Source organism: Ruegeria sp. AK11 (assembly GCF_056541095.1).
On sequence record NZ_JBQFXU010000001.1, the window covers coordinates 56,432 to 166,203 of the forward strand.

Annotated in this window: 116 protein-coding genes, 3 tRNA genes and 1 other RNA gene (2 of these 120 running past the window's edge); 58 read left to right on the forward strand and 62 right to left on the reverse strand. The window is 58.4% G+C overall.

Features of this window, described 5'->3' with window-relative positions:
* The 13 genes from ACR0D9_RS00295 to ACR0D9_RS00355 all read right to left on the reverse strand — a co-directional run.
* Window positions 1–63 carry the 5' portion of an ABC transporter ATP-binding protein gene (locus ACR0D9_RS00295; RefSeq protein ID WP_480486416.1) on the reverse strand. The gene continues 1,575 nt to the left of window position 1, outside the view, so only the first 63 of its 1,638 coding nucleotides appear in the window; the start codon lies at window positions 61–63; its stop codon lies beyond the left edge, outside the window.
* Window positions 60–875 carry an ABC transporter permease gene (locus ACR0D9_RS00300; protein ID WP_209504928.1) on the reverse strand — a complete coding sequence of 272 codons (816 nt, stop codon included), beginning with the start codon at window positions 873–875 and terminating at the stop codon, window positions 60–62. Before ACR0D9_RS00300 ends, ACR0D9_RS00295 begins: the two co-directional genes overlap by 4 nt.
* Window positions 875–1,831, reverse strand: a complete 957-nt coding sequence (locus ACR0D9_RS00305) for an ABC transporter permease (protein WP_209504642.1) — start codon at window positions 1,829–1,831, stop codon at window positions 875–877. Before ACR0D9_RS00305 ends, ACR0D9_RS00300 begins: the two co-directional genes overlap by 1 nt.
* 15 nt (window positions 1,832–1,846) lie before the next feature.
* Complete coding sequence (locus ACR0D9_RS00310; protein ID WP_480482037.1) at window positions 1,847–3,433, reverse strand: ABC transporter substrate-binding protein; 1,587 nt, start codon at window positions 3,431–3,433, stop codon at window positions 1,847–1,849.
* 234 nt (window positions 3,434–3,667) lie between these two features.
* Window positions 3,668–4,771 carry a glycerate kinase type-2 family protein gene (locus ACR0D9_RS00315; RefSeq protein ID WP_480537380.1) on the reverse strand — a complete coding sequence of 368 codons (1,104 nt, stop codon included), beginning with the start codon at window positions 4,769–4,771 and terminating at the stop codon, window positions 3,668–3,670.
* A complete protein-coding gene (gene dtd / locus ACR0D9_RS00320) occupies window positions 4,771–5,208 on the reverse strand; it encodes a D-aminoacyl-tRNA deacylase (RefSeq protein ID WP_480537381.1) in 438 nt (145 codons plus the stop codon). Before dtd ends, ACR0D9_RS00315 begins: the two co-directional genes overlap by 1 nt.
* A gap of 41 nt (window positions 5,209–5,249) precedes the next feature.
* Window positions 5,250–5,918 (reverse strand): nitroreductase, encoded by a 669-nt coding sequence (locus ACR0D9_RS00325; protein ID WP_480537382.1) that lies wholly within the window; start codon window positions 5,916–5,918, stop codon window positions 5,250–5,252.
* A gap of 65 nt (window positions 5,919–5,983) precedes the next feature.
* A complete protein-coding gene (locus tag ACR0D9_RS00330; RefSeq protein WP_480537383.1) occupies window positions 5,984–7,087 on the reverse strand; it encodes a TFIIB-type zinc finger domain-containing protein in 1,104 nt (367 codons plus the stop codon).
* Window positions 7,088–7,134: 47 nt separating this feature from the next.
* Entirely contained in the window at window positions 7,135–8,280 is a 1,146-nt protein-coding gene (locus tag ACR0D9_RS00335; RefSeq protein ID WP_480537384.1) for an SPFH domain-containing protein, read from the reverse strand.
* Window positions 8,281–8,302: 22 nt separating this feature from the next.
* The gene (locus ACR0D9_RS00340) at window positions 8,303–9,223 is read right to left on the reverse strand and encodes a DUF2927 domain-containing protein (RefSeq protein ID WP_480538226.1); all 921 of its coding nucleotides are present in this window, start codon (window positions 9,221–9,223) and stop codon (window positions 8,303–8,305) included.
* Window positions 9,224–9,272: 49 nt separating this feature from the next.
* Complete coding sequence (locus tag ACR0D9_RS00345; RefSeq protein WP_209504635.1) at window positions 9,273–10,463, reverse strand: toxic anion resistance protein; 1,191 nt, start codon at window positions 10,461–10,463, stop codon at window positions 9,273–9,275.
* Window positions 10,464–10,493: 30 nt separating this feature from the next.
* Entirely contained in the window at window positions 10,494–11,408 is a 915-nt protein-coding gene (locus ACR0D9_RS00350) for a 5-bromo-4-chloroindolyl phosphate hydrolysis family protein (protein WP_267365963.1), read from the reverse strand.
* A 175-nt stretch (window positions 11,409–11,583) separates the two neighbouring features.
* Entirely contained in the window at window positions 11,584–12,399 is an 816-nt protein-coding gene (locus tag ACR0D9_RS00355; protein WP_267365962.1) for a pseudouridine synthase, read from the reverse strand.
* Window positions 12,400–12,460: 61 nt separating this feature from the next.
* Here ACR0D9_RS00355 and ACR0D9_RS00360 point away from each other — a divergent pair, with 61 nt between their 5' ends.
* Window positions 12,461–12,919, forward strand: a complete 459-nt coding sequence (locus ACR0D9_RS00360) for a nucleoside deaminase (RefSeq protein WP_480486487.1) — start codon at window positions 12,461–12,463, stop codon at window positions 12,917–12,919.
* Between the two features lie 25 nt (window positions 12,920–12,944).
* Here ACR0D9_RS00360 and ACR0D9_RS00365 read toward each other — a convergent pair whose 3' ends face one another.
* Together ACR0D9_RS00365 and ACR0D9_RS00370 are read right to left on the reverse strand one after the other, a co-directional pair.
* On the reverse strand, window positions 12,945–13,916 hold the full coding sequence (locus ACR0D9_RS00365; protein ID WP_480486406.1) for an adenylate/guanylate cyclase domain-containing protein: 972 nt from the start codon (window positions 13,914–13,916) through the stop codon (window positions 12,945–12,947).
* A 7-nt stretch (window positions 13,917–13,923) separates the two neighbouring features.
* Window positions 13,924–14,616, reverse strand: a complete 693-nt coding sequence (locus ACR0D9_RS00370) for a metal-dependent hydrolase (RefSeq protein WP_480486404.1) — start codon at window positions 14,614–14,616, stop codon at window positions 13,924–13,926.
* Window positions 14,617–14,675: 59 nt separating this feature from the next.
* Between ACR0D9_RS00370 and ACR0D9_RS00375 the strand changes: the two genes are divergently transcribed.
* Window positions 14,676–15,347: a ceramidase domain-containing protein gene (locus tag ACR0D9_RS00375; protein WP_480486402.1), complete on the forward strand. Its 672-nt coding sequence runs from the start codon at window positions 14,676–14,678 to the stop codon at window positions 15,345–15,347.
* Window positions 15,348–15,422: 75 nt separating this feature from the next.
* On the opposite strand, the gene ACR0D9_RS00380 is transcribed toward ACR0D9_RS00375, so the two are convergent.
* Window positions 15,423–15,986, reverse strand: coding sequence for a DUF4202 domain-containing protein (locus ACR0D9_RS00380; RefSeq protein ID WP_480486400.1), 564 nt, complete (start codon window positions 15,984–15,986; stop codon window positions 15,423–15,425).
* Between the two features lie 157 nt (window positions 15,987–16,143).
* On the reverse strand, window positions 16,144–16,302 hold the full coding sequence (locus ACR0D9_RS00385) for a hypothetical protein (RefSeq protein ID WP_209504628.1): 159 nt from the start codon (window positions 16,300–16,302) through the stop codon (window positions 16,144–16,146).
* Between the two features lie 228 nt (window positions 16,303–16,530).
* On the opposite strand from ACR0D9_RS00385, the gene gatC reads away from it, so the two are divergent.
* The 5 genes from gatC (at window position 16,531) to rnpB (ending at window position 20,245) form a co-directional block, all read left to right on the forward strand.
* Entirely contained in the window at window positions 16,531–16,818 is a 288-nt protein-coding gene (gene gatC, locus ACR0D9_RS00390) for an Asp-tRNA(Asn)/Glu-tRNA(Gln) amidotransferase subunit GatC (RefSeq protein WP_267365979.1), read from the forward strand.
* 3 nt (window positions 16,819–16,821) lie between these two features.
* Window positions 16,822–18,309, forward strand: coding sequence for an Asp-tRNA(Asn)/Glu-tRNA(Gln) amidotransferase subunit GatA (gene gatA, locus ACR0D9_RS00395; RefSeq protein WP_480537385.1), 1,488 nt, complete (start codon window positions 16,822–16,824; stop codon window positions 18,307–18,309).
* A 39-nt stretch (window positions 18,310–18,348) separates the two neighbouring features.
* On the forward strand, window positions 18,349–19,053 hold the full coding sequence (locus ACR0D9_RS00400; protein WP_480537386.1) for a hypothetical protein: 705 nt from the start codon (window positions 18,349–18,351) through the stop codon (window positions 19,051–19,053).
* A 55-nt stretch (window positions 19,054–19,108) separates the two neighbouring features.
* Window positions 19,109–19,723, forward strand: coding sequence for an N-acetylmuramoyl-L-alanine amidase (locus ACR0D9_RS00405; protein WP_480482346.1), 615 nt, complete (start codon window positions 19,109–19,111; stop codon window positions 19,721–19,723).
* A gap of 124 nt (window positions 19,724–19,847) precedes the next feature.
* An RNA gene (rnpB, locus tag ACR0D9_RS00410) (RNase P RNA component class A) lies at window positions 19,848–20,245 on the forward strand.
* Between the two features lie 6 nt (window positions 20,246–20,251).
* Here rnpB and ACR0D9_RS00415 read toward each other — a convergent pair.
* The 3 genes from ACR0D9_RS00415 to ACR0D9_RS00425 all read right to left on the reverse strand — a co-directional run bounded on the left by ACR0D9_RS00415 (window position 20,252) and on the right by ACR0D9_RS00425 (window position 22,143).
* Window positions 20,252–20,584: a GYD domain-containing protein gene (locus ACR0D9_RS00415; protein ID WP_209504623.1), complete on the reverse strand. Its 333-nt coding sequence runs from the start codon at window positions 20,582–20,584 to the stop codon at window positions 20,252–20,254.
* Between the two features lie 66 nt (window positions 20,585–20,650).
* Window positions 20,651–21,493 carry a DUF2182 domain-containing protein gene (locus ACR0D9_RS00420; protein ID WP_480486394.1) on the reverse strand — a complete coding sequence of 281 codons (843 nt, stop codon included), beginning with the start codon at window positions 21,491–21,493 and terminating at the stop codon, window positions 20,651–20,653.
* A gap of 14 nt (window positions 21,494–21,507) precedes the next feature.
* Complete coding sequence (locus ACR0D9_RS00425; RefSeq protein WP_480482006.1) at window positions 21,508–22,143, reverse strand: DUF1326 domain-containing protein; 636 nt, start codon at window positions 22,141–22,143, stop codon at window positions 21,508–21,510.
* Window positions 22,144–22,420: 277 nt separating this feature from the next.
* Here ACR0D9_RS00425 and ACR0D9_RS00430 point away from each other — a divergent pair, with 277 nt between their 5' ends.
* From ACR0D9_RS00430 to ACR0D9_RS00440, 3 genes are all read left to right on the forward strand, one after another.
* Window positions 22,421–23,137 (forward strand): DUF533 domain-containing protein, encoded by a 717-nt coding sequence (locus ACR0D9_RS00430; RefSeq protein ID WP_480486393.1) that lies wholly within the window; start codon window positions 22,421–22,423, stop codon window positions 23,135–23,137.
* Window positions 23,138–23,264: 127 nt separating this feature from the next.
* Window positions 23,265–23,432, forward strand: a complete 168-nt coding sequence (gene rpmG, locus ACR0D9_RS00435; RefSeq protein WP_037309480.1) for a 50S ribosomal protein L33 — start codon at window positions 23,265–23,267, stop codon at window positions 23,430–23,432.
* 216 nt (window positions 23,433–23,648) lie between these two features.
* Window positions 23,649–24,155, forward strand: a complete 507-nt coding sequence (locus ACR0D9_RS00440; protein ID WP_480486391.1) for a hypothetical protein — start codon at window positions 23,649–23,651, stop codon at window positions 24,153–24,155.
* 183 nt (window positions 24,156–24,338) lie between these two features.
* Here the strand turns inward: ACR0D9_RS00440 and ACR0D9_RS00445 are convergent, their stop codons facing one another.
* Window positions 24,339–25,115, reverse strand: coding sequence for a Bax inhibitor-1/YccA family protein (locus ACR0D9_RS00445; protein ID WP_209504618.1), 777 nt, complete (start codon window positions 25,113–25,115; stop codon window positions 24,339–24,341).
* A gap of 183 nt (window positions 25,116–25,298) precedes the next feature.
* The gene (locus tag ACR0D9_RS00450; RefSeq protein ID WP_267367668.1) at window positions 25,299–25,508 is read right to left on the reverse strand and encodes a DUF1127 domain-containing protein; all 210 of its coding nucleotides are present in this window, start codon (window positions 25,506–25,508) and stop codon (window positions 25,299–25,301) included.
* A 127-nt stretch (window positions 25,509–25,635) separates the two neighbouring features.
* On the opposite strand from ACR0D9_RS00450, the gene ACR0D9_RS00455 reads away from it, so the two are divergent.
* Window positions 25,636–26,517, forward strand: a complete 882-nt coding sequence (locus ACR0D9_RS00455; protein WP_480516174.1) for a LysR family transcriptional regulator — start codon at window positions 25,636–25,638, stop codon at window positions 26,515–26,517.
* Between the two features lie 6 nt (window positions 26,518–26,523).
* Here ACR0D9_RS00455 and ACR0D9_RS00460 read toward each other — a convergent pair whose 3' ends face one another.
* Window positions 26,524–27,480 (reverse strand): NADPH:quinone oxidoreductase family protein, encoded by a 957-nt coding sequence (locus ACR0D9_RS00460; RefSeq protein ID WP_480537387.1) that lies wholly within the window; start codon window positions 27,478–27,480, stop codon window positions 26,524–26,526.
* 340 nt (window positions 27,481–27,820) lie between these two features.
* Here ACR0D9_RS00460 and ACR0D9_RS00465 point away from each other — a divergent pair, with 340 nt between their 5' ends.
* The 3 genes from ACR0D9_RS00465 to ACR0D9_RS00475 all read left to right on the forward strand — a co-directional run bounded on the left by ACR0D9_RS00465 (window position 27,821) and on the right by ACR0D9_RS00475 (window position 30,478).
* The gene (locus ACR0D9_RS00465; protein WP_267365354.1) at window positions 27,821–28,192 is read left to right on the forward strand and encodes a helix-turn-helix domain-containing protein; all 372 of its coding nucleotides are present in this window, start codon (window positions 27,821–27,823) and stop codon (window positions 28,190–28,192) included.
* 45 nt (window positions 28,193–28,237) lie between these two features.
* A complete protein-coding gene (gene hisN / locus ACR0D9_RS00470) occupies window positions 28,238–29,029 on the forward strand; it encodes a histidinol-phosphatase (protein ID WP_480481996.1) in 792 nt (263 codons plus the stop codon).
* A 114-nt stretch (window positions 29,030–29,143) separates the two neighbouring features.
* Entirely contained in the window at window positions 29,144–30,478 is a 1,335-nt protein-coding gene (locus ACR0D9_RS00475) for an 8-oxoguanine deaminase (RefSeq protein ID WP_480481994.1), read from the forward strand.
* Here the strand turns inward: ACR0D9_RS00475 and guaD are convergent.
* Window positions 30,475–31,761 (reverse strand): guanine deaminase, encoded by a 1,287-nt coding sequence (guaD, locus tag ACR0D9_RS00480; RefSeq protein WP_480481992.1) that lies wholly within the window; start codon window positions 31,759–31,761, stop codon window positions 30,475–30,477. The two genes, ACR0D9_RS00475 and guaD, sit on opposite strands and share 4 nt — an antisense overlap.
* Window positions 31,762–31,900: 139 nt before the next feature.
* Here guaD and mgtE point away from each other — a divergent pair, with 139 nt between their 5' ends.
* Both mgtE and ACR0D9_RS00490 read left to right on the forward strand, forming a co-directional pair.
* Window positions 31,901–33,295, forward strand: a complete 1,395-nt coding sequence (mgtE, locus tag ACR0D9_RS00485) for a magnesium transporter (protein WP_267365362.1) — start codon at window positions 31,901–31,903, stop codon at window positions 33,293–33,295.
* Window positions 33,292–33,849 (forward strand): 5-formyltetrahydrofolate cyclo-ligase, encoded by a 558-nt coding sequence (locus ACR0D9_RS00490; protein WP_480481990.1) that lies wholly within the window; start codon window positions 33,292–33,294, stop codon window positions 33,847–33,849. The genes mgtE and ACR0D9_RS00490 overlap by 4 nt, the downstream gene beginning before the upstream one ends.
* A gap of 3 nt (window positions 33,850–33,852) precedes the next feature.
* On the opposite strand, the gene ACR0D9_RS00495 is transcribed toward ACR0D9_RS00490, so the two are convergent.
* Window positions 33,853–34,080 (reverse strand): putative hemolysin, encoded by a 228-nt coding sequence (locus tag ACR0D9_RS00495; RefSeq protein WP_267365364.1) that lies wholly within the window; start codon window positions 34,078–34,080, stop codon window positions 33,853–33,855.
* Between the two features lie 130 nt (window positions 34,081–34,210).
* Here ACR0D9_RS00495 and ACR0D9_RS00500 point away from each other — a divergent pair, with 130 nt between their 5' ends.
* From ACR0D9_RS00500 to ACR0D9_RS00510, 3 genes are all read left to right on the forward strand, one after another.
* Window positions 34,211–35,026: a TIGR00282 family metallophosphoesterase gene (locus tag ACR0D9_RS00500; protein WP_209504607.1), complete on the forward strand. Its 816-nt coding sequence runs from the start codon at window positions 34,211–34,213 to the stop codon at window positions 35,024–35,026.
* A gap of 87 nt (window positions 35,027–35,113) precedes the next feature.
* On the forward strand, window positions 35,114–36,892 hold the full coding sequence (locus tag ACR0D9_RS00505) for an SLC13 family permease (RefSeq protein ID WP_480475795.1): 1,779 nt from the start codon (window positions 35,114–35,116) through the stop codon (window positions 36,890–36,892).
* A gap of 96 nt (window positions 36,893–36,988) precedes the next feature.
* Window positions 36,989–37,726, forward strand: coding sequence for a YbaY family lipoprotein (locus tag ACR0D9_RS00510; RefSeq protein WP_480486381.1), 738 nt, complete (start codon window positions 36,989–36,991; stop codon window positions 37,724–37,726).
* A gap of 13 nt (window positions 37,727–37,739) precedes the next feature.
* Here ACR0D9_RS00510 and ACR0D9_RS00515 read toward each other — a convergent pair whose 3' ends face one another.
* The 4 genes from ACR0D9_RS00515 to ACR0D9_RS00530 form a co-directional block, all read right to left on the reverse strand.
* Complete coding sequence (locus ACR0D9_RS00515) at window positions 37,740–39,401, reverse strand: FAD-binding dehydrogenase (protein WP_480537388.1); 1,662 nt, start codon at window positions 39,399–39,401, stop codon at window positions 37,740–37,742.
* Between the two features lie 10 nt (window positions 39,402–39,411).
* Complete coding sequence (locus ACR0D9_RS00520; RefSeq protein ID WP_480537389.1) at window positions 39,412–40,269, reverse strand: bile acid:sodium symporter family protein; 858 nt, start codon at window positions 40,267–40,269, stop codon at window positions 39,412–39,414.
* Window positions 40,270–40,342: 73 nt separating this feature from the next.
* Window positions 40,343–41,077 (reverse strand): glutamine amidotransferase, encoded by a 735-nt coding sequence (locus tag ACR0D9_RS00525; RefSeq protein ID WP_480537390.1) that lies wholly within the window; start codon window positions 41,075–41,077, stop codon window positions 40,343–40,345.
* 16 nt (window positions 41,078–41,093) lie between these two features.
* Window positions 41,094–42,866, reverse strand: coding sequence for an SLC13 family permease (locus tag ACR0D9_RS00530; protein WP_480481978.1), 1,773 nt, complete (start codon window positions 42,864–42,866; stop codon window positions 41,094–41,096).
* Window positions 42,867–42,976: 110 nt separating this feature from the next.
* On the opposite strand from ACR0D9_RS00530, the gene ACR0D9_RS00535 reads away from it, so the two are divergent.
* Window positions 42,977–43,717, forward strand: a complete 741-nt coding sequence (locus tag ACR0D9_RS00535) for a YebC/PmpR family DNA-binding transcriptional regulator (RefSeq protein WP_480481976.1) — start codon at window positions 42,977–42,979, stop codon at window positions 43,715–43,717.
* A 145-nt stretch (window positions 43,718–43,862) separates the two neighbouring features.
* Window positions 43,863–45,143, forward strand: a complete 1,281-nt coding sequence (locus ACR0D9_RS00540; protein ID WP_480537391.1) for an MFS transporter — start codon at window positions 43,863–43,865, stop codon at window positions 45,141–45,143.
* Between the two features lie 25 nt (window positions 45,144–45,168).
* Here the strand turns inward: ACR0D9_RS00540 and ACR0D9_RS00545 are convergent, their stop codons facing one another.
* Both ACR0D9_RS00545 and ACR0D9_RS00550 read right to left on the reverse strand, forming a co-directional pair.
* Window positions 45,169–45,858 carry a nitroreductase family protein gene (locus ACR0D9_RS00545; RefSeq protein WP_480486373.1) on the reverse strand — a complete coding sequence of 230 codons (690 nt, stop codon included), beginning with the start codon at window positions 45,856–45,858 and terminating at the stop codon, window positions 45,169–45,171.
* 27 nt (window positions 45,859–45,885) lie between these two features.
* Entirely contained in the window at window positions 45,886–46,779 is an 894-nt protein-coding gene (locus tag ACR0D9_RS00550) for a LysR family transcriptional regulator ArgP (RefSeq protein ID WP_480537392.1), read from the reverse strand.
* Between the two features lie 87 nt (window positions 46,780–46,866).
* On the opposite strand from ACR0D9_RS00550, the gene ACR0D9_RS00555 reads away from it, so the two are divergent.
* The 6 genes from ACR0D9_RS00555 to ACR0D9_RS00580 all read left to right on the forward strand — a co-directional run bounded on the left by ACR0D9_RS00555 (window position 46,867) and on the right by ACR0D9_RS00580 (window position 52,792).
* On the forward strand, window positions 46,867–47,466 hold the full coding sequence (locus ACR0D9_RS00555) for a LysE/ArgO family amino acid transporter (protein WP_480475813.1): 600 nt from the start codon (window positions 46,867–46,869) through the stop codon (window positions 47,464–47,466).
* Between the two features lie 40 nt (window positions 47,467–47,506).
* Window positions 47,507–48,415, forward strand: coding sequence for a DMT family transporter (locus ACR0D9_RS00560; RefSeq protein WP_480475815.1), 909 nt, complete (start codon window positions 47,507–47,509; stop codon window positions 48,413–48,415).
* Between the two features lie 83 nt (window positions 48,416–48,498).
* A complete protein-coding gene (gene betI, locus ACR0D9_RS00565; protein WP_480475817.1) occupies window positions 48,499–49,071 on the forward strand; it encodes a choline-binding transcriptional repressor BetI in 573 nt (190 codons plus the stop codon).
* On the forward strand, window positions 49,068–50,576 hold the full coding sequence (betC, locus tag ACR0D9_RS00570; protein WP_480486369.1) for a choline-sulfatase: 1,509 nt from the start codon (window positions 49,068–49,070) through the stop codon (window positions 50,574–50,576). The genes betI and betC overlap by 4 nt, the downstream gene beginning before the upstream one ends.
* Before the next feature lie 66 nt (window positions 50,577–50,642).
* The gene (betA, locus tag ACR0D9_RS00575; RefSeq protein ID WP_480481964.1) at window positions 50,643–52,301 is read left to right on the forward strand and encodes a choline dehydrogenase; all 1,659 of its coding nucleotides are present in this window, start codon (window positions 50,643–50,645) and stop codon (window positions 52,299–52,301) included.
* A 251-nt stretch (window positions 52,302–52,552) separates the two neighbouring features.
* Entirely contained in the window at window positions 52,553–52,792 is a 240-nt protein-coding gene (locus tag ACR0D9_RS00580; protein ID WP_480481962.1) for an HP1242/YdcH family protein, read from the forward strand.
* 74 nt (window positions 52,793–52,866) lie between these two features.
* On the opposite strand, the gene ACR0D9_RS00585 is transcribed toward ACR0D9_RS00580, so the two are convergent.
* On the reverse strand, window positions 52,867–54,267 hold the full coding sequence (locus ACR0D9_RS00585; RefSeq protein ID WP_209504590.1) for a helix-turn-helix domain-containing protein: 1,401 nt from the start codon (window positions 54,265–54,267) through the stop codon (window positions 52,867–52,869).
* A 63-nt stretch (window positions 54,268–54,330) separates the two neighbouring features.
* Window positions 54,331–55,536 carry a multidrug effflux MFS transporter gene (locus ACR0D9_RS00590; protein WP_480486367.1) on the reverse strand — a complete coding sequence of 402 codons (1,206 nt, stop codon included), beginning with the start codon at window positions 55,534–55,536 and terminating at the stop codon, window positions 54,331–54,333.
* Between the two features lie 183 nt (window positions 55,537–55,719).
* Between ACR0D9_RS00590 and ACR0D9_RS00595 the strand changes: the two genes are divergently transcribed.
* The 3 genes from ACR0D9_RS00595 to ACR0D9_RS00605 all read left to right on the forward strand — a co-directional run bounded on the left by ACR0D9_RS00595 (window position 55,720) and on the right by ACR0D9_RS00605 (window position 58,338).
* Window positions 55,720–57,252: an acyl-CoA carboxylase subunit beta gene (locus ACR0D9_RS00595; protein WP_209597857.1), complete on the forward strand. Its 1,533-nt coding sequence runs from the start codon at window positions 55,720–55,722 to the stop codon at window positions 57,250–57,252.
* Window positions 57,253–57,518: 266 nt separating this feature from the next.
* A complete protein-coding gene (locus tag ACR0D9_RS00600; RefSeq protein WP_480506382.1) occupies window positions 57,519–57,851 on the forward strand; it encodes a DUF6497 family protein in 333 nt (110 codons plus the stop codon).
* 133 nt (window positions 57,852–57,984) lie between these two features.
* Window positions 57,985–58,338 carry a hypothetical protein gene (locus ACR0D9_RS00605; protein ID WP_209504586.1) on the forward strand — a complete coding sequence of 118 codons (354 nt, stop codon included), beginning with the start codon at window positions 57,985–57,987 and terminating at the stop codon, window positions 58,336–58,338.
* A gap of 86 nt (window positions 58,339–58,424) precedes the next feature.
* Here ACR0D9_RS00605 and ACR0D9_RS00610 read toward each other — a convergent pair whose 3' ends face one another.
* Window positions 58,425–59,576 (reverse strand): DcaP family trimeric outer membrane transporter, encoded by a 1,152-nt coding sequence (locus ACR0D9_RS00610; RefSeq protein ID WP_480486364.1) that lies wholly within the window; start codon window positions 59,574–59,576, stop codon window positions 58,425–58,427.
* A gap of 650 nt (window positions 59,577–60,226) precedes the next feature.
* Here ACR0D9_RS00610 and ACR0D9_RS00615 point away from each other — a divergent pair.
* The gene (locus ACR0D9_RS00615; protein ID WP_267365672.1) at window positions 60,227–60,430 is read left to right on the forward strand and encodes a hypothetical protein; all 204 of its coding nucleotides are present in this window, start codon (window positions 60,227–60,229) and stop codon (window positions 60,428–60,430) included.
* A gap of 116 nt (window positions 60,431–60,546) precedes the next feature.
* The gene (locus ACR0D9_RS00620) at window positions 60,547–62,592 is read left to right on the forward strand and encodes an ATP-binding protein (RefSeq protein WP_480537393.1); all 2,046 of its coding nucleotides are present in this window, start codon (window positions 60,547–60,549) and stop codon (window positions 62,590–62,592) included.
* Between the two features lie 76 nt (window positions 62,593–62,668).
* Here ACR0D9_RS00620 and ACR0D9_RS00625 read toward each other — a convergent pair whose 3' ends face one another.
* Window positions 62,669–63,115: a DUF4174 domain-containing protein gene (locus ACR0D9_RS00625; protein ID WP_267365674.1), complete on the reverse strand. Its 447-nt coding sequence runs from the start codon at window positions 63,113–63,115 to the stop codon at window positions 62,669–62,671.
* Between the two features lie 168 nt (window positions 63,116–63,283).
* Between ACR0D9_RS00625 and scpA the strand changes: the two genes are divergently transcribed.
* The 6 genes from scpA to ACR0D9_RS00655 all read left to right on the forward strand — a co-directional run bounded on the left by scpA (window position 63,284) and on the right by ACR0D9_RS00655 (window position 68,745).
* Window positions 63,284–65,410, forward strand: coding sequence for a methylmalonyl-CoA mutase (scpA, locus tag ACR0D9_RS00630; RefSeq protein WP_480486361.1), 2,127 nt, complete (start codon window positions 63,284–63,286; stop codon window positions 65,408–65,410).
* A 103-nt stretch (window positions 65,411–65,513) separates the two neighbouring features.
* On the forward strand, window positions 65,514–66,116 hold the full coding sequence (locus tag ACR0D9_RS00635; RefSeq protein WP_480486359.1) for a VOC family protein: 603 nt from the start codon (window positions 65,514–65,516) through the stop codon (window positions 66,114–66,116).
* The gene (locus tag ACR0D9_RS00640; RefSeq protein ID WP_480537394.1) at window positions 66,113–66,601 is read left to right on the forward strand and encodes an N-acetyltransferase family protein; all 489 of its coding nucleotides are present in this window, start codon (window positions 66,113–66,115) and stop codon (window positions 66,599–66,601) included. The genes ACR0D9_RS00635 and ACR0D9_RS00640 overlap by 4 nt, the downstream gene beginning before the upstream one ends.
* 45 nt (window positions 66,602–66,646) lie before the next feature.
* Entirely contained in the window at window positions 66,647–67,327 is a 681-nt protein-coding gene (locus ACR0D9_RS00645) for a molecular chaperone DjiA (RefSeq protein WP_267365678.1), read from the forward strand.
* A 4-nt stretch (window positions 67,328–67,331) separates the two neighbouring features.
* On the forward strand, window positions 67,332–68,333 hold the full coding sequence (locus ACR0D9_RS00650; RefSeq protein WP_480482343.1) for an endonuclease/exonuclease/phosphatase family protein: 1,002 nt from the start codon (window positions 67,332–67,334) through the stop codon (window positions 68,331–68,333).
* A gap of 37 nt (window positions 68,334–68,370) precedes the next feature.
* Complete coding sequence (locus ACR0D9_RS00655) at window positions 68,371–68,745, forward strand: hypothetical protein (protein ID WP_480481945.1); 375 nt, start codon at window positions 68,371–68,373, stop codon at window positions 68,743–68,745.
* A 12-nt stretch (window positions 68,746–68,757) separates the two neighbouring features.
* Here the strand turns inward: ACR0D9_RS00655 and ACR0D9_RS00660 are convergent, their stop codons facing one another.
* From ACR0D9_RS00660 to ACR0D9_RS00680, 5 genes are all read right to left on the reverse strand, one after another.
* A complete protein-coding gene (locus ACR0D9_RS00660; RefSeq protein WP_480537395.1) occupies window positions 68,758–70,302 on the reverse strand; it encodes a Ppx/GppA family phosphatase in 1,545 nt (514 codons plus the stop codon).
* A 49-nt stretch (window positions 70,303–70,351) separates the two neighbouring features.
* Entirely contained in the window at window positions 70,352–71,041 is a 690-nt protein-coding gene (locus ACR0D9_RS00665; RefSeq protein ID WP_480481942.1) for an HdaA/DnaA family protein, read from the reverse strand.
* Window positions 71,042–72,115, reverse strand: coding sequence for an AI-2E family transporter (locus ACR0D9_RS00670; protein WP_480481940.1), 1,074 nt, complete (start codon window positions 72,113–72,115; stop codon window positions 71,042–71,044).
* An 89-nt stretch (window positions 72,116–72,204) separates the two neighbouring features.
* The gene (locus tag ACR0D9_RS00675) at window positions 72,205–73,179 is read right to left on the reverse strand and encodes an isopenicillin N synthase family dioxygenase (protein WP_480537396.1); all 975 of its coding nucleotides are present in this window, start codon (window positions 73,177–73,179) and stop codon (window positions 72,205–72,207) included.
* Window positions 73,179–74,543: an FAD-dependent oxidoreductase gene (locus ACR0D9_RS00680; protein WP_480486350.1), complete on the reverse strand. Its 1,365-nt coding sequence runs from the start codon at window positions 74,541–74,543 to the stop codon at window positions 73,179–73,181. The genes ACR0D9_RS00675 and ACR0D9_RS00680 overlap by 1 nt, the downstream gene beginning before the upstream one ends.
* 169 nt (window positions 74,544–74,712) lie before the next feature.
* Between ACR0D9_RS00680 and proS the strand changes: the two genes are divergently transcribed.
* Window positions 74,713–76,053, forward strand: a complete 1,341-nt coding sequence (gene proS / locus ACR0D9_RS00685; RefSeq protein WP_480537397.1) for a proline--tRNA ligase — start codon at window positions 74,713–74,715, stop codon at window positions 76,051–76,053.
* A 128-nt stretch (window positions 76,054–76,181) separates the two neighbouring features.
* Here the strand turns inward: proS and ACR0D9_RS00690 are convergent, their stop codons facing one another.
* Window positions 76,182–76,541, reverse strand: a complete 360-nt coding sequence (locus ACR0D9_RS00690) for a hypothetical protein (protein ID WP_480475861.1) — start codon at window positions 76,539–76,541, stop codon at window positions 76,182–76,184.
* A gap of 355 nt (window positions 76,542–76,896) precedes the next feature.
* Here ACR0D9_RS00690 and ACR0D9_RS00695 point away from each other — a divergent pair, with 355 nt between their 5' ends.
* Both ACR0D9_RS00695 and ACR0D9_RS00700 read left to right on the forward strand, forming a co-directional pair.
* On the forward strand, window positions 76,897–78,192 hold the full coding sequence (locus tag ACR0D9_RS00695) for a lipoprotein-releasing ABC transporter permease subunit (protein ID WP_480481931.1): 1,296 nt from the start codon (window positions 76,897–76,899) through the stop codon (window positions 78,190–78,192).
* Complete coding sequence (locus tag ACR0D9_RS00700) at window positions 78,185–78,871, forward strand: ABC transporter ATP-binding protein (RefSeq protein ID WP_480481929.1); 687 nt, start codon at window positions 78,185–78,187, stop codon at window positions 78,869–78,871. The genes ACR0D9_RS00695 and ACR0D9_RS00700 overlap by 8 nt, the downstream gene beginning before the upstream one ends.
* On the opposite strand, the gene ACR0D9_RS00705 is transcribed toward ACR0D9_RS00700, so the two are convergent.
* Window positions 78,855–79,292 carry a DMT family transporter gene (locus ACR0D9_RS00705; protein ID WP_480537398.1) on the reverse strand — a complete coding sequence of 146 codons (438 nt, stop codon included), beginning with the start codon at window positions 79,290–79,292 and terminating at the stop codon, window positions 78,855–78,857. The two genes, ACR0D9_RS00700 and ACR0D9_RS00705, sit on opposite strands and share 17 nt — an antisense overlap.
* Window positions 79,293–79,389: 97 nt before the next feature.
* On the opposite strand from ACR0D9_RS00705, the gene ACR0D9_RS00710 reads away from it, so the two are divergent.
* Window positions 79,390–79,803, forward strand: coding sequence for a c-type cytochrome (locus ACR0D9_RS00710; RefSeq protein WP_267366018.1), 414 nt, complete (start codon window positions 79,390–79,392; stop codon window positions 79,801–79,803).
* Here ACR0D9_RS00710 and ACR0D9_RS00715 read toward each other — a convergent pair.
* Window positions 79,800–80,486 (reverse strand): hypothetical protein, encoded by a 687-nt coding sequence (locus ACR0D9_RS00715; protein WP_480537399.1) that lies wholly within the window; start codon window positions 80,484–80,486, stop codon window positions 79,800–79,802. The genes ACR0D9_RS00710 and ACR0D9_RS00715 overlap by 4 nt on opposite strands.
* A 42-nt stretch (window positions 80,487–80,528) precedes the next feature.
* Window positions 80,529–81,191, reverse strand: coding sequence for a DNA-3-methyladenine glycosylase I (locus tag ACR0D9_RS00720; protein ID WP_209597830.1), 663 nt, complete (start codon window positions 81,189–81,191; stop codon window positions 80,529–80,531).
* A 418-nt stretch (window positions 81,192–81,609) separates the two neighbouring features.
* Between ACR0D9_RS00720 and ACR0D9_RS00725 the strand changes: the two genes are divergently transcribed.
* The 5 genes from ACR0D9_RS00725 to ACR0D9_RS00745 all read left to right on the forward strand — a co-directional run bounded on the left by ACR0D9_RS00725 (window position 81,610) and on the right by ACR0D9_RS00745 (window position 87,046).
* Window positions 81,610–82,560, forward strand: a complete 951-nt coding sequence (locus tag ACR0D9_RS00725) for an ABC transporter substrate-binding protein (RefSeq protein WP_209504562.1) — start codon at window positions 81,610–81,612, stop codon at window positions 82,558–82,560.
* Window positions 82,561–82,570: 10 nt separating this feature from the next.
* Window positions 82,571–83,620, forward strand: a complete 1,050-nt coding sequence (locus ACR0D9_RS00730; protein ID WP_480537400.1) for a quaternary amine ABC transporter ATP-binding protein — start codon at window positions 82,571–82,573, stop codon at window positions 83,618–83,620.
* Entirely contained in the window at window positions 83,617–85,683 is a 2,067-nt protein-coding gene (locus tag ACR0D9_RS00735; RefSeq protein WP_480537401.1) for an ABC transporter permease, read from the forward strand. Before ACR0D9_RS00730 ends, ACR0D9_RS00735 begins: the two co-directional genes overlap by 4 nt.
* Window positions 85,684–85,788: 105 nt before the next feature.
* Complete coding sequence (locus ACR0D9_RS00740) at window positions 85,789–86,454, forward strand: NnrU family protein (protein ID WP_480537402.1); 666 nt, start codon at window positions 85,789–85,791, stop codon at window positions 86,452–86,454.
* 70 nt (window positions 86,455–86,524) lie between these two features.
* Window positions 86,525–87,046 carry a DUF2478 domain-containing protein gene (locus ACR0D9_RS00745; RefSeq protein ID WP_480537403.1) on the forward strand — a complete coding sequence of 174 codons (522 nt, stop codon included), beginning with the start codon at window positions 86,525–86,527 and terminating at the stop codon, window positions 87,044–87,046.
* 80 nt (window positions 87,047–87,126) lie between these two features.
* Here ACR0D9_RS00745 and ACR0D9_RS00750 read toward each other — a convergent pair whose 3' ends face one another.
* A complete protein-coding gene (locus ACR0D9_RS00750; RefSeq protein WP_480486331.1) occupies window positions 87,127–87,801 on the reverse strand; it encodes a hypothetical protein in 675 nt (224 codons plus the stop codon).
* A 151-nt stretch (window positions 87,802–87,952) separates the two neighbouring features.
* A tRNA-Tyr gene (locus tag ACR0D9_RS00755) sits at window positions 87,953–88,036 on the reverse strand.
* Window positions 88,037–88,152: 116 nt separating this feature from the next.
* On the opposite strand from ACR0D9_RS00755, the gene rlmB reads away from it, so the two are divergent.
* The 4 genes from rlmB to ACR0D9_RS00775 all read left to right on the forward strand — a co-directional run bounded on the left by rlmB (window position 88,153) and on the right by ACR0D9_RS00775 (window position 90,444).
* Window positions 88,153–88,923 carry a 23S rRNA (guanosine(2251)-2'-O)-methyltransferase RlmB gene (gene rlmB, locus ACR0D9_RS00760; protein ID WP_480486329.1) on the forward strand — a complete coding sequence of 257 codons (771 nt, stop codon included), beginning with the start codon at window positions 88,153–88,155 and terminating at the stop codon, window positions 88,921–88,923.
* A 15-nt stretch (window positions 88,924–88,938) separates the two neighbouring features.
* The gene (locus ACR0D9_RS00765; protein WP_267363344.1) at window positions 88,939–89,220 is read left to right on the forward strand and encodes a hypothetical protein; all 282 of its coding nucleotides are present in this window, start codon (window positions 88,939–88,941) and stop codon (window positions 89,218–89,220) included.
* A gap of 98 nt (window positions 89,221–89,318) precedes the next feature.
* Window positions 89,319–89,777: a YHS domain-containing (seleno)protein gene (locus ACR0D9_RS00770; protein ID WP_480492722.1), complete on the forward strand. Its 459-nt coding sequence runs from the start codon at window positions 89,319–89,321 to the stop codon at window positions 89,775–89,777.
* A gap of 196 nt (window positions 89,778–89,973) precedes the next feature.
* Complete coding sequence (locus ACR0D9_RS00775; protein ID WP_480481910.1) at window positions 89,974–90,444, forward strand: CoA-binding protein; 471 nt, start codon at window positions 89,974–89,976, stop codon at window positions 90,442–90,444.
* On the opposite strand, the gene ACR0D9_RS00780 is transcribed toward ACR0D9_RS00775, so the two are convergent.
* The 3 genes from ACR0D9_RS00780 to hisF form a co-directional block, all read right to left on the reverse strand.
* A complete protein-coding gene (locus tag ACR0D9_RS00780) occupies window positions 90,441–91,013 on the reverse strand; it encodes a hypothetical protein (RefSeq protein WP_480481908.1) in 573 nt (190 codons plus the stop codon). The genes ACR0D9_RS00775 and ACR0D9_RS00780 overlap by 4 nt on opposite strands.
* Before the next feature lie 69 nt (window positions 91,014–91,082).
* Window positions 91,083–91,400 carry a phosphoribosyl-ATP diphosphatase gene (locus ACR0D9_RS00785; RefSeq protein WP_480481906.1) on the reverse strand — a complete coding sequence of 106 codons (318 nt, stop codon included), beginning with the start codon at window positions 91,398–91,400 and terminating at the stop codon, window positions 91,083–91,085.
* On the reverse strand, window positions 91,397–92,158 hold the full coding sequence (gene hisF, locus ACR0D9_RS00790; RefSeq protein WP_209504552.1) for an imidazole glycerol phosphate synthase subunit HisF: 762 nt from the start codon (window positions 92,156–92,158) through the stop codon (window positions 91,397–91,399). The genes ACR0D9_RS00785 and hisF overlap by 4 nt, the downstream gene beginning before the upstream one ends.
* 117 nt (window positions 92,159–92,275) lie before the next feature.
* Between hisF and ACR0D9_RS00795 the strand changes: the two genes are divergently transcribed.
* A complete protein-coding gene (locus ACR0D9_RS00795) occupies window positions 92,276–92,722 on the forward strand; it encodes a DUF302 domain-containing protein (protein ID WP_480537404.1) in 447 nt (148 codons plus the stop codon).
* Between the two features lie 4 nt (window positions 92,723–92,726).
* On the opposite strand, the gene hisA is transcribed toward ACR0D9_RS00795, so the two are convergent.
* Window positions 92,727–93,446, reverse strand: coding sequence for a 1-(5-phosphoribosyl)-5-[(5-phosphoribosylamino)methylideneamino]imidazole-4-carboxamide isomerase (gene hisA / locus ACR0D9_RS00800; protein ID WP_480537405.1), 720 nt, complete (start codon window positions 93,444–93,446; stop codon window positions 92,727–92,729).
* A gap of 134 nt (window positions 93,447–93,580) precedes the next feature.
* Here hisA and ACR0D9_RS00805 point away from each other — a divergent pair, with 134 nt between their 5' ends.
* The gene (locus ACR0D9_RS00805) at window positions 93,581–93,982 is read left to right on the forward strand and encodes a DUF2147 domain-containing protein (protein ID WP_480481901.1); all 402 of its coding nucleotides are present in this window, start codon (window positions 93,581–93,583) and stop codon (window positions 93,980–93,982) included.
* A 3-nt stretch (window positions 93,983–93,985) separates the two neighbouring features.
* Here ACR0D9_RS00805 and hisH read toward each other — a convergent pair whose 3' ends face one another.
* Entirely contained in the window at window positions 93,986–94,624 is a 639-nt protein-coding gene (gene hisH, locus ACR0D9_RS00810; protein WP_480537406.1) for an imidazole glycerol phosphate synthase subunit HisH, read from the reverse strand.
* Window positions 94,625–95,212, reverse strand: coding sequence for an imidazoleglycerol-phosphate dehydratase HisB (hisB, locus tag ACR0D9_RS00815; protein ID WP_480537407.1), 588 nt, complete (start codon window positions 95,210–95,212; stop codon window positions 94,625–94,627).
* 154 nt (window positions 95,213–95,366) lie between these two features.
* On the opposite strand from hisB, the gene ACR0D9_RS00820 reads away from it, so the two are divergent.
* On the forward strand, window positions 95,367–95,606 hold the full coding sequence (locus tag ACR0D9_RS00820; RefSeq protein WP_480482339.1) for an Lrp/AsnC family transcriptional regulator: 240 nt from the start codon (window positions 95,367–95,369) through the stop codon (window positions 95,604–95,606).
* Here ACR0D9_RS00820 and ACR0D9_RS00825 read toward each other — a convergent pair.
* The 3 genes from ACR0D9_RS00825 to ACR0D9_RS00835 form a co-directional block, all read right to left on the reverse strand.
* The gene (locus ACR0D9_RS00825; RefSeq protein ID WP_480486312.1) at window positions 95,603–96,469 is read right to left on the reverse strand and encodes a GNAT family N-acetyltransferase; all 867 of its coding nucleotides are present in this window, start codon (window positions 96,467–96,469) and stop codon (window positions 95,603–95,605) included. The two genes, ACR0D9_RS00820 and ACR0D9_RS00825, sit on opposite strands and share 4 nt — an antisense overlap.
* An 85-nt stretch (window positions 96,470–96,554) precedes the next feature.
* A tRNA-Gly gene (locus tag ACR0D9_RS00830) sits at window positions 96,555–96,629 on the reverse strand.
* A gap of 33 nt (window positions 96,630–96,662) precedes the next feature.
* Window positions 96,663–96,737: transfer RNA gene (locus ACR0D9_RS00835), tRNA-Gly, on the reverse strand.
* 150 nt (window positions 96,738–96,887) lie between these two features.
* Here ACR0D9_RS00835 and ACR0D9_RS00840 point away from each other — a divergent pair.
* Complete coding sequence (locus ACR0D9_RS00840) at window positions 96,888–97,040, forward strand: hypothetical protein (RefSeq protein ID WP_267363306.1); 153 nt, start codon at window positions 96,888–96,890, stop codon at window positions 97,038–97,040.
* Between the two features lie 15 nt (window positions 97,041–97,055).
* Here the strand turns inward: ACR0D9_RS00840 and ACR0D9_RS00845 are convergent, their stop codons facing one another.
* From ACR0D9_RS00845 to ACR0D9_RS00860, 4 genes are all read right to left on the reverse strand, one after another.
* Window positions 97,056–97,439 carry an MAPEG family protein gene (locus ACR0D9_RS00845; RefSeq protein WP_209597811.1) on the reverse strand — a complete coding sequence of 128 codons (384 nt, stop codon included), beginning with the start codon at window positions 97,437–97,439 and terminating at the stop codon, window positions 97,056–97,058.
* Between the two features lie 78 nt (window positions 97,440–97,517).
* Window positions 97,518–100,955 (reverse strand): pyruvate carboxylase, encoded by a 3,438-nt coding sequence (locus ACR0D9_RS00850; RefSeq protein ID WP_480486311.1) that lies wholly within the window; start codon window positions 100,953–100,955, stop codon window positions 97,518–97,520.
* A 154-nt stretch (window positions 100,956–101,109) separates the two neighbouring features.
* A complete protein-coding gene (locus tag ACR0D9_RS00855; RefSeq protein WP_480537408.1) occupies window positions 101,110–102,237 on the reverse strand; it encodes an alpha-hydroxy acid oxidase in 1,128 nt (375 codons plus the stop codon).
* A gap of 39 nt (window positions 102,238–102,276) precedes the next feature.
* Window positions 102,277–104,052 (reverse strand): sensor domain-containing diguanylate cyclase, encoded by a 1,776-nt coding sequence (locus tag ACR0D9_RS00860; RefSeq protein WP_480537409.1) that lies wholly within the window; start codon window positions 104,050–104,052, stop codon window positions 102,277–102,279.
* 180 nt (window positions 104,053–104,232) lie between these two features.
* On the opposite strand from ACR0D9_RS00860, the gene ACR0D9_RS00865 reads away from it, so the two are divergent.
* Window positions 104,233–106,878 (forward strand): ATP-dependent helicase, encoded by a 2,646-nt coding sequence (locus tag ACR0D9_RS00865; protein WP_480537410.1) that lies wholly within the window; start codon window positions 104,233–104,235, stop codon window positions 106,876–106,878.
* A 4-nt stretch (window positions 106,879–106,882) separates the two neighbouring features.
* Here the strand turns inward: ACR0D9_RS00865 and ACR0D9_RS00870 are convergent, their stop codons facing one another.
* The 3 genes from ACR0D9_RS00870 to ACR0D9_RS00880 all read right to left on the reverse strand — a co-directional run bounded on the left by ACR0D9_RS00870 (window position 106,883) and on the right by ACR0D9_RS00880 (window position 108,292).
* On the reverse strand, window positions 106,883–107,101 hold the full coding sequence (locus ACR0D9_RS00870; RefSeq protein ID WP_480537411.1) for a DUF1330 domain-containing protein: 219 nt from the start codon (window positions 107,099–107,101) through the stop codon (window positions 106,883–106,885).
* A gap of 441 nt (window positions 107,102–107,542) precedes the next feature.
* Window positions 107,543–107,767, reverse strand: a complete 225-nt coding sequence (locus tag ACR0D9_RS00875) for a DUF1127 domain-containing protein (RefSeq protein ID WP_480481881.1) — start codon at window positions 107,765–107,767, stop codon at window positions 107,543–107,545.
* A gap of 180 nt (window positions 107,768–107,947) precedes the next feature.
* A complete protein-coding gene (locus ACR0D9_RS00880; RefSeq protein WP_480537412.1) occupies window positions 107,948–108,292 on the reverse strand; it encodes a hypothetical protein in 345 nt (114 codons plus the stop codon).
* A 364-nt stretch (window positions 108,293–108,656) separates the two neighbouring features.
* Here ACR0D9_RS00880 and mraZ point away from each other — a divergent pair, with 364 nt between their 5' ends.
* Together mraZ and rsmH are read left to right on the forward strand one after the other, a co-directional pair.
* Window positions 108,657–109,160: a division/cell wall cluster transcriptional repressor MraZ gene (gene mraZ / locus ACR0D9_RS00885; protein ID WP_209504537.1), complete on the forward strand. Its 504-nt coding sequence runs from the start codon at window positions 108,657–108,659 to the stop codon at window positions 109,158–109,160.
* Window positions 109,161–109,164: 4 nt separating this feature from the next.
* Window positions 109,165–109,772, forward strand: partial view of a 16S rRNA (cytosine(1402)-N(4))-methyltransferase RsmH gene (rsmH, locus tag ACR0D9_RS00890; protein ID WP_480537413.1) — the 5' portion only. Its footprint extends 385 nt past the window's final position; 608 of the gene's 993 nt are visible here — the first part of the coding sequence; the start codon lies at window positions 109,165–109,167; the stop codon falls past the right edge of the window.

A 109,772-nucleotide genomic window follows, 5' to 3' on the forward strand; every position in this document is an offset into this window, starting at 1 on the left:
ACCCGGTGGGTAAACGGTCGCACCGATCTTGAGGTCACGGACCTTGAGAAGGGTATCACTCATCCCCGACCTCCTTTCAGCGATGTGGTTCGGTTCAGGATCCAGTCAGCCACAAGGTTGACCGAAATCGCGAGCGTCGCGATGGCCACGGCGGGGTAGAGCGCTGCGCCAATGCCATACACGATGCCGTCCTTGTTTTCCTTCACGATGCCGCCCCAGTCGGCCAGCGGTGGCTGAACGCCCAGCCCCAGAAACGAAAGGGTCGAGATGAAGAGAACCATAAAGATGAACCGCAGCCCAAACTCGGCCACTAGCGGTGACAGGGCGTTTGGCAGGATTTCGCGGAAGATGATCCAGGCACGGCCCTCGCCGCGCAATTTGGCCGCCTCGACATAATCCATCACGTTGATGTCGACAGCAACCGACCGCGACAGGCGATACGGGCGGGTCGCGTCCAGAAGCCCCATCACCAGGATCAGGATCGGAACCGTCACCGGGACGATGGCCAGAATGACCAGCGCCAGGATCAGCGTCGGGATCGACATGACCAGATCAACTGCCCGGCTGAGCACCTGATCGGCCCAACCGCCCAGAACCGCAGCCAGCAAACCCAGCGACGTGCCGGTTACAAAGCTGAGGATCGTAGCCGCAGCAGCAATGAAGATGGTGGTGCGCCCGCCATAGATCATGCGTGTCAGTAGATCCCGACCGATATTGTCGGTGCCCAACAGGTGTTCGGCGCTTGATGGCTCCCACACATCGCCAACCACTTCGGCCATACCGTATGGTGCAATCAAAGGTGCGGCCAAGGCGACAAAGAAATAGAGACCTGTGAAAAACAGACCGATCATCGCCGAAATTGGAATATTCTTCATCATTTCGGATGCCTCAGTCTTGGGTTGGCCAGGATCGATACGATATCGGCCACCATGTTCAGCCCGATATAGACGGCGGCAAAGACCACACCACACGCCAGCACGACCGGCACGTCACGCTTGGTCACCGAGTCCACCAGGTATTGTCCCATGCCGGGATAAACGAACACCACTTCGACTACGACAACACCCACAACCAGATAGGCCAGGTTTAGCATCACCACGTTTACAATGGGTGAGATCGCGTTCGGAAAGGCATGTCGCGCAATGACCTGAAAGTTCGACAACCCCTTTAGTTCCGCCGTTTCGATATAGGCCGACTGCATCAGGTTGAGGATCGCTGCGCGGGTCATGCGCATCATCTGCGCCAGAACCACCAGTGTTAGCACGAATGCGGGCAACGCGATCGCATTGAGTTTTTGCCCAAATGACATCGAGTCATTGATCATCGCAAGCGAGGAAAACCAGCCCAGCTTTACCGAGACATAGTAGATCACCACATAACCGATCAGAAATTCGGGGATCGAAACCGTTGTCAATGTGATGGCAGAGATCAGCTTGTCTGGCCAGCGGTTGCGGTAGCGGACTGCCAGCAGGCCCAGAAAGATGGCAAGGGGAACCGAAACCACGGCCGCGGCGCATGCCAGAAACAATGTGTTGCCCAACCGTTTGCCAATGCTTTCAGCAATGTCGAGCTTGTTGGTCAGGGACTGACCCAGATCACCCTGAACGATACCGCCCAGCCATTCGAAATAGCGGGTCAGGGCAGGCCGGTTCAGGCCCATTTCTTCGCGAAGGTTTGCAAGGGCCTCTGGGGTTGCGGACTGCCCCAGGACGGCTTGCGCTGCGTCTCCGGGAAGGGCTTCGGTCAGGCCAAAAATCAGAGCCGAAGCGCCAAACAGCAATAGGAGTCCCAGCGCAAGGCGCTGGGAAACCAGTTTGATGATAGGATGCATGATCCGTGGCCCGTTTTAGACGAACCACATTTTGCGGGACATGTTGCCGTTCATCATCTCTTGGTTCGGGTCTGATTCCCAACCATCCAGCTGATTACTGACGCCTTCAACAAAGTTGTTGAACATCGGGCAAATCAAGCCGCCTTCGTCGCGGACCATACGGCCCATCTGGCTATAGATGCCTTTGCGCTTTTCTGCATCCAGTTCTGCACGCGCCGAAAACAACAGATCGTCAAAGGCCTGAACTTTGAAACGAGTGTCGTTCCAATCCGCAGTTGACAGGTAAGCGGTAGTATACATCTGGTCTTGTACAGGGCGACCACCCCAGTACGACGCACAGAAGGGCTGGACGTTCCAGACTTCGGACCAGTAGCCATCGTTGGGCTCACGTTTGATTTCCAGCGGGATACCAGCCTGAGCGGCCGTCTGCTGGAACAGAGCTGCGGCGTCGACAGCACCTGGGAAGGCACCATCTGCAACACGCAGGATAATCGGCGAGCCATCATGGCCAGACTTTTTGTAGTGCTCGGCCGCCTTTTCGACACTGAACTCGCGCTGCTCGATTGTTTCGTCAAACAGTGGGTAGGCCGCGTTGATCGGCATATCATTACCGATCGAACCGTAGCCTCGCAGAACCTTGTCTACCAGGTCAGCCCGATTGATGGCGTATTTCAGCGCGGTGCGCAGTTCATTGTTATCAAACGGTGCCGTGTCGCAATGCATGATGAAGACATAGTGACCGCGACCAGCGGTAGAATGTACGGTCAGGTTGGGTGCGCGGCCCAACAGGTCGGCAACTTTGGGTTCCACGCGGTTGACCGCGTGGACCTGTCCGGATTGCAGGGCAGCGGTACGCGCAGTTGCGTCGTTGATGACGATGACTTCGACACTGTCGAAATTGCCGTAATCGCTGTTCCAGTGGTTTTCGTTCTTTGTAAACAAGTGACGCACACCGGGTTCGTCAACTTCCAATTTGTACGGTCCAGTCCCGATACCTGCCCCCGGATTATCCATACCGCCATCAGGCTGAATGATCAGGTGGTAATCGGCCATCAGATAGGGCAGGTCGGCGTTTGGCTCGGTCAGGGTGACCTGGAAGTTGTCGCCGTCAGCTTTCATTGACTCAATGCCCTTCATGATGCCCAGGGCACCGGACTTGGAGTCTTCGTTCGAGTGGCGCTGCATGGTTTTCAGCACGTCTTCGCTGGTCATAGTCTTGCCGTTGTGGAATTCGACACCCTGACGCAGCTTGAAAGTCCAAACCTTAGCGTCGGCGCTGCCTTCAACGCTTTCCGCCAGACGCGGCTCGATCGAGCCGTCTGGTGCAACTTCAACAAGCTGGTCACCAAACTGTTTGCCGTTCTGGAAGGGAACCGAGCTTGCGTAGGTCGCTGGGTCCAGAGAGTTAGTGGATTCACCACCCTGAAGACCAAATTTCAAATCACCGCCCTTTTTCGGCCCAGCAGCCCGAGCGGCGTCCGCGAACATTGTGCTGGCCATCGCAGCCGAAACACCCAGAGCCGCGGCTTTCCCCATGAATTCGCGGCGGGTCATTTTTCCGGCTGTGACCTGACCGGCCATATGCGTGATTTGTTCGTTCATTGATTATTCTCCCTATCGAGTGGTTTTAACCCTTTTCGGGTTTTTGTTGACGCATGAGTCAACGTTGGCTTATTTCGACGGACCGGGCAAGGGTATTTCTCCTAGATGCCGAAGGCCGAAGCGCAAGTAACCTTGTTTGGCGCGATGCCCTTTCCACAAGAATACTATGATACAATTCTGTTTCAGGCCAGTTTCCGAGCCTTTGCGGTACGGCGCGGTGCGATATGCGTCAATTCATCCACGTATTGCGACAACCAGGTCCATGACATTGGTGCCGGTTGGCCCGGTTGTCAGCAAGGCTTGGGCTTTTTCCAGAAACGATCCGCTGTCAGCATTTCGAAGGGCGGTTATCCCGCTTTCGCTCCATGTTGCGCCGGTAATGATTCCCCCTGCCGCATTGGTCGGCCCGTCTGTGCCGTCCGTGCCGCCGACAACAACTGTAAGGTTTGGCTGCCCGGCAATCTCCTGTGCCAGTGCAAGTGCCAGCGCCTGGTTTCGCCCACCGCGCCCAGGGTGATCGGGCAAGACCACTGTCGGCTCTCCGCCGAAGACCATCACGCCCTTTTCCATGCCGCGCAGCAGTTGGCCGAGATGTGCGGCAACCTTCAGATAGTCGTCATGCAGCGCCTCTTCATCGGCCCAAACCTTTAGCCCAGCCGCTTCGGCGGCTTGTACAACCGCACTGCGGGCATGGGCGTTCGAGGCCACGATCCGCGTGACGGCCTCAAATGTGTGGCTGGAAGGCAAAGCGCCGACACCCGATCCAATGACATTGAGGTCGTCGCCCGGTACGTCCGAGATGGCCAGAACGGTCGCGCGCGCGCCCGCAAAGTGCGACAGCAACCCCCCGCCTTTGATGCGGGACAGTTTGCGCCGCTCAGCGTTCATAGCGCCGATGTCCATTCCCTCTGACAGTAACTTGCGGTTCAACGCTTCAAGATCGCTCAGCGATTTTCCGGGCAAAAGGTCCTCGGCCAACGAAGACGCGCCACCCGACACCAGAAGCAGCACATGTGATCCGGGTTCCATCTGCTCCAGCGCAGCACGCAGAGCGCGCCCGCCTGCAAGGCTGCGGTTGTCCGGAACCGGGTGCGAGGCTTCGATCACCTCGACAGTGTCCGGCAAGTCACGGCCGTGATCGTCCTTGGTCACAACAAGCGTGGGAACCGTGCCGAACCGCGCCAAGGCCGCCCGTGCCATGGCGGCGGCGGGCTTGCCTACGGCCAGGATACGATCCGGATTCGGGATGTCGTGCAGGGCGGCCTCGGTGGCGGTGTATCCATCAACGGCCTCAACCCCGGCGCGCCAAAGTTGAACGGCTTGCTTTTCAGTATCCATCAAGTCTCCACCCAGATTGTAACCGGTCCGTCGTTGACAACTTCAACGGCCATGTCGGCCCCGAATTGTCCAGTTTCCACCGCTACACCTTGCGCAGCAAGGTAGTTTGCGAAGGTGTTATACAGATGCTCGCCCAGTTCGGGCGGTGCTGCAGTTGAAAACCCCGGCCTGTTACCGCTTGTTGTATCTGCCGCCAATGTAAACTGGCTGATCACCAAGGCTGACCCTTTTACATCCAGAAGCGATCGGTTCATCTTGCCCGCATCGTCCTTGAAAATCCTGAGTCTGGCGGTTTTCCGGGCCAGTTTTTCAGCCTGGGTTTCATCGTCCCCCTGCATGGCGCAGACAAGAATCAAAAGCCCCGGACCGGATGCGCCAATGACATTGCCATCGACCGATACTTTGGCTTGCGAAACTCTTTGCAGCAATGCGCGCACGCGGTTCCCCCCCTTGGCGATTATCTTGCCTGAGCGATGGTTTAGCCGCGCCAGTCGACAAAGTCACCCAGCGCGGCACGATCTGTGCGAAAGTTATTTGCGGGATGCTTTCTGTCGGAATATCCAAAGGAAATCGCGCACAGGATCAGGCGGTCTTCCGGGATCTGAAAATATCTGTGCAGGAACGGGCCATACGCAGCTAATGCGGCCTGAGGAATGGTTGCCACGCCCAACGCCTGCGCTGCCAACGAGAAAGCCGTAACAAACCCTCCGCAATCCATTGCGCCATATGGTCCAAGTTCCGTCGGGCTTGAGACGATGGCGCAATGCGGTGCGTCGAACAGAGCGAAATTGCGCATCATTTGTTGGGTCGATCCTGCCCGGTCCCCGCGTTCCACACCGACTGCTTCATAAAGCGCCCAACCGCACGCGCGGCGGCGGTCTTGATAGACGCCTGAATATGACGCGGGAAACGGAAGATCGGGGGCCGGTGCGCCTGTTTCAGCTTCGTTTTGCATCGCCGCGCGGAACCTGTCGGTCTCTGCGCCGCTTGTGATCACCAATTGCCACGGCTGCGCGTTACACCAGCTTGGGACCCGGGCCGCGCTGGCCACGATTTGTTCGATCTGCTCCTTTGGTACAGGGTCGGGCATGAAGGCCCGGCAGGAATGGCGTTTCTCCAGAAGGTTATTCAGTTCTGCAAATGACACTAGCGCCTCGTTGTTATGTTCCGACCCTTAGGATGATCATGCCGCGCGAGATGTACAAGCAGTTGCTATTGCTGCCCGTTGGCTGCCAGATACCCGACAACCCCGGCAACAAGCAGGCCCAGAACAACGGCAATCGTGATCTTGATGGCTGACCAGGGACGTTCCCCCTGAACCCGCCCGGTTCGACCGTTCACCACAAATCGATAGGTCTGCCCGCGATATTTGTAAGCCGCCATCCAGATCGGCAGCAGAATATGTTTGAAGGTGACATCGCGCACCTCGGTGTCCACCGCGTGGATACGCTGCTTGTCACCCCCAATATCGAAGCGAACATCCCGTTCGATCACGCGCGCCATATGCGCGCGGGCCTCGGTATAGCCCTCTTTGAGTTCAACCGTATACGCCTCGGCGCGAAACCCGGCGAGGTATTCTGGCTGGTAAGGTTCAAGTGCCGGCAGATCCCAAGGCTGTAACGCGTCAGTGTAAGCCTTGGGCAGCGACTGCGAGGCCAGCACCAGAACGTCATCAAAAAACCGCGCAACACGACCTGATTTGGGCGACCAGCGCACTTTTGGCACCTGTTGCTGAACCCGTTTACCGTCCCGTATCACGGTGTGGGTTTCATAATAAATCACGCCGCGCTCACCACGGTAGGTGGACTTGGTGTCGGCATCAAAGGTCCAGTAAGGCACATAGATGCCCTGCATCTTGCGGCCCTTGCGGGCATAATCCTTCAACCCGTTTGGCGCGAACCATAACCGCCCCAGCCAATCGCTCATCGCCTTATGCGCCTCGCGCTCGTCGAAAGCAAAAGGCAGAACGCCCTTCGGCTTGATATGCCGGTTCACGCCGGTGTCGGTTACCACCGGCGTGGCACAGAACGGGCATTCCGCAGCGTGCGTGTTGGGGTCGAATTCAACCTGGGCTGCGCAGTTCGGACAGGACAGAACGCGGGTCTGTTCCAGCTCGCTGTCAGGCAGACGGTCCGCAATGGCCGCGTCAAAATCCAGTTCGCGCAGGCTGGCACCTTGCCAGGGGCCCGATCCGATTGGTTCCGAATGACCACAATGATCACATGTCAGCGTACCATTGCTAGGGCTGAACCGATAATCCGCACCGCATTGCTGGCAGGGAAAGCGGTGCTCTGCAAAGTCAGGGGCGTGTGTCATACGTTACCCAATAGTGTCAGGTCAGATGGAGGAGTATCGCGTTTCGGTCAGGCCCCCGGCGGCGGTGGCGGCAGAATGGTGAACAGTTGCGCCAGTTCCTGCACGTCACCGGCCTTTTTCCAGCCGTCCTGGCCCGCGGTCCAGACATAAGTGTCGCGCGTCAGATCGCCCTCGCTGGCCATTCGGCCCATCCTGGCTTTGGAGTATGGGCCGCTGGTCTGCCCATCCACGGCGATATGCCAAACATGCTCGACCGGCGGCGGCGGCGGGGCCGTATGAGCTGCCGGACGTGGGGCAGCGGGGGCGGGCGATCCCCACGGGCCGCTCGGCTGGCCCGCTGCCATGTTTGACATCTGCTGTGCCATCGCCATGCCCATTCCCATGCCAAGACCTGCGCCCATGCCACCGCCTTGGCTGGGGTTGCTGGCCGCAGCCGTCATTGCCTCTGCTGCGGAATACAGTGTGAATTTGCCCAGATCTCCGGCCAATCCCATCGAGGTCCGCTTGTCCAATGCGGCCTCGACCGCCGGAGGAAGCGAAATATTCTCGATGTAGAATTCCGGCATCTCCAGCCCATAGCCTTCCAACACCGGGGAAACTTCAGTCGCGATCAATTTGCCCAGATCAGCCGTGTTCGCCGCCATGTCCAATACAGGAATACCTGACCCCGAAATAACGCGGCTGAACTCCTGCACGATGATGTTGCGGACCTGAAAGCTGATCTCGCTCATGGTGAATTCGCCGTCGGTTCCGACGATTTCCACAAGGAACCTGGCCGGGTCTTTGACCCGAACGGTATAGGTACCATAGGCGCGTATGCGGGTCGGCCCGAACTCGGGGTCGCGCAGCATGATCGGGTTCTTGGTCCCCCATTTCAGGTCGTTGAACCGGGTCGTATTGACGAAGTAGATCTCGGACTTGAACGGCGACTGAAAGCCATGATCCCAGTGCTGTAATGTGGTCAGGATCGGCATGTTGTTGGTCTCTAGCATATAGAGACCTGGCGTGAACACATCCGCCAACTGCCCTTCATGCACAAATACGGCCGCCTGACCTTCGCGCACAGTCAGCTTGGCACCGTATTTGATTTCATGGCCTTCACGCTCGAACCGCCAGACCATGGTGTCGCGAGTGTCGTCAACCCAATGGATGACGTCAATGAATTCTCCGGTCAGAAAATCGAATATTCCCATTTGGGTTCTCCTGTCCTTGGTGTCAGAGCGGTTGCCCCATCATTTCCCGGGCAATGACATGCACGATGGGGCGGGCCTGATCGACTGTCACGCCTGGCTCCAGCCGCTTGTCATAAAGCATTGTCAGCAGTTTTTCGTCATGGCTCGTCAGCAGGGCAAACTCGTCATCATCATTGAAGATCGATGGGCGCGCTGCCGGGCTGTCGTTCGACAATCCCAGCCCCTGTGCGATTTCTTCGTGGATACAGCTGCGGCGGACCAGATCGGTCAGCTCGGCCCGGATCAACGCAACGGCGCGCACATATTTGTACGGAGACGCCGTTGTCGCCGAGGCAAAAACAAAACAATCGAAATTCGATCTCGGATTTGCGACCAAATCAAGCGAAGCCTGACTGATATTCGGGATCAGCTGTTTCAGTCGGGACACCACATAGGTGCTGTCGTCCTTGCCCGCGAAAAAGACGTGGAAGTTAGCGTTTCGGGAGACCACGGAAATCGGATGATCCGTCAGCCTCGCCAGGCGCGAAGCAAAGGATTGAACCCGTTCCGCATCCTGTTCCCGTACAGCAGGCAGCACGGAAGGCCCAAACTCAGTCTGGATGCGCACCGGCCCCGACCAACGGCTGAGCTGCCCGTCTGTCTGGCGCGACCCGATGGAAACGTTTTGGGTCGGATATTCGCTGTAGAACGCAATCGCTTCGAAATTTCGCGCCAGATCCTGGGCATCATAAGGCGTATCGGGCCCGCCCCCGTCTGTCCGCAATAACCCCCGCACCAAAAGGTCGCGTTCGACACGCTGGTAAAACCGCGCCAGATCCTGACTTGCGGCAGAGGGCGGTACATAGGCATTCGCCGCAATAGAAACAGGCGCCGGGCGCGCTTGCGGCGCAATCGAGGATGTCAGTGTTTCATCGCAATTGGCCAAAGCCAAAAACGCCGCCATCCCCAACCCCAGTTTCAGATATGTAATATCCCGCACGCCCAGTTCAGCCTCAGCCGGGGACAGCGGTTCCAGCGTTGTCGCCGGTCCCGTCTCGTCGCGCCTTGGCGGATGCCAGAGTGTCGCGCAGTTCCGCTTCCATCTTCTGCAACTCGGCCTCGGCGGCAGCACGTTTGGCTTTTCCTTCATCCGCAATGGCAAGGCTTTCGTTGATGGTGCCGATCAGGTCTGCGTTGGCCTTTTTGACAGCTTCGATATCGAACACGCCGCGTTCCATTTCCTCGCGGATCATCTTGTTCGACTGGCGCAGATTGGCAGCATTCGAAGTCAAAAGCTCGTTGGTCAAATCGTTGGCGTCGCGCACCGCGGCAGCAGCTTCGGCGCTGCGCTGAATGGTGACGGCCTGTGCCAGTTGCGTTTCCCATAGCGGCACGGTGTTCACCAGCGTCGAGTTGATCTTTGTGACCAGCGACTTGTCGTTCTCCTGCACCAGCCGGATCGACGGAAGCGACTGCATCGTGACCTGACGGGTCAGTTTCAGATCGTGCACGCGGCGCTCCAGATCGTCACGCGCGGCGCGCATGTCACGCAGTTCCTGTGCTTTCATCACCTGTTCTTCTTCTGGCGCGGCCTGAACGGCGGCTTCCCTTTCGGGGATGTCATGGCTGTCCAACTCGGTCAGCTTTTCTTCACCCGCCGCGATATACAGCGCCAGTTCATCGTAGAAACCCAGAGTTTTCTCGTACAGCAGGTCCAGCGATTTGATGTCCTTGAGCAGTGTATGTTCATGTCCCAGAAGATCGTCAGTAATGCGGTCGATCTGCCCCTGAACTTCTTCGAACTGAGCGGTGAATTTCGCAAATGGTGCGGCTCTGCCCAGCAGCCTTTCCCACCAGCTGCGCTCGCGGCGCACGTCCAGCTCACTGACCGAAAATCCGCGGATCGTGGTCACGATATTGCGCAGGCTGTCACCTGCCGGGCCAACATCCTTGTTGCGCACATCCGCAAGCATGGCCTGACTGATTTCCTGCAATTCGGCCTGAGCGGAAGACCCGAAAGCAACAATCGAATTGGTGTTGCTCATGTCGATCTCGTCCATGCGCTTGCGGATCTCGGCACTCACGGGTTCATCGGCTTCTTCAAGCGAGATGACCTCGGCCTTTGGTTCGGGCAGGGCAACTGCGGTGACTTCCTGCACCAGTGTTTCGGCCTGAGCCGCCTTGTTCTTGATCTCATCGGACATGGGGATGTTCCTCGCTCAAATAATGGCCGGTCAGTCCAACCGGACGCCTTCGCGCTGCAATCTTTCGCGCAGCACGTCGATTTCGACCGTCAGATCACTGCGGTCATCCAATAGCATTTTCCGCGTACGCGCGGCGAAATTCTGTTCCAGATCATCCAGCAAGGCGACGTAGTCTGTCATCGCCTGCGCATCACGGGTCCGGGCGTAAACATCGGCAAACTTGACCGTCGCATCACGCGCGCCCTGTAGATAAACCGTCATGTATTTTCGCGCGCCCGCCAGATCGCGGGGGTCTTCCTCGACCGTTCGAAAAAGGTCACGTGCGGTGTCCTGAAACCGTTCCAGACGGGCTTCGATCCGGCGATCACCCGCGCGTTTGATGGCGTCCGTCATCTCGGAAAGACGGTTTTCCGCATCCTCAACGACCCGGGCAACGCGATCTTGCTGAAAGGTGTCAATTCCTTCCATGCCCTTGTCCTTCATCGGGTCAAACCCGAAGGAGGCCGAATGCAGCACCGTTGCTGCCACGCCGAACAAGACGGGGGCTAGCAGGCTGACTTGCGATACCGCTTCCGCATTCAGAAACTCGGTCCGGTAGGACGCAAGAGCGGCGCCCAGACCTGTCAGAAGGCTGGCAAAGATTTTACGGGGAAACGCAGGCCGGCGGGCAGCCTTACGGGCGTTAAACGCGGCTTCGGCCCGCAGACCTTCCCGCAGTAAAAACGCAGCTGCCGTCAGCAGGCCAGCTGCGATCAGACCAATGGTCATGCCTATCGCGCCGTCGTTCAGCGACAGAAACACCAATGGGATGGCCGGTATGAACAGGACATTGGCACGCGCGCCCGCAGGTTCGACCCGCGCGCCATCGAATTGCCCACGGGGCTGAAGAGTATCGCCGGACGTATCATCCTGAGGGCTGTATTTGCCGCCAAATCGCTTTGCCATGCGTTACAAGCCCCCAAGCACGCCTGTGCACACGCCAAACAAAAGCACCAGCAATACGGCGTAGGCGAATTTTTGCACTCCGCTTCCGGACATCACGCTCCCCAAATAGCAGCAATCACAGAAAATTTAGGGGATACGCAGGCTTGGCGCTAGGGGGAAGGTTGCCGAACCTGCATCACTTGCGGGGATTCTTGCCGATGGGCGGGCGTTTTCTTTGTGGTCGCGTCGGGCGTTTGGGGGCCGCTTCGGGTTTGGCATCCGAATCCAGGCCAAGTTGATCGCGCATAACGCGGCGGCGGATTTCTTCGACTTCGCCTGGCTTCAGATTGCCCAATTGGAACGGTCCGTATGAAACCCGCAACAAACGGTTCACACTAAAACCGATATCTTCCATGGCCCGACGGATTTCTCGGTTCTTTCCTTCGCGCAGACCGATGGTCAGCCAGGCATTGGCCCCTTGCTGGCGATCCAGCGTGACGGTCATCGGCTGGAACCGCTCTCCCTCAATCACCAGACCTTTGCGCAGAGGTTCGAAATCTTCGTCTTTCGGGCGGCCGTTTACCCGCACACGGTATTTGCGCAACCAGCCGGTCGCGGGCAGTTCGAGCTTGCGCTTGATAGCTCCATCATTAGTCAGCAGCAGCAGACCTTCGGAATTCAGGTCAAGCCGACCAACGCTCATCACCCGAGGCATGTCTTCGGGCAGCTTGTCGAAAATCGTATCGCGCCCTTTTTCGTCGCGGGTTGTCGTAACCAGCCCAGCAGGCTTGTGATACAGCCACAAACGCGAGGGTTCCGGTTCCGAGACCGGTTTGCCGTCGACCACGATCTTGTCTTTCGCCGTCACGTTCAGGGCGGGGCTGTCGATGGTCTTGCCATTCACGGCCACGCGGCCAGCTTCGATCATGCGCTCGGCCTCGCGCCGCGACGCGACGCCAGCACGGGCCAGGACTTTGGCGATCCGGTCGCCAGGAGGAGGGGTCTTGTTCATGTCTGGGCCATACCCTATCCCGCGCGCTTGCGAAAGGCAGGTTTCTGATGCAGTCAGGGGCATGGTGTTCAAATCGCATATGGAACAGGCGCTGTGTGAGGCGCGCGCAGCAGCGGATCGCGGCGAAGTGCCCGTTGGTGCGGTCATAGTCGGGCCGGACGGCTCTGTTGTGGCGGTGGCAGGAAACCGGACTCGTGAGTTGAACGATCCTACGGCGCATGCAGAAATCCTGGCTTTGCGCGCGGCCTGTGCCTATGCCGGATCTGAAAGACTGCCCGGATTTGATATCTATGTGACACTGGAACCCTGCGCCATGTGTGCAGCGGCACTGGCGGCCGCGCGCATCCGGCGCGTTTACTATGGGGCGTCCGATCCCAAATCCGGCGGCGTGGCCCATGGCGCGCGGGTTTTTTCCCACCCGCAAGCACATCACAAGCCCGAGGTCTATGACGGCATAGCCGCCAAAGAATGTGAAAACCTGCTGCTGGATTTTTTCGCGGAAAAACGAATAGAAAAATGACCGTGATCTGACAGGACGGCCACTGTCAGTTCCAGTCCAGGCGATACACTGTCTGCTGCCCGCCGAACCCTTTCAGTGCGACCGATTTTGGCGAGCTGAACCTCAGACCGCCCTCCGGGCTGCCCAGCAATCTGGTCACGTCGGTGACATGAATTTCATTCGGGCCACTTACGTCTGTCACGCGCGCGGCCTTATTGACGACGGACCCGAAGAAATCCTCATCTTTCTGTATGACGTCGCCGGTATGAATTCCAATCCGCAGACCCAGAGGTGTTTCGGAATTTGCCAATGCGTTCTTTCTTTGCAGCTCGATTGCTGCCTGAATCGCATCCTGGACCGTCGGGAAGATCGACATCGTGCCATCCCCAAGGGATTTGACCAGCCGTCCCTGATGGGTTTGGATAAGGTGTTCAGCCAGATCAAAATGGCCGGAAATAAGCTGGGCCCATTTTTTGTCACCCAAGTGCCAGGTGATATCTGACGACCCGACAATGTCAGTGAACATGACCGAAGCGGTTCCCTCGGTCTGATCCTGTGTGAACTCCTGTTTTGCGGCTTCGATCAGTGCATTCAACACCGAATGCTCGATGCCGATCTTTTCCATGTTCGAGGTCGGGTTAGACACATGCAGCTGCACCATTTTCCAGACGCCATCTTCCAGATGCAGAACAAATGTAAAGCGGTGCCAGGCTGAATTGCCGTTCGAATGAAAGGTCAGCGTCGCTTCGCAAAATGCCCAGCCTACATCCCCACATTCAAACGCTTCCAGCGAATGTTCCTGCCAGTCATAGTCCGGGATTTCGTTGGTGTGATCGGCGAAGCCACGCCGAAACACCTGCCCGGACCATGCCTCTTCATCCGCCGAGCCCTGATACCGCAGGTGTTCCGAGGATGACAGCATATTGACCAGCGCAGCCCGATCCTTGTCATGAACGGCCTGATTCCATCGCCGTACAACTGCGATCAGTTCCGGTGAAGGGACAATGTCGCTGGTCATATCATCCCTACAGCTTTATCGCCTGCATAACTTGCGGTTCGATGACGTCTACACCCGGCAAAGCACCTGCCAGCGCCTGAGCGGATTGCTCAAGAATCGGGAAGGTCTTGTAGTGGCAGGGAATTACCGTCTTGAAGTTGAAGTATCTTTTGGCGGCGTAGGCGGCAGCTTTCATATCCATGGTGAAATGCCCGCCCGCTGACAGGATTCCAATATCGGGTTTGTAGTAATCCCCCATCCAGTCCATGTCGGCCATGATGTCGGTATCACCTGAAACATAAAGCATGCGCCCCTCGGCACTGATCATGAAGCCGACCTCGCTGCCGCCTGTGCGCAGGCCGTCCGGTGTCGAAAAGGTCGAGCTGTGAGAGGCCGGGACCATTGTTACCTTGACCCCGTTCAGGTTGACCGTGCCGCCCTTGTTGAAACCAATGGTCTCGATGCTTTCGGCTTCGGCCCAGTACCCCATCAGGTCATATTGTCCCACAACCGGAATCTTCAGGTGTTTGGCCAAAGGCAGAACGTCGACGACATGGTCAAAATGCGTATGGGTCAGAAGGATGTGGGTGGCGCCATCAACGGCGGCGTCATGCTGTTCCTCGGGCAAGACCGGGTTGCCGGTCAGCCAGGGGTCGATTAGCAGCACCTGTCCCTGGGTTTCGATACGGAAACTTCCATGGCCCAACCAGATAATGTTCATAATTATTTCCTCCCAATCATTCTGTTGGCGGTAGCCTAACATCGGATAAGTAAATTTCCATGGATTGGTTTCGTGAAATAGACGGGTACTGCGAGCGGCTGTCTCCAGCCTACTGGGCCGAGCCCGTTAACGCGGTCACAAACGCTGCTTTTCTGATTTGCGCATGGGTCATGTGGCGGCGGGTGCGCAATCAGAACATGCCGCTGGCCAAGGTTTTGGTGGCGCTTCTGGCGATCATCGGGTTTGGCAGTTACCTGTTCCACACGCATGCGCAGGTATGGGCGGCTTTGGCGGATGTCGCGCCCATACTGTTGTTCATATTGGTCTATATTTTCGCGGTGAATAAAGACATCTGGAGGATGCCTTTGGGGGTGGCGCTCGGGGGAATGCTTCTTTTTCTTCCCTATGCGACGGCTGCTGTCCCACTGTTCCAACAGGTTCCGGGGCTTGGAGGGTCGGCGGTTTATGCGCCGGTCCCTTTGCTGATCCTGATCTATGCTGTTCTTTTGCGCGGCCGTGATCCGATTCTGGCCAAAGGACTGATAATCGGGGCGTTGATCCTGATCTTGTCGATTACCTTCCGTGCCCTCGATATGCGTTTCTGCGGCCAATGGCCGGTGGGGACACATTTCATGTGGCATATCCTGAATGCCATTATGCTGGGCTGGATGATCGAAGTGTATCGTGCGGCTCTCATCAGGGGCCGCGTCACCCAAACTCGTGGATCATGAGCATATGGCACGGAGGCCTGTCGTGACCATCCTTCAGGTTTATTATTCGGTCGATGAAACGGCGTTGGCCTTTTCTCAGTCTTGAAAGGCTGCGGCCAGATGATCCGGCAGGTCGAATTCGCTTAAAACCCGTGCGCGGCCCTCGGGCGACATCTTGCGGGCAGTCTTTTCAACAATGCTCTGGATTTTCTCGGCTGAGTGTTTCGCCGCAAAGGGCTGGAAATACCATTTCAGAAACACAAAGCAGATCACATCTTCCAGCGCCTGCACCTCTGCATCGCGTTTGATGCCTTGCTTGCGCAACATGCGACCCGCGGCTTCGGCCTGCTCAGCGTCATAGCCTTCTTGGGTCATCAAACTCATCACCACGTCCGCGTGATGCACACCTTGCGCCTTGCGCCAGGCCAGATAACCCGCCCGACCTTCTGGGAATTCATTGCGGGCAAGTTTCCACCGCTCGACATGTTGACCACGCGCTGCAATCTGCAAGGCGTCGGACGCGCCCGGAAACAGGCGGTCAAGCTCTGCGCTCATGCGCTCGCCGTAAAGCCGCGCTTCGGGGCGGCCATCATCGCGATTGGGGTCATTTGCGTTCGCCGCATCGATGGCATCCAGGACCGCTTGTTTTTGCGTGTTCATCAGCTGCTCCACTTGCTTGTCAGAACCGCAAGTGCCTTATGCAGTTCCCTTTTGGTATTTGCAGCAATGCTAACGACTCGCTTAGGGCTGTGCACCCTCGAATATGCGCTTTGGCCGGGTCGGAGAGGGGAAATCCGACCCAGCCGGAACCTGCGCATCACTTTGCAGGTTTAACCTTGTCCTGAGTGACCGGTTCCGTCACGGGCGAGGGGAAGGTCAAAGTGCGTGTCAGGTTGCTTGTGTCGATACCCAGGGCCATGGCCGGTGCGGCCAAAAAGGTGGCGGACAAGACTGCGGCAATCATCAGGGGTTTCATGTTTTTCTCCGGTTTGCGTTGTGTCGCACAACTAGAAATGAACAGTACAGTTCAGTTTTCAAGGTCAATATTGAACTAATTAGTTTACTTTTTTGCATACCACTCATTCAGTTTTGAATGGCGGGTGTCATGCGGCGGAACTTAAACTCGGGACGGCCCATGGCGCAGCGGTCTTGCGACTGCCGCGACAGACAGGTAAACGCCCCATAACGTAGATGAGGGAAGCCGATGTCGATTGACCAAAGCACCGCCGCCAAAGTGGCCAAACTGGCCCGGATCAAGGTCGAGGATGACGCGCTGCCGGCGCTGGCATCCGAGTTCAACACCATCCTCGGATTCATCGAACAGCTGAACGAAGTGGATGTCGAAGGTGTCGAGCCGATGGTCTCGGTCACGCCGATGCGGCTGAAACGCCGTAAGGACGAGGTGACCGACGGCAACCAGCAGGGCAAGGTGCTGGCCAACGCCCCTGACGCCCGCGAAGGGTTCTTCGCAGTTCCCAAAGTGGTGGAGTAAGACATGAGCGAGCTGAACAAACTGGGTCTGGCCGAGGCGCGCGATGCGCTGCGCTCAGGTGACGTCACTTCTGTCGAGCTGACCGACGCCTGCCTGAAAGCCATTGACGAGGCAGATGCGCTGAACGCCTTTGTCCACAAGACACCCGAACTTGCAATGGAGCGCGCCAAGGCTGCGGATGAGCGGATCCAGCGTGGCGACGCACCGTCGATGTGTGGCCTGCCGATCGGCATCAAGGATCTGTTTTGCACCAAGGGTGTGCCGTCGCAGGCGGCGTCGAAAATCCTGGAAGGGTTCAAGCCGGAATACGAATCCACCGTTTCTCAGCAACTGGCCGATGCAGGCGCGGTGATGCTGGGTAAACTGAACATGGACGAATTCGCCATGGGATCGTCCAACGAAACCTCGACCTATGGCAATGCGGTCAGCCCGTGGCGCCGTGGCAACGATGATGCGCAACTGACACCGGGCGGCTCGTCTGGCGGGTCTGCATCTGCCGTGGCTGCTGATTTGTGCCTGGCTGCGACAGGTACCGACACCGGAGGCTCGATCCGCCAGCCTGCGGCTTTCGTTGGCATCACGGGCATCAAACCCACCTATGGTCGTTGCTCGCGGTGGGGCATCGTCGCCTTTGCGTCCTCGCTGGATCAGGCAGGACCAATGACCAAGAACGTACGTGATGCAGCGATCATGCTGGAAACCATGTGCGGGCATGACCCCAAGGATTCGACCAGTGCCGAACTGTCCGTCCCGAATTTCGAGGCCATGCTGACCGGTGACATCAAGGGCAAGAAGATCGGTATCCCGAAAGAGTACCGTATGGACGGCATGCCCGCCGAGATCGAAAAACTCTGGGCCGATGGCGCAGCGATGCTGAAAGCTGCGGGTGCCGAGATTGTCGACATCTCGCTTCCGCACACCAAATACGCACTGCCCGCCTATTACGTGATTGCCCCGGCCGAGGCGTCTTCGAACCTCGCCCGTTATGACGGTGTTCGCTATGGCCGCCGCGCACAGCTGGCGCAGGGCGATGGCATCACCGAGATGTACGAAAAGACCCGCGCCGAAGGTTTTGGCCCCGAGGTGCAGCGCCGCGTGATGGTCGGCACATATGTGCTGTCCGCAGGTTTCTATGACGCCTATTACAATCGCGCGCGCCGGGTCCGGACATTGATCAAGAAAGACTTCGAAGACGTGTTTGCCGCAGGTATCGATGCCATTCTGACACCGGCAACCCCTTCGGCGGCTTTCGGTCTGGGTGAAATGACCGAGGCGGACCCTGTTCAAATGTATTTGAACGACGTCTTTACAGTTACCGTGAACCTCGCTGGCTTGCCCGGTATCTCGGTCCCCGCAGGGCTGGATGCACAAGGTCTTCCCTTGGGGTTGCAGCTGATCGGGCGCCCGTGGGAAGAAGGTGACTTGCTCAACACCGCTTATGCGCTGGAGAACGCAGCCGGATTTGTGGCCAAGCCCGGCAAATGGTGGTAAGCCTTCGGGCAACTGGATTTCTGAAAACGGAGCCAAACAATGCGTGTTTTGCTTTTGGTCCCGGCCCTGACACTGGCTGCGGCTTGCACCAATGTCGCGCCGTTGACCAGCACGGGTTTTAACACGCCTGAATATCAGGCGCAGCGCGAGGCTCAATTGGCGGGCCAGGGTGGAGCGATCAATCCGCTACTGGCTCCGGTCGATGTTTCCCAGCAACCGCTGGGCGCGTCGGGAGCATCGACCTATGCAACGGGCGAGAATGCGGACATCGCCAACCAGACTGCCGCTGCGTTGGCCAGCACGTCCGGGCAATCCGCGGTCCCCGTGTCGCCGGCTTCCGGCTCCAGCAGCAGTGCGATCTCTGACGAGCAGGACTTCGCAGCCGTGTCCGAGAGGCGCAGCATCCAATCCGATGCCGCCCGGATTGAGCAAAACCGCCAGACCTACGAAGTCGTCGCGCCAACCGCCGTGCCTGAGCGCACGGCGAGCGGCCAACCGAATATCGTACAATATGCGCTGAGCACCTCCAATCCGGTGGGCACACAACTCTACAGCCGTTCCGGTTTCAACCTGCAAGCCAAGTCACAGCGGAACTGCGCGCAATTCCCGTCACCGGATCAGGCTCAGATCGAATTCCTGTCCAACGGCGGTCCGCAACGTGACCGCAAGGGTCTGGACCCGGATGGCGACGGCTACGCCTGTGGCTGGGACCCCAGCCCGTTCCGCAGTGCCGTTAACAACTGACGCCTTAACGCCGATCTGGCATCCGTCTCCGAATTTCGGCAAGCGCCGGGGCGGGATGGTGCCATCCTTGATCGTGATCCACTATACGGCCATGGACGGTGCGCAGGCGGCTCTGGATCGCCTATGCGACCCGGCTTCCGAAGTTTCGGCTCATTACCTGATCGGGGGTGATGGCACCCTGTGGCAAATGGTGCGTGAAGAAGATCGCGCCTGGCATGCCGGCGCAGGGGAATGGGACGGCAAGGACGACATCAACTCGCGCTCGGTTGGGATTGAACTGGATAACACCGGCAAACATCCGTTCTCGCAGCCGCAAATGGCGGTGCTGGAACAGTTGTTGCCCCTGATCATGACCCGCTGGTCCATTGCGTCGTCCGGGGTCATTGGGCATTCCGATATGGCGCCCGGCCGTAAATGCGATCCTGGGCCGCGCTTCGACTGGAACAGGCTCGAAAAGCAAGCGCTGGCCAAACCGCGCGGCACAGGAGTTGATCCGATGTCACCCGATGCAGAAGCATTTCGCGCCTCTGCTCGGATGGCAGGTTTCACCGCCCCCGTGGACGATGCAAAACTGCTGGCCGCTGTCCGATTGCGATTTCGCCCCTGGGCGAAAGGTCCGCTGGACATGGCGGATATGAATGCGGTCACCCCGTCGGACACAACAACCTGATCCGCTCTTCATCTGGCCAAAAATATCCCGGGGTTGAATTGGCCGCAGGCCAAGAAGGGGCTGGCCCCTTCTCGGACCTGTCAGCTCTTGACGCCGCAGACCGCAAAGCCTACCCAGCCCAGGCGCGGAGGGCCGGATGGCCGCTGGGGCGTATGCCCGAGAGGAAAGTCCGGACTCCACAAGACAACGGTGCCGGGTAACGCCCGGGCGGGGCAACCCGACGGAAAGCGCCACAGAAATCAGACCGCCCAGGGCCTCGGCCCCGGGTAAGGGTGAAACGGTGGGGTAAGAGCCCACCGCGCCGCTGGCAACAGTGGCGGCACGGCAAGCCCCACCGGGAGCAATGCCAAATAGGGTCCCCGCGCGGGCCGGTCGGCGCAAGCCGATACCGCCGCTAAGCGCGTCTTGGCCGAGAGGGACCGGGTTGGCAGCTTGAGCCGTGCAGCAATGCACGGCCTAGAGGAATGGTCATCGAAGGGGGCAACCCCGGAACAAGATCCGGCTTACAGGCCCTCCGCGCGTATCTACTTATCCTCCGGGCGGCGTGTAGGTCCCCGCCAATCTTGCGGCTTTCTCAGTGACCGAAACGAACTCGTCCGCAGTCCAGGCTCGAACCGTTTCTATGTTCGTGACCGCACCCGATGCCGCGACCGCCATGCCGACCGCCACAGCATCTGTTCCGTCTGGCGCTTCGCTGATCACGACCACGTCATTGCTGCCGGTTGTCATGTAGAAGGACAGCAGTCGACCGCCGACTTTCTCCAGCAATGCTTTCACTGGGCCGGTTCGGTTCTCGGGCTTTTGCAACATGCCTTTGACACCAGCTTGCGAGTAAGTTGCGTAGGTAATGAAAACAGGCATTGGTACCTCCTTTTTAACGAGAAATCACAGGGCCTTTCAGTCAGCCGCCCCGGGGGCCGTCTTGCGTCAGATGCCGGAGATCAGCGGTGCCGCGATGTGCCAAAGACCTGCGCCGATAAGCGCCACACCTGACACCGGCACCAGCCACCGGGCTGTCGGCAGAAGCTTTTCCAGCGCAACATAGGCGGCAATGCCAACGATCCAGTAGAGGTTCATGATTCCACCGACGAAAAGCAGCAACATCAGAGCCCAGCAACAGCCCAGGCAATACGTGCCGTGCAGGGCTCCGGTTCTGAGAGCGCCGAAGGGTCCGGGCCGGTTGTGACCGGCCAGAAACCTTGCAGGGCTCTGGCAGTGACGAAGGCACGCATTCTTCAAACTTGAAAACTGATAGAATCCGGCAGCCAGCAGAACACATCCCGCGAAGGGGCCAGAGCGGATTGTCATCATCGGCCCGCTCGACAGCCCGATATGTTCCAACCCCCACTGCAATGCCGTTGCAGTCAGGCTGAACGCAGCCCAGGTCACCAGATAGCCCAACAGGAAACACAGGCTGAACGTTGCGGCGCGGTCTTTCTCAGGGCCCATGCGCTTTGTCGCTGCAAACAAAAGCACGGCTGGCGCGGCACTTGGGGTCATCATGGCAATCATCATGATCCACCACATCAGGAAGATGAGCAGAGTGTAACCGAGGCTCCAGGCGGTTGCGGAACCCATCTGCATGGGCTCCCCAACCGGGCCTGCCATGCGGGTCATTTCGACCGCAGACATTTTCATCCCGACGCCGGCAACTGTGTACCAGGTGGCAGCAAGAATGATCAGAAGGACGCTGCCCAACACGATTGCATTGTCCTGCCTCAACAGCCGCTCAATCGCCCCGGCAGGGGCTGTCGCACTCTGTCTGGTCATGAGAGGGTCTCCGGCTACGCGCCCAGAACACCGTGACCCGAGAGGTTCAGATGTGCGAGATGGGCGTGCGTGGCATCAAAGGTAAGGCTGATTTCGCCGCCCGTTGTTTTGGCCGACCCCGAGGCAGCCTCGGCGTGGCGGTACTCAAAGCCGTTCGGCAACTGGATCGATGCCCTGTGCGCGGCGCCCGATACGATATGTGGAATCGGGCTGACCTCGACGTCGAAGACCCCCGGAACATTGGCGTAGCCGCTACGATCATCGCGGTTCCAGTTCAATTCGATTGGGACAAAAAGCGTATCATATTTCGTCGGGGCCATCGCACTGTAAACGTACCACATGGTCGCCATTTCATCGGTGTCTTCGCCGGTCATGATGGCCTGCAATGCTGCGCGCTGTTCGGCTGTAGCACTTTCGTCAATGATCAGTTGCATCTGACCATTGCCTTCGTGGATCGGTCCCGGCCAGTGATAAACACCTGCTGCCCGCAAACCGGCCAGATCAGTATCGCCATAATGCCCGCTTTCGATGTCGAAAACGACAACAGCCTCGCAATTTCCGTGTGATGGAAGAACGCTGAATTGGCAGGGACAGCCGAAATTGCAATTACAATTGGCCAGTTCTTCGCCCTGAATAACCCATTCTGTCATGATAGCCCCCCAAGAAAAGCTGCGTAAAACAACACTGCTCCGCGCGGGCATTACCTGTTCACACTGCCTTGGTCGTCGAGCCTGAAGTTGGCCTCTTGGACGTATCAGTTGCGGCAAACCTATCACGATATCGTGATATGTACAAACTTACTCACTGTCTTTTGGTCCTCATCGGCTTGGAAATTCAGTCCGGAATCCCGTGGGGGTTGAACGTGGTATTCGCCTTTGCAATCCTTTGATAGAACTGGGGCGTATTTTGAAAACCGGGAGGATTGTCATGAGCTTTATGAAGACACTTGCGTCCGTTGCAGTTGGTTTCGCGGCTGCGAAGGGGATGGAGAAATACCAGAAAATGGGCGGAATGGCTGGCTTGCAGGACATGATGCAAGGCGCAGGCGGCGGCCTTGGTATGGATCAGCTTGGCAAAATGGCCGAACAGTTCGGCCTTCCCGGAGGTGCGACAGGCCTTCAGGACATGATGGGTAAGATGGGGCTGGGTGGCAGTGCCGCAGGTGCCGCAGGTGCCGCCGGTCTTGGCGGGCTTTTGAATGCGATGCAGGGGGCGGCCAGAACTGGCAGCCAGCAGACCACCGACATGATGGAGACGGTGTTTGGCGGAACACCAGCCGGGGCTGCCATGGAAGCTCAGGCCAAGCTCATGTTGCGGGCGATGATCCAGGCGGCAAAGGCAGACGGCGAGCTGGACGAGCACGAGAAAGAAACGATCCTCGGAGAGTTGGGCGATGACATCAGTGACGAGGAACGCGCATTCGTGCAGGAACAACTGAACGCACCTGTCGACGTCATGGGTCTGGCAGCTGATTCTGGGGCACCGCTCAGAACGCAGATTTATGCGACATCTCTGGCGGCAATACGGTTGGACAATGATCGTGAGGCCGCATATTTGCGGCAATTGTCCACTGCGCTGGGTCTTTCGGACAGTGAAAGGGACCAGATTCACAGCTATATGGGTGCGCCAACGTTACCGGGTTGAACCTGTGCCCGATTCCTGGGCTGGGATCGTCCGATTGGCCTTGACATGCACGGCGTAGCGCGTAAAAGCGCACGCTCATAGGAATTCAACCGAAAGGCCCCTGCCTTTCCGGACGCAGGAGATAACCATGGCGAAGCCGACGACAATCAAGATCCGTCTGAACTCGACCGCGGGCACGGGCCACTTCTACGTGACCAAAAAGAACGCGCGCACCATGACCGAGAAAATGACCATTCGTAAATACGATCCGGTCGTTCGCAAGCATGTCGAGTACAAGGAAGGCAAGATCAAGTAATCTTGCCGTTCCATTTGGACTTTCCAAAAGGGCTCTGCTTGGCAGAGCCTTTTTTTGTGTTGAGTTCCGGTGGTTTGTTGCCAAGAATGTCAGCATGCCCACCTGGGGCCGTTGCAGGAGCGCATCAGCCACCGATGCAATCGCATGGCCTGTGGCTTGCTTTTTGTGCCGACCTGCAAGTACGCTTGAGCAAACCGCCACAAAATGTTGACCGCCATGAAAAAAATCTTGTTATCCACAATTGCCGTTCTGACTTTGGCGGCCTGTGAAGACCCGTTTAACCGCAAAGGTGTTGGGTTTACCGGAATCGATGGCGAACCCCGCACGATTTCCGACGTTCCCGGAGCCGTCGCATTTCTGCCGCCTGAAACGAATGTCCCGGCCGAGCTGGCAGAACTTCAGACCGTTACTCTCTTGGCTGATGAAGTGGACCCCTCCAAGGTGGCAGCCGTTGCTATCGACAATGGCGGGCGGACGCCGGACAATGCGGTGCAGCTACAGGGCAGCGATACGAATCTGTTCCTGAGCACCGTCAGCGTCAACGGAACCTTGTATGGTGTCCTTCGCACACCGACGAACAGCGTAAAGGTCGACAACTCGGTCGGCGTTGGTTTCGCGCAAGAGGCTGAGCGTTTCACCGGGTGTCTGCCTGCCGGTGATGTGTTCCGCAAAGGCACGTCCGAGCGTAGTTCGGGCTTTGCTGTACCGTTGAATTGCAGCTAAGTCTTACACCTTCTGATGTATCAAGCCCTCGCTGATCTAGCGGGGGCTTTTTCTTTGCGGGGTACGCGGACGTCGTCGCCTTGTCCGCCAGGATTCATGTACCGGGCAAGCGCGATCATCAGTTGGTTCTAAACGAAAAAAGGCCGGTCTGATGACCGGCCTTTCCCTTACGTTGGTTTGCAGTTACTCGCGGTTACCCAAGAATTGCAGCAGGAACATGAACAGGTTGATGAAGTCCAGGTACAGGTTCAACGCGCCCATGATAGCGGCCTTGCCCAGCCATTCCTGATCGCCACTATGGGCCATTTGCAGGTATGTGTTCTTGATATTCTGGGTGTCATAGGCGGTCAGGCCCGCGAAGATCAGAACGCCGATGGCCGAGATTGCAAAGGCAACCGCCGAAGACGCCAGAAAGATGTTCACAACCATCGCGACAATCAGGCCGATCAGGCCCATCATCAGGAAAGTGCCCATGGCGGACAAGTCTTTCTTGGTTGTGTAACCATACAGGGACAGGCCCGCAAACGCGATTGCGGTGATCAGGAAGACCTGAATGACCGACTCACCGGTGAAAACAAGGAAGATCCAGCTGATCGAAACGCCCATCACCGCCGCAAAAACGTAGAACACCAGCTGTGCGGCAGCCGCCGACATACGGTTGATCCCGGCGCTGAAGCCGAAGACAAACAGCAGAGGTGCAAACATGATGACCCAGCGCAGGGGCGACGCGTAAATGCTATAGCCCAGCGATGTCAGATAGGTGTCGGCATTCAACTGTGCTGCTGCGGCTGACGGATCGCTTGTGGTTGCCAGGCCTGCGATGGCCCAGGCTGCTGCGAATGTGATGAGCATGCCTACGGACATAGTGCCATAGACTTTGTTCATATGGGCGCGCAGGCCCTCATCAATCTCGGCAGCGCGCGCGCCGGCCGCCGTCCGGATCGTGTCGAATTGTGCCATCAAAGGGTCTCCCTTTACATAATTATTCAGCCCCCCGGCTGTGCGGGAAGCGTTCTAGGCAAATATCGGCAACTCAGGGCTGTGTTTCAAGTATTTACCGCGGAAAACCAACTAATTTACGCAACAAAAGTGACGGTCCGCATCAGCCGACCGCCACTCATGAAGTTACTATTTGATTTTGCATCACTTCTGCCAGAATTCCGGCGCGTCCCAGACGAAACGGCTGGCTTCGGCATCAGCCTCTGATCTGGAGACTCCGATGTCCTGAAGGGCGCGGTCATCAAGCCGTGCCAGTTGGCGGCGTTGACGCTTCAGGGAAACAGCACGCCTGATGATAGTGCCGAGCGATTGCTTTTGGGGCTTGCAAGGGCGATGAATGGCAATTTGGGTCATATTTATTGTCCTTTCGTCTTTTTTCGATGATTTTTCATGTCTTCATCAATTTCCTTGATTGATATGGGAGAGTATGACATATTTTAAAAACGAATATTTTTGATGGAACCCATAAGGAATTGTGAAGATGCGGAATCTGGACATCACAACCCTGCGTTCATTTGTTGCTGTGGCGGATCAGGGTGGGGTGACGCGCGCTGCAGGTTTCCTGCATCTGACGCAATCTGCGGTCTCGATGCAGTTGAAACGGCTGGAGGAGCTGCTTGGCCTTCAGCTGTTGGACCGCAGTGGCAGAACGATTGCCCTGACCGCGTCCGGTGAACAATTGCTGGCTTATGCGCGCCGTATGATCGCGTTGAATGATGAGGTCATCTCGAAACTGACCGATCAGGCCTTTGAAGGTGAGGTGGTATTGGGGGTTCCTCACGACATAGTTTACCCGGCCATCCCACGGGTCCTGCAACGGTTCAACGCGGATTTCCCGCGAGTCCGAGTTCAGTTGGTGTCGTCTTATTCATTGCAATTGAAAGAGATGTACAAACGCGGCGAATGTGACGTGATCCTGACCACGGAACCGTCGTCGGTGGACGGTGCGGAAACCATTGCAGAGCTGCCCTTGCGCTGGATAGGTGCGCCGGGCGGGTCGGCCTGGCGTAAGCGTCCGCTGCCTTTGGCACTTGGACGTCGCTGCTTGTTTCGACCACAGGTGATATCGGCGCTGGATGCGGCCGGTATCCCCTGGGAGCTGTCGGTGGAAACTGAAAACGACCGCACAATCGAGGCCACGGTCAGCGCTGATCTGGCAGTGTATGCGGCACTGGAAGGTACCGAAGCCGCACATCTTGAACAGATCGAAGGCGGCGGTGCGCTACCGGACCTGCCTGCGCATATGATCAACCTGTATGGTGGAGAGCCGGGTCGAGACGCGGTTGTCGAAGCGCTGGCGCAGTTAGTGCGTCAGAACTTTCGCCTGCTTGGGGGGACACAGCTGCGCGCCGTGGTGGGCTGATTGCGGTCAGGGGGTGATCACAATTTTGCCTGTCGATTTTCGCTCTTTCAGCAACCGCATGGCCTGCGCGACCTCATCAAGAGGCAAGACGTGGCTGATGTGTGGATTGATGCGGCCCTCGGTGTGCCAGCGGAAAAGGGTGTCAAAACTTTCGCGTACGGCTTCTGGCCGGAATTTCAGATACCCGCCAATGTAAAAGCCGATCACGGTCAGGTTCTTGACCAGCAGATGATTGGCGGGGATTTGCGGAACTTCCCCGCCGGCAAACCCGATGGGCAGCAGGCGGCCTTCGGGATTGGTGGCGCGGAAGGCCGCCTTGAACACATCGCCGCCGATTGCGTCATAAACGACATCCGCGCCGCCAAGCGATCTGACCCGAGCCCTTAGATCCTCTGCGGCATCAATCAGGTGATCGGCCCCTGCGGTGCGGGCAACGGCCAGCTTTTCAGGGCCGCGGGCCTGTGCGATGACGGTGGCACCCATGAGCTTGCCGATTTCAACCGCGGTCAGCCCAACACCGCCTGCTGCGCCGGTGACCAGAAGCGTTTCGCCGGGTTGCAGCCGGGCACGGTGGTCAAGGGCCATGTGACTGGTGCCATAGGCTATCTGGATCGCTGCGGCGTCTTCGAAACGGGTCGTGTCCGGCAGCGGGATCGCGCGATCGGCGTCGAAAACGCCATATTCTGCCAGACCGCCCTGACCGGAATAGACGGCGATCCGGTCTCCCGGCTTCAGGGTGGACACACCTGGACCGATGGTATCCACGACACCGGCGATTTCCATACCCAAAGTAAACGGCGCAGGCGGTGTATCCTGATACGTGCCTTTCTGCATCAGCAGATCAGCGAAATTCAACCCGCAGGCTTTGATCGCAACCCGCACCTGACCCTCACCCGGCTCGGGTTTCGGTACATCGCACAGCTGGGCAACTGCCCCGTCAGATCTAATACAATAGGCCTTCATTTGGTTCCTCACGTGCTTGGGGCATAGGCACGTGGGCTGTGCGAGATGTCAATTCCTTATGCGCGGCGTCCTGAAACGTCTGAAAATCTGTCGCATATCCAGCCGGGCCACGCGAACAGCGGGCAGGGCATTTGACGCATACAACCACAGCCCTTGTGAAGGGGAATCGACTCAACCAGCTTGAAAAAAAATTCAAAACCGGCAATATTGGCAAGCAGTGCTGGTAACGGGGGACGGCACAGTCCGGATTTGGGGGCGGTTAAGGAAGCCCCTATTGGTATTGCGATCTCGGACGTCGCACGATCCCGTACAAAAGTGTGTGTAGTAGAGGAGAATACCAATGACTCATCACGTCGATGTCCATGTGGGCAAGCGCGTTCGGCATCGCCGCTGGCTGATTGGGATGACCCAGCAACAATTGGCGCAGCAAGTTGGTATCAAGTTTCAGCAAATCCAGAAATATGAGACCGGAGCCAACCGAATCAGCGCGTCCCGCCTGTGGGACATTGCCGAGGCATTGGACGTACCGGTCAGCTTCTTCTTTGAAGGTCTGGAAGAGGCCCAGAAAAGCAGCGCGGAAAAGAAATCTGTTCCAGCCGATCTGATGGGCGATAAAGAAGCCCTGGATCTAGTTCGCTCTTACTACGCAATTCCGGAAAACCAGCGCCGCCGCCTGTTTGAACTTGCACGTGTCCTCAGCGACGTCGCCTGATCAGACCGGCTTGACTTTGTCAGGTAATGCACGCACCAGAGCGCCATGCATCCGGCGAGTTTAAGCGACATTGAAATTGCAGAAGAAATGGCCGAAGCGGCACGCGCGGCCATTCTTCCTTTTTTTCGTCAGACCAACCTGGAAACTGCGAACAAGCTGACCGTAGGGTTTGACCCCGTCACCGTGGCGGATCGGGCCGCTGAAAAAGCCATGCGAGAGGTGCTGTCCCGATTGCGCCCTGAAGATGGCGTATTGGGTGAAGAATACGGTGCGCACAAGGGCAGCAGTGGCCGAACCTGGGTTCTGGACCCCATCGACGGCACGCGCGGGTTTATCAGTGGCACACCAACCTGGGGCGTTCTGATCGCGCTCAGCACAGCAGACGGGCCGGTCATGGGGGTGATTGATCAGCCCTACATTGGCGAACGCTTTGTCGGATCGACAGCTGGTGCGCACCTTACAGGGCCACTGGGGACCAGTAAGCTGCAAACACGGGGGACGAAGTCTCTGGCGCAAGCGACGCTGTTCACCACTTTTCCTGAAGTCGGCACCCCGGATGACCGGGCCGGGTTTCAGGCCGTATCGGAGCAGGTGCAACTGACCCGATATGGAATGGACTGCTACGCTTATGCCTTGTTGGCCGCTGGGCAGGCAGATCTGGTGATCGAAGCAGGGCTGAACGCGTATGACATTCAGGCGCCTATCGCGGTTATTCAGGCGGCAGGCGGAATTGTGACCGATTGGCAAGGCGGCCCGGCGCATGAGGGCGGTCGGGCATTGGCCGCAGCCAACGCAGAAATACATGCAGAGGCACTTAATATCCTGCGTCGGTTCTGAAACCAGTTGTCGCAGATACCGATGGCGGGTACATAATACCCGGTCGGTTCTTAAGCCCGTTTTCCGCCGACCTTCGCACTCCTTGCAAGAGACGGGCAGATGCAGGAGCGCGACATGACAGAAATCCTACTCAAAAACGCTGATCTGATCCTGACGATGGACGAGTCCCGGCAGGAACTCCCCGCGGCGGACATTCTGATCCGCGACGGCCAGATCGCGGGGATCGGGCACGGATTGCAGACACAAGGCGAGGTTCACGATGTTTCGGGCTGTCTGGTGACACCCGGGTTAGTGAACACCCATCACCATCTTTACCAAACGTTGACCCGCGCGGTGCCGGGCGGGCAGGACGCATTGCTGTTCGGGTGGCTTCAAACACTTTATTCGATTTGGGAGAAGTTCGGACCGGACGAGATGTTCACCTCGGCCCAGATCGGTTTGGCAGAGCTGGCGCTGTCAGGCTGTACGCTCAGTTCCGATCACCTGTACCTCTACCCCAATAGTTCGCGTCTGGAGGACACGATTGCTGCCGCATCCGAGTTGGGGATGCGATTTCACCCGACACGTGGCGCGATGAGCATTGGTGAAAGCGATGGCGGCCTGCCTCCGGACAGTCTGGTGGAAGAAGAAACTGCCATTCTGGACGACATGATCCGCGTCGTGGATGCTTTTCACGATCCGTCAGAAGGGTCGATGTGCCGCGTAGGTCTTGCCCCGTGTTCACCGTTTTCCGTCAGCCGGGACCTGATGCGAGATGCAGCCCTTCTGGCACGGGACAAAGGCGTGATGTTGCATACACATCTGGCTGAAAACGATGAAGATATCGCCTATTCACAGGCTCAGTTCGGTTGTCGGCCCGGTCAATACGCCGAAGATCTGGGTTGGACTGGCCCGGATGTCTGGCACGCTCATTGCGTCAAGTTGGACGGGGCCGAGATTGATCTGTTTTCACGTACGAAAACTGGTGTCGCTCATTGCCCATGTTCGAACTGCCGTCTGGGATCAGGCATCGCGCCGGTGCGGACGATGCGCGATGCGGGGGTAAAGGTAGGCCTCGGCGCTGATGGCTCGGCCAGTAATGACAACGGTAATCTGATGCTTGAGGCCCGGCAGGCGCTGCTGTTGCAACGGGTGGTCAATGGGGCGGATGCGATGTCGGCCCGCGAAGCATTGGAGATTGCAACACGTGGCGGGGCCGATGTGCTGGGGCGTCCCGACTGCGGGCGGCTTATGCCGGGAAAACGCGCGGATGTCGCTGTCTGGGATATGCGCAGTATCGAATGCGCAGGCAGCTGGGACCCGGCAGCTCTGCTTCTGGCCGGTCCGATGCAAGTAAAGCACCTGTTTGTCGAAGGCCGCCAGATCGTGCGGGATGGGCATATCACGACGATTGACCTGCCCCGCGTGATTGAGCGTCAAAACAGTCTTGCCAAGGGGTTGCAGGCCTAGGCGGCCTGCCGCCCACCAATCCAGACCTCGGCCACAGCCCGATCATCACCCATCATGATGGTCGGGAAGATTGCCTCCCAAACATCGTTTGCACAAGCTTCGCGCTGGGCGATGGCCGGGGTCGAGGCGAGATCAATCACGACCAGATCCGCCTCCATTCCCGGAGCAATGTTGCCGATGCAATCATCCATCCGCAGGCTGCGCGCCGACCCGACTGTACCCAGCCACAGCAATTGCGCCGGATGCAGGGGGCGCCCACGCAACTGACCGATTTCATATGCGGCAGCCATGGTGCGAAGCATTGAAAAACTTGATCCGCCACCGGTATCCGTTGCCAAACCGATCCGGTGGCCATCGTGGATCAAGCCGTTCATGTCGAACAGACCCGACCCTATGAAGGTGTTCGAGGTGGGGCAGTGGATCAGCGACGCATCAACCTCGCGCAGACGATCGCGTTCCCGGTCTTCCAGATGGATGACATGCCCATAAAGTCCGTTCTGCCCCAGCAGCCCGAACTTTTCGTAAGTGTCCAGATAGTCCCGCGCATCGGGAAACAGGGAGCGGACCCACTCGATTTCGTCTGTCTGCTCGCTCAGGTGTGTTTGCATCAGGCAATGGGGATGCTCCGCCCAAAGCGCGCCCATGGCCTCAAGCTGTTCAGGGGTGGACGTCGGTGAAAACCGGGGCGTGATGGCATAGGACAGGCGGTCGACACGGTGCCATTTCTCAAGCAGCGCGGCAGATTGGTCATAGGCGGTCTGGGCTGTGTCACGCAGACCTTCAGGCGCATTGCGATCCATGCAGGTCTTGCCCGCGACCACGCGCTGTCCCCGTTGCAGCGCGGCAGTGAAAAAGGCATCCACGCTTTCGGGGTGGATGGTGCAAAAACTGCACATCGTCGTGGTGCCATGGGCGGCAGTCAGATCCAGATAACGGTTGGCGATTTCAGAGGCGTATTCAGGATCACCAAACTTCATCTCTTCCGGGAAGGTGTAGGTGTTCAGCCAGTCGATCAACCGCTTACCCCAACTGGCAATCATGGCCGTCTGTGGGTAGTGCACATGCGGGTCAACGAAACCTGCAATGATCAGGTGATTGCCATGGTCCTTGATGACGGCATCAGGGTGACGCCGCATCAGCGCATCAGACGCGCCGACATCGGCAACGCGCCCTTTGTCAATCACGACAGCTTCGTCCAATCGGGTCGCTTCGGTTGGCTCTCCGTCAAAGGGTGAGCCTGTGAAACTCAGAACGCGCCCTTTCAAAAGCGTCTTTTGCGCCATTTGCCCTGTTCTCCACCTGTTTGGGACCGCGCTGTAGCATAGGCAGACGAAAGAAGTGGGTAAATCGGCGCATTGTCATTGTTTTCTGGTAGCTGCTTCTTCTATTTAGGGGCCAATCGCCGAAAGAAGGGGGCAGCGCATGACGACAGGCAGTGATCAAGCCGAACACGATCTGCCCCACGACGAAGACGCGTATGCACTGGATCGCCGGACAGTGGCGGCGATCCTATACGCCGTCGATGTGGATGATCGCGACAAGCTGATTGAGCTGATGGAGCCACTGCACGCGGCTGATATCGCTGACCTTCTGGAGCAGATCAATCCTTATGACCGGGCGCGGCTGATCCGGCTTTATGACAAGGAATTTGACGGTGACATCCTGTCTGAACTGGACGAAGCGGTCCGCGAGGAAATCATCGCCGTCCTGACCCCCGAGGTTCTGGCGGAAGCCGTGCGCGAGATGGAAAGCGACGACGTCGTTGACCTTCTGGAAGATCTTGAGGAACCGCAGCAGGAAGCCATTCTGGGCGCGCTCGAAGATTCCGAGCGGCTAGCGGCGCAACAGGCGCTTGCTTACCCCGAGAATTCGGCTGGTCGTTTGATGCAGCGCGAGGTCGTCATGGCGCCCGAGCATTGGACCGTCGGTCAGGCCATCGACTTCATGCGTGCCAATGACGATCTGCCCGAGCAGTTCTATCATGTTGTTCTGGTCGATCCGCGCCTGAAACCAACAGCGCAGGTGACATTGGGCAAGCTGATGGCGTCCCGTCGTGAGGTGCCGTTGCGCGATCTGGCGGAAGAGGAGTTTCACATCATCCCCGTTGATCAGGACGAGGAGGACGTGGCTTACGCCTTCAACCAGTATCACCTGATCTCGGCCCCTGTAGTGGATGCCGATGGGCGTCTGGTTGGTGTGATCACCATCGATGACGCGATGGTCGTTCTGGATGAAGAGCACGAAGAAGACATCCTGCGCCTTGCCGGTGTGAGCGACGAAAGCTCTCTGTCCGACAGTGTCGCGGCGACCAGTCGGCGACGGTTGCCGTGGCTGGCGGTAAACCTGTGCACAGCGATATGTGCTTCGTTGGTAATCTCGCAATTTGCGGCGGCAATTGACCAGCTTGTCGCGCTGGCCATCCTGATGCCGATTGTTGCATCCATGGGGGGCAATGCGGGTACTCAGTCGCTGACCGTTGCAGTGCGCGCACTGGCGACGCGCGACCTGACCAATTCAAACGTGATGCGCGTTATCAGGCGGGAACTGCTGGTGGGCATGTTGAACGGGCTCTGTTTTGCCATTGTACTGGGGACCGTGGGGATGCTGTGGTTCGGTTCACCTTGGCTGGGTGTCGTGATTGGGTCAGCCTTGGTCGTGAACATGATCATCGCGGGCTTTGCAGGTACGGTAGTACCGGTGGTGCTGGATCGTCTGGGAATTGACCCGGCTCTGGCGTCAGGAACCTTTGTGACAACCACAACCGATGTCATGGGGTTCTTCATCTTTCTTGGGCTTGCCAGTGTGGTGCTATTGTGACCGATCTGACTGAAATCAAAGCAGCTGCACGCAAAGCGGCATTTGCGCGCCGCAAGGTCGCGTTCGACACGCGTGTTCCCGGTGCAGCCGGACGTTTGTCCGAGGTTCTGGCGGGTTATCGCGGTGTGCCCTTGTCAGGCTACATGCCGATCCGGACCGAGATCGACCCGGTATCCGCCATGGCTGAAGCTTCGGCTTATGGGCCTGTTGGTGTTCCAGTGATCCAAGCCGCTGGAAAACCGCTGAAATTTTCGCGCTGGACGCCGGAAGGACCGCTGAAAGACGGCCCATTCGGTGCCAGAGTGCCCGAGGTCGATGATTATTTCGACCCCGAGATCCTGATCGTGCCGCTGGTGGCTTTTGATGCCAACGGCGGGCGTCTGGGATATGGCGGTGGATTTTATGATCGCACGCTGGAAGGATTGCGAGGCAAGCGCGCGACACTGGCAATCGGTTTCGCTTTTGACGCGCAAGAGGCGCAGGATCTGCCGCTGGAGCCAACCGATCAGCCGTTGGACATAGTTATCACGGAAAGCCGGGTGCTGACGTTCTAAGCCTCATTGCTGAAAGTGGCCGCGTAGATAGTCCCAGGCATCCACTTCCGTGCCGTCCTTCAGGATGCAGACACCAAAGACGCTTCCGTCTTCGTTCTTCCGAAGTTGGTAAACTCCATCATTCTCGACGCAAAAGGTTGCCGCGGGATTGGGCATGGATGTCTTTGTGCCTTGCGCCATAACGCCCGAAGCGACCACAAGGCCGAATGTCAATATTGCCAATAACTTCACAACATATCCTTTTGATATAAGCGCATGGCTAAGACTTTGCCACGCCTGCAAGCAATTTCAAGTTCGGGCTCAACTTAAATTTCACGGTTCCGCCTTGTTATTGCCCAGCACAGCCCCTACGACCCGGATCATGAGGATTTTGTTTCTTGGTGATGTCATGGGGCGCGCGGGGCGCGCGGCCGTTCAGCAACATTTGCCGCGCCTGCGCGACGAATGGCGGCTGGATTTCGTTGTGGTCAATGGCGAAAACGCGTCGAACGGCATGGGGTTGAGCGGCGATCACGCCAAGCTGCTGCTGGATGCCGGTGCAGATTGCCTGACATTGGGCGACCATGCGTTCGACCAGAAAGACATGCTGCAATATATCGAGAAAGAACAGCGCATCGTGCGCCCGGTGAACTATGCCAAGGGCGCGCCGGGGCGGGGGCACCGGCTGTTCAACGCACCCGGAGGGCGCAAGGTTCTGGTGGTGCAGGTGTTGGGGCAGGTCTTTATGAAACGGCCATTCGACGACCCGTTCTCGGCCATAGAGCCCATCCTGAAATCGCACCCCAGGGGCGGGCAGGCACAAGCCATCATTGTCGATATGCATTGTGAGGCGACGTCCGAGAAGATGGCCATGGGTCACTATTGCGACAAGCGCGCCAGCCTTGTGGTGGGCACACATACCCATGTACCGACAGCGGATTCGCAGATTCTGCCGGGCGGCACAGGCTATCTGACGGATGCGGGCATGTGCGGCGACTATGACTCGGTCATTGGTATGGACAAGCAGGAACCGATGCGCCGGTTCATAACCGGGATGCCCAAGACCCGGTTTACCCCTGCCAATGGCGAGGCCACGCTGAGCGGAGTGTTCGTCGAAACGGATGATCGCGACGGTCAGGCCAAATCTGTTCGCATGGTGCGCGTTGGTGGGCGTTTGGAACAAGCCGGGCCTGATTAACGAACGTCGGGCTTGCCCTGCCACGCGCAATGCGTGAAACTGCATGTCATCAGGCGCTTGGGCCAGGGTTCGGACAGAATACCACGAATGAATTTCCTTTCACTGACAGAGACGGGCAGCGCAATTCTGGCGCTGCTGATTGTTGCGAGCATGTTCGTCATGTTCCTGCGCGAGGTTTATCCGACCGAGGTCGTGGCCATCGGCGGTGTCTCACTGATGCTGGTCACAGGGATATTGCCCTATCAAAGCGCGCTGGCGGTCTTGTCCAATCCCGCGCCCTGGACGATTGGGGCGATGTTCATCATCATGGGGGCCTTGGTGCGGACCGGGGCCTTGGACGCCTTCACGTCGACCGCGCAAAGGCAGGCGCAGGTCAACCCGCGCATTGCCATCGGATTGCTGATGGGGTTTGTCGTTCTGGCCTCGGCTTTTGTGTCTAACACGCCCGTTGTTGTGGTCATGATCCCGGTCTTTGTTCAGATCGCCCGCACGCTGAACGTACCCGCGTCAAAGCTGCTAATTCCGCTCAGCTATGCCGCCATTCTTGGCGGGACACTGACACTGATCGGAACGTCCACCAACCTGCTTGTGGATGGTGTGGCCCGCGCGCAGGGGATGAAAGCTTTTTCGATATTCGAGGTCACGCCGCTGGGGATTGCACTGGTGATCTACGGCATGATCTATCTGCGTTTCATCGCCCCCAGATTGTTGCCCGAGCGGGATAGCATGGCCTCGCTGCTCAGCGATCGGTCCAGAATGAAGTTTTTCACCGAAGCGGTCATTCCGCCCGACAGCAACCTGATCGGGCGTGAAGTGACCGGCGTTCAGTTGTTCAAACGCCCCGGCGTGCGTCTGATCGACGTGGTCCGGGGCGATGAATCGCTGCGGCGCAATCTGAAGGGCGTTGAATTGCAGGTCGGTGACCGCGTAGTTCTGCGCACCGAGATGACCGAACTTCTGAGCCTACAGAGCAACAAAGAGCTGAAGCGTGTGGATCAGGTTTCTGCTGTCGAGACCAAGACGGTCGAGGTGCTGATCACACCCGGATGCCGTTTGGTGGGTCGGACCCTTGGAATGATGCGACTTCGGCGTCGGTATGGTGTCTATGTGCTGGCCGTTCACCGTCGCAATCAGAATATCGGTCGCCAGTTGGATGATCTGGTGGTTCGGGTAGGGGATACATTACTGCTGGAGGGCGCCCCGGCAGATATCCAGCGCCTTGCGGCGGACATGGACATGGTGGATGTCAGCCAACCTTCTGCACGCGCCTTCCGTCGCAGCCATGCGCCAATTGCAATTGGCGCGCTGGTCGGGATCGTCGTCCTTGCAGCGCTGGGTGTCGCGCCGATCCTGCTGTTATCGATTGTGGCCGTAGCCGTGGTTCTTCTGACCCGCTGCATCGACGCGGACGAGGCGTTCTCCTTTGTCGAAGGTCGCCTGTTGGCGCTGATCTTCGCGATGCTCGCCATCGGTGCGTCACTGGACAGCTCTGGTGCGGTTTCACTGATTGTCGAGGCCGTGGCACCGGGATTAAGCGCTCTGCCGCCCTTCCTGATCATCTGGGCGATCTATCTGCTGACCTCGGTGCTGACCGAACTGGTTTCCAACAATGCGGTTGCGGTTGTGGTCACGCCTATAGCCATCGGGCTGGCCCAGGCCGTCGGAATGGACCCGCGCCCGTTGGTGGTTGCGGTTATGGTGGCGGCTTCGGCGTCCTTTGCAACACCGATCGGATACCAGACTAACATGATGGTCTACGGCCCTGGCGGTTACAGGTTCACCGATTTCATGAAGGTGGGTGTTCCGCTTAACCTGACGGTCGGATTGTTGGCATCCCTTCTTATTCCATTGATCTGGCCTTTGTGATTTCGGCGCAGAATCGCCACTTTGTCGAAGCGCATCTTGCAAAGATCCAAGGGCACACGATCTTTTGCGAAGAGGGTTTGCAAAAGGATTTGACCGATGCAGCATTTGGGTCGCGCAATATGGGCGGGTGCAGCAACTTGGGCAGCTTTAAGCGGTGTCGCTATTGCCGGTATTGTTGAAGGGACCGCCACATACCGAGAGCGCATTGCACTGCCACCGGACGCAACCCTTTATGTCGAGCTTCAGGATATCTCGCTGGCCGATGCTCCCGCTGTCACGCTTGCCGCGCAACGGTATGCGCTGAGCGGGGTGCCCGCGCAGTTCAAATTGACCTATGACGATGCACTGATCATGGATGCTCATCGCTATAGCGTTCGGGCATCTGTGATGCAGGGGCAAAACCTGCTGTTCACCACAGATACCGTTTACCCCGTTCTGACGAATGGGGCAGAAAATGCCGCTGATCTTCTGTTGGTTCAGGTCCAGGGGCAGGGGGCGGCAACGCTGGACAACACCCAATGGGCCGCCTCGGGCCTGAATGGTGCGCCTGTCGAATCCGAGAAACGCCCCGAGCTTGTCTTTGGTCAGGATGGGGTTTTTTCAGGAAGCAGCGGCTGCAACCGGTTCAGCGGTCAGGCCGAGATTTCCGGCAATCGCATTGCGTTTCCAGACAACATGGCGGCAACACTCATGGCGTGCCCGCCCCCGCTGGACGCGGTTGAGCGGCAATTCCTGCAAGCCTTGCAGAACGTCACGACATTCGCGATGCAGGGCAACGCTCTGGCTCTGCTGGATGCGCAGGGCCAACCGGTGATCAAACTGGTGCGCAAGTAACAGGGAAAGTGCGTCAGGCGACGGCCCTTGAACGCCCGGCATTGCGACCGGAAAAGATGCAGCCGCCCAGGAATGTGCCTTCCAGCGCGTTGTAGCCGTGATAGCCGCCACCGCCGAATCCGGCGACTTCGCCAGCAGCGAACAGGCCCGGTACCACATTTCCGTCTGATCCAATCATCTGACTGTCCAGATTGGTCTGCAACCCACCCAGAGATTTGCGTGTCAGAATATGCAGCTTGACGGCAATCAGCGGGCCGTTGGCCGGATCCAGAAACTTATGCGGTTTGGCTGTGCGGATCAGTTTATCTCCGCGATAATTGCGCGCGGCAAGGATCGCCATCATCTGCGCATCTTTCGAAAAAGGGTTGTCGACCTGCGAATCCCGGGCTTCGATCTGGGCACGCAGTTGAGCCTCATCTATCGGAGTGTCGCCCAGATGGTTCATGCCGTTGACCAGTTCGGTCAGCGTGTTGGCAACAACAAAGTCCTCACCCTTTTCCTTGAACGCCTCGACCGGAGCAGTTGCGCTGGAACCTGACAGAATGCGCTGGCGGATAACCTCTTTCCAGCTGCCCGAAGTGAAGTCGGGGTTTTGTTCCGACCCGGACAGCGCAAATTCCTTTTTGATCACCTTCTGGGTCAGAACGAACCAGCTGTATTCATATCCGGTTTTCAGGATCTCACGCAGTGTCCCCAATGTGTCGAACCCCGGCAGACAGGGCGGAGCAAGGCGGTTACCTCTGGCGTGAAACCACATTGAACTTGGGCCGGGCAGGATGCGAATGCCGTGGGCGGGCCAGATCGGGTCCCAGTTGCGGACGCCTTCGGTGTAATGCCACATCCGATCACCATTGATGACATGGCCCCCCGCTTTTTCGCTGATTGCGATCATGCGGCCATCGACGTGAAAGGGTACCCCTGCAACCATGTCTTTGGGAGGCTCACCCAAACGGTCCCGGGGCCAATTTTGACGCACCATGTCAAAATTGCCGCCAATACCGCCGGAGGTGACGATGATCGACGGGGCATAAACTTCGAACTCGCCAACCTCATCGCGGTTGGTTTTGCCACCGCGCTGGGAGGTGTCATCGGCCAGAATTTCTCCGGAAACACCTTTGGCGGTTCCGTTCTGCATGATGATATGGCTGACCTGGTGGCGGAACTTCATCTGGATCAATCCGGCGCTGACATGGTCGCGGACACGTCGGATAAAATGTTCAAGAACGCCGGGGCCGGTGCCCCATGTGATGTGAAAGCGCGGGACCGAGTTGCCATGCCCCGTCGCATAAGACCCGCCACGTTCGGCCCAGCCAACGACCGGAAACCAGCGCAGGCCCATTTCGTGCAGCCACTGACGCATCTCGCCAGCCGCAAACTCGATATAGGCTTCGGCCCATTTACGGGGCCATGCGTCTTCGTCACGGTCAAACTGTGCGCTGCCCATCCAGTCGCGCAACGCCAGATCGTGGCTGTCGCGTATACCCATGCGGCGCTGTTCGGGGGTGTCGACCATGAAAAGTCCACCAAGGCTCCAGAACGCCTGACCGCCCAGAAAGGTTTCGGGTTCCTGATCGACAATGATCACCTTCTTGCCCCGGTCACCCAGTTCTGCCGCAGCGGCCAATCCGGCCAGACCAGCACCGATTACGATCGCATCAGCAGTGTTGTTTGTCATAACGGTCCTTTCAGCGCCTGCGGAACCAGACAAGAAACGGCAGAACCACGGCGTACATCGTAATGCCATAAACCGCCGAGGGCAGGGCCAGCGGGCTGAACCCGCTTTCGGTATTCGTGATCAGCGCCGCCAGTGTAATGCCCAGCGTGGAGTTTTGAATTCCGGTTTCGATCGAGATCGTCTTGCACTCATTCCAGGACAGGTTTGATATCCGCGCAAGCCCCAGCCCGATGAACAGCAGGGCGATATTCAAAGAAATCAAGCCTGCGCCCATGATGCCAAGATTGTCGACGAACAATTGCCAGTTCCCGGCCAGTGCCGCGGCAACGATCAGCACGAACAAAACGGTCGCGAGCGTTGACAATCCCGGCTCTACGCGGTTTGCAAACTCCGTTGCAAAGTAGCGAATTCCGACCCCGATTGCCACAGGCAGCGTTGTTATCAGAAACAATGCAACAGCCAGCCCGGTGATCGAAACCTCGGGGGCTTCGTCGCCCATGAAGTGCCTGATCGACCACGCGGCCAGTATTGGTATTGTCACCATCGACAAAAGGCTGATCACGGCGGTCAGGCTGACCGAAAGCGCGACATCGGCTTTGGCGAGCTTGGAGAGGATGTTGCTGGTTACGCCGCCCGGGCAAAAACTGAGCAGCATGAAACCAACCGCGATCTCGGGGGGCAATCCAAAGATTGTGACCGTCACAAAGGCTGCGACTGGCAAGAGAACAATCTGGCTTACCGCCCCGATGGCAAAGGCGCGTCGCCGGCTCAGGATACGACGGAAGTCTGCCACCTCCAGCCCGATGCCCAGAGACAACATGATAATGGCAAGCGACACCGGCAAGCCGACATTCAAAAGCAAATCCAAGGACAACCCCTCCCAAAGTTGCGTCAGATCAGCCTATGCGAGGGGGCAAGGCGCAGGCAACCGCGCCGTTGGGTCACTCGTATCGCTGGACGAAACGGCGCAGGATTTCACCGGGTTGCGTAACCTCTGCCGAATGGCAATGGTCGATCAGTTTCTGCGCGTCTTCGGGCGGGAAGTAGCCATGGTTCTTGTAGATGTTGATGCGTTGTTCAAAGTCTTTGGCATCGGCTTCCGGGTGGAACTGAGTGGCATAGACGTTCTGGCCCCAGCGGATCATCTGGAACGGGCAGGGGTCGGACGCAACAAGGTGAACGCAGCCCTCGGGCAGGGTTTGAACCGCTTCTTTGTGGCCAACAAACGCATCAAAGGTGGCGTCCAATTCTGCGGTCAATGGGTCTTGTTGTCCTTCGGGGGTCAGGCGGCACCTGGACGGCCCCACAGGTTCGCTGTACCGGGCTTTACTGACGTTGCCATCCAGATGTACGGCCAGAATACCAAGGCCATAGCAGCAGCCCATGAACGGGTGATCCTGTTCGATGATCTGCGGCATCAACCCCATGATCGCAGCCTCGATCCGGGCATCCAGCGGGGATTTGGTTGCGGGGTCATCACTGACGCATCCCGGTCCGCCGCCTACAATAACCCCCGCATAGTCGGCGACTTTCAGCCCTTCCGGCAGGTCTTCGCAATCCAGACGGATGCGGTGTGTGCGTTCGGGCGATAACCCGCTGCGGTTCAGGATCGAAGCATATTCTGCGTCGGAGGCATCCGTTTCCGGGCGCAGTTGCAGGATCAAAAAGCGTTTCATGATCAGCCTTTACCCGTCACAGCGGCCAAAAGACAAGGATGGCGGGGACGGAAACCGCGATGATCAGAGCCTCCAGCGGCAGGCCCATGCGCCAGTAGTCGCCAAAATGATAGCCGCCGGGGCCCAGAACCAGCGTGTTGTTCTTGTGACCGATAGGCGTCAGGAACGCAGCCGAAGCCGCAACGGCAACGGTCATCAGGAAAGGGTCGGGCGACACCCCGAGCGTTTGGGCCATCTGGATGCCCACCGGTGCCGCGACGATGGCGGTGGCGGTGTTGTTCAGTACATCCGACAAGGTCATCGTCACGACCATCAGTACCGTCAGGATCGCCCATGCAGGCAGACCGTTAGTCAGCTGGATCAGCGCATTGGCAATCAGCTCGGTGCCGCCGGATGTTTCCAAAGCGCTGCCCAGTGGGATCATCGAACCCAGCAGCACGACAACGGGCCATTCGATGTGGTTATAGATCTCCGTGATTGGCATGACTTTGGTAAGCACATAGGCAATGACGACAAGCCCCAATGCGACTGGAAGGTAAATCAACCCAACACTGGCCGCAAACACGGCAGCGGCAAACAGACCGATGGCCAGCCAGGCCTTGTCGTTTGCCGTCACGTTCAATCCGCGTTCGGCCAGTGGCAGACACCCCAGCCAATCGGTCACATCAGCGCTGCGATCACGAGGGCAAAGCAGCAGCAGGATGTCTCCCGGTTGAACCTCGGTCTTGCGAACCTGTTCGGTGATCTGACGACCCTGACGCGAGATGCCCATCAGGACGGTACTTTGGCGCCAGGCCAACCCGATACCCTGCGCAGTACGGCCGCTTATGCGCGCGCTTTCGGGAACGACCACTTCGATTACTTCCAGACCTTCGCCCTCGGCAGTCAGCAGCTCTTGCCGTCGCGTGTCCGAGAAATCCAGTTTCAGCGCAGAACGGAATTCGTCCAGCGCCTCCGGGCGCGCTTCAAGCACCAGCGCGTCGCCATCGTTCAATGTGGCATGGGTTGACCGGCCATATCGCCGTTTCCCATCCCGGATCAGGCCGATGATAGCCACGTCGGATTTTTCGGCCGTTTCATAAAGCTCGCTGACCCGTTTGCCGATATGGGCAGAGCCCGGCGGGATCGTCAGTTCGGCAATGTATTCGGCCAGTACCTCGGATGTTTCTTGTTGCACGCCGCGATTGGGGATCAATCGCCATCCGATCAGCGCGACAAATGCCAGACCGGCAATCGCTGCTATTCCACCAACAGGGGCGAAATCGAACATGTGAAACGGCTCGCCCAGCGTTTCCTGCCGGATCGAAGCGATGATGATATTCGGCGGGGTGCCGATCAGGGTGACCATGCCCCCCAGAATGGTAGCAAAGCTCAGCGGCATCAGGGACAGGCCGGGGGGGCGACCCGCTTTGCGCGCGGTCTGAATATCCACGGGCATCAGCAGGGCAAGCGCCGCGACATTGTTCATGAAGGCCGACAGAATCGCACTGATCCCGCCCATCAGGGCAATATGCGCGCCCAGCCCGCGTGACGCATCAACCAGAGTGCGGGTGATCAGAAAGACCGCACCCGACCTGACCAAACCGGCAGAGACCACAAGCACCAGCGCGACGATAATTGTCGCCGGGTGGCCAAAGCCCGCAAAGGCGCCACCCACCGGCACAACACCCAGAACGACGCCGATCATAAGCGCGGCAAAAGCCACAAGATCGTATCGAAACCGACCCCAAAGCAGCATTCCGAAGACAGTGATGAAAAGGGCAAAAAGTATGATCTGATCTGTCGTCATGCCGTCACCATACAAGGCGGTGAGGTCGTCGCAAGCCGCTCTCTTGATCCTGCCCCCCTCAAACGTCTATATGAGCGCCGAACACGCAAACATGATGACGAGGACGCACTATGGCAGGCCACTCCAAATGGGCCAACATCCAGCACCGCAAGGGGCGTCAGGACGCCGCGCGGTCCAAACTGTTTTCCAAACTGTCAAAAGAGATCACCGTGGCCGCCAAGATGGGCGACCCCGATCCCGACAAGAACCCGCGCCTGCGTCTGGCGGTGAAAGAAGCCAAGTCGAACTCGGTCCCCAAGGACGTGATCGACCGCGCGATCAAGAAATCCCAAGCGGGTGAAGGCGACGATTACGAAGAAATCCGCTATGAGGGCTATGGGCCCAATGGTGTTGCGGTAATTGTCGAAACCATGACCGACAACCGCAACCGGACCGCATCGACCGTTCGTTCCACGTTCTCGAAGAACGGTGGCAATCTGGGCGAGACCGGCTCGGTTGGGTTCATGTTTGACCGCAAGGGTGAGGTCATTTACCCGGCAGATGCTGGCGATGCCGACACGATTTTTGAGGCCGCCATTGAGGCCGGAGCCGAAGACGTCGAAAGCTCGGAAGACGGTCACATCATCTGGTGCGCGGATACCGATCTGAACGATGTCTCCTCTGCATTGGAAACCGCGCTTGGAGAATCAGAATCCACCAAGCTGGTCTGGAAACCGACCACAACGACGGAACTGGGCCTTGAGGACATGCAAAAGCTGATGAAGCTGGTCGATGCGCTGGAAGACGATGACGACGTGCAGCGTGTCACGACCAACTTCGAAGCCACCGATGAGGTCATGGCGCAGCTTTAAGCTGACCCATACCAGCTCATTGAAACCCGGTCGCAACGGCCGGGTTTTTTGGTTTTTGATGGTTTTATTGAATTATTGGCTGAAACAGTCGATGCGCTTAGGCTGAAAGTGCGGGAAATACAGAAAACACGAAGACACAGTACGAATGACATCCGAAACTTCCGATCAGACCAAGCGCAACGTGCCCGTCCTGGCCGGGCAAAGTATCCTGTCTCAGGTCGCGTGGACGCTCGGCAGCCCGTCGGTTGTTTTGCCGTTTTTAGCCGTTTCCTTCGAGTTGCCGATGTTTGTGGCGGGGGCGCTGGTGTCGGTGCGGATGGTCGGTTGTTTAATTGCGGACTTCTTTTTAGCGCAACCCGTTGCGGCAAGAAGCAAGAAGAAACGTGCAATTGCGCTGACCGAAGCGGTCATTGGCGCCTGTCTGGTTCTGGCAATCGCTGCGGCCGCAACCGGGGCTGTCCCATTGATCGCGGCGGTTTTCCTGTCTGTATTTCTGGTGATCGGGCTTGTCAGCGAAGTGCAGACCCTGATGCTTACGGATCTGCTCGGGGACCACGTTCAGGCGCGTTCGCGCATGGTCATGCAATACCTGCAACTTGGTGCCGGGGGGCTATGTGCCATTGGCCTTGCGTTGCTGGTGCATCAGTTCACCAAGGATAATCCACCCTTTTCGCGCCATTCAGTCATGATTGGCGTTTCGGTTTTATTCTTCCTGCTGTCGGGTCTGTTCATGCTGGCGATGACGGAAACCGTGCGTGAGGGTGCACCGACGACGCCGCAGAAGTCCGAAAGGGGCATTTCGATTAAGGCGAATATCAAGGGTATTCTGGACATGTTCGAATACCAATGGTTCCGGCGGTATATGATCATGCGTCTGCCCTTGGTTGCTGTGTCGCTGTCTGTTCCGTTCTTCGCTCTCATCGCAGCCGAAGCGCATCACAGCTCGACACAGGGATTGACCGCGATGATCGTTTCTTCCGCTTCGGGATATCTTGTATCGGGTCCTCTGTGGCAAACCATCAACATGAAATCCCATCGTGCGGTCATGGTGGTCGGGACATTGATGGTCGCCGCAACAGGCAGTGTCCTTTTGGTGTTCCACTATTTGGGCATTGACCATCAGGTTCATTTGCATGCAATTGCGCTGTTCATTGTCACCGTTGCGGTGACCGGGATCAGCAGTGCGCGCAAGCTCTATTTTCTGGATGTGGCACCCAAAGAGCAGCGGGTGCGGGGATCGGCGGCGGTCAAGGCGTTCGCGCGTTTAACCGCGGTGTTGTTGTCTGCGGGCCTTGCCGCTGTCGCCCATATGCACGAGGTCGCGATGGCCGTCGCATTCATCGTCGTCGCCAGTCTGGTGTCCTGTATAAACTGCTACCGCATGATGCAACCAGAACGGAAAAAGGCGGAACAGCCCTCGAATTGAGTTTTTGGCGAGCGTCGCGAAAGCCTCAGAAGAAGGATGAAATCTCTTCCAGGGGTTTCTTGAGTTTTGCCACAGCAGGCACAGTCGCTCCTTCTGACGGGTGTCCCACCGCGATAATCATGGTTGGTTTTTCCGACGCGGGCCGGTCCAGCGCGTCGTTCAGAAACCGCATCGGGTTTGGGGTGTGGGTCAGGGTGCTGAGGCCCGCGTGATGCAGCGCGGCAATCAGAAAGCCGGTGGCAATGTTCACACTTTCCGGGACGTAGTAGTTCTTGTACCGCGTTCCATCCTCGAATTGCCCCCAGCGCTGGGCAAAAACCACGATCAGCCAGGGGGCGATTGTCAGATGTTCTTTGACCGCGTTGGTGCCGATGGGCTCCAGCGCCTTGATCCATTCATCCCCGGCGCCACCTGCGTAGAACCGGCGTTCTTCTTCTTCGGCTTCTTCCCGGATGCGGTGTTTCAGGGCAGGGTCCGAGATGGCTGCAAAATGCCAGGGTTGGTGATTGGCGCCTGACGGGGCGGTACCCGCAGTGCGCAGACTGGTTTCGATTACCTCACGGGCAACGGGGCGGGGGCTGAAATCCCGGATAGTATGACGCTGACGCATCTTTTCATAAAATGCCTGCGCCGCGCCCAGCATGTCTGTATCGCTGATGTCGCATCGGTCTGGCAGGGGAATAGGGTCATAGCCAAGAGCGTCACGTGAGAACATCGGTCCCTCCGAAAATGTCGTGTCTGTTTAGCTGCTTTGAGGCGGAAGCAAAATCCGTTCTGACGCACGTTTTACAGCCTGGGTCAGAGGTTTGAGTGCGGGCGCAAGAACACGCCCAACCTGCCAGCTCAGCGCGACATCCAGCGGCGCATCGGGCACGATGGGGCGCAACAGCCCTTGTTTCAAAACCTCCCGCACCAGAGCCGCGGGGTTCATGCCCCACCCAAGCCCGGCAATCGCCGCGTCCACAAATCCGTGTGAAGAAGGCAGGAAATGAGACGGGGGTGAAAGGCGTTTGCCAGTGTGCTGAACAATCCATGCCCTTTGCAGCCCGTCCTTTTGGTTGAATACCAGGCAGGGTGCCTTGCCCAGTTCTGCCTCGGTCACATTGTCCCGAAACCAGGTGTTGTTGAATTCCGGGCTGGCCGTTGGCAGGTACCGCAACACGCCCAATGGGATCGCGTCGCACCCGGTCACTGTCTGTCCACCAACGGTGACGGCGGCGCTTACCTCGCCCCGCCGCAGCCAGTCTGCGGAGTGATCCTGATCGTCGATCACCAGATCGAACAGCATGTCAGGCACCTGCGCCATCGCATCAACAAACCAGGTGGCCAGACTGTCTGCCGGTACGGCAATGCGGACGCGGGCGGACCTTGATTCCTGCTCCAGCGTAAGCTCTCGAACCAGCTGTGCCTCAAGCAGTCCGACATCTTCCGCGTAACGGGCGATGCGCAGCCCGGCGGGCGTTCCGGTGCAAGGGGTGCTCCGATGTATCAGGGTGGCTCCAATCCGATCCTCAAGCGCCCTGATCCGCTGGGATATCGCCGAGGGCGTCACCGCCAGCTCTGCCGCAGCCGCATCAAAGCTGCCATGACGCAGAATGGCAGACAAAGCGGACAGGTGAAGAGGATCCAGCAACATTAGTCAGGCTTAACTCGGGATAACATCTTTAATTTGATAGATCGCACCGACGATCTTAGTCAACGTCTTGCAATAGCAGGAGGTCCCATGCCCACGTCCATGATCGCCGGTTTCGCGCTGGGTTTCAGTCTGATCCTCGCCATCGGGGCACAGAACGCCTTTATTCTCCGACAGGGGTTGCGGCGTGAACATGTGTTTCTTCTGTGCCTGACCTGCTCAATGTCTGACGCGGTTTTGATTGTTGCAGGCGTCACAGGGTTCGGGACTCTGGCGCATTCAGCCCCCTGGTTTGAACCTGTACTGCGATTTGGCGGGGCCGCTTTTCTGACGTGGTATGGGCTGCGCAGTTTCGGGTCTGCCCTGCGGGGTGGCGCGGTAATGGAAACGGGCAACGGCCCGCGAACCAGCCTTAAAACCGCAATGCTTACCGTTCTCGCCTTCACCTGGCTGAACCCGCATGTCTATCTGGATACAGTGGTTCTGATCGGTTCCATCTCGGCACAGTATGATGACCGGGTCGGATTTGCCATCGGGGCGGTCACGTCCAGCTTTGCCTTCTTCTTTTCACTTGGATACGGCGCAGGTGTTCTGTCTCCGGTGTTTGCGCGCCCGCGCGCTTGGCAGGTGCTGGATGCAGTGATCGGTGTCGTAATGCTGGGTATCGCACTGAAACTTGTTGTCATGTGAAGGGTTGTTCCCGGCAGGGTTTCGGTGTTCAACCTAAGCCATGACATCGCTTGCCGTTTCGTCGCGCCCGCTTGCCGCTATGTTCTGGATGTTTGCCGCCGGGCTGTCCTTTGTTGTGATGACCGCATTGGTCAAATCTCTGGGCACGACGATGAATCCGATCCAGGCCGCATTCCTGCGTTATGCGCTGGGATTGGTGTTTCTGTTACCGGCCTTGCGGTCGATCATGGCGACCCGGCTGACACCCCGCCTGCTGACGCTGTTCGGTTTGCGCGGTGTAGTACACGCGATTGCTGTCATGCTTTGGTTCTTCGCCATGACACAAATTCCCTTGGCCGAAGTCACTGCGATGAACTACATGACGCCGGTTTATGTCACCTTGGGTGCAGCCCTGTTTCTGGGTGAGAAGTTGGCTTTTCGCAGGGTCGCCGCGATTCTGGTCGCTTTGGTGGGCGTGCTGGTCATCCTGCGCCCCGGGTTTCGCGAAGTCTCACAAGGTCACCTTGCCATGCTCGGAACGGCCCTGATGCTAAGCGGGTCCTATTTGCTGGCCAAGCTTCTTGTCCGCGACGTTCCACCTTCGGTTGTTGTGGCGCATCTGTCCATCTGGGTAACCATAGCCTTGATCCCATTTGCGGTTGCCGTCTGGACCCGGCCCAGTATGCAAGAACTCGGGGTTCTGTTTCTGGTGGCCAGCTTTGCGACCGCAGGTCATTACTTCATGACATTGGCGTTGCAGGCCGCGCCTGTGGCCGTCACACAACCCGTCACTTTCCTGCAGTTGATCTGGGCCACGCTTGTGGGTGCAGCAATCTTCCACGAAAGCGTCGACCTTTGGGTTGTGGCTGGCGGAACCCTGATACTGGGCGCTGTAAGCTTCATCTCATGGCGCGAGTTCATGTTGAACCGGCGGGACTTGACGCCTCCCAGTATTGCGCCGAAGCTGTAACAAGACATCTCAGTGTTTACATTGATTGACGAGTCAATAAAAACATCCTAGCTTGGTCGCATGACACCTGTATGGGGAAAGCGATGCCAAAAGTTGGAATGGAGCCGATCCGCAAGGACGCGATTGTTCGAGCGACGATTGCTGAACTGGGTGTCAAGAAATCCCTGGATGTAACCGTAAGCCAGATTGCCAAACGCGCGGGCATGTCCAGCGCATTGGCACACCATTATTTTGGCGGAAAGGATCAGATATTTCTGGCCGCAATGCGTCAGATCCTCGCCGACTTCAGCGACGAAGCCAGGGCCCAGTTGAAAGCGGCCAAACCGGGCAATCGGGCAGAGGCGATTATCCACGCCTGTTTTGCCCCTTCGTGTTTCACACCTGACGTGACTGCCGCCTGGATGACGTTTTATGTGTTGGCGCAGACCAACAGTGACGCGCTGCGATTGTGGCAGATCTATCAGGCGCGCATCAGATCGAATCTGGTTCATGCCCTGCGTCCAAGGATGCTGGATCCGGTTGAGGCTGCCGAGAATATGATTGCCCTGATTGACGGGCTCTACATTCGCGCAGCACTCAGCGCCCCGGAAGAACCGCAACTGGCCGTGAACCACGCTATGCGCGTGCTCGATACTCTGCTCGAGGCTGAAAAATGACAAAACCAAACATTCTGATCCTGATGGTGGATCAGCTGAACGGAACCCTCTTTCCCGACGGTCCCGCTGACTGGCTTCATGCTCCGAACCTGAAGAAACTGGCCGAACGGTCGACCCGCTTTGCCAACGCTTATACTGCGTCGCCGCTTTGCGCGCCGGGGCGGGCCAGCTTCATGTCCGGTCAATTACCCTCACGCACCGGCGTCTACGACAACGCGGCTGAGTTCCGCAGCGATATCCCAACTTACGCACACCATTTGCGCAGGGCCGGCTATTACACCTGTCTGTCAGGCAAAATGCACTTTGTCGGCCCGGACCAGATGCACGGGTTTGAGGATCGCCTGACAACTGATATCTACCCGGCCGATTTTGGCTGGACACCGGATTACCGCAAACCGGGCGAGCGGATCGACTGGTGGTATCACAACATGGGATCGGTGACCGGCGCGGGTGTTGCCGAGATTTCCAACCAGATGGAGTATGATGACGAGGTCGCCTATAACGCCAAGGCCAAACTGTATGACCTTGCGCGCGGCAAGGATGACCGCCCATGGTGCGTGACGGTCAGCTTCACCCATCCGCATGATCCCTATGTCGCCCGTCGCAAATACTGGGACCTTTACGAGGATTGCGCGCATCTGCTGCCCGAAATCGCTGATATCGGCTATGACAACCAGGATCCTCACGCCAAGCGGATCTTCGATGCCAACGACTGGCGTAGCTTCGACATCACCCAAGAAGATATCCGAAAGTCGCGCCGCGCCTATTTCGCCAATATTTCCTATCTGGACGACAAGATCGGTGAAATCCTCGAAGTGCTCGAAACGACACGGCAAGAGGCGATCATCCTGTTCGTCTCGGATCACGGTGACATGCTGGGCGAACGTGGCCTTTGGTTCAAAATGAACTTCTACGAAGGCTCGGCGCGCGTACCTTTGATGATTTCATCCCCGGACTTGCCTGCCGGGCGGATCGATACGCCAGTTTCCACCATCGATGTCACACCCACACTCGGGGCTCTGGCAGGTGTTGACATGGCCGAGATCGCCCCATGGACGGACGGTGAAAACCTGGTGCCGCTGGCGCAAGGCGGGGAACGAACCGCACCTGTGGCCATGGAATACGCGGCCGAGGCATCGTATGCGCCGCTGGTGTCGCTGCGCTATGGCAAGTGGAAATACAATCGATGCGCGCTGGACCCGGATCAATTGTTTGATCTCGAGGCAGACCCGCATGAACTGACCAATCTGGCAGACAGCCCCGAACATGCGGGCACGCTGCAAACCCTGCGCGCAAAGTCCGAGACCCGCTGGGATTTGGAGCGCTTCGACGCGGATGTCCGTGCCAGTCAGGCGCGACGCTGGGTCGTGTACGAGGCACTGCGGCAAGGCGGATATTACCCATGGGATTATCAGCCGCTGCAAAAGGCGTCCGAACGCTACATGCGCAATCATATGGATCTGAACATCGTCGAGGAAAACGCCCGGTTCCCACGCGGCGAGTAACCTCTTCATCTTTTTAAAAATACTCCCGCCGGAGGCGTCATACCCGGCGGGCGAGGAGTTGTGAATATGGAAGCAGATTTTGTCATCGTTGGCGCAGGGTCCGCAGGCTGCGCAATGGCATATCGTCTGAGCGAAGGTGGGGCCTCGGTCCTTGTGATCGAGCACGGTGGCACCGACATGGGGCCGTTTATCCAGATGCCTGCCGCGCTCAGCTATCCGATGAACATGTCGCGCTATGACTGGGGATATCAGTCCGAGCCCGAACCGCATCTGAACAACCGCCGTCTGGCCTGCCCGCGCGGCAAGGTGATCGGCGGGTCGTCGTCGATCAACGGCATGGTCTATGTGCGCGGTCACGCACGCGATTTCGACACCTGGGCCGAGATGGGGGCTGACGGTTGGTCCTATGCGGATGTGCTGCCCTATTACAAACGCATGGAGACATGGCATGACGGCGGCCATGGGGGCGATCCGGCCTGGCGCGGCACTGACGGCCCATTGCACGTGTCGCGCGGTCCCCGCGCAAACCCACTGTTTCAGGCCTTTGTCGATGCAGGCCAGCAGGCGGGATACGAGGTCACCGGCGACTATAACGGAGAAAAGCAGGAAGGCTTTGGCCCGATGGAGCAGACCGTCTGGAAAGGGCGGCGCTGGTCGGCGGCAAATGCCTATCTGAAGCCCGCGCTCAAACGCGACAATTGTGATATCGTGCGGGGTCTTGCGTCTCGGGTTGTTATGGAAAGCGGTCGCGCCACTGGTGTGGAATTGATCCGTGGCGGCAAGAAAGAGATCATCAAGGCCCGGCGCGAGGTCGTTCTGGCTGCGTCCTCGATCAACTCGCCCAAACTGCTTATGCTGTCTGGTATCGGCCCGGGCGCACATCTGGCGGAACATGGGATCAACGTCGTTGCGGATCGTCCGGGGGTGGGTGCGAACCTTCAGGATCATCTGGAGCTGTATATTCAACAGGCTTCGCTACAGCCGATTACGCTCTACAAGCACTGGAACCTGTTCAGCAAGGGTCTGATCGGGGCGCAATGGCTGTTTACCAAGACAGGTTTGGGCGCATCGAACCAGTTTGAAAGCGCGGCATTCATCCGGTCTAAGCCGGGTGTGGAGTATCCTGACATTCAGTACCACTTCCTGCCGATCGCAGTTCGCTATGACGGACAGGCGGCGGCAGAGGGGCACGGGTTCCAGGCGCATGTCGGCCCGATGCGGTCCCCGTCACGCGGGGCGGTCACATTGCGATCTGCGCAAGCCGCAGACGCGCCGGTGATCAAGTTCAACTACATGAGCCATGAAGAGGATTGGGAAGACTTCCGCACCTGTATCCGGCTGACCCGCGAAATCTTTGGACAAAACGCTTTCAAACCCTATGCGGGCAAGGAAATTCAGCCGGGTGCCGCTGTGCAAACCGATGAAGAGCTGAACGCCTTTATCGCGGAACATGCTGAAAGCGCCTATCACCCCTGTGGCACCTGCCGGATGGGGCGTGCGGATGACAAAGGTGCGGTGGTCGATCCCGAGGGTCGCGTCATCGGCGTGGACGGGCTGCGCGTCGCGGACAGTTCGATTTTCCCGCAGATCACCAACGGCAATCTCAACGCGCCCTCGATCATGGTGGGCGAGAAAGTATCGGATTCTCTGCTGGGCAAAGACCCGTTACCCAAGGCCAATGATCGCCCGTGGATCCACCCCGGCTGGGCAACCGCGCAGCGATAATGATACTTAACTGCTCCCGGTTGAATACGCTATTCAGCGCTTGCCGGGGGCATGTTAGGAAAAGGTTCAGCGTTCTTGTCCAGATAAGGTTGAGCCACGTTTCAGCACAACTTGCCCTCTGCACGGCAGGATGCGCGTGGCGCTTTATTGAAATTCGCGGGATTGTTGCGGGTAGTTGATCCCGGTCAAAGCGAAAGCCCGGTCACGCTTCTATCACTGGTTTGCAACGACATATGAAGGAGCGAACAGAGATGTCTCACACCCCGCATGAACTGGCCGAAGAGTTTCCGGACAAAGTTGAACTGATGAGCCAGCTCAAGCAGTCGGATGCGCATTTCGCCCGGCTGGCCGATGAATATCATGAGGTCAACCGCGAAGTGCACCGCGCCGAGACCAATGTCGAACCCATGGAGGAACTGGCCGAGGTTGACCTGCGCAAAAAACGCGCGGCGCTGAAGGATGAGATCTGGGCGATCCTGTCCAAGACTTAAATTCATTGGCGGGGGCTATGCCCCCGTCGTGCCCAGAGACGTGACGCTGATAGGGCTTAGTCGCCAGACTAAGATCAGGTCACTTCATAGGGCAGGGTGCCGCGAATATGGGTGTCGATGCTCAGACGGCGTTCCAGCGGCGGAACCGAACGCTGGTGACAGGTTTGCCGCTCGCAGATGCGGCAGGAAATTCCAATGGGCTCGTAAGCGCTGGCATTGTTGATGTCGAGGTTATCAGCATAAACAAGCGCCGGGGCATGGCGGACCTCGCACCCCAACGCAATGGCGTACCGTCTGACGGGCGCACCGAAAGAGCCGCCCGATTTTGAAACATCCCGTGCCAGCGAGATATAGCGAACGCCATCTGGTGTTTCCGCCAGCTGCCGCAGGAAATGCCCGGGCGTTTCAAAGGCCCGATGCACGTTCCAAAGCGGGCAAGCCCCACCAAAGCGTGCAAATTGAAGGCGTGTGGCCGAGTGTCGCTTGGTGATCGTCCCCGCCTGATCAACCCGGACGAAGAAGAACGGGATGCCCTTGGCGCCGGGACGCTGTAGTGTCGACAGCCGATGTGCAACCTGCTCGACCGACGCCCCGAACCGGTTGCTGAGCAGCTCCAGATCGTGACGCTCTTCCTGAGCAGCAGTCAAAAACGCGGTATAAGGCATCAGAGAGGCACCAGCGAAATAGTTGGCAAGACCGATCTTGGCGATGGCGCGGGCTTCGTCACTTTGGAACTTGGCGAAATCCAGCGTCGCCTCCAGCAACTGGTCCTGACTGATCAGCGCGACCTGTAACAGAAGCTGGAACACCTGCGTCTGCGGCGCTGCACGGGAGGACAGGCGCAAAATTTTGCTGTCGACATCATAAGCGCGCAAGGGGCCCATATCTGAAAAAACCACCTGAATTCCGCGTTCTGAAAGGCTGCTCAGGGCGGCTTGCCGGATACCGCCGGGGCCGTCGGCGCGGTTGGCAAACAGTTCCGCTGCCCTGTCCACGGCGTCGATGTAGTTGTCGCAATAATGGAAGAAATCGCGCACTTCTTCCCAAGGGCTGGCCTGAATACGCGCATCTTCACGCCCCAAAGCCTCGTCCAGCGAGGCAAGGCGTTCATGTGTCTGCCGGTAGGTTTTGTGCAATTCGATAAACGCGCGCGCCAGGGCCGGGGCGTTGGAAGCTGTCAGGCGCAGATCGGCCAGAGGGGGCTGTATGTCGGCAAAAACAGGATCGGCCAGCGCCTCGCGCATGTCTGAAACAAGACGTTCGCTGTCGCCGGTGCTGAGTTCGGTAACATCCATTCCGAATTCCTGCGCCAGAGCCAGCACAACCGTGGTCGAGATCGGCCGGTTGTTGTTCTCCATCTGATTCAGATAAGGCAGTGAAACGCCCAGTTTGGCGGCAAATTCGCGCTGCGTCAGGGTCAGGCGAGTCCGCATTTCGCGCAGTTTCGCGCCCGCATAGAGCTTTTGGGTGGCCATAGGGTGCCTTTGCAAGTTTTCCAATTTCCGAGGTTAACTTTGCAAAGTCATTGGGGCAAGCGGTTACAGCCCCAATTGCCGTTCTCTTCGTACGACAGTTGAAATTGCGACGATCGCCAGAACGGCTGTTGCCAGCATCAGCCAAAGCAGCGGCATCGCGCCGGTTTCACGTGTCAGCAAGGCACCTGCCAAGGCGCTCAGCCCGGCGCCGCCACCTAACATAATGGCGCCACTCAGGCCCGAGGCGGTTGCAGCCAGTCGAGGGCGCACTGATAGCGCGCCCGAGGTTGCGTTGGGGATGACCATGCCATTGCCGACGCCCACAAATGTCATGAACCCAAAGAAACTGAGTGCGGTTCCACGGTCGGCCAGAAACAGCAATGCCGACACAGCGACGCCAAACGCATTGAGCAGGCTTCCCCATAGCACCATGCGGTTCACACCGAACCGCACTGAAAAACGCCCGCTCATGAAATTGCCAACAAAATACCCAACCGCAGGTGCGCCAAAATAAATGCCAACCTGTGCCGCGCTCAACCCGAACAATTCGGTGCCGATGAAAGGTGCGCCGCCGAGATAGGCGAAAAACGAACCCGATGAGAAGGCACAAGCCAGTGAATATCCCCAGAACCGTGGCGAGGTCAGAAGTTCGGGGTATTCCTTGAATTGCTGGACAAGCGTTTTGCCACTTTTTGCCGATGTTTCCCCAAAGTCCGAATAGGTCAGTGCCATAGTCAGCAGACCTACGGCAAAGGGCAGCCAGAAATTCGCTTTCCAACCAAAGCTCACTTCCAGTAAGCCGCCGATGGCAGGGCCAATCATCGGAACCACGGCCATGCCCATCGTTACATAACCGATCATTGAGGCAGCTTGGTCCTGATCGTACATATCCCGCACCGCTGCGCGGCTGAGAACCATACCGACGACCACTACCGCCTGACACATCCTGAACGCCAGAAAAACCGTGGCATTGGGGGCGAAGATGCACCCAAGGGTCGCCATCAGGAACAGGCCAAGGCCCCACAGTAAAACTGGTCTGCGTCCTGCCTGATCCGCAATTGGACCTATAAGAATTTGCAGAATGGCATTGATCAGCAGATAAAGCGCAATCGACAGCTGCATGACCTTGTAATCGGTTTCGAAATACTCGGCCATGTTTGGCAGGCTGGGCAGAAACAGGTTCATGCTCAGGGCGGACAGGCCCGAGAGTAAAACAAGCGTCGCCAATGTGGGTGGTGTGCGGTGGACCGCGTCAGAGCTGAACTGCATGGTTCACATGTATAGCCGTGGATTTACGGAATGCCAGCCATTCGCAAAATTGCCTGCGAGAATTCGCAGTTTTGCAATTATCCAAATTACTGTTGCTGAAATTTTGCAAATTTGCCGAAAATAGCTTTGGATGAGCGGCCCAAACAGGTAGGGTCCCGTCAAATTTATAAGGGGATAGTCGTCATGAAAGACATTCTTTCCGAGTTGGAAGGCCGCCGCGATAACGCGCGTCTGGGCGGTGGGCAGAAACGGATCGATGCCCAGCACGCTCGCGGCAAACTGACCGCGCGTGAACGGATCGAACTGCTGTTGGACGAGGGCAGCTTTGAAGAGTTTGACATGTTCGTCAGCCACCGCTGCACCGATTTCGGGATGGAAAAACAAAAGCCTGCGGGTGACGGTGTTGTCACCGGTTGGGGCACGATCAACGGGCGCATGGTTTATGTGTTCAGCCAGGATTTTACCGTCTTTGGCGGATCGCTGTCGGAAACCCATGCTCAGAAGATCTGCAAGATTATGGACATGGCGGTCCAGAACGGTGCCCCGGTGATCGGAATCAACGATTCGGGCGGCGCACGCATCCAGGAAGGTGTGGCTTCGCTGGCGGGGTATGCCGAAGTGTTCCAGCGCAATATCATGGCCTCGGGCGTGGTGCCGCAGATCAGCGTAATCATGGGGCCCTGCGCGGGTGGCGCGGTGTACAGCCCGGCGATGACCGACTTTATCTTCATGGTCAAAGACACCTCTTACATGTTTGTGACCGGCCCGGATGTGGTGAAGACCGTAACCAACGAAGTGGTAACTGCCGAGGAATTGGGCGGGGCCTCGACCCATACCAAGAAATCCTCAGTCGCTGATGGCGCGTTCGAAAACGACGTCGAAGCTTTGGCCGAGGTGCGGCGCCTGGTGGATTTCCTGCCCCTCAACAACCGCGAAAAGCCGCCCGTGCGCCCGTTCTTTGACGAACCCGGCCGGATCGAGGCTTCGCTGGACACTCTTGTGCCAGAAAATCCGAACACGCCCTACGATATGAAGGAACTCATCGCCAAAGTGGCGGACGAGGGCGATTTCTATGAAATTCAGGAAGATTTTGCGAAGAACATCATTACCGGGTTCATCCGGCTGGAAGGTCAGACCGTAGGCGTCGTCGCAAACCAGCCGATGGTGTTGGCCGGGTGTTTGGACATCGACTCCTCGCGCAAGGCTGCGCGCTTTGTGCGCTTCTGTGACTGCTTCGAAATCCCGATTCTTACACTGGTCGACGTTCCTGGCTTCCTGCCGGGAACTAGCCAGGAATATGGTGGTGTCATCAAGCATGGGGCCAAGTTGCTCTTTGCCTATGGCGAGGCAACCGTGCCGAAGGTGACAGTGATTACCCGAAAGGCTTATGGCGGTGCTTACGACGTTATGGCCTCCAAGCATTTGCGCGGTGATTTCAACTATGCCTGGCCCACCGCCGAAATTGCGGTCATGGGGGCAAAAGGGGCGACCGAGATTATTCACCGCGCCGATCTGGGGGATGCGGACAAGATCGCATCTCACACCAAGGATTACGAAGACCGATTTGCAAATCCCTTCGTGGCAGCCGAGCGCGGCTTCATCGATGAGGTGATCATGCCGCATTCGACCCGCCGTCGTGTATCCCGGGCATTTGCCAGCTTGCGCGGCAAACAGCTGAAGAACCCTTGGAAAAAGCACGACAATATCCCGCTGTGATCCTTCTGGGGGCGGGGTGGCCCGCCCCGCTCAATCTTAGACTGCCACAGCGGCTCTGAGGCTAAAACGCCCTCAAATTGAGGCGGAATTGACAAAAACCGGCAAATAGTTGAATGATCCGACCCGTCAGACATAGAACCGCGCAGACCAATCGTACTGCGCGCGCGACCCCGGAAGGAGGAGCTCGCCGCTGGTGGGTCCGGGGTCGCGCCATTTGTCTGGTTGCTCTCGCCTTCAGCCATCCTGCTTTTTCAGACTCCGATACTTTGCTGCCGGTTCCGTCGGGCCAGCCAGTGCAACTGAGCGATGTCCTGCTGGACAACAATCCCGGCGAGCTTTGGCTGCGCTTTCGCTTTATCGCGCCCAGAATAGGCGCGTCAGTGGGACGGATCGGATATGATGTGGCGTCGAAGGATATGGAGCACCTGTGCCAGATTCTGGCCGTTCCATATGTCGCGCAGCATGAATTGCATCCGGCGCGGGTCGTGATCTCTTTGTCCGATCGCCCGGTAGAGTTTGGTGATGCCGCCCCTGATGCGACCCAGTTTTTTGAGGCCTACCGGCTGGAGCAGTCCCAGTGTATCTGGGAGGGGCTTTGACCATGACCGCAGGAATCCATGAGTGCAAAGCGTCTCAGACCAACTGTGCGGCTTTGGAGGTGCGCATCATGATCCCATCCCTTTTCGGGCTCGAATTGCTTTTGTCTGCAAGTATGACACAAGAGGGCCTTTCATGCTGAAGCATCGTGGTTTCCCCGGTCGCCTTTCAGGCACTGACTTTCAGTTCACCATTCGTCGCGCCAACCCAAAGGGCGCTACACCGTTAACGCGGCGCGAGCGGTTTCGGGACCGTAAACCTGCGGACAGGCGCGCTGATAGTGCGTTCATGGAAGCCCTTTGGGCCCATTTCGGCGACCAGCCGTTCGAACGGGGCAATCTGGATGCTGGGCGTTTGAGCTGGCTGTTCGGGCGCGAAGTCATCCCGGCAGAAGACCCCTTTGATCCGGCCAGTTATGATGCCTTGCTCGTTATCGACGTAAACGCTGCGCGCGCATCCTTCCCGGACATCATCGACGGGATGGACTGATTGTGACATTCGCTGCCGCACATAATCCGATCACTGCCAGTTTCGGGAAAATCCTGCCCGAAACCGGGCAGGATTTATGTGTGGTCTCAGAAGTTCAACTGGGCTGCAAGCTGAACGCGGCTGCCGTCAAAGGTTCTGCCGGTGGGCGCGTCATTCCGCTCGCCATAGATGTATTCGGCGCTGAGCGTCAGACTGTCTGTCGCCTTGTAGAACGCGTTGACATGGATGGTTTCCAGTTCGGTGAAGGACAGCGTGCCGGTCGAGGTCGGCAGATCATAGTCTTCACGACCGTAAGCAATGCCGACATTCCATTTTGCACCGATGTCCTGCCTGAATTCCACGGTGTAGCCATCCACATCGTTGGCCTGCCCACCGACGATGGCATCGCCGAGACCGATCAGGTACGGGCCAAGCGCCTCACCTGTGACGTAGTTGACTTGGAACAACCCGCCTTGCCAGGGGCGAATGCCGCCGGAAAGCGTAAAGCCGGTTTGATCCACTTCGACATTGCCGGAATTGGCTTTACCGTACAAAACGGCACCACGGGCAATGTACGTACCGTCGTTATATTCCGCCGAGGCCGTCAGGACGGGATCATCGGAATTCGACCCGCTGACGTTCTCTTCGATCGAGACCGCAAACTGTGCATTGCTGCCAAGTTGTCCGGTGTATCTCAGCTGTGGGACACGAGCGAATGCGATACCCACGGGGCCGTTGAATTCGACAGTGGTCGGGTAGGTGTCCAATGGTTGGAAGTTGGTCCAGTACTGACCAATCAGGAACTGATCGCCGATGGTGATGTTGGCATGGCGAATGCGCAATTCAGCCGTGCCGCCGGAACCGAACAGGTCAAGCTCAAGCTGTCCGCCAATGTCACCGATCCCGCTTGGGGTGGTGGTACGCAATCCGATCCGAGATTGGCGAACGGTTGCCCCGAAGGTGCCGTCGGTTGCGGCCGAGGGTTCACCGATAACATTCACGAACGCCGTATCCCCCTGATCGTAGTCGAAGTCATAGAAGAAATCGGCCTTCACGTATCCGTAAAGGTCCAAAACGGTGTTGCCGATGCGGAAATCTCCGTTGGCGGGGCCGCTTTTGGCGGCTTCCAGCGCCTCGACCCGGGCGCGCAAAGCGTCGAGTTCGGCCTGGGTCTGGGCGTCCTGGGCAACAGCAAACGTGCCGGTCACACTGAGCGCAGAGGCAGCGAGCAGGAGTGCCTTTTTTCTAGTCATAGTCATGTGGGTGTTCCTTTGAGTGCGAGTGTGCCCAAGGACCGTTTCACGCAGCAGAAATCTTTGGAAATCACGAGAAAGAGAATAGAACCATCTGATTTCTCAATAAAATGTGCCTTTTTCGACTTCTTGAATCACAGCGTCTTGAACCTGTCATCTAACGCGCTGTTGCGCCGTAATTCCTTCGCCGGTGGAGTGGCGGCGATTCGTGATGCTGCAACCGCAGAAAGCATCGGAAGCGACCCATTTTGTAACGAAACTGTGACGGTGAACGGGGCTTTCGTGCTGGTATTTCACTTGAATGCTGTCGGCACGAAGTTGCGCGCCATTTTGCGGCTTGGGCAGAAACCAGCCGAGTTGTCCCGGGGAAACAATACTGTGTTTGCTCAACAGATTGTGCCGTGCAAACTGAATGGGCCGTGCGGCTCTACTTTGCCTGCGCCGCACATGCACCTACTATTCCGTACCCCTTCCTTGCGCGGGCAGGCTTGTGTTCCCCACATAGACCTGTCCGCGTTTTTCTTTTTGGCCTCCACGGCCAAAGAGAAGCGAAAACCTGCACAAAACCTGCCTGCAGCTGCATTGATATTGAATAACAGGCCCCATTTCGCGCATCTGATCCCAAAGGAACCAAGAAACCTAAAAGGGCAGACACAATGCGATTCTCGAAACTCATCCTTGTTGCGGCGACCTGTGCGGGTCTGGCCGCGTGCGGTGACACCACGGGCGAACAGGCACTCCTCGGCGGTGGTGCCGGGGCTGTGGGGGCCGCGGTCCTCAATGCCGACCCGCTGTTTGGCGCGGCCGTCGGTGCAGCGGGCAACGTGCTGTACTGCAAGACACAGAACACCTGTAACTAACGCATATCCTTCGGGGCGCCTGGCGCCTCAGCCATCATTGCGCATCACGCCGTCGTGGGGATCGTACCCTGCGGCGGCGTTTTGCGTTTCCGGAACACCAAGCCAAAGGACGTTTCATGTTCAATAAGATCCTGATCGCCAACCGGGGCGAGATCGCCTGCCGGGTCATCAAGACCGCCCGCAAGATGGGTATCGGCACCGTTGCCATTTATTCGGACGCGGACAAGAACGCGCTGCATGTGTCGATGGCCGACGAAGCCGTGCATATCGGTCCGCCCCCGGCGAACCAGTCCTACATTGTGATCGACAAGGTCATGGATGCCATCCGTCAAAGCGGTGCGCAGGCGGTTCATCCCGGCTATGGCTTCCTGTCGGAGAACTCGAAATTCGCCGAGGCGCTCGAGGCCGAAGGTGTTGCCTTTGTCGGCCCCCCTGTCGGTGCAATCGAAAGCATGGGCGACAAGATCACGTCGAAGAAGATCGCACAGGAGGCCGGAGTTTCGACGGTTCCGGGTTACATGGGGCTGATCGAAGACACGGACGAGGCGGTCAGGATCTCGAACGACATCGGTTATCCGGTCATGATCAAGGCCAGCGCCGGTGGTGGTGGCAAGGGTATGCGCATCGCGTGGAGCGATGAAGAGGCGCGCGAAGGCTTTCAGTCGTCCAAGAACGAAGCCGCAAACTCGTTCGGAGATGACCGGATCTTCATCGAAAAATTCGTAACCCAACCGCGCCATATCGAAATTCAGGTTCTGTGCGACAGTCACGGAAATGGCATCTACCTGGGCGAGCGTGAATGCTCGATCCAGCGCCGGAACCAGAAAGTGGTGGAAGAGGCACCGTCACCCTTCCTTGATCCTGAAACCCGCAAGGCGATGGGTGAACAGGCTGTCGCTCTGGCCAAGGCCGTGAACTACGCAAGTGCAGGTACGGTCGAGTTCATCGTGGACGGAAACAAGAATTTCTACTTCCTCGAAATGAACACGCGCCTGCAGGTGGAACACCCTGTTACGGAACTGATCACTGGCGTCGATCTGGTCGAGCAGATGATCCGCGTTGCAGCGGGTGAAAAGCTTTCGATAACGCAGGATGACGTGACCCTGACCGGCTGGGCGATTGAAAACCGTCTGTATGCGGAAGACCCGTATCGCAACTTCCTGCCGTCGATCGGTCGTCTGACCCGGTATCGCCCACCGCAGGAAACCGCGGCCGGTCCGTTGCTGGTCAACGGCAAATGGCAGGGTGAAGCACCCGATGGTGAAACCGCCGTGCGCAACGATACCGGCGTCTACGAGGGCGGCGAGATCAGCATGTATTACGATCCGATGATCGCCAAGCTCTGCACTTGGGCGCCGACCCGCGAAAAAGCAATCGAGGCGATGCGCGTGGCGCTGGACAGTTTCGAAGTGGAAGGCATCGGTCACAACTTGCCGTTCCTGTCGGCAGTGATGGATCACCCAAAATTTGTCAGCGGTGACATGACAACGGCCTTTATCGCTGAAGAATATCCAGACGGGTTCGAGGGCGTCACGTTGCCCGAAGTGGATCTGCGCCGGATTGCTGCGTCCTGCGCGGCCATGCACCGCGTCGCCGAAATCCGGCGCACCCGCGTGTCGGGCCGGATGGACAATCACGAACGCAAAGTAGGCAAGCGCTGGGTTGTGACATTGCAGGGGCAGGATTTCGCCGTGCAGGTCAATGCCGACAAAGAGGGGTCAACGGTCAAGTTTGAGGACGGACCGTCCTTGCGTGTCGCCTCGGACTGGACACCGGGCGATCAACTGGCGGTTCTGGACGTGGATGGAAGCCCGCTGGTTCTGAAAATCGGCAAGGTCTCGGGCGGTTTCCGCGTTCGCAACCGCGGCGCGGACTTGAAAGTGCATGTGCGCCGCCCACGGCAGGCGGAACTGGCCAAGCTGATGCCGGAAAAACTGCCACCAGATACCTCGAAATTGCTGCTCTGTCCGATGCCTGGCCTTGTCGTGAAGGTCAATGTCGAAGTGGGGCAGGAAGTGCAGGAAGGTCAGGCGCTTTGCACAATTGAAGCGATGAAGATGGAAAACATCCTGCGCGCCGAAAAGAGGGGCGTGGTGGCCAAGGTCAATGCAGGCCCCGGTGACAGCCTTGCTGTGGACGACGTGATCATCGAGTTCGAGTGACCATGTTGGCGCTTTCGACATACATTCCAACGTTTCCAGCGCATCGCGCCGGGGCCTTTGGACATGGCGAAAGCGTTCAGCCCCCTTCGCGCCGTTCGCGAATCTCGCGTTCGCGCAGGGGGGTCTTGTCGATAGACCTGCCAATCTCACGCACGCTCCACGGGCTGGGTTTGCGCAGTTTGACCACGCCGTCCTTGTCGACGAACACCATCTGGAAGCCACGCGGCCGCAGCTTGGTCCGGATCGGAGACCGGGCAGACGGGTCCGTGTCTGTCAGCACGATGACATCACGGTCGCGCATGGCTGCTTCTTCTGCGACAAGCATATCGATCTGCTGCTGGAACCGCGGATCGGCAGGCGTGTCAGCGAAAACCACAATGGGGCGTTTGACCCACAAAAATTCGCTGAGTTCACTTTCACCCACCGGGCGGACAAAACTGTCATCAGACGGCGCGGTTCCGTCTGCCGCCAAGGCGGCCAGAGGGATTAGTGCCGAGAAAACAAAGGCAAGCGTGCGTGTCATGTGGCCTCCTGTTCTTTCGAATATAGCCCCTGTGCCCGCGATTGCGACCGGCGATTTGTGCCGGGTGACCACATTTTCGCGCTTGTGCCTGAAAGAACAGGCCAAGTGCAGGACCTTGGCGCGGACGCTTTCAGCGACCGCCATCCGTATTGACGAGAGGAAATCGAAATGACCGACACAAAGGACTGGAAAGCGCTTGCCGAGAAAGAGCTGCGCGGACGTCCGTTGGGCGACCTGACCAAGGAAACGCTGGAAGGTATCGCGGTCAAACCGCTTTACACCCAGGAAGACACCGCCGATCTGCCGCATATGGGGTCTTTGCCGGGGTTTGGCCCGTTTACCCGCGGTGTCAAGGCCACTATGTATGCCGGGCGTCCATGGACGATCCGCCAGTATGCGGGCTTTTCGACCGCCGAGGAATCGAACGCGTTCTACCGACGCAATCTGGCAGCAGGCCAGCAGGGCGTTTCGGTTGCCTTCGATCTGGCGACACATCGCGGCTATGACAGTGATCACCCGCGCGTTGTGGGCGATGTCGGTAAGGCAGGTGTTGCCATCGATAGTGTCGAAGATATGAAAATACTGTTCGATGGCATCCCGCTCGACAAGGTCTCGGTCTCGATGACCATGAACGGCGCGGTTGTTCCGATCCTGGCCAGTTTCATTGTTGCGGGTGAAGAACAGGGTCACGACAGATCTGTCCTGTCCGGCACCATTCAGAACGACATTCTGAAAGAATTCATGGTGCGCAACACCTATATCTACCCGCCTGAACCGTCGATGAAGATCATCTCGGACATCATCGAATACACGTCGAACGAGATGCCCAAGTTCAACTCGATCTCGATCTCGGGCTATCACATGCAAGAGGCCGGGGCGAACCTTGTACAGGAACTGGCCTATACGCTGGCTGATGGGCGTGAATACGTCCGTGCCGCGACTGAGGCCGGGATGGACGTGGACAAGTTCGCGGGCCGTTTGTCGTTCTTCTTTGCCATCGGCATGAATTTCTTCATGGAGATCGCCAAACTGCGCGCCGCTCGCACGCTATGGCACCGGGTAATGACCGAGTTCGGGGCAAAGTCCGAACGGTCGAAAATGCTGCGCACCCATTGCCAGACTTCCGGCGTTTCGCTTCAGGAACAGGACCCTTACAACAATGTTATCCGCACCGCCTATGAAGCGATGAGCGCAGTTCTGGGTGGCACCCAATCGTTGCATACAAATGCTCTGGACGAGGCAATTGCGCTGCCCACCGATTTCTCGGCCCGCATTGCGCGGAACACGCAGCTCGTGCTTCAGGAAGAAACCGGTGTAACTGATGTGGTCGATCCTCTGGCCGGTTCTTACTATGTTGAAAGCCTGACCAATGAACTGGTCGAAAAAGCCTGGGCCCTGATGCAAGAGGTCGAAGAGATGGGTGGCATGACCAAGGCGGTTGCCTCGGGTATGCCCAAGCTGCGCATCGAGGAAAGCGCAGCCCGTCGTCAGGCCATGATCGACCGGGGCGACGAAGTGATCGTCGGCGTCAACAAGTACCGCAAGGAACAGGAAGACCCGATCGACATTCTGGATGTCGACAACGTCGCCGTGCGTGAGGCGCAGGTGGCGCGGCTGGAACGCATTCGCGCAACCCGTGATGAAGCCGCGTGCCAAGCCGCGCTGGACGCCCTGACCAAGACCGCCCAGGAGGGCGGAAACCTGCTGGCCGCTGCGGTCGAAGCCGCCCGCGCCCGTGCATCCGTAGGAGAGATCAGCATGGCAATGGAGAAAGAATTCGGCCGCCACCGCGCCGAGGTGAAAACCCTGGCCGGTGTCTATGGCGCTGCTTATGAGGGCGACGAAGGCTTTGCCGCGATCCAGAAATCCATCGAGGACTTTGCCGAGGCCGAAGGCCGCCGCCCCCGTCTTCTGGTGGTCAAAATGGGGCAGGACGGGCATGATCGCGGTGCCAAGGTTATCGCCACGGCCTTTGCAGATATCGGGTTCGACGTGGACGTTGGCCCGCTGTTCCAGACACCTGCCGAGGCCGCGCAGGACGCGGTGGACAATGACGTACATGTGGTCGGCATTTCCTCGCAGGCGGCGGGGCATAAAACACTGGCACCCCAGCTAGTGGAAGAGCTGAAGAAAGCAGGGGCCGACGATATCATCGTGATCTGTGGCGGGGTGATCCCGCAACAGGATTACCAGTTCCTGTATGACCATGGGGTCAAGGCCATCTTTGGTCCGGGCACCAACATTCCCGAGGCCGCTCAGGACATTCTGCGCCTGATCCGCCAGGCACGGCCCTGACACAAGGCAAGTCTTTCAACGAAAGCTCTTGTGATCCTGCGCCAATGGCGAAAACATGCGACCGGATCCCTTTGGGTCCGGTCGTTTTCGCAGGAGGGTGCGCATGTTACTCGATCATCTGGCCGTCGCGGGCGAAACGCTTGAAGAAGCGTCTGCACACATTGAACAGGCGCTTGGTGTTGCACTGCAACCCGGTGGGAAACACGAAAAATTCGGGACACATAACAGGCTGCTGGGGCTCAGGGACGGGCTCTATCTGGAAGCGATTGCCATCGATCCGCAGGCGCAGCCTCCGGGTAGGCCGCGATGGTTCGATCTGGACAATTTTCAGGGCGGCCCGCGTTTGACGAACTGGATATGCCGGGTCGAGGATATCGAGGCCACACTGTCGATCTTTCCCGATAGCACCGGAGAGCCCATCGACCTGACCCGCGGCGCGTTGCAATGGCGCATGGCGGTTCCGCCAACGGGGCGTTTGCCGTTCGACAATCTGTTTCCCGCCCTTATCGAATGGCAGGGCGACCTGCACCCGGCAAACATGTTGCAGGACAGCGCGTGCCGGTTGCGGCGTCTGGTTGTCTACCACCCCGACGCCCTGACACTGGCCCGTCAACTGGGTGAACTGGATCATGTGGTGTTCGATACCGGCCCCGCCGCTTTGCAGGCAGAGATCGAGACACCTCATGGACTTCGGGTGCTGGAATGAACATACGCCCGGCCACAGCGTCAGATGCACCAGCCATTGCCCGGATCACCAATGCGATCATCCGGGACACTTTGGTCACTTTCACGACGGACGAACGCAGCGCCGCCCAGATTGCCGAAGATATCAAGGCACGCGCGCCCGGTTATCTGGTTGCCGCGCACGACAGCCACGTTATCGGCTTTGCCACATATGGCCCTTTCCGCACCGGGCCCGGTTATGCGCAAACCTGCGAACATACGATCCAGCTGTCACCGGATGCGTGGGGCAAAGGGCTGGGACGTGCGTTGATGTCAGAACTGGAGGAAATCGCGCAAGCCCAAGGCGTTCATGTTCTGGTCGCGGGCATATCCTCGGCCAATCCGGGGGCTGAGGCGTTTCATGCCGCACTTGGCTATTCGAAAGTCGGGGTGATGCCCGAAGTCGGCTTTAAGTTCGGCCAGCGGCTGGACCTTGTGCTGATGCAGAAAATTCTTGGTGCTGAATGACCTGTTGCACCTGACAGTCCCGAATTGTGACGCTAGGGTGCGGTCATGTCGATCTGGACTCGCATATCCGATGCGCTCAGCGCGCTTGCCCAGGGCGAAAGCCTGACCGCAGTTTTTGAAAAACTACGCTCGCCACCGGAACGGTCCGTGGCCTTTACGATTGCGGTCATCGCACTGGGTGCCAAAATGGCCAAGGCAGACGGTCAGGTGACCCGTGATGAGGTCACCGCCTTTCGCGACGTGTTTCAGATCGCGCGCGAAGATGAGGAAGGTGCAGCCCGCGTCTTCAACATGGCCCGTACGGACGTGGCGGGATATCAGGACTACGCCCGCAAAATTGCCCGCATGTTTTCCGAAGACAGCACAACCCTGTGTGACCTGATGGAAGGTCTTTTTCACATCGCGATGGCGGATGGTTTCTATCATCCGAACGAAAACGCGTTTCTCGAAGATGTCAGCCAGATTTTCGGGCAAACCGACGCGCAGTTCAAAGCACTGCGGGCGCGCTTTGTTCCGGATGCGCCAAACGATCCTTACACGGTTCTGGGCGTTCCACATGACATGCCGCTGCCCGACATTCGCAATGTCTGGCGGCAGCTGGTTCGGGAAACGCACCCCGACGCCATGATGGCCCGGGGTGTCCCCGAAGAGGCGATCCGGCTGGCCGAGAAAAAGATGATCGACATCAATCGCGCCTGGGATGAAATCAACGGCGCGCGGGCCTGATCAGATGCGGCTGGCGACCTATAATATCGAATGGTTCGCCAATCTGTTTGACCAGAAAGACAGGCTGATCGTCGATGACAGCTGGTCCGGCAGGCACGACGTCACCAAAGCGCAGCAGATCGAAGCGATTGCCAAGGTTCTGACTGCCATTGACGCTGATGCGATTGTAATCGTCGAGGCGCCCAACACGGGCAGACGCCAGAACACGGTTCGGGCCCTGCAAGCCTTTGCCGAAGCGTTCGACTTGCGCACGTCTGATGCGGTGATGGGCTATGCAAACGACACACATCAGGAACTGGCATTGCTCTATGACAGAACGGTGCTGAGTGTTCGCCATGACCCCAAGGGAGATATCGCAGATACTGCGGCCCCCCGGTTCGATGGCGTGTTTAAAATCGACCTCGACATTGATGCGACCGAGGATGTCGTGCGGTTCTCCAAACCGCCGATGGAACTGGCGGTGACGACGCAAGCGGGGCACAAAATTCGCCTGATCGGGGCACATCTGAAATCCAAGGCGCCGCACGGTGCCGAATCGCGGGACGAGGCGATCCGGATCTCGATTGCCAATCGCCGCAAGCAGCTGGCGCAAGCGATCTGGCTTGCACGGCGGGTCGAATGGCATGTCGCGCAAAAACAGCCCGTCATTTTGCTGGGCGATCTGAACGATGGCCCCGGGCTGGATGAGTTTGAGCACCTCTTTGGCCGCTCGTCGGTCGAGGTGTTGCTGCAAGCCGGATTGTTCGACCCGAACGCCGTCACAGCCTACAGGTTTCGGCCCGGACCGGTGCCTGCTACTGCGCGCTTTGCCCGCCCGGAAGAAGGTAAATTTCTGGACGCATTACTGGATTACATAATGATTACAACGGACCTGCAAGCATATCGCCCGTCCTGGCGTATCTGGCACCCGTTTCAGGATGCCGCCTGTTGGGCTGAACCGGAATTGCGGCAGGCGCTTTTGACGGCCTCCGATCATTTTCCGGTCACGCTTGATATTGAACTGTGACCTTTCCAGCCTGCCACACGGGCCTTATATGTCAGGTATGAAACGCATCTTGCTGATCAGTACGATCTCAGTGTTCCTTGCCGCGCCTGCAATGGCGCAGGAAGACAATGAAAAATCCCTGATGGAACAGGGGGCCGAACTGTTTTTCGAAGGTCTGCGCAAGGAAATGGAACCGGCATTGGAAAACTTGCTGGGTCTGGCAGAAGAGTTTGGCCCGGCGATGCAGTCATTCTTGCAGCAGATGGGCCCGGCGCTTGCTGAACTGGCGGCTGAGGTCAAGGACTGGAGCGTTTATGAACCACCCGAGATCCTGCCCAATGGCGATATCATTATCCGCAGAAAACCGACCCAAGAGCCATCTGAGCCTGAAAAGCGGGATATCGAGGTGCCCGAAGGACCTACAGATATCTGACCCGCTCAAGAGTCAGCCTTTGACAATCACGCGAGTCTGAGATTTCAGCGCTGCTGCCAAGGCGCTTAACCGGGCTTCTGCCACTTCGCTGAACAGGGGGGCTGCGGCCTCGGGCAGATACAGTTCCAGCTCTCGCTTTTTGGGGAAAAACTTGAGCTGCCCCATATTGGCATCGTTGTGCATCCACAGCATCGCGCCAAACCGCATGGCCTTGCCCAAAATCTCGGCCTGTTTCTGGCTTTTTTCATCCAGCAATTCGTAAAGCCGAGAGAACCGATTGCCTTCCCGTTTGTTGCGATAGCGGTGTTGCAGTGCCAATCCGATGAAGACACGCTCGGAATGCTTCAAACCACCCAGATTGGCGCGCGTGACGTTGTCGAAACACACCTCGGCCCGATAGTCGGGATGCGCGCGCCAGCTTACATCGTGCAGCAGGCAGGCCGCCTTGATCAGGCGCACTCTGCTGGGCGGTGCCGATCTGAACAGCGGGATGACAAAATCATAGAGATTGCTGCCAAATCCGGGCAGGCGCGCGTCCTTGGCTTCCGAGAACCGGCTGGCTTCGATCAGCGGGTCGCGATCGCGCACTTCCTGCGGCATCTGCTCATATAGCAACCCCTCGCGAATCCCATAGCTTGAGATGGCGATATCTTTGGGTTTGAACGTGCGGATCAGCCGCGCCAGAACGTCCATCGCATACGGGATAAGCGCCATGCGCGAGCTCGACACGCCCGCCTGAGCACGCAGCTTTTCACCATCGTGTTTTTCGATGTATTTGATCGTCTCGCGCACCTGTTTGGTGGTCATGCGGTATTCATGCAGAACGTTCAGCGGATAGCCCCGCCGCAGCATGTCCAGCCGCGCAAAGGCGCGCCAGCTGCCGCCGACCAGAAACAAACGGTCTCGCTGCTGGCCCATCTGATTGCGCAGATCCTCCATCGTTTCCTTGATATGCGCTTTTCGCGCGCGCCGCCCGCCTTTGATGTCGCGCAGTTTCAGCGGCCCAAGCGGCGAGGTTACGCGACGGCCGACCTGACCACCGCCGATTTCGGCCAATTCCATCGACGATCCGCCAATATCGCAGATCAGCCCATAAGCTCCGGGCCATCCCAACAGGACACCCTGCGCCGACAGGCGGGCTTCTTCGTCACCGTCAATGATAGACACCTGCAAACCGGTTTCAGCCTGCACCTGATCGCAAAACTCGGGCCCATCCGAGGCTTCGCGCACAGCAGCGGTGGCGACAACATGCAAACCGGGCAAATCCAGATCCATTGCCAGGTGCTGGAACCGTCGTAGTGCCGACAAGGCGCGTTCGCGGCCACGCGGGTTCAGTCGCCCGGTTTCGGACAGGCCCGCCCCCAGTTCGCACATGACCTTTTCATTGTAGAAATAGGCCGGTGATCGGGCCGCCCCGTCGAAAATGACCATCCGGACCGAGTTCGACCCGACATCGACAACCCCGACGCGCGACAGCGCCCGTGCGTCCGGTTTGTCAAACAGGGGCTTTCCGAACGTTCCCCAGTCCGGGATATCGGTTTTGACGGTCTGATCCATGTGTGTTCCAGATAGTTCTGCCTGAGGATGCGAAATTGACGTCAGCGGGTCAATCATTGGTCTCGACCTCATCCGGGGCCGTGTTCAGTACGCGAATGGCAAGCGCGCGTGTAATGTCGCGTTTTTCAGCCAGGGCCAGTTGGTCCAGTTGGGATACAACGTCGGCTGCGCTTTCAAACCGCCGGTCCATATGCTTGACAAGATAGGCGATGACATCGGGGCCGGGGTTGAGCTGCCTGTCAACAAACAACTTGGCAAGAACCGCGCCCAGCAATGCGTCGTCGGGCGGGTCCAGAGCGACGTGATGCGCGCCTTCGACCCGGCTTTGCAGATCGGCCAGCGGCAACGCCCAGAATTTGGGCGCAAGACGGCCGGTCATCAGCAGGGGGTGCCCTTCGGCCAGAACAAGATTGTGCAGGTGGAACAGCGTTTTTTGCTGCTCGAGATCACCGGCAATCAAAGGCACGTCTTCGACCGCAATCGGCATACGCGCCAGGTCTGGCACATCGTCATATCGCAGGTCGCTGGCCTGAAGGATACGCCCGCCGGTTTCAGCGGCCCAGACATGGGCCAGATGGGTTTTGCCCGCACCGGCAGGTCCGCTCAGCACCAGTTTGTTGCCAGGCCAGGACGTGGCCGAGATCATTGCCACCGCCAGCGCATTTGCCGGTGACACAAAGAAATCCTCTCGCCCGAGCGCAGTTTTGGCGGGCAGATCAAAGCTGAGTTGTCGGGCCATTTACTCGGTTTCCTGATCCAGACCTTCAAGACCAGTGTACAATCTGCTGTCGAGGTATAGCGATGTGGCAAAGCGGGCCAGCACGCCCAATGCTGCGGCGACCGGGACAGCGATTAGCATGCCGACGAAGCCGAACAGCGCGCCAAAGACCGACAGGGCCAGCAGGAGCCAAACCGGGTGCAGCCCGACAGAGCTGCCGACCAGCTTGGGTGTCAGGAAATTGCCCTCGGTGACCTGCCCAATGGCAAAGATACCCGCGATAAGCCCGATATGAGCCCAGTCGCCCCAGAACTGAAACAGCGCAAGCCCAATGGCCAGCGAGCCTCCGATAAGGGCGCCCAGATAGGGTATGAACGTGACCAAGCCCGCGATAAAGCCCACAATCAGACCAAATTGCAGACCAGCAAGCATTAGTGCAACCGCGTAATAGGTGCCAAGGATCAAGCAGACCGTTCCCATGCCGCGCACGAACGAGGCCAGAACCGCGTCGATCTCACCCGCCAGCCGCCTGATGATGGGGGCGTGGTCACGTGGCAGCAGCTCTCCGATGCGGGCGGTCATGCGATCCCAGTCCAACAGCAAGTAGACGGCCACAACCGGCACAATGACCAACAGAACAACGATGTTGATCGCGGAACCCAGCGAGGACAGCACCGTCTGCATAACGTCCCCGGTCTTGGATTTCAGCGTTTCGCCAAAGGACACCAGCATCGCGTGCGTGCTCGATTCCCGGTCAAGCAAGGACGGGAACTGTTTTTCTATGAAACTGCGCAACTGTTTGAACAGATCAGGCAGTACATCGACAAGATCCAACAACTGGGTGATCAGCGCAGGGACCACCATCAGAATTGCCAGTACAAACCCCAGAACACCGACGACCGTGATGACCGCCGTAGCGGCCATACGCGACAGGCCCAGCCGCTCCAGCCGGTCAGCGACCGGATCCAGAAAATAGGCAATGGCCCCACCGATGACAAAAGGCAACAAGACATCGCCAAGGGCCCACAGGATCAACGCGAAAACCGCAGCGGCGATGCTCCAGTATCTCAGCTGATCCTTAACCGGCAAAGCCATGGCGATCCCCTTGTTCAGGCCCTTGCAGGTGTTCTTGGCGCATCAAAGCCCATGATGCAAGCGGTTCATGGCGCTTGCGTTTACAGGGGTCAGCCGCGCAACGTTCCCAATTCCGGGGTGTCTTCGGTGGCGGTTTCGTCGGGCCAGTTGGTGCGCCAAATCTCGGCCGACCAGTGACCGCAATGAACCGCCGGACGGTCAAAGCCGGGCAGGGGCGGCAGCAAAGGCGCGACGACGACGTCGTGACGGGGCACCGCGAAATAGGGAAAAGAATACCGTTCCTGACCCGATCGGTTCACAACCCGATGCGGCGTGGATTTCAACCGCCCGCCCGACCACAGCTCCAGCATGTCACCGATATTCACCACGAAACCACTGGGCGGGCAATCGGGCGTGATCCAGCCGCCGTTGCGGGTCTGCACCTCAAGCCCGCCCACCGGATCGGGGGCAATGATGGTCAAGGCGTCGGTATCCTTGTGCGGATGGATGCCATAGCCTGCCTCATCTTCGGCCTGAGGCGGGTAATGCAACAGGGTCATGTTGGTCATCGGGTCCCGGAATGCACCGCGCAGCGAGTCGGCTTTCAAATCCAACCCTGCTTCTAACGCGCCCAGCAACAGATCGGTGACGCGATCCAGTTGCCGCCAGTAACCCAGAATGACCTCTTTCGCACCGGGTACACCGTCGGGCCAGAGGTTTGGCCCGTATAACGCGCAATCCTCACGCACCGGGTCGTCTGCTGCGACCTCGTGATGCAGTTTGTACCCCTCGTACTTGTCAGCCTTGCCCGAGCCATCATTGGGTGTGAAAAACCCCATGGGTATATAGCCGCGATAGTTGGCGCGGGTGATGGCCTGATCCCATTTTTGCGCGTCATCGACGGCAAAAATCTCTCGGGTGATCTGGCGTACCTGATCCACGGTCTGCCGGGATACGCCTGTCCCGGTGATCGACAAAAAGCCGATCCCCTGACAGGCCGCAAGGATGTCTCGGACCGTCGCGTCATAGGCTGCGGTTCCCGGGGCAGTCAAAGGCGCGATATCAATCGTTGGGATACTGTCCATCAGTGAATCCTCACCCCCTGGCGTTGCAATTCAGCGCGAACCGGTGCCAGATTCAGCTGGTCCAGCTCCTGATTGCTTTTCAGTGAGACCGCAGCGGCGATGCCCGCGCCCTGACCTAAGACCGCGCAACAAGCCATGTTTCGGGTTGCGGCATGTGCCACCCGGTCCGCGCCATGCGACCGTCCTGCAACCAGCAGGCCTTTGATGCCCTTGGGCAGCATCGAGCGATAAGGGATTTGCATGTACCGCCCCGTAGTTGGCAGGATCAGGATGCCATAGCCGTCGATGAACTCGGGATAGATGCCGATCGTATCCTCGAACCGGCCCTGATGGCGGGCATCGTTTTCGGTCATGTTGTAGACCGCGTCGATCTTGCGGGTGTCGCGGATGCCGATGGTCATACCGAAATTCCGCAAACGTGCGTTTTCGCAACCGGGCATGAACCGTCGCAGCGCCTCGATGGCCAGCATGGTCTGGCGGCGACCTTCAATCTCGCCGCGCGTCAGGCTGTCGGGATCGGTGCCGTCAACCTCGGCCAGATGGATGAGGTTCATGTATGTCAGCTCGCCCGTGTCATGCATCGCGCCCCAAGTGCCGGCGATGGTGTTCAGATGCGGCGGGATCAGCCCCTGATCGATTGCTTGCTGGAACGGTTTGTGCACGAAGGGTGAGAACATGTCGTCCTCTTTACCCGAGGTCTCAATGTTCCACTCTCCGCCACCGCCCCAGTCCTTGTAGGTCTGCGGGTCAGCTTTCACACCTTCCATGAAGGCGCGTTTATCTACGCCCGCCAGATGGAACATGACCGAAGCCGCCATCATGTCCTCGCGCGGAGTTTTGTGGGTCGGCGCGCCCGAACGATGGGCCACATCCGCGTCGCCGGTGGCATCGATGACGACCTTGGCCAATATCGCTTCGCGCCCGGCTTTGGATTCTGTGATGACGCCGGTGATCCGGTCGCCTTCCAGGATCGGGGCCACGAAATGCCGATGCAACATCGGATGCACACCCGCTTCTTCGACCAGCTTGTCGGCGACCAGTTTGAAGCCTTCGCTGTCCAGCTCATAGCTCAGCGACTGGCTTTCCGGAACGGCGGCCCCCATCTCCTTGGCGCGGGTCTCGAATTCCATCCCGATGCCACCTGCCTCGACGGTTTGCTCGTGCCGGTACCAGGCAAATCCTTCGACGCCGACGGCAGTGATGTTGCCACCCATGCAGCCAAACCGATCAATCAAAGATACCTCGGCCCCCGCACGTGCCGCTGCAAGCGCCGCTGCCAACCCGGCAGGGCCAGAGCCCACGACCAGGACATCGGTTTGATGAATGACGGGGATTTGGCGTGCGGGTTCCTGAATGGTTTGCATCAGCGCCTCATGGAATTTGCGTTTCCGCTACCATTGGGTTTCCCGATTGGCGGGTCAATCAAAAAACCGACTGCCGCAAGGTCGGAAAAACACCAATGCGCGATTGCCCCCGGCGGGGCTTTGGCATAATCACCTGTCCAGTCGAATTCTTACCTTTGAAGGTCCGTCCATGCGCCTGAGCCGTTACTTTCTGCCCGTTCTCAAGGAAACCCCGTCCGAGGCTCAGATTGTCAGCCACCGGCTGATGCTGCGTGCAGGGATGATCAAGCAGGCCTCTGCCGGGATTTATTCCTGGTTGCCGCTGGGCTTCAAAGTGCTGCGCAAGCTGGAAAACATCGTCCACGAGGAACAGGCGCGGGCCGGTCACATCGCGATCCAGATGCCCATCATCCAGTCGGCGGATCTGTGGCGTGAATCCGGGCGATATGACGATTACGGTCAGGAGATGCTGCGGATGAAGGACCGGCATGACCGGGACATGCTGTTCACGCCCACGGCCGAAGAACTGGTGACCGATATCTTCCGCGGCCACGTGAACAGCTACAAAGACCTGCCGCTGACGCTCTACCAGATCCAGTGGAAGTTTCGCGATGAAATCCGCCCGCGTTTCGGCGTGATGCGGGGCCGTGAATTCTACATGAAGGACGGATACAATTTCGACCTGACCAAGGAAGATGCGCTGCACGCCTATAACCGCCATCTGGTCAGCTATCTGCGCACTTATGAACGGATGGGACTTCAGGCGATTCCGATGCGCGCCGATTCCGGCCCCATCGGTGGCGATGACACGCATGAGTTCCTGGTTCTGGCCGATACCGGCGAATCCGAAGTTTTCTATGACAGTGCTGTCACTGATCTGACCTTTGGCGACCGTGACATCGATTATGACAACCGCGAACAGTGTCAGGCCATTCTGGAAGAGTTCACTTCGAAATACGCGCGTACTGATGAAACCCATGATGAAGCGCTGTTCAATCAGATCCCCGAAGAACGCCGCCGCGTGGCGCGCGGCATCGAGGTGGGCCAAATCTTCTACTTTGGCACCAAATACTCCGATCCCTTGGGCGCGACTGTCCAAGGCCCGGATGGCAAACCGGTTCCGGTTCACATGGGCAGCCATGGTATCGGTGTCAGTCGCCTTGTAGGAGCAATCATCGAGGCCAGCCATGACGACAAGGGCATCATCTGGCCCGAGGGCGTGACCCCATTCCATTGCGGTATCGTCAACCTCAAGCAGGGCGATGAAGAAGCCGATGCAGCCTGTGACAAGATCTACACGGCGCTGACGGCTTTGGGTCTGGAGCCGCTCTATGACGACCGCAACGAACGCGCGGGCGGCAAATTCGCCACTATGGACCTGATCGGTCTGCCCTGGCGCATCACGGTTGGCCCGCGTGGTCTGAAGAATGGTGTGGTTGAACTGACCTGCCGCCGCACTGGCGAAAGCGAGGAACTAAGCCCCGAAGCGGCCGTCACCAAAGTTGCTGAGATTTACCAGCAGATCGCCTGAGCGACCATCAGTTGCTGCATTAAGCGGGCGTTGAAACACGCCCCGTGATCCGGAAGGGGTGCCGGAGGCTCAGACCTGGCGGCCCTTCCCAAGCTACCTGAAGGCCGACCGCGTCAGTCGGTCGGTTCTCAGTTTTGATCCGACGTCGGGCGTTCGGCCAGGACGTCTCCGTTGGCTCCGTCACCTGTGGCCACAACAATCGGGCGGCCAAGGCGGCTGATCAGTTCGCGAAACTCAATATCCAGAAAGCGCAATCCGCAAATCCGCGCATCGGTTGCCCGATCCGTGATACACAACCGGCCTTGCCGGAAAACCAGACGATATCCTTTGTCTTTCAGGATGTCTGCCAAATTGCCCCAGCTTGCCGCGGTGACAAAGATTGGCCGAATGGCCGCGCGCAGCAAGGCTGCGGTTTCACAATCTAATTCTGTTGAAGCCTGACGGGTCGAAATTGCACCCGCACCATTGGTTGAAATTTGTAAATTCATTGAGCGACCCCCGCTCTTTAAATGTGTTCCCCCATGGTCAGGGTGGCAAAGTTTCTGAAAATAATCAAAAAGAGTAATAAAATTTCGCACTTATTGTTGCCTTTACGATTCAGTGGCTCACGATGCGCGATGATTAACGTCATACCTGAAACAATCACCTTCTGTCTGTGATGCGCTTCACAACTCATGGTGTAGCGCCCGAATTGAAAGACACCTGTTTTGCACGTGTATTTTGGTCATGTCCTGAAACGATTCGGCTCTTTCAGGCTGAGGAACGAGTTCAGAGTGACAACCGGCTTGACCATTGGGCGAAATGCCGAAAGGGTCGCCGCAAACAAGAAAACCCGGAGCAGGCATGGCCAAGACACCCCCGCCCTTTGCCCCTTTTGAATGGAAAATCGCCTGGCGATATCTGCGCGCGCGCAGGGCCGAAGGCGGTGTCAGCGTGATGACATGGATCTCTTTGATCGGGATCACGCTTGCCGTGTTTGCGCTGATTGCAACGCTGGCTGTCCGTTCAGGTTTTCGCTCTGAATTCGTCGGCACCATTCTGGGCGCCAATGCGCATGTGACGGTCTATTCCTCGGGTGAATTTGACGCGCAGGGCCGGGTGGATCGAACAATTGCCGACTACAAGGAACGCACCGACCGCATAGCGCAGGTGCCCGGAGTTGAGCGTGCCGCACCGCTGGTGAAGGGGCAGGTGCTGATCACCAACCGCGACAGCAGCAGCGGGGTCGAGGTGTTTGGCATCCGACCCGACGATCTGCTCGACCTGCCGGGTATCGCGCAGGCGGAACAGGCGGCGGGGGACCTGTCGGACTTCCAGACGGGTGAGGATGTCATCGCCATTGGATCGGGTGTGGCCCGCAGCATCGGGGCCACTGTCGGGGATGTGGTCAAACTGACCTCGCCCAACGGGGTCAAAACCGCCTTTGGCACGTCGCCGCGCGTGAATGCCTATCGCGTTGTCTATGTGTTTTCGGCCGGTCGCTATGACATCGACCGCACCCGCGTCTACATGCCGTTTTCGCAGGCGCAGGGCTTTTTCAACCGTGAAGGTGTGGCGGATGAGATAGAAGTGATGGTGGACAAGCCCGAAGATCTTGGCCCGATCCTGATTCCCATTCTTGAGGCGTCGGGCGAGCGCAGCCAGATCTGGACATGGCAGGACGCATCCGGCGGCTTTCTACGCGCGCTCGAGGTTGAGGATAATGTGATGTTCATCATCCTGTCGATCCTCGTTCTGATTGCTGCGATGAACATCGTTTCGGGCCTGATTATGCTGGTAAAGAACAAGGGGCGCGATATCGGAATCCTGCGCACGATCGGCCTGAGCGAGGGATCGGTTCTGCGCGTCTTTTTCATCTGCGGTGCGTTCACCGGCCTGATTGGCACTGCAATGGGGGTCATCCTGGGATGCCTCTTTGCGATCTACATTGATCCGATTTTCTCATTCGTAAACTACGTGATGGGCGGTGGCGTGTGGGATCCGTCGATCCGTGGCATCTACGCCCTGCCGGCCGAACTGCATCTGAGCGATGTGCTCAAGGCGACGGGCCTGTCGCTTGGCCTGTCTTTCATCGTCACCTATTTCCCCGCCCGCCGCGCGGCGCGGCTGAACCCGGTCGAGGCGCTGCGCTATGAATGATGTCACTTTGCGACTGAACGGTCTGACCAAGACCTACCTCAAAGGCACACCGGGCGAGGTGCAGGTTCTGCGCGGGGTCGACCTCGAACTGCGCGCGGGTGAGGCCGTGGCCATGGTTGCGCCGTCAGGGGCGGGTAAATCGACGCTTCTGCACATCGCCGGTCTGCTGGATAGGCCTGACAACGGAACCGTGGAAATCGGGGGGCAGAATGTGAACGGCAAGGGCGACCGAACCAGAACGGCGTTGCGTCGGCAGGATATCGGTTTCGTATATCAGTTCCATCACCTGCTGCCCGAGTTTACGGCGCTGGAAAACATCACATTGCCGCAACTGGCCAATGGCGCGTCCGAAAAAGCTGCTCAGGCACGGGCATTGGATCTGCTGGACCGTGTGGGCGTCGCCCCGCGCGCCAGCCACCGTCCTGCGGCGCTGTCGGGCGGTGAACAACAACGCGTGGCTTTTTGTCGGGCGCTTGCCAACGCGCCACGTGTTTTGTTGGCGGACGAACCGACAGGCAATCTGGACCCTGAAACTTCGGATCAGGTGTTCGATGCGCTGATGAAACTTGTGAGGGACGACGGTTTGTCGGCGTTGATCGCGACCCACAACCTCGAACTGGCGGCGCGCATGGATCGCATGGTCCGGCTTGAGGGTGGCGTGCTCAGGCCAGTTGAGTGATCGCGACACCGATGGCCATGACGGCGATACCACCCGCCCGCATCAGGGTGAGGGGTGCCACCTGCGCGCCGAACAGGCCGAAGTGATCGATAGCCGCTGCACTGATCAATTGCCCCAACAGGACAAAGAACACGGCGTTTCCCACACCGAAATGCGGGGCGACATGGGTGATCGACAACACATAGAATGCAATCAGGATGCCAGCGAACAACAGGTGTTTTGGGGCCTGCGCAACCTTGGACAAGGCTGCAAAACCGGGAAACAACAGCATGGTCAGCGCCGAGGCGGCCAGGGCAATTGCAAACAGCACCACGGCTGCCGTTGTCGGTGATCCGATGACCTTGCCAAGGGCCGCGTTAAGAGCGGCCAGTATCGGAATTCCAAATCCGGCGGCCAGCATGATGGCTGCGTATTGTGTCATTGCCCGAACCCTCTGCACCTGTTTCGTTGATCTGGATCATTGCGCCCATATGCCTGTCGGGCAACCCTGCAAATGTCAATTGTGACAGGAGGATACGATGTTCAAGGCAACGATCGGTATGCTGGTTCTCGGGGTCTCGGCTGCTGCCGCACAAGCTGCTTGGGCGCAGGATGCCGCGACCGGAGAGGAACTCTATTTGCATTACTGCGCGACCTGTCACGGGATTGACGCAACCGGGCAGGGGCCGATGGCCAGTGTGCTGGTTGTTCAGCCGTCCGATCTGACCGCATTGTCCAGCGAAAGCGGGGTGTTCCCGACCGCCCGCGTTGTCGCCCGCATCGACGGCAGGGATCCGCTGGTCAGCCATGGCAGCCCGATGCCGGTCTATGGCCCTTATTTCGACGGGCAGGACACATCCATGAAAACACCGGAAGGTCAGCCGATCCTGACCAGCCAGCCAATAGTTGATTTGGTGGCATATCTGGAAACCCTGCAGCGCGCCCGGAACTAACTGCAAATTCCGTCGATCCTGGCTTCGCTCCACGGGATCAGGACCGGGCGCTCGCGCCCCTGTTCCGGCAAGGGTGACAGATCAAAATGGGCACCCAGCATGTCATGAAGTCTTTTGGTGCGCTTTGCCTGAGGGGCCAGCGCGCGACAGCACACGTATTCCTCGACAATCGCGCCCTGCTGTTCGAACCCGTAGGTCAGAAAATCGGGAGAGGTTTCGAGGTCGAACAGATATGGATCCCTCCGGCCCCCATGTTCCGCTGCAGCGCGCAGGGGGTGGTAACCGGTGGTCCGGCGATTCTGCCATTGCCAGACATGCGTCAGCTCGTGGGCCAAAAGCATCGCGGCCAGCAGGTTCATCTGATCCGGAAAGTCGGACATATAGTCCTCCAGATACCAGTCGCGGGTAAAATAAACTTTGTTGAACAGGGCCACGGCGGCAGGTTTGCCCGTCACCGGCCCGGGGTCCACCGGGGGCAGAATGCGCTCGCGGCAGGCCAGTCGCGGGCGTTCTTCGCGGAAATACGTCACGTTGGTAACCGGGGCACCTTCGACCAGACGGATGTGATCCAGATTCAGGGTTCCCCCCTGAATGGTCTCCGCAAAATCGCGCTCCTGCTCGGTCAACTCACGACCGCAGGCGGCCAGCAACAAAAGAGAAGCAAAGAATACACGCAGAACCATAAGTTGAATCTTATTCCGCTGCGGGTATTCCGCAAACCGTTTTCACAGACTCATGGCCAGAACCCGGCTGATTTCCGTTAGTGATCGCCCGGACTGACCCATCCATGTATTAAAGGCGTTCTGAACCGCCTCCATCGCTTTCTTCGAGGTGGCAGGCTTGTCGATCACACCTTCGGCAATCAGGCGGGCGGTGACATCCTGGGACAGAATGAAGCTGTCCCGCCCGGCAAACCGCATCGCGTACTGTGCCGAAGCGCCGCCCAGTCGGGCCCCGCGTTTGGCCAACATGGCCAGAAGATTGACGTAGTCATCAGATGGCCAGCCGCCCAGCACTTTACCCACGCCGCCTTCCTCGCGCAGCTCAAGCAGGAACGCAGCGTTATCCCGTACAGCCGCGATCTTGGTTCCATTCCTGACGATGCGCGTATCCTGCAACAGGGTGTCAAACTTCTCATCATCCATGAACGCGCATCGCCCCACGTCGAACCTGTCAAAGGCTGTTTCGAACCCGTCCCATTTGTTTTCGATGACTTTCCAGTTGAAACCGGCCTGAAAGATGCATTTCGTGATGACCGACAGCCAGCGGTCCTCAGGCATCGCTGCCAGTTCCGCGGGGGTTTTCGGTTTGCTCAGTTTTGCGTCCAGTGCTTCTGGACCGCCGTGGCGCACGGCTGCGATTTCAAAGATTTCGTCAAACGTTCGCATCTGTCTAACCTTGATGTTGCCCGACTATAAATGTTTATCTTTTGTTCTTGTTTGGCAATGAAAAATCTGACCGTGTCCAGATTTGAGGCAGCCCAACGAATAACTGGATTCGCAGAAAAATGCGGATTTTCGAAAGAAGTTCTCGACAAAAGGTGGCAAAATGTTTTCTGATTGACTCGTCAGTCAATGTCCCGTCTTAGCGAAATGAAACAAGGGCTAGCCGGGTTGGATGCGTAAAGGGAGCCGGGAGGGGGGAACAATCTGGCAGAAAGATCTTTTCCACAATTTGGAAACGGATCACTGTTCTTTTCCAGCCAAATTTGTGCATGCTGCGGCATGGCATTGTCATCAGACAGAAAGACCGGCGGGAAAATCCTTGCCGGGATGGGCAAAACAAATATGACAGGGAGTTAAGTCCATGAAAAAACTAAGTGTAAGCCTAATGGCTCTGAGCGTTGCAGGCGCAGCGCAGGCGGCGGATATGGGTGCCGTGGATGAACCGATCAAATTGGCGATCAACGAATGGACCGGCCAGCATGTCACCACGCATGTGGCGGGTGAGATGCTCAAGGCTGCCGGGTACAACGTCGAATATGTGACCGCGGGCATGATGAACCAGTTCCAGGCGCTGGCCGATGGCGACATCGACGCGACACTGGAAATCTGGTCTTCCAACGTTTCCGATGAATACGCCAAGAAAATCGGTGAAGGCACTGTGGTTGAAATCGGTGATCTGGGTCTGGATGCCAAGGAAGGCATCGCGTACCCGGCGCATGTGGCCGATCTGTGCCCGGGCCTGCCCGCATGGGAAGCGCTGAAAGATTGCGCTCAGGTCTTTGCGACGGCGGAAACTCTGCCCGGTGGTCGTCTTGTCGATTACCCGGCCGACTGGGGAACTCCGGGCGCGGATCGCATGACCGGTTTGGAATTGCCGTTCAAAGCCGTACCAGCAGGGTCCGAAGGGGCGCTGATCGCGGAATTGCGCGCTTCGACCGAACGCAAATCGCCACTGCTGATCACCTTCTGGCAGCCGCATTGGGCGATGTCGGCCTATGACGTTCAGTTCGTCGAACTGCCCGCCGGTGAAGAGGCGTGCTTCAGTGATCCGGCCTGGGGCCCGAACCCGAATGCTGTCAATGACTGCGACTTCTCGCCCTCGCGCATCTTCAAGGCCGGCTGGAGCGGTATGGAGGAGAAATGGCCAGCAGCCTTTGAAATCCTGACCAACTATCAGCTGGCGGTTGAAGACCAGCAGCCGATGATGGGCGCGATCGACGTTGACGGTGGAAAGGTCGAAGAAGTTGTCGCCGCATGGATGGCCGAAAACGAAGGCAAGTGGCGTCCGGTTGTTGACGCGGCAACCCAGTGAGCCCGCGTAAGTGACGGACACGACCATGCCAGCCATCGCCTGCCGGAGTCTCTGGCAGGTGTTTGGCCCCGGCGCTGACAAAGCCCTGACCGACGCGCTGTCTCGGTCAGGGAATGACGCAGACACGGCTGCCGCCGCCCTTCGGGAACAGGGGCTGATTCCCGCAGTTCAGGATGCCAATTTCGAAGTTCAGGAGGGCGAGCTTTTCGTCATCATGGGCCTGTCGGGCTCGGGCAAATCCACGCTGATCCGCTGCATCTCGCAGCTGCTGCCCGGCACGGGCGGCGAGATTCGGGTGGACGGCGAAAATGTCATCGGAGCCTCGAAGAAGGCGCTGACAGAGTTGCGCCGCAAAAAACTGGGCATGGTGTTCCAGCATTTCGGCCTGTTCCCGCATATGACCGTTTCCGAAAACGTGGCCTATCCGCTGCGCGTGCAGGGTGTGGGCAAGAAGGAACGGCTGGCGCGCGCACAGGAGGTGATCTCACTGGTCGGTCTGGAAGGGCGCGAAGACAGCTTTCCGCGCCAGCTTTCAGGTGGCCAGCGCCAGCGTGTGGGCATTGCCCGCAGCCTCGCCGTAAATCCCGATATCTGGTTTCTGGATGAACCGTTCTCGGCCCTCGACCCATTGATCCGCCGCCAGTTGCAGGATGAATTCCTGCGCATTCAGGCGACGCTGAAGAAATCCATCGTCTTTATCACCCATGACATTCAAGAGGCGCTGAAGCTGGCCGACCGCATTGCAATCATGCGCGACGGCAAGATTGTTCAGATCGGAACGCCCACAGATATCGTGTTGCGCCCGGTGGATGATTACGTGCGCGAATTCTCGAAGGATGTCGCCAAAGGTCAGCACGCCAAAGTCGCCTCGGTGATGCGGAGCAAGGCGGAATGTGGCCCGGATGATCCCGGCCTCACCACCTCGATGACGCTGGACGCAGCCCTTGCGCATTGCATGGAGCTGTATGAACCCGTGCCCGTGCGGGATGAGGCGGGCAATGTCGTTGGCACGGTGCATCCGTCCGATCTGGCCGCAGCTCTTCAGGTGGACGAGACATGACCGCCATAACCGACCTCCCGACACGGCGCAGCGCGCAGTTGACGGCAGGTGCGAAGGCCGCCCTGATAACGGTTATCGTCGGTGCAGTTTGCCTCGCGCTCGAGGGTATCGCCCCGTGGCTGGTCAAGTGGCCCGCCGCGTGGGAACTGCCTGCAACCCAATGGGTTGGCGCGTTTCTGGACTGGTTTCTGAACCTGATCAAACCGGCAATGCGGCTGTTTTCGGACCTGATGACCCACCCAATGAACTGGGCGAATTTCGTGCTGGGCAAAACGCCATGGCCCATTCTGATCGGGATCGTGACCGCGTTGGGCTGGTATCTGGGCGGCTTGTCCATGGCCGCACTTGGCTTTCTGGGCCTGAGCTTTGTTTTGGCCTCGGGCTATTGGGCCGAAAGCATGAATACGCTGGCGCTTGTCGCCGTGTCTGTCCCTGTGGCGCTGGTCATTGGGGGCGCCATCGGCATCCTCGCCAACGAAGTGCCAAAGGTGAAATCCTTTGTGCAGGCCGTGCTGGACATCATGCAGACGGTGCCAACCTTTGCCTATCTGACACCGCTGCTGCTGCTGTTTGGATTTGGTCCTGTTGTTGGTCTGATTGCTTCGGCCATCTATGCCGCACCGCCAATGGCGCGCAATGTGATGCTGGGATTGGAACGGGTAGAGCCCGAGATCAAAGAGGCGGCCATCATGTCCGGCGGCACTCGGTTCCAGCAACTGTTCCAGGTCGAAATCCCTGCCGCCACCACTCAGATCATGGTCGGTGTGAACCAATGCCTGATGGCTGCTCTGTCGATGGTTATCATCGCCGCCGTCATCGGCGGGTTCAACGATATCGGCTGGGAGGTTCTGCTGACCATGCGCAAGGCGCAGTTCGGCGAGTCGCTGATGGCGGGTCTGGTTATCGTGGTCTTTGCCGTGGTGATCGACCGGATGAGCGGCACTTTGGCGACCGAGCGTAAACGCTATGACAGCCGTGTTGTCTGGGCGATGCTGGGTTTTGCTGTTGTCTTCACGGCGGCCTTCTGGGCGTGGTTGCCAAACCCTGCGGAGCTGACCCTGCTGGACCCGATGGCCGAAGCCGTGGACAGCGGCCTGACCGCGTTCACGCAGGCCAACGGCCAGTGGCTGGACGCCCTCAAGAACAACTCATTGTTCTATGTACTGCTACCGCTTCGGATCGGGCTGGATCAGGCGGTGCTGCCCTTCACATGGGGTTTCCAGTGGACGTCGAGCATGAGCTATGGCCTGTTCGCGGCCGGTGCCGGGATTGCGCTGTTGATGGCGTGGCGCGGGCGGCTGACTGGCGGGCTGGTCGTTCTGATCTTGATCGGAATGCTGGAAACCGGTATCGCGAACCTGCCGTGGCCCTTTGTCCTGACTGGCGCTGCCGCGCTGGGCTGGGTTGCCGGGGGCTGGCGTCTGGCCGCGCTCTGCGTGGGGCTGCTCTGCACCATCCTCGTCTCGGGCCTGTGGGAAAGGGCGCTGCTGTCGCTTTATCTCAGCGGTGCAGCGGTGTTTACCTGCGCTTTGGCGGGTGGGCTGATCGGCCTTGCCAGCGCGGTATGGCAGCCTGTGTGGAACGTGGTTCGCCCGATCTGTGACATGTTGCAGACGATCCCCCTTTTCGTGTTCCTGATCCCGGTGCTGATGGTGTTCCAGATTGGCGAGTTCTCGGCCTTTCTGGCCATCTGTGCCTATGCGATTGTCCCGATGATCCGCTACACGCGGCACGGGCTGGTCAATACACCGGATGAGATGATGGAGGCCGCAATTTCAAGCGGCGCGACCGAGTGGCAGATCATGCGCGATGTGAGGGCGCCTTATGCGGCCCCGACCATCCTGCTGGGGCTGAACCAGACCATCCTTTACGCCTTTGCCATGCTGGTCATCGCGGCACTGATCGGGACCACCGGTCTGGGCCAGTCGATATATCTGGCGCTGGGTCAGGCGGATGTGGGGCTTGGTATTTCGGCCGGGGCCGCGATGGCGATTCTGGCACTGATTGCCGACCGCATCGTGCAGGGCTTTGCCGAAGAACGCCGCGCGGCGCTTGGGCTGTAATACAGGCAGGGGCGGCGTATCCGCCCCTGTGACCCAACTTGATTTCGGGCAAGGAGGTCGCCGTCCCCCCACTATAGACCGACCCCAACACGTTTGGAGAATATCATGACCGGTTGGGGACTATTTCTTGCAGCACTCATCGTTTTCCTGCTCAGCCATGCAATTCCTGTACGGCCCACCGTGCGGGGATGGCTGATCGGCACGCTCGGGCGCCGGGGGTATTTCGCGGCCTATTCACTTCTGTCGCTGGCCGTGCTGGCCTGGCTGATTGTCGCCGCTGCAAACGCCCCCTATGTCGAGGTCATTCCGCCGTTCGCAGTCTTGCGCTGGGTGCCAATACTGATCATGCCTGTGGTGTGCTGGCTGGCTGTGGCCGGGCTTGCGATCCAGAACCCGTTTTCTTTTGGTGGGATGGGCAAAAGGCCTTTTGACCCCGAACACCCCGGTATTCTGCGCACCACTCGCCACCCGATCCTAGCCGCGCTGCTGTTGTGGTCCTTGGCGCATCTTCTGGCCAATGGAAGCCTGTCACATGTGACCCTGTTCGGCCTGTTTGCCGGATTTTCTGTTATGGGCATGGCCCTGATCGACAGGCGTAAATCGCGTGAGATTGGCTTTGAATGGGTCCGGTTGTCGCGAAATACGGCGCGGTTCTCACTGCGCTTTCCGCGTCCATGGCCACGCCCTTGGATCTGGCTAACCGCACTGGCCGCTTATGCGGTTCTTCTTCACCTGCACGCACCTGTGATCGGTCTGTCGCCGCTGCCTTGACTGGGGGAGTGGTCGGGCAGCACCTTGCGTGCTATTTGAAACGTCACAATCGATTTACAAGAGGTCCAAGATGCATCTGGCCTATGTCACCACCACCGACCGCGGCGCGACGGATCGCCTGCTCAGCGCTGTTGCTGAACGTCTGCTGGCGTCTGGCGCGAAACTGGCCGGTGTCGTGCAAACGAACACGGAATGTACCGACAGCAGCAAGTGCGACATGGATGTCCGCGTGTTGCCGGATGGTGAAACCATCCGAATCTCACAATCACTGGGCACCCAGTCGCGCGGCTGCCGTCTGGACCCGGCAGCGCTGGAACAGGCGGTGGGATATGTGACCGCCTCTCTTGCGAACGCACCGGACCTGCTGATTATCAACAAATTCGGCAAACATGAATCCGATGGGCGCGGTTTTCGCCCCGTAATCGGCGAAGCACTGGCGCTGGATATTCCGGTGCTGGTCGGCGTGAACGGGCTGAACGAGGAGAAATTCCAGACCTTCGCGGATGGGTCTGCTCAAGCCCTCCCTGCGGATCTGGATGCAATCGAGGCGTGGTTCAACAAGGTCTCGGAACTGTGTCCGGCGGCGGAATAGAACCTTCCAAACGATTGGTTAAGAGATAAAAAAAGGCGCTGACCACCAATCAGCGCCGCTATTATTAGTGTTGGGTGCAATTAGGTTGTCTTAAGCCTGCGGTACCCGAACAGGCCCAGAACGGCCCCGATCAAAAGCAGTCCGCTTGCCGGCAGGGGGACCGGCGCGACGACTAGATTGTCTACGTGAAACTCGCCGCAATATTGCTGACACCAAGCCGTGTCTGGCGTGGTCACGAACTGGTGTTTAAGTGATGTCGGAACGTTGTAGGTCACCAGTAGCGAGTCAATTGCCGTAAAGGCGCCGGAAAAACTCAGCGTTGTCCATGCCATTGGCCCGAAGGTCTGATTGGCCACAACCGTGCCATTCAATAAGCCGGAAAAGGTTAGCGTTGGGAAGATTGTGGCCCCACCAGTCAGCCATTGATAGTATTCAGGCGTTCCGTGAACCGGTGCTGGTCCAGCCCCAGTTGTGTAAGCTCGCGACCAGCCTTGCAAATCAACAGTCTGTACGGTGAATTTGCCGCCATTGACAGGCTTAATAGTGGTTGAGAGTACCCCGCTATCATCGTGGAAATTAATGAAATTACCGAAGTTGTAAACGGATGCGTAATCAAACGTAAATCCTTGGCTGGTTGCTTGGTGTGTTGTCGGCCCAGATACCGGATCGTTCGGGAAGTCGATATCAAATGTAATAGTCAGCGCATTCGCTGCGCCCGCGACACAAACGGCAAGCGCCACCAAAAACAGTCTCATAACAAATCCCTCGCAAATACGTGAACAGACTAGCGGGCGATGCCCGGTTACGCAACTTTTACGAGTCTTTGCAGCCGTTATTGTGCGAATACGAGCAAATGAGAAAGCGCGGGCAATGCGTTCTGGCCATCTTTGAATTCTACGGGAAAGATGGTGGGCGACCCTGGAATCGAACCAGGCGTGCGTCTCCGCGAGGGAGTTACAGTCCCCTGCCACACCTTGCGGCCTGTCGCCCACTGTCAGGCGTTGCACCTGACGTGGAGGCGTGATTACTAGCGCACCAAAGGAGCGTCAACAGGAAAATTTCCCTTTGGCGCAGGAAACCGAATTCCCGGCCCGGAGGCCCGTAAAATGAAGAAACCCAAATGGGTCGTCGAAAAGGAACAGGCGCGCAAAGCTGCTGCTGCGGAAACAGTCTGGCTGTTTGGCCTGCACGCGGTTCGCGATGCGCTGATGAACCCTAAACGGCAAAAACTACGCCTGATGGTGACGCGGAATGCGTGTGACAAACTGGCGGAAGCTATTGAATTTGCGGGGATCGAGGCCGAGATGGTCGACCCGCGCAAGTTTTCTGCGCCCATCGATGCTGGATCCGTGCATCAGGGCGCAGCGCTGGAGGTCAAGCCGTTGGAATGGGGCAGTCTGGCAGATAACTGCATCGGTCGCGAAAACCCTCGCGTCATTCTGCTGGACCGGGTCACCGACCCGCACAATGTCGGGGCGATTCTGCGCTCGGCCGAAGTTCTGGGGGCCAGTGCTGTGATCGGCACACGCCACCATTCCGCGCCCGAGACCGGGGCACTGGCAAAAACCGCCAGCGGTGCGCTTGAGCGGCAGCCTTATCTGCGGGTGCGCAACCTTGCGGACGCGATTGTCGAGCTTCAGGGCATGGGCTTTCTGGTCCTTGGGCTGGACGGAGAAGCCGACATGACAATCGAAGGTGCGCTAAGCGATGGCCGTGACCGCCCTGTCGCGCTTGTGCTGGGCGCGGAGGGTCCGGGCCTGCGGCAGAAGACAAAGGAAACCGTGGATCAGTTGGTTAAAATTGACGCAGCCGGGGGATTTGGTTCGCTGAACGTCTCAAATGCTGCGGCAATCGCCTTATATGCATCGCGACCCTGAGCAAAGGAGAGCGTCATTCCCGGTCCTGCCAAAATCGCGACCTGCTGCTATTGCGGCACCCGGGCTGCCTTGATCCTGAAAGGCAAGGAACGGCACGAGCTTAGCTGCTCCAGCTGTGGAGCGCCGCTGCACAACCTGAAGATGCTGCCCGCGCGGAAAGTACACAAACCCGAACCGCTGCGCGTAGCTGTGTCTCATGCTGCCCCTCGGAAAGCAAAGCGCAAAAAGAGGAAGAAGACCATGCTTGCGCGCGTGTTCGACGAAGCATGGGACGTGATCGAAGACATCTTTGACTAAGTTTCAACTGGCGAACACTCGTTCACATCCGCGTCAACAGGGGTTCCGAAAAACGCGAAAAGTTGCATCTTGATGGTCTTGAATGTGCAGATTCCCATATGACGATGCTGAACCGACGTACTTTTATGAGCTCGCTGAGCACTGTATTGCTGGCTCCTGCCGTGTTTGCGCAGGACAATCCCGTGTATTACGCCACTGACGGTGTGGCGTTGGCGGGGTATGATCCCGTGTCCTATTTTGACAGCGACGCGCCTTCAAAAGGGGCACCCGAAAACGCGGTCATGTGGAAGGGCGCCCGGTGGCATTTCAAATCGCAGGCAAATCGCGAGCTCTTTGAAGGCAACCCGCGCGCATTTGCGCCGCAGTTCGGTGGTTATTGCTCGTACGGGATGGCGATGGGTGTGTTGAAAAGCACGGATCCGAATACGTGGCAGGTGGTCGATGGGCGTCTTTACCTGACGCATTCACCCGCGGTCGAGGAAATCTGGCAGCAGAATCAAACAGGATACATTGCGATGGCAGAAGAAAACTGGCCCGCAATTCTCTATGGGGAGTAGGCAGGGTTCAGCTAATTGTGAAAAGTCATCACAAAAATGCGCCACCCCTCTTTTTTTTAACGGATCCATGCTTAAATGTCACAGTGACCGCGGAACGGAACTGCCGCGGGTCATTTCACTGTCCCTCGTTCCAACAACTGGCGCCCAAGCTTTCTTGGGCGCTTTTTTCTTTTTGGAACCCTGTTAAGGATAGGGCATGCCAGACTATTCCGATCAGTACCTTAAGGCTATTTTGCAACGCACCAAGACGGTGGCCGTTGTCGGCGTTTCCATGAACCCTGTGCGACCCAGCTATTACGTGGCGCGCTATTTGTCGCTGAAAGGGTTCAAGGTGATTCCCGTCAATCCGGGCCACGCGGGCAAAGACCTGTTTGGTCAGACGGTTCGCGGCAGCCTGTCAGAGATCTCCGAGCCTGTAGACATGGTGGACATTTTCCGGCGGTCCGAGGCCGTGCCACCCATTGTAGATGAGGCGCTGGAGGCTTTCCCGTCGCTCGGTACGATCTGGATGCAGATTGGCGTGGAACACCCTGAAGCGGCGGTAAAGGCTCAGGCCCGTGGCGTGGATGTGGTGATGAACCGTTGCCCAAAGATCGAATATCAGCGCCTGTTTGGCGAATTGCGCATGGGCGGATTTTCGACGGGGATCATCTCGTCCAAGCTTTAGGGTTTGGCGGGGACGTAAGGTTTCAGACGGGCGACCTGTTCCTTCCGCCGCTTTTCCAGCACCACGTCGCGCGGAACCCAGTCATACCGGGTATCCTCGACCAGCGGAGACCAGAACAACACGCCGCCATAACGCCACGGGTCCAATACGACACCGTCATACAGCGTCGCACCTTTACCGCTGATGATTGCGGTGCTGTGGTCGATCCGCGTCGGGTTGTCCGCGTTTGCAATGGCACGGTGCAGCTCCAGTGTCCGGAAGTTTTCCTGTTTCAGCCGCCGCTCGATATCCTCGGCCCAATGCCAGCACAGCCCACGCGGGCGCAGCCCCTTGTTGACCTTCATGTTATGGATCAGGGGCGGGTCTGTGATCTGGTATTCCTCGACCAGCTGAGCGGTATAGGCGTAAGCAATTCCCGCTGCGCGTCGGGCCTCCTCAGGGTCGATATCCGGGCCAAGGCCCTGAATCTCCGTGGCGAGCCGCTGCACCTCATCCCCGGTCGAGCGCGGCGGCGCGGCGCAGCCAGCGACGATGGCAAGGGTTGCCACAAGCATCAAAATTCGGATCATAACGCGCCTTCGCCCTGACAGTCTGGCATCCGAGTATAACGGCCCAGGAGCCAGTGCGGAACCCGGACGTTACCCTTTGGGGCGGGCAGCTTTTTCGGCGATACCGCTGGTGCCCTGACGGCGGTCCAGCTCGGCCAGAACATCATCCAGCGCCACGTCCCGCGCGGCCAGCATGACCAGAAGGTGATACAACACGTCCGCCGCTTCCGAGGTCAGCTTAACCTGATCCCCTTTTACGGCTTCGATGATGGCCTCTATGGCCTCTTCACCGAATTTCTCGGCGCATTTCTCAGGGCCTTTCGCAAGCAGCTTGGCCGTCCAGCTGCTTTCGGGATCAGCCCCCTTGCGTGCCTCGATCGTGGCGGCCAGATCGTGCAAGATGCTCATGTCAGCCTCATGGGGATGCCAGCGGCGGCCATATGTTCCTTGGCCTCGCGGATGGTGTATTCGCCGAAATGGAAAATCGATGCCGCCAACACGGCGCTTGCACCGCCCTTGGTGACGCCCTCGACCAGATGGTCCAAAGTACCAACACCGCCCGAGGCGATCACGGGCACATCCACCGCGTCGGAAATGGCGCGGGTCAGCGGCAGGTTGAACCCGGATTTGGTGCCGTCGCGGTCCATCGAGGTCAGCAGGATTTCACCGGCCCCCTTGGAGACCACGGTTCTTGCAAAGGCAACCGCGTCAATGCCGGTGGGTTTGCGCCCACCATGGGTAAAGATCTCCCACTTGCCGGGGCTGACGGTCTTGGCGTCGATGGCGCAGACAATGCACTGACTGCCGAACTGATCTGCCGCTTCGGCAATCACATCCGGATTGGCAACCGCGGCCGAGTTGAAGCTGACCTTGTCCGCCCCCGCCAGCAGCAAGGCGCGCACATCGTCTTTTGTTCGCACCCCACCGCCCACGGTCAGTGGCACGAAACACTGTTCCGCCGTACGCTGCACCACATCGAACATGGTGCCGCGATTCTCATGGGTCGCGTGAATGTCGAGAAAGCAGATCTCGTCCGCTCCGGCAGCATCATAGGCCTTGGCCGATTCCACCGGGTCGCCCGCATCGCGCAGGCCCACGAAATTTACGCCTTTGACCACTCGGCCATCGGCAACATCAAGGCAGGGAATGATCCGGGTTTTCAGCATAGGATATCCTTTATGGGCGTACCTCTAGCGGCAAAGCCCTGCCGATGCCAGACTTGTGATTGTGAGAGGTCTCAATTCTGTGAAAACTGGGGTGAATTTCACAGAAGGAATATCGATATGCGTAGACTGATACTGGCTTGTGTTTTTTCAATCGGAGGCGCGCTGACCGCAATGGCAGATGATCTGATCAAGGTTCAAACCGACAAATCCGTGGCCGAGGCGCTGGACGCGCTGGAAGCCGTCGTCGGAAATGCAGGCGCAACCGTGTTTGCCCGCATCGACCACGCGGCCGGGGCGGAAAAGATCGGTACGTCCATTCCTGCCAATCAGGTGCTGATCTTCGGCAACCCGGCGCTGGGTACGCCAGCCATGCAGATCGACCCGCGCGCCGGGCTGTTTCTGCCTCTCAAGGTGCAGGCGTACGAAGACTCCAATGGCCAAGTCTGGCTGATCTATGAAGACCCGAAAGAGACATTGGACGACCTGAACGATGTCGACAAATCACCGGTCATCGAAAAGATGCGCGGTGCACTGGCCAAGCTGACCGCCGCAGCCGCGCAATAACCGATCACGACAGGGCGCGGATGGCCTCGGCCAGGTCAATTGCGCCATCATAAAGCGCCCGGCCTGAAATCGCGCCGTTCAGCGCAACGCCGCAATCGCGAAGGGCGATCAGGTCGTCCAGCGAACTGACACCGCCCGAGGCGATCACAGGGATGGAAACGGCCTGTGCCAGGGCTGCGGTCGCTTCGATGTTCGGGCCCTGCATGGCACCGTCTCGGTTGATGTCAGTGTAGATGATTGCGGCCACGCCCGCGTCTTCGAAACTACGGGCCAGATCGGTGACCTGAACATTGGTCTCTTCGGCCCAGCCCTTGGTGGCCACCATGCCATTGCGTGCGTCTATGCCGACGGCGACCTTGCCGGGAAAGGCTTTGGCTGCTTCGCGCACCAGACCGGGGTTTTCGACAGCGACAGTGCCCAAGATGACCCGCGCAAGCCCCTTTTCGATCCATGTTTCGATCGTGGCCATGTCGCGGATGCCACCACCCAGTTGCGCAGGCACCTTGCACGCTTTCAGAATTGCCTCAACCGGTGCTGCGTTGACCGGCTCGCCTGCGAATGCGCCGTTCAGGTCGACCAGATGCAGCCATTCGCACCCCACCTCGACAAAGGCACGGGCCTGAGCGGCCGGGTCTTCGTTGAACACGGTGGCCTTGTCCATTTCACCACGCAGCAGGCGTACGGCCTGGCCGTCTTTAAGGTCGATGGCGGGGTAGAGGATCATGTCAGGCGGCCCTATATCACTGTTACACGCGCGGGATATCGCACAAGCAGGGCAGGGGATGCAACGCGACGCTGGGTCATTCTTGCCCGCCGCCCATTAGCGGGTCAGACTGCCCACAAAACAGGGAGAAAATCATGAAGACTTTTACTCTTTCAGCGGGCCTGATGCTGCTTGCTACAGCTGCATTTGCGGACGATCCGGTTGACGGCCTGTGGAAAACCGCGCCGGGCGACACGGGTGGCTATCTGCATGTGACGATTTCCGAATGCGGCAGTGCGATCTGCGGCACCATCGACAGCGCGTTCGACGCGGATGGCAACCAGCAGCTGGAATATGAGAACCTTGGCAAAAAGATCATCTGGGACATGGTCCCCGAAGGGGGCGGCAGCTATGACAGCGGTAAGATCTGGGCCCCCGACCGGGACAAAACCTACAACTCGAAAATGTCTCTGGACGGCCAGAATGCGCTGACCGTCAAGGGCTGTGTGGCGGGCGGCCTGATCTGCCGCGGGCAAACCTGGACGCGGGTTCAGTAAGCCTCAGGGCTTCCAGGTCAGGAAGTTGCCCAGCATACGCAGGCCAACATCCTGGCTTTTCTCGGGGTGAAACTGCATCCCAACCATCGTGTCGCGGCCAATCACGGCCGTGACGTCCTGCCCGTATTCCACATAAGCCAATCGCTGCGCCGGGTCGGACACGCGAAAATGGTAGGAATGGACGAAATAGGTGTGATCGCCTGATTTCACCCCGGCAAAGATCGGGTGATCGCTTTCCAGAACCAGATCGTTCCAGCCCATATGCGGCACTTTCAAAGCGGCATCTGACGGTTCGATTCGAACAACATCGCCTGCCACCCAGCCCAGACCATCGGTCTCGGTGTATTCATGGCCTTTGGTTGCCATCAGTTGCATGCCAACGCAGATGCCCAGAAAAGGGCGGCCCTTCTGTTCGACCGCTTCGACCATCGCGTCATAAATACCCTTGTGGCCGCGCAGCTCGGCAGCACAGGCCGGGAAGGCACCATCACCGGGCAGAACCAGTCGGTCCGCACGCGCAACTACATCCGCGTCCGAGGTGACAACAACGTCACCTGCGCCGACCTCTTGCGCCATGCGCTGAAACGCCTTTTCCGCTGAATGCAGATTGCCGCTTTCGTAATCAATTATGGCTGTGAGCATTTACAACGCGCCCTTGGTCGACGGAATCGCATCCGCTTTGCGCGGATCGGTCTCAACCGCATCCCTCAACGCGCGTGCAACGGCCTTGAACGCGGCCTCGGCGATGTGGTGACTGTTGAAGCCGTGCAACTGGTCGATATGCAGGGTGATGCCGCCATGGGTGCTGAGCGCCTGAAAAAACTCGCGCACCAGTTCTGTGTCGAACGTACCGATCTTTTGCGTCGGCAGATCGACATTCCAGATCAGGAACGGGCGGCCCGACAGGTCCAGCGCACAGCGCACTTGCGCGTCATCCATCGGCAGATGGCATTCGCCATAGCGCCGGATACCCTTCTTGTCGCCCAGGGCCTGTGTCAAAGCCTGACCCAGCGCGATGCCGGTATCCTCGACCGTGTGGTGATCGTCGATGTGATAGTCGCCCTTGGCGCGGATTGTCATATCGATCAACGAGTGGCGCGCCAGCTGGTCCAGCATATGGTCAAAGAACCCGACGCCGGTCTGATTGTCATATGTACTGGTGCCATCCAGATTGACCGAGACCGAAATTTCGGTTTCGGCAGTCTTGCGGCTGATCGAAGCGGTGCGCATGGGCAAATTCCTTTTGCTACAGGCGCGCTTATAGACGGGGTGGGGTGGGTTGATCCAGACCATGCGTTGCAATCGCTGCAAACTGTTGCAAGGGATTGCACCCGGCCCGGCACCATGTCAGCTTGCAGACAACATGAACCAACAGGGCCAAGCCATGTCCACCTGCGTATTCATCCAGATCCGCTGCAAACCCGGCACCACCTACAAGGTCGCCGAGGAAATCGCCCTGCGCGAAATACACTCAGAGCTTTATTCTACCAGCGGTGAGTTTGATCTGATGCTCAAGCTCTACATCCCCGAAACCGAGGATGTGGGCCATTTCATCAACGAACACTTGCTGGTGATTCCCAATATCGAACGCTCGCTGACGACGATGACGTTCAAGGCGTTTTAACCCAGTTCAAAGGTGGTCACGCCATAGATGCGGGACAGGTCGATATCCGGCTGATCGCCGGAATACATCCGGGCGGTTTCGAACACTTTCGTAAGACCCAGCGCATCCGCCAAAGCAAAAGCAGCCGCGTTGGGCTGTGGCATGTCGATGAAAACCGCTTGGTCGCTGGCTGTTGCTGATACGGCAGTCAAAAGACTGGCAAGCAGGCCCCGTGCGACACCGGCGTCATCTGCGAAAAGCGGCCCGATCTTGTACCCTGTCTTACACGGTCTCAAGGTGGCATATCCCCTGATCTGCTCCTCCACTGTACACACCCGTGAGATATGATTCGGCGCACTCAGCCAACCTGTTAGAAACGCGTCGCGCTGCGCAGGGAAGAGTTGCCGGTCATAGGCGAACAGCTCCGGCGATGGCTGACTGAGCGGGCTGATTGATGCGTCATCGCTCTGCCCTAGAGTGTCGAGAATGCCTCTGACAGTGCCGGTGAAGCGGTAATTGTTATAGGCAAAGGTGAAACCAGACTTGCGGTAATTGTGTTGCTGATCAACGACCCCGTCGAGCCCGATATTGCGCCCGGTTCGTTGCGCCAAAGCCTGATGCCAGATTTTCAGCCCGTAACCCGACCCCCGAAATTCCGGACGTACAATATAAAATCCCAGAAACGAAAACGCATCACCATAGTCCACCACAGACACTGATGCGATCATCTCATCGTCCAGAAACCCGCCCAGAAACCCGTTGGGGTCGGTGCCGTAGAAACAGGCGGCGTCGTGGTGGCCGGGGTTCCAGCCCTCTTGGCCTGCCCAGTCGACAGCGGTCTGCATTTCATCCGCAGTCAGGGGGCGAATGACATAGTCGGACATAAGCATTTCCCGTGCGTGATTGAAACCATAGCCACAATGGCGCAATGCCAACGAAAGAACCATATGTTTGGGAAAACTTGGTATCTGGAGCGGGCGAGGCGATTCGAACGCCCGACCCTAACCTTGGCAAGGTTATGCTCTACCCCTGAGCTACGCCCGCATCAGATACATATATGGTCCGAAGACCTCTCAATGGAGCGGGCGAGGCGATTCGAACGCCCGACCCTAACCTTGGCAAGGTTATGCTCTACCCCTGAGCTACGCCCGCGCCGTTGAGTGAGGAGGGATGTATAAATTCCCACGCGGGGCTGCAAGCGGAAAAACACAAAAAGCGGGAAAAATCTTTTCGACGGAATCCGGCCCGTGACCCGTTCAACCCGTAACTCAAATCAACAAAACACAGGCAGGAGGTGCCGTCATGATATCCGTTGCAGACCTGAAGATCGTGATGCTTGCCGCGATGATTCTGATCGGCGCTACCATCCTGAAACCGGACCGGCATGAACATGACCGGTTCATACCGGTTCTGCTGGGTGCACCGCAGATCGAAACAACCGTTCTGGCAGGGTAACACCCGCCAGACGGCCTAAAGCGCCAGAATCAGGTTTGCCAAGGCCGCGCCCAGAATGGCGAGGAAGGTCAGGCTCATGCCGGCCTGCCGCAGGATGACGATCTGTGGCGTCCGTCCAAATCCGTACGCGTGCAAAAGACGCCCCGCCAGCAACATCAGCCCCAGCAGATGGACCAATATTCCGGCCGCGCCTTGCAACTCGACCATAGCAATCAGCAGCAGGGAAATCGGGGCGTATTCGGCGCAGTTCGAGTGTGTCCGTATCGCCTTGATCATCAGCTTGCTGCCGCCGTCCCCGACTGAGATTTTGTCGCTGCGTCGTTGCAGGATCACTTTGACGCTGAGTGCGACGTAGAGAATTGCGATCAGGGCCGCATAGATCGGGGTGATTGCAAGCATAATGGGTCTCCGCTCAATCATAGAAAAAGGCCGTGCGGTCTCCCACACGGCCTGATGAACATTAGGTTGTTTTCCGACTTATTCCAGTTCGATCAGAAGGTCCTTTGCGTCAATCTGGCCGCCGGGCTGGATATGCACGGCTTTGACGGTCGCATCACGCTCGGCATGGATGCCGGTTTCCATCTTCATCGCCTCGATGGTCAGCAGCATGTCACCTTCCTTGACCTGCTGGCCTGCGGTCACGGCAACCGTGGCCACAACACCCGGCATCGGCGCCCCGACATGATCGGGGTTGCCGACCTCGGCCTTGGGGCGCGCCTGAGTGGTTGATGTGACCATCCGGTTCGGCACCCGGATCACACGCGGCTGGCCGTTGAGTTCGAAGAACACTTTGACCTCGCCCTTTTCATCCGTTTCGCCAATGGCCTGACACCGGATTTCCAGCGTCTTGCCGGGGTCGATTTCGGCCGTGATCTCTTCGCCGGGCTCCATGCCGTAGAAGAAGGTGCGCGTGGGAAGAGTGCGGACCGGGCCATAAATCCGGTGACGGCCCATGTAATCCAGAAACACCTTGGGATACATCAGGTACCCGTTCAGATCCTCGTCATCGACCTCTTTGCCTTCCAACTGCTTGGACAGCTCGGCGCGGGTGGCCTCAAGATCGACGGCAGGCACGTCCTTGCCGGGGCGCTGGGTATTGGGGGCCTCGTCTTTCAGCACCTTCTTGATGATGGTGTTCGGGAATCCGCCCGGAGGCTGACCCAGATTGCCGCGCATCATGTCGACGACCGAGTCGGGGAAGGCCACATCTGTCGCCGGATCCTCGACCTGCTCGCGGGTCAGCCCCTGACTGACCATCATCAGGGCCATGTCGCCAACAACCTTCGACGAGGGCGTCACCTTTACGATATCGCCGAACATCTGGTTCACATCGGCGTACATCTGCGCGACCTCGTGCCAGCGCTCTTCCAGACCCAGGCTGCGCGCCTGCGCCTTGAGGTTGGTGAACTGACCACCCGGCATTTCGTGCAGATACACCTCGGACGCCGGGGCCTGCAGGCTTGATTCGAAGGCCGCATATTGACCGCGCACAGCCTCGAAGTAATCGCTGATCTCGCGGATCGCCTTGATGTCCAGCCCGGTGTCACGGTCGGTATGGCGCAGTGCCTCGACCACAGTGCCCAGCGTTGCCTGGGACGTGTTGCCGCTGAAGCTGTCCATCGCGCAATCCACCGCGTCCACGCCCGCCTCAGAGGCGGCAAGGATGGTCGCGCTGGCGATACCGGCCGTGTCATGGGTGTGGAAGTGGATCGGCAACCCAACTTCTTCCTTCAGCGCCCGGATCAGAATCTTGGCCGAGGCAGGTTTCAGCAGGCCCGCCATATCCTTCAGACCCAGAACATGCGCGCCTGCGTCGCGCAACTCCTTGGCCATTCCGACATAGTATTTCAGGTTATACTTGGCGCGGTCAGGGTCCAGAATATCGCCGGTATAACAAACGGTGCCCTCGCAGATCTTGCCGCTGTCGATAACAGCATCCATCGCAACGCGCATGTTCTCGACCCAGTTCAGCGAGTCGAAGACGCGGAAGACGTCGATGTTTTTCGACGCCTGGCGCACGAATTCCTGCACCACGTTGTCGGGATAATTGGTGTAACCAACCCCGTTTGCGCCCCGCAGCAGCATCTGTGTCATCAGGTTCGGCATCGCCTCGCGCAGATCGCGCAGACGCTGCCAGGGGCATTCCTGCAGGAACCGGTAGGCCACGTCGAACGTCGCACCGCCCCAGCACTCTACCGAGAACAGCTGCGGCAGGTTCGCGGCATAGGTTGGCGCCACCTTGATCATGTCGATCGACCGCATCCGGGTCGCCAACAGCGACTGGTGCCCGTCGCGCATGGTGGTGTCGGTGATCAGCAGCTGCCGCTGCGCTTTCATCCAGTCCGCCACGGCCTGCGGGCCTTTCTGCTCCAGCAGGTTGCGCGTGCCCATCCGCGGCTCGGCCTTCTGCGCGGGGGGCTTGGCGACTTTCAGGTCGGCGCGCGGCTCGGGGCGGTCCTTGGTTTCGGGATGACCATTCACCGTGATATCGGCGATATAGGTCAGAACCTTGGTGCCCCGGTCGCGGCGGCGCTTGAAGGCAAACAGATCCGGCGTCGTGTCGATGAATTTGGTGGTGTATTCATTCGACAGGAAGGTTGGGTGCTTCAGCAGGTTGATAACGAAATCGATATTGGTGCTGACGCCGCGAATACGGAACTCGCGCAGGGCGCGGTCCATCCGGCTGATCGCCTTCTCGGGCGTCGGCGCCCAGGCGGTGACCTTTGTCAGCAGCGAGTCGTAGTACCGCGTAATGACACCGCCCGCATAGGCCGTGCCGCCATCCAGACGAATGCCCATGCCCGTGGCCGAGCGATAAGCGGTGATCCGGCCATAATCGGGGATGAAGTTGTTCTGCGGGTCTTCTGTGGTGATCCGTGTTTGCAGCGCGTGACCGTTCAGATGCACCTCGGCCTGGCTGGCGGCGCCGGTGGCTTCGGCCAACGTTTTGCCCTCGGCGATCAGGATCTGCGCCTGAACGATGTCGATGCCGGTGACCTCTTCGGTGACCGTGTGTTCGACCTGTACGCGGGGGTTTACCTCGATGAAGTAGAACTTGCCCGTCTCCATATCCATCAGGAACTCGACAGTGCCCGCGCATTCGTAATTCACATGGGCGCAGATCTTGCGGCCCAGTTCGCAAATCTCGGCGCGCTGTTCTTCGCTCAGGTAAGGGGCAGGGGCGCGTTCGACGACCTTCTGGTTCCGGCGCTGGACCGAACAGTCGCGTTCATAAAGGTGATAAATCTCACCATGCTTGTCGCCCAGAATCTGCACCTCGACATGGCGGGCACGGGTGATCATCTTTTCCAGATAGCCTTCGCCATTGCCAAAAGCGGCCTCAGCCTCGCGGCGGCCTTCCAGAACCTTTTCTTCCAGTTCATCCTCCGATTGGATCGGGCGCATCCCGCGCCCGCCGCCACCCCAGGACGCCTTGAGCATCAGCGGGTATCCGATCTCGGCGGCCTCCCTGCGGATCGCGTCCATGTCATCACCCAGGACCTCGGTGGCTGGAATGACAGGCACACCGGCCGCGATGGCCACGCGCCGCGCGCTGGCCTTGTCACCCAATGCGCGCATGGTCTCGGCCCGGGGGCCGATGAAGGTGATGCCGTTCTTGACACAGGCATCCACGAAATCGGGGTTTTCAGACAGCAGGCCATAGCCCGGATGGATCGCGTCCGCGCCGCAATGCTTGGCCACGCGGATGATCTCGTCAATCGACAGATACGCCGCGACCGGACCCATGCCCTCGCCAATCTGATAGGCCTCATCCGCCTTGAACCGGTGCAGGCCCAGTTTGTCTTCTTCAGCGTAAACAGCGACGGTGCGTTTGCCCATCTCGTTTGCTGCGCGCATGACGCGGATGGCAATCTCGCCGCGATTGGCGATCAGGATCTTGTTGAAGTCTGTCATATCAGGTCCCGGTCTTTGGTGTTTGGGCGTCTTATTGGGCGGAGAATACGCACAGGTACATCCGTTCTTCTGGGTAGAACCGGCATGTTATCGCTCGCAAACGCCCTTTGGCCTCGGCACACTTATAGGGATGCCGCGTTGCAGCATCAATAATTTAGCGTTTCGTCTCAAACTGACATAGATCGGCCAGTCCCATCTGACCCATATTCGCGTGCAGATCCTGCCTCAGGATATCGATCACATGCGCAGGGCCTTTAGCGCCAAGTGCCGCAAGACCGTACAAAAAAGCACGCCCCAGCATGACAAAATCCGCGCCCAGCGACAGCGCACGCAGGATATCCAGCCCGCCTTCGACACCGCTGTCGAAAATCAGCGGCAGGCGGGTCGCGCTCCGGATTGCGGGAAGAACCTCGACGCTGGCCGGGGCTGCATCGAACTGTCGGCCCCCGTGATTCGACACCCACAGGGCGTCCACACCCACCTGTTCCAGCCTGTCCGCATCCTCGGGGCGCAGGATGCCTTTCACGACAAACGACCCATCCCAATGATCGCGCAGCCATTTGACGTAATCCAGATCCGGCGAAGTCCGCAGCAGGTATCCGACATGGGCCGTCGGCGGCAGATCGCCAGGGTCATCGATATATTTGTCCAGAGTGCGCATGTGCGGAACACCGCTGCGCAGCATACCCAAAGCCCAGGCGGGTCTTTGAGCGATCTGTACCAGCAGGCGCGGTGTCAGTTTCGGTGGCTGCCGCAGGCCCGAGCGCGTCTGCCGCTCCCTGCGCGATGCCACCGGGACGTCAGCGGTCAGAACCAGAGTTCGAAATCCCGCCCCGCGCGCCCGGTTCAGCATGTCCATGCGAATTTCTGGGTCCCTTGGCGGATACAGCTGGAACCACGCGGTCTCGCCCAGATAGGGGGCCAGGTCTTCGGGGCTCTGACTGGCCACCGTCGATAGCGAATAGGGAATGCCTGCCTTGGCGGCGGCCTGTGCCAGCAACCGCTCCGCATCGGGCCAAACCAGGCCGGACATCCCGATCGGTGCAATACCGAAGGGCAAAGGACAGGTGCCGCCCAAGATTTTCACCGACGTATCGAATTCAAGGTCCCCATGCAGGATCGAGGGGCTCAGACGGACATCATCCAGCGCCTTTCGATTGCGATGCCGCGTCGTTTCAATCCCGGTGCCACTGTCGATATATTCCCACACGAAGTGCGGCAGCCGACGGCGTGCGCGGCGTTTCAGATCGGGAATACCGGGATAGGTGCTGTGCAGGTCCATAAGGATTGATCCGGCCTGCGGGGCGATTCGGCAAGGTTTTCAAGCGGCTTCCGGCGATGGGCGTTTACCCGTTGCGGGAACGCGCCTGGCCTGCTCCAGCGCCCCGGCGGCGACGTGAACCTGATTGCGCCCCTTGTCCTTGGCGACATACAGCGCATCATCCGCGGCTCGCATCAGATCCTGCGGCATGGTGCCGTGGGCGGGGTAATGCGCGACCCCGACCGAGATTGTGATACGGGGCAGGGCCTTTTCGCCATAGCGGACAATGACCGCCTCGACCGACTGGCGCAACTGCTCGGCCCGGGTCATGGCATCTTCGGGGCTGTTGTCGGGCAGGATCAGCATGAATTCCTCACCGCCGATGCGGCAGGCGATCTCGTCCCGGTCGCAGCCCTGTTCCAGCGCCGCGCCGACCGCGCGCAACACCATGTCTCCGGCGTCATGACCATGCGTGTCGTTGAATTTCTTGAAGTGATCGACGTCCACGGCAATCAGGCTCAGCGCGGCGCCGGTCTGCTGGCTGCGGCTGATGGCCTTGCGCAATGTCTCAGTCATGTGGCGGCGGTTGAACAGCCCGGTCAGCGGGTCGCGCACCGATTGGTCATGCAGCTGATCGCGCATACGGACATTGGCGATTGCCATGCTGATCTGTTCGGCGCACAGCTGCGCCAGCTTGCGGCTTTTATGGAAACAGGCCTCTCGCCCCTCAGCCGCGCGGAGATGCAACAGACCAACGGTTTCTCCGTGGGCCAGAATGGGAAAACAGAAATAGGGCCGCCCGTCATGCGGTTCGGCATGTTCGCAGACAAAATCGATCTCAGAGGCACCGAACTCATAAGTCCGGCCGCGCCTCAAACCCCAGCATCCTTCCGGATGGATATGAGATTTATGCGTTCCCCCGTTCCAGCTGGCACACCCGTCCAGCACATCGCGCGAGTTGGAATAGACGTACACGCTCCCCTCGGCCTCGGGCAGGATATGGGTCATAAAGCGCGCGACCATGTCGAAAAGCTCATCCAGTGAGCGGCTTGATTGCAGCCACTCGTTCAACTCGCCCAGCAGGCGTACCTCACGCGCCAGGCGAAGCTGCTCTCCCATCAGTTCGCGTTCTTTCACGGCGCGCTTGTGTAGATCACGCATCTGACGGCGGTTGGTGCGGTGGACAATCAGGATGACCGTGGCCAGCGCCAGCAACGCGACGCTGCTCAGCAACGCCAGCGACAGACGCACGCGCGTGATGAACAGGGTTCTGAGATTGGTGATGTCCGAATAAAACTCGATAGCGCCAAGGAAAACGCCGTCTTTGATGATCGGTGTATAAACCTCGGCCACATGTCGGGTGTTTGGGCCCACATGTCTGGCTGGGTCATTGTCGATCGAGTCAACCTCTGCCGCGGGTTTTTCCGCGTGATTGTAATAAATGCTTCCGGCGGCGACGACCGACTGGAAGTACGGTTTTGTATTCGCCGCCCCGACATCGCTGGCACGGGTCGACCAGAACACCTGACCGGACGCATCAAACAGTTTGAACCGGTAGATGTCCGAGGTTTCGGGCAGCAGCATCAGGAATTCCGCGTCATGCTCGTGCAGCTCATGGTACCGAAACGTTGCTTCCAGATTGTCCAGATGGCTTTCGACCTGACGGCTTAGCTGCATGGCGTCTTTTCGCAAATCCGATTCCAACATGCGGTCCACAACCGGGGCAGGGGCCGCATAGATGCCCCATCCTGCTGCCGCTGTCAGCGCGATCAGAATCAGGGTAACGCCCACAAGTTTCAGCCGTGACGACCCGCCCGTCAGTTCCTTCGCTTCCATCTGTTCCACTCCCGCAGCAATGGGGCCAGCATCCGGGCCAGGACTTGACAGAGGGTTAACAGCCCCACAGGGCAGCGGCATCTTTGTTTAGAATTGAATGCAAAAAGACGTCAAAAATCCTTGCGAACAAGCCGTGAACAAACTCTTTCCCTCGGCCTCTATCCGGCGTAGTTTGGGGTCATGAGCAGTTTTGACGAAATGGACGCCTTCGAAGGCGCATCGCTGTCGGCGCGGGCTATGGCCGTGCGCCCTTCGCCCTATCTGGATGAGCTGAACCCGGCGCAACGTGACGCGGTCGAACATCTGGACGGCCCGGTTCTGATGTTGGCCGGGGCGGGGACCGGCAAGACCAAGGCGCTGACGGCCCGGATTGCGCATCTACTCAACACAGCGCGCGCGCGCCCGAACGAGATACTGTCGGTGACCTTCACCAACAAGGCCGCGCGCGAGATGAAGGAACGAGTAGGCCGCCTGCTTGGCGAGCCCGCCGAGGGGATGCCATGGCTGGGCACCTTCCATTCCATTTGCGTCAAACTGCTGCGCCGCCACGCGGAACTGGTCGATCTGAAATCGAACTTCACCATTCTGGACAGCGACGACCAGCTGCGCCTGCTCAAGCAATTGGTTCGCGCCGCCAATATCGATGACAAACGCTGGCCCGCGCGTATGCTGGCGGGGATCATCGATGATTGGAAAAACCGTGCGCTGACGCCCGACAAGGTACCAGCGGCGGATGCCGGGGCCTATAACAACAAGGGCATCGAACTTTATGCCCAGTACCAGACCCGCCTGCGCGAGCTGAATGCGGTGGATTTTGGCGACCTGCTGCTGCACATGGTCACGATTTTCCAGACCCACCCGGATGTTCTGGAACAATACCAGCGCTGGTTCCGCTACATCCTTGTGGACGAGTATCAGGACACCAACGTCGCCCAGTACCTGTGGCTGCGCCTGCTGGCCGGGGGGCACAAGAACATCTGCTGCGTGGGTGATGACGACCAATCAATCTATGGCTGGCGCGGGGCCGAGGTCGGCAACATCCTGCGGTTCGAAAAGGACTTTCCCGGTGCCTATGTGGTGCGGCTGGAGCAGAACTACCGCTCGACCCCGCATATTCTGGCGGCAGCTTCCAACGTCATTCGGGGGAACGAAAGCCGTTTAGGTAAAGAGCTATGGACGGCTGCAAAAAATGGAGAGAAGGTCAGCCTGATCGGTCATTGGGACGGTGAAGAGGAAGCTCGCTGGATTGGCGAGAAGATCGAGGACCTTGCTAACGGAAGTTCACCTTTTGCTAAACGAAGGCAAAACTCTCGATCAGAACAAATGATGAGAGAAGTGGAGCGTCTCGACGAATTGGGCGCACTACGAGAGCTTAATAGCAGAGAGCAAGTTCTTGATCAGTTGAAGGAGCATAAGAGCTTCTTTGCGGAAGATGGCTTTTGGGCGGAAGAAAGTAACCAAGACCTCGTTTGGGAATTGACAATGAGGCAACAAGAAGGGCTTTCGTTGGAAGCTACTTTCCAAAAGTTTGATCTCAACGAAATTGCCATCCTCGTCCGCGCCTCGCACCAGATGCGCGCGTTCGAGGACCGGTTCCTGACCATCGGTCTGCCCTACAAGGTGATCGGCGGCCCGCGTTTCTACGAGCGGATGGAGATCCGCGATGCCATGGCCTATTTCCGGCTGGTGACCAGCCCCGAGGATGATCTGGCGTTCGAGCGGATCGTGAATACGCCGAAACGCGGATTGGGCGACAAGGCGCAGCAGACCATTCAGATTGTGGCGCGTGAGAACGGCGTGTCTCTGGTCGAAGGTGCGCGGATCGCGGTTGAGAATGGCATGATCAAGGGCAAGGGCGGCAAGGCTCTTAAACAATTGATTGATGATATAGCTCGATGGCGGCGCGAGATGCTCGGCCCAGCCAAGATTGTCCAAGAGCCACATGATGAGTTGATAGAAGGGGAAATGCCCATTTTCGTTGGGCGCACCGTGTACGGTAAGCCAGAGCTGTCTCACATTGAACTGGCCCAGATCATCCTCGACGAATCCGGCTACACGGCCCATTGGCAGAACGACAAGACCCCCGAAGCGCCGGGGCGTCTGGAAAACCTCAAGGAACTGGTCAACCAACTGGACAATTTCGAAAACCTGCAAGGGTTTCTGGAACATGTCAGCCTGGTCATGGACAATGAACAGGACGGTGACGGGGCCAAGGTCTCGATCATGACCCTGCACGCGGCCAAGGGGCTGGAGTTTCCCGTCGTCTTCCTGCCGGGGTGGGAAGACGGGCTGTTCCCCTCGCAACGGTCGATGGACGAAACCGGCCTCAAGGGGCTCGAGGAAGAACGCCGTCTGGCCTATGTCGGTATCACCCGCGCCGAAGAGGTTTGTACGATTTCCTTCGCCGCCAACCGGCGGGTATTCGGGCAATGGCAGAACTCGATGCCGTCACGGTTCATTGACGAGTTGCCCGAGGACCATGTCGAGGTGCTGACACCTCCGGGCCTTTATGGCGGTGGGCATCAGACGGCAGGCATAGAAACCCGCGCGGCCGAAGCCAACGTCTATAACTCGCCGGGTTGGAGACGGTTGCAGGCGCGGCAGGGCCAATATGGCATGTCGCAACCCCGCGAAAGCCGCAACACGGTGATCGACGCCACCGCACTGGCCAGTTTCACGCTGGGCGAACGGGTGTTTCACCAGAAATTCGGCTACGGCGCGGTGATCGGGATAGAAGGTGACAAGGTCGAGGTCGATTTCGACAAGGCGGGCATCAAGAAAGTGGTCTCGCGTTTTCTGACCAACAAGGATGACGTCCCGTTCTGAGGCGTCATATCCCGTCGACCAGAACCAGATTGGTGGTTGCGGTGGCCTTTCGGATCTTCGCCAGTTCGATGTAATCCGGGTCGTCCTTCCAGGATTTCGCTGCTGCAAGATCCGGAAACTCCATCAACACAATCCCGCCTTCGGGCCAATCGCCTTCAATCCGTTCGACCGGTTTGGATGAGACCGTCAGCAGGCGACCGCCGTGGCGGTCGAAGATCGGCATGAAACCTGCCAGATGCCCTGATATCCGTCCGGGTCGTGAATGTTGATCTGCGCAATGAAATAGGCGGCCATGGCGTCCTCCGCATCAGATGTCAGGACGCCATCCTACACCAGTGTCCGAAAAACAAAAAACGGCGGTTCCCAGGGAGGAGGAGAGGGAACCGCCGTCTTGTCAACATCAGAGCAGGGAGGAGGAGAGCCCTGATGTATGCGAGCCCGGGTTTGAACCCGGTATGAGGAAGACGCGGCGATGTCAGGGAGGAAGAAGACATCGCCGCGCGCTTTCAACATCAAGGCAGGGAGGAGGACGCCCCGATGTATCCGTGTCCGGCGGGTTGAGGCCGGTATAAGGTGCGGCAACGTCAGGGAGGAGGAAGACGTTGCCGCTGATTACAGACCCTAAGGGAGGAGGAAGGGCCTGATCTCAGTATGCGTGTTGCGCTTATCGCGCGGTTTGTTCGTTTGCCGCCTGCATGGCAACGCGGCGGATCATCGAGCGGTGCAGGCCAAGATCGGCCAGCTCGCGGTTCGACAGAGCGGACAATTCATTGACGGTCTGGCGGTACAGACGATAGCGTACGAACCGGGTCTTTGCGTTTTCCAGAACTGCGCCAAAACCGAACGCCGGTGCGTTCTTTACTGCTGTATGCGTGCTTGCGACTGCCATGCTCATCATCCGTATCTTTTTGTCTTGCCGGTATCGTCCGGCCCTTGCTTGAGATTGAAGATAGGCAAATGCTGCAATTGCACAATAGGTCACGACATCAATGCTGCTATGCAGCAAATGCATAGATTGGCTCAGTTTTTTCTTCTTGCCGCGATGCGCCTTGAAAATATGGGGTCGACCCTAGGTCAGCTTTGTCGGCGGCATCTGGCCCTTCCCGATGGCCTGCCTTTGAATTGAGCGCACTCTGCGGAAAATTGGGCAAAACATGTCCGTTCCGATGTTGACAAGGCTTGGGTGAATCGCGCGTGGGAAATCATGGGGCGATGTGGTCGCGTGGGGGAGATTGCTGGAAAACGACCCGAAATTCTGAACGATTCGAAGGGCTGATTGTGCATTTGAGGCCAATATTTCCAGTCCAAAAGAAAATCCGGCAAAATTCTTGGGAAATTGCGGGAAAAATTTAAGCTGAAAAATTCTCCTATATATAGGGGTTGCTTTTTCATCATCCGCTAAAACTGGTGTCACGGGCCTCGAATCCTTCAATTATATTCCGCTCTGGCCGTGTTCCGCATGACACGCTGCGCAAAATTCCTATTGATTTCCATGAAATCCCATGTCATCCCTAATACATCCGATGAGGACGAGGCAGCAGGGGCACCAAACGACCCCGACCAAAAATATTCAGGTTTCATACAGGCATCTCGCTTTCATCAATCAAGAGATCCGGCGCGCGGGCGAGCAGACATCCCCCCAGGTGGCGCGCGCAGCTGGACATCCCGCAAGGCGGGTCAATGCGGCGGGTTGATCAGTGGCAGCAGATCAACCCGCCGTTTTTCATCCGGGGGGAACGTGAATTCAAGGTGGGGCGCAAGCGAAAGGGACAGTCGTCTTGGCGCGCAGGTTTAGAGGTGAAAGCCACCATAAGGTGGATACGAAGGGCAGGGTGTCGATCCCGGCCTCGTTTCGCCGTGTGCTTGAATCGTCCGATCCCAACTGGCAGCCCGGTGACAACCCCGAACTGGTGATTGTCTATGGTGACCACCGCCGCAAGTTCCTTGAATGTTATACCATGCAGGCGATTGACGAGGTTGATGCCAAGATCGATGCCCTGCCGCGCGGCTCGATGCAGCGGCGGATGTTGCAGCGCATGTTCCATGGTCAGTCCTTCCCGACCAACGTGGACGAAACCGGGCGCCTTGTGCTGCCCGCCAAGCTGCGCAGCAAGATCGGTCTGGAAGGCGAGGCGTTCTTTATTGCCGCAGGTGACACCTTTCAGATCTGGAAACCCGAGACCTATGAAGTCGAGGAACTGGCCAAGACCGAAGAATGGATGGATGATCTGCCGGACGATTTTGATCCGATGCAGTTCCTAGACGGCACCGGGGATGCGTAACGGCATGGCCGGCGCTGCGTCCTCATCTGAAAAACCCCATATTCCTGTTCTGTTGCGCCCCTTGCTGGCCGCAGTTGCGCCGGTCACGGGCATCTGGCTGGACGGCACGTTTGGCGCGGGCGGCTATACGCGCGGTCTGCTGGAGGCCGGGGCCGACAAGGTCATCGGGGTAGACCGTGACCCGCTGGCCTTTGAAATGGCAGCAGACTGGGCGCAGGATTACGGCGACCGGCTGGTGATGCAGCCCGGCGTATTCTCGCGCATGGACGAATATGCGCAGGATCTGGACGGCGTTGTACTGGATCTTGGCGTGTCCTCGATGCAGCTGGATCAGGCCGAGCGCGGGTTTTCCTTCATGAAGGACGGCCCTCTGGATATGCGCATGAGCCAGCAAGGCGAAAGCGCCGCCGATTTGGTGAACACGGCGACCGAGGCGCAACTGGCCGACATCCTGTTCCACTATGGCGAAGAACGCGCCAGCCGCCGGATTGCCAAGGCGATTGTCAGGGCGCGAACCGAGGCGCCGATCACAACCACCCTGCGTCTGGCCGAGATTGTCGAATCCTGTCTGCCACGCCCGAAACCGGGGCAATCGCATCCCGCAACGCGCAG

What these genes read in the sequence shown, in the direction of transcription:
- ACR0D9_RS00625 (WP_267365674.1), bottom strand. Translation starts at nt 63,115, where the DNA reads ATGACACGCACGCTTGCCTTTGTTTTCTCGGCACTAATCCCTCTGGCC.
- ACR0D9_RS00780 (WP_480481908.1), bottom strand. Translation starts at nt 91,013, where the DNA reads ATGATCCGAATTTTGATGCTTGTGGCAACCCTTGCCATCGTCGCTGGC.
- ACR0D9_RS00850 (WP_480486311.1), bottom strand. Translation starts at nt 100,955, where the DNA reads ATGACAGACTTCAACAAGATCCTGATCGCCAATCGCGGCGAGATTGCC.
- mgtE (WP_267365362.1), top strand. Translation starts at nt 31,901, where the DNA reads ATGACGACAGGCAGTGATCAAGCCGAACACGATCTGCCCCACGACGAA.
- ACR0D9_RS00430 (WP_480486393.1), top strand. Translation starts at nt 22,421, where the DNA reads ATGAGCTTTATGAAGACACTTGCGTCCGTTGCAGTTGGTTTCGCGGCT.
- ACR0D9_RS00860 (WP_480537409.1), bottom strand. Translation starts at nt 104,052, where the DNA reads ATGGAAGCGAAGGAACTGACGGGCGGGTCGTCACGGCTGAAACTTGTG.
- ACR0D9_RS00360 (WP_480486487.1), top strand. Translation starts at nt 12,461, where the DNA reads ATGGTGTTCAAATCGCATATGGAACAGGCGCTGTGTGAGGCGCGCGCA.
- ACR0D9_RS00340 (WP_480538226.1), bottom strand. Translation starts at nt 9,223, where the DNA reads ATGGCGGCGTTTTTGGCTTTGGCCAATTGCGATGAAACACTGACATCC.
- ACR0D9_RS00865 (WP_480537410.1), top strand. Translation starts at nt 104,233, where the DNA reads ATGAGCAGTTTTGACGAAATGGACGCCTTCGAAGGCGCATCGCTGTCG.
- ACR0D9_RS00385 (WP_209504628.1), bottom strand. Translation starts at nt 16,302, where the DNA reads ATGAAACCCCTGATGATTGCCGCAGTCTTGTCCGCCACCTTTTTGGCC.
- ACR0D9_RS00710 (WP_267366018.1), top strand. Translation starts at nt 79,390, where the DNA reads ATGTTCAAGGCAACGATCGGTATGCTGGTTCTCGGGGTCTCGGCTGCT.
- ACR0D9_RS00425 (WP_480482006.1), bottom strand. Translation starts at nt 22,143, where the DNA reads ATGACAGAATGGGTTATTCAGGGCGAAGAACTGGCCAATTGTAATTGC.
- hisB (WP_480537407.1), bottom strand. Translation starts at nt 95,212, where the DNA reads ATGCGCACCGCTTCGATCAGCCGCAAGACTGCCGAAACCGAAATTTCG.
- ACR0D9_RS00825 (WP_480486312.1), bottom strand. Translation starts at nt 96,469, where the DNA reads ATGTCCGACTATGTCATTCGCCCCCTGACTGCGGATGAAATGCAGACC.
- ACR0D9_RS00460 (WP_480537387.1), bottom strand. Translation starts at nt 27,480, where the DNA reads ATGAAGGCCTATTGTATTAGATCTGACGGGGCAGTTGCCCAGCTGTGC.
- ACR0D9_RS00660 (WP_480537395.1), bottom strand. Translation starts at nt 70,302, where the DNA reads ATGGATCAGACCGTCAAAACCGATATCCCGGACTGGGGAACGTTCGGA.
- ACR0D9_RS00655 (WP_480481945.1), top strand. Translation starts at nt 68,371, where the DNA reads ATGAAACGCATCTTGCTGATCAGTACGATCTCAGTGTTCCTTGCCGCG.
- ACR0D9_RS00615 (WP_267365672.1), top strand. Translation starts at nt 60,227, where the DNA reads ATGCGATTCTCGAAACTCATCCTTGTTGCGGCGACCTGTGCGGGTCTG.
- betI (WP_480475817.1), top strand. Translation starts at nt 48,499, where the DNA reads ATGCCAAAAGTTGGAATGGAGCCGATCCGCAAGGACGCGATTGTTCGA.
- ACR0D9_RS00670 (WP_480481940.1), bottom strand. Translation starts at nt 72,115, where the DNA reads ATGGCTTTGCCGGTTAAGGATCAGCTGAGATACTGGAGCATCGCCGCT.
- rpmG (WP_037309480.1), top strand. Translation starts at nt 23,265, where the DNA reads ATGGCGAAGCCGACGACAATCAAGATCCGTCTGAACTCGACCGCGGGC.
- ACR0D9_RS00515 (WP_480537388.1), bottom strand. Translation starts at nt 39,401, where the DNA reads ATGACAAACAACACTGCTGATGCGATCGTAATCGGTGCTGGTCTGGCC.
- ACR0D9_RS00365 (WP_480486406.1), bottom strand. Translation starts at nt 13,916, where the DNA reads ATGACCAGCGACATTGTCCCTTCACCGGAACTGATCGCAGTTGTACGG.
- ACR0D9_RS00465 (WP_267365354.1), top strand. Translation starts at nt 27,821, where the DNA reads ATGACTCATCACGTCGATGTCCATGTGGGCAAGCGCGTTCGGCATCGC.
- ACR0D9_RS00705 (WP_480537398.1), bottom strand. Translation starts at nt 79,292, where the DNA reads ATGACACAATACGCAGCCATCATGCTGGCCGCCGGATTTGGAATTCCG.
- ACR0D9_RS00635 (WP_480486359.1), top strand. Translation starts at nt 65,514, where the DNA reads ATGTTACTCGATCATCTGGCCGTCGCGGGCGAAACGCTTGAAGAAGCG.
- ACR0D9_RS00370 (WP_480486404.1), bottom strand. Translation starts at nt 14,616, where the DNA reads ATGAACATTATCTGGTTGGGCCATGGAAGTTTCCGTATCGAAACCCAG.
- ACR0D9_RS00845 (WP_209597811.1), bottom strand. Translation starts at nt 97,439, where the DNA reads ATGCTTGCAATCACCCCGATCTATGCGGCCCTGATCGCAATTCTCTAC.
- ACR0D9_RS00310 (WP_480482037.1), bottom strand. Translation starts at nt 3,433, where the DNA reads ATGAACGAACAAATCACGCATATGGCCGGTCAGGTCACAGCCGGAAAA.
- ACR0D9_RS00735 (WP_480537401.1), top strand. Translation starts at nt 83,617, where the DNA reads ATGACCGCCATAACCGACCTCCCGACACGGCGCAGCGCGCAGTTGACG.
- ACR0D9_RS00585 (WP_209504590.1), bottom strand. Translation starts at nt 54,267, where the DNA reads ATGGCCACCCAAAAGCTCTATGCGGGCGCGAAACTGCGCGAAATGCGG.
- ACR0D9_RS00785 (WP_480481906.1), bottom strand. Translation starts at nt 91,400, where the DNA reads ATGAGCATCTTGCACGATCTGGCCGCCACGATCGAGGCACGCAAGGGG.
- ACR0D9_RS00510 (WP_480486381.1), top strand. Translation starts at nt 36,989, where the DNA reads ATGCAGCATTTGGGTCGCGCAATATGGGCGGGTGCAGCAACTTGGGCA.
- ACR0D9_RS00300 (WP_209504928.1), bottom strand. Translation starts at nt 875, where the DNA reads ATGAAGAATATTCCAATTTCGGCGATGATCGGTCTGTTTTTCACAGGT.
- ACR0D9_RS00525 (WP_480537390.1), bottom strand. Translation starts at nt 41,077, where the DNA reads ATGAAACGCTTTTTGATCCTGCAACTGCGCCCGGAAACGGATGCCTCC.
- ACR0D9_RS00445 (WP_209504618.1), bottom strand. Translation starts at nt 25,115, where the DNA reads ATGGCACAATTCGACACGATCCGGACGGCGGCCGGCGCGCGCGCTGCC.
- ACR0D9_RS00645 (WP_267365678.1), top strand. Translation starts at nt 66,647, where the DNA reads ATGTCGATCTGGACTCGCATATCCGATGCGCTCAGCGCGCTTGCCCAG.
- ACR0D9_RS00775 (WP_480481910.1), top strand. Translation starts at nt 89,974, where the DNA reads ATGCCAGACTATTCCGATCAGTACCTTAAGGCTATTTTGCAACGCACC.
- ACR0D9_RS00595 (WP_209597857.1), top strand. Translation starts at nt 55,720, where the DNA reads ATGAAAGACATTCTTTCCGAGTTGGAAGGCCGCCGCGATAACGCGCGT.
- ACR0D9_RS00720 (WP_209597830.1), bottom strand. Translation starts at nt 81,191, where the DNA reads ATGCGAACGTTTGACGAAATCTTTGAAATCGCAGCCGTGCGCCACGGC.
- ACR0D9_RS00560 (WP_480475815.1), top strand. Translation starts at nt 47,507, where the DNA reads ATGACATCGCTTGCCGTTTCGTCGCGCCCGCTTGCCGCTATGTTCTGG.
- ACR0D9_RS00870 (WP_480537411.1), bottom strand. Translation starts at nt 107,101, where the DNA reads ATGCCGATCTTCGACCGCCACGGCGGTCGCCTGCTGACGGTCTCATCC.
- ACR0D9_RS00770 (WP_480492722.1), top strand. Translation starts at nt 89,319, where the DNA reads ATGACGATGCTGAACCGACGTACTTTTATGAGCTCGCTGAGCACTGTA.
- ACR0D9_RS00420 (WP_480486394.1), bottom strand. Translation starts at nt 21,493, where the DNA reads ATGACCAGACAGAGTGCGACAGCCCCTGCCGGGGCGATTGAGCGGCTG.
- scpA (WP_480486361.1), top strand. Translation starts at nt 63,284, where the DNA reads ATGACCGACACAAAGGACTGGAAAGCGCTTGCCGAGAAAGAGCTGCGC.
- ACR0D9_RS00690 (WP_480475861.1), bottom strand. Translation starts at nt 76,541, where the DNA reads ATGAATTTACAAATTTCAACCAATGGTGCGGGTGCAATTTCGACCCGT.
- ACR0D9_RS00345 (WP_209504635.1), bottom strand. Translation starts at nt 10,463, where the DNA reads ATGTCCGATGAGATCAAGAACAAGGCGGCTCAGGCCGAAACACTGGTG.
- ACR0D9_RS00540 (WP_480537391.1), top strand. Translation starts at nt 43,863, where the DNA reads ATGACATCCGAAACTTCCGATCAGACCAAGCGCAACGTGCCCGTCCTG.
- ACR0D9_RS00715 (WP_480537399.1), bottom strand. Translation starts at nt 80,486, where the DNA reads ATGGTTCTGCGTGTATTCTTTGCTTCTCTTTTGTTGCTGGCCGCCTGC.
- ACR0D9_RS00315 (WP_480537380.1), bottom strand. Translation starts at nt 4,771, where the DNA reads ATGGATACTGAAAAGCAAGCCGTTCAACTTTGGCGCGCCGGGGTTGAG.
- ACR0D9_RS00415 (WP_209504623.1), bottom strand. Translation starts at nt 20,584, where the DNA reads ATGCCTGTTTTCATTACCTACGCAACTTACTCGCAAGCTGGTGTCAAA.
- gatA (WP_480537385.1), top strand. Translation starts at nt 16,822, where the DNA reads ATGAGCGAGCTGAACAAACTGGGTCTGGCCGAGGCGCGCGATGCGCTG.
- hisA (WP_480537405.1), bottom strand. Translation starts at nt 93,446, where the DNA reads ATGATCCTCTACCCCGCCATCGACCTTAAAGACGGCCAGGCCGTACGC.
- ACR0D9_RS00740 (WP_480537402.1), top strand. Translation starts at nt 85,789, where the DNA reads ATGACCGGTTGGGGACTATTTCTTGCAGCACTCATCGTTTTCCTGCTC.
- hisN (WP_480481996.1), top strand. Translation starts at nt 28,238, where the DNA reads ATGCATCCGGCGAGTTTAAGCGACATTGAAATTGCAGAAGAAATGGCC.
- ACR0D9_RS00335 (WP_480537384.1), bottom strand. Translation starts at nt 8,280, where the DNA reads ATGGGAATATTCGATTTTCTGACCGGAGAATTCATTGACGTCATCCAT.
- ACR0D9_RS00695 (WP_480481931.1), top strand. Translation starts at nt 76,897, where the DNA reads ATGGCCAAGACACCCCCGCCCTTTGCCCCTTTTGAATGGAAAATCGCC.
- ACR0D9_RS00680 (WP_480486350.1), bottom strand. Translation starts at nt 74,543, where the DNA reads ATGCAAACCATTCAGGAACCCGCACGCCAAATCCCCGTCATTCATCAA.
- ACR0D9_RS00750 (WP_480486331.1), bottom strand. Translation starts at nt 87,801, where the DNA reads ATGAGACTGTTTTTGGTGGCGCTTGCCGTTTGTGTCGCGGGCGCAGCG.
- ACR0D9_RS00375 (WP_480486402.1), top strand. Translation starts at nt 14,676, where the DNA reads ATGGATTGGTTTCGTGAAATAGACGGGTACTGCGAGCGGCTGTCTCCA.
- ACR0D9_RS00535 (WP_480481976.1), top strand. Translation starts at nt 42,977, where the DNA reads ATGGCAGGCCACTCCAAATGGGCCAACATCCAGCACCGCAAGGGGCGT.
- proS (WP_480537397.1), top strand. Translation starts at nt 74,713, where the DNA reads ATGCGCCTGAGCCGTTACTTTCTGCCCGTTCTCAAGGAAACCCCGTCC.
- ACR0D9_RS00875 (WP_480481881.1), bottom strand. Translation starts at nt 107,767, where the DNA reads ATGGCAGTCGCAAGCACGCATACAGCAGTAAAGAACGCACCGGCGTTC.
- ACR0D9_RS00550 (WP_480537392.1), bottom strand. Translation starts at nt 46,779, where the DNA reads ATGTTGCTGGATCCTCTTCACCTGTCCGCTTTGTCTGCCATTCTGCGT.
- ACR0D9_RS00640 (WP_480537394.1), top strand. Translation starts at nt 66,113, where the DNA reads ATGAACATACGCCCGGCCACAGCGTCAGATGCACCAGCCATTGCCCGG.
- ACR0D9_RS00805 (WP_480481901.1), top strand. Translation starts at nt 93,581, where the DNA reads ATGAAGACTTTTACTCTTTCAGCGGGCCTGATGCTGCTTGCTACAGCT.
- ACR0D9_RS00820 (WP_480482339.1), top strand. Translation starts at nt 95,367, where the DNA reads ATGTCCACCTGCGTATTCATCCAGATCCGCTGCAAACCCGGCACCACC.
- hisF (WP_209504552.1), bottom strand. Translation starts at nt 92,158, where the DNA reads ATGCTGAAAACCCGGATCATTCCCTGCCTTGATGTTGCCGATGGCCGA.
- ACR0D9_RS00350 (WP_267365963.1), bottom strand. Translation starts at nt 11,408, where the DNA reads ATGGCAAAGCGATTTGGCGGCAAATACAGCCCTCAGGATGATACGTCC.
- ACR0D9_RS00440 (WP_480486391.1), top strand. Translation starts at nt 23,649, where the DNA reads ATGAAAAAAATCTTGTTATCCACAATTGCCGTTCTGACTTTGGCGGCC.
- ACR0D9_RS00605 (WP_209504586.1), top strand. Translation starts at nt 57,985, where the DNA reads ATGCTGAAGCATCGTGGTTTCCCCGGTCGCCTTTCAGGCACTGACTTT.
- ACR0D9_RS00650 (WP_480482343.1), top strand. Translation starts at nt 67,332, where the DNA reads ATGCGGCTGGCGACCTATAATATCGAATGGTTCGCCAATCTGTTTGAC.
- ACR0D9_RS00500 (WP_209504607.1), top strand. Translation starts at nt 34,211, where the DNA reads ATGAGGATTTTGTTTCTTGGTGATGTCATGGGGCGCGCGGGGCGCGCG.
- ACR0D9_RS00580 (WP_480481962.1), top strand. Translation starts at nt 52,553, where the DNA reads ATGTCTCACACCCCGCATGAACTGGCCGAAGAGTTTCCGGACAAAGTT.
- ACR0D9_RS00745 (WP_480537403.1), top strand. Translation starts at nt 86,525, where the DNA reads ATGCATCTGGCCTATGTCACCACCACCGACCGCGGCGCGACGGATCGC.
- ACR0D9_RS00530 (WP_480481978.1), bottom strand. Translation starts at nt 42,866, where the DNA reads ATGACGACAGATCAGATCATACTTTTTGCCCTTTTCATCACTGTCTTC.
- ACR0D9_RS00455 (WP_480516174.1), top strand. Translation starts at nt 25,636, where the DNA reads ATGCGGAATCTGGACATCACAACCCTGCGTTCATTTGTTGCTGTGGCG.
- ACR0D9_RS00855 (WP_480537408.1), bottom strand. Translation starts at nt 102,237, where the DNA reads ATGGACCTGCACAGCACCTATCCCGGTATTCCCGATCTGAAACGCCGC.
- ACR0D9_RS00555 (WP_480475813.1), top strand. Translation starts at nt 46,867, where the DNA reads ATGCCCACGTCCATGATCGCCGGTTTCGCGCTGGGTTTCAGTCTGATC.
- ACR0D9_RS00400 (WP_480537386.1), top strand. Translation starts at nt 18,349, where the DNA reads ATGCGTGTTTTGCTTTTGGTCCCGGCCCTGACACTGGCTGCGGCTTGC.
- ACR0D9_RS00475 (WP_480481994.1), top strand. Translation starts at nt 29,144, where the DNA reads ATGACAGAAATCCTACTCAAAAACGCTGATCTGATCCTGACGATGGAC.
- guaD (WP_480481992.1), bottom strand. Translation starts at nt 31,761, where the DNA reads ATGGCGCAAAAGACGCTTTTGAAAGGGCGCGTTCTGAGTTTCACAGGC.
- gatC (WP_267365979.1), top strand. Translation starts at nt 16,531, where the DNA reads ATGTCGATTGACCAAAGCACCGCCGCCAAAGTGGCCAAACTGGCCCGG.
- ACR0D9_RS00840 (WP_267363306.1), top strand. Translation starts at nt 96,888, where the DNA reads ATGATATCCGTTGCAGACCTGAAGATCGTGATGCTTGCCGCGATGATT.
- ACR0D9_RS00700 (WP_480481929.1), top strand. Translation starts at nt 78,185, where the DNA reads ATGAATGATGTCACTTTGCGACTGAACGGTCTGACCAAGACCTACCTC.
- ACR0D9_RS00610 (WP_480486364.1), bottom strand. Translation starts at nt 59,576, where the DNA reads ATGACTATGACTAGAAAAAAGGCACTCCTGCTCGCTGCCTCTGCGCTC.
- ACR0D9_RS00405 (WP_480482346.1), top strand. Translation starts at nt 19,109, where the DNA reads ATGGTGCCATCCTTGATCGTGATCCACTATACGGCCATGGACGGTGCG.
- ACR0D9_RS00590 (WP_480486367.1), bottom strand. Translation starts at nt 55,536, where the DNA reads ATGCAGTTCAGCTCTGACGCGGTCCACCGCACACCACCCACATTGGCG.
- ACR0D9_RS00545 (WP_480486373.1), bottom strand. Translation starts at nt 45,858, where the DNA reads ATGTTCTCACGTGACGCTCTTGGCTATGACCCTATTCCCCTGCCAGAC.
- betC (WP_480486369.1), top strand. Translation starts at nt 49,068, where the DNA reads ATGACAAAACCAAACATTCTGATCCTGATGGTGGATCAGCTGAACGGA.
- ACR0D9_RS00620 (WP_480537393.1), top strand. Translation starts at nt 60,547, where the DNA reads ATGTTCAATAAGATCCTGATCGCCAACCGGGGCGAGATCGCCTGCCGG.
- ACR0D9_RS00305 (WP_209504642.1), bottom strand. Translation starts at nt 1,831, where the DNA reads ATGCATCCTATCATCAAACTGGTTTCCCAGCGCCTTGCGCTGGGACTC.
- ACR0D9_RS00355 (WP_267365962.1), bottom strand. Translation starts at nt 12,399, where the DNA reads ATGAACAAGACCCCTCCTCCTGGCGACCGGATCGCCAAAGTCCTGGCC.
- ACR0D9_RS00665 (WP_480481942.1), bottom strand. Translation starts at nt 71,041, where the DNA reads ATGGCCCGACAACTCAGCTTTGATCTGCCCGCCAAAACTGCGCTCGGG.
- ACR0D9_RS00675 (WP_480537396.1), bottom strand. Translation starts at nt 73,179, where the DNA reads ATGGACAGTATCCCAACGATTGATATCGCGCCTTTGACTGCCCCGGGA.
- rlmB (WP_480486329.1), top strand. Translation starts at nt 88,153, where the DNA reads ATGAAGAAACCCAAATGGGTCGTCGAAAAGGAACAGGCGCGCAAAGCT.
- ACR0D9_RS00725 (WP_209504562.1), top strand. Translation starts at nt 81,610, where the DNA reads ATGAAAAAACTAAGTGTAAGCCTAATGGCTCTGAGCGTTGCAGGCGCA.
- hisH (WP_480537406.1), bottom strand. Translation starts at nt 94,624, where the DNA reads ATGCTCACAGCCATAATTGATTACGAAAGCGGCAATCTGCATTCAGCG.
- ACR0D9_RS00380 (WP_480486400.1), bottom strand. Translation starts at nt 15,986, where the DNA reads ATGAACACGCAAAAACAAGCGGTCCTGGATGCCATCGATGCGGCGAAC.
- ACR0D9_RS00795 (WP_480537404.1), top strand. Translation starts at nt 92,276, where the DNA reads ATGCGTAGACTGATACTGGCTTGTGTTTTTTCAATCGGAGGCGCGCTG.
- ACR0D9_RS00330 (WP_480537383.1), bottom strand. Translation starts at nt 7,087, where the DNA reads ATGACACACGCCCCTGACTTTGCAGAGCACCGCTTTCCCTGCCAGCAA.
- ACR0D9_RS00450 (WP_267367668.1), bottom strand. Translation starts at nt 25,508, where the DNA reads ATGACCCAAATTGCCATTCATCGCCCTTGCAAGCCCCAAAAGCAATCG.
- betA (WP_480481964.1), top strand. Translation starts at nt 50,643, where the DNA reads ATGGAAGCAGATTTTGTCATCGTTGGCGCAGGGTCCGCAGGCTGCGCA.
- ACR0D9_RS00505 (WP_480475795.1), top strand. Translation starts at nt 35,114, where the DNA reads ATGAATTTCCTTTCACTGACAGAGACGGGCAGCGCAATTCTGGCGCTG.